Source organism: Agrobacterium vitis, assembly GCF_037039395.1.
Classification (GTDB): Bacteria; Pseudomonadota; Alphaproteobacteria; order Rhizobiales; family Rhizobiaceae; genus Allorhizobium; species Allorhizobium vitis_E.
Window position 1 is genome coordinate 806853 of record NZ_CP146244.1, and the last position, 115343, is coordinate 922195.

Sequence of the window (115343 nt, forward strand, 5' to 3'; positions counted from 1 at the left end):
ACTTGCAGGAACAGTTCGGCCTGACCTATCTGTTCATCACCCATGATCTGTCGATGGTCGAGCATATCGCCAACCGCGTCGGGGTGATGTATCTGGGCAGGCTGGTGGAAATTGCCGATACGGCAAGTCTGTTCGACAAGCCGCGCCATCCCTATACCGAGGCCCTGCTGTCGTCTGTGCCGCAGCCAGATCCCCGCGCCAACGCCGCCAAGAAGCGGATCATCCTCAAGGGCGAAATCCCCAATGCCGCCAAGCCGCCGTCGGGCTGCGTCTTTCATCCCCGCTGTCCTTATGCCACCGATATCTGCCGTCAGGTGGAGCCGCAGCTGGAAGCGTTAGCTGGCAGCGACAATGCCGTGCGCTGTCATCGCGCAGCGGAACTGGATCTGGCGGGCGTTCGCTGAAATTGCTCCGAAACAGGATGACCTGGCGCTGGTAAGGACGGCGGGTCATTTCTTGTTTTATCGACACTGACCCAGGTCCTTGCGCAAATGTGACTCGATTTGCGGCGCAAACTGTGCAGTAGAATGCGCGACTGGCGTGGCGCTGGCGTTTGGACGTTTCGGTGCCAGGCAAAGCATATGTGAGAGTATCGGCATTGCGGATTCTGGTTGTCGAAGACGATGTGATTCTGGGTTCTTCCCTGAAGAAGGCCTTTGAGAAACACGCCTATGGCGTGGACCTGATGCGTGATGGCGAATCCGGGCTGCTTGCCATTCAGGATAATGACTATGCCGTTGTTATTCTGGATGTGAACCTGCCGAAAGCCAGTGGTTTCGAGGTGGTTCGAACCTTGCGCGCCAGCGGCAACAAGGTTCCGGTCCTGTTGTTGACGGCGCTTGACAGTGTCCGCTCGCGGGTAGAGGGGCTGGATGAAGGGGCCGACGATTACCTGGTCAAGCCGTTCGATCTGGACGAGCTTCTGGCGCGTGTGCGTGCGCTTGCCCGCCGGTATGAAGGGCGCACCGAAACGTTGATCCGTTGCGGCAATGTCGAGCTTGACCCTTCCGCGATGATTGCTCGCCAGAACGGCACGCCCCTGCATGTGGCCGGCAAGGAGTTTCACTTGCTCAAGCTGCTGATGGAGCGCGCCGGGCGTTATGTCACCAAAAGCGATATCGAATACGCTCTCTACGATATTTCGGCCATGGTGGAGAGCAATACGATAGAAGTGACGATCTACAGTCTGCGCAAAAAATTGGGCGCCGATTTCATCAAATCCATTAGAGGCGTCGGCTATATGGTCGAGCGGTGACACGTGACACTCAGTCAAAGACTGTTCCTGAGAATTCTGCCGACGCTGATCATAACAATTGCGCTTGTCGGCGCCTTTGCGTATCGAAGCGCCGATCGCGAGATCGAAAATATCTATGATGCGGAGTTGATCAACGACGCCAATACGCTTTGGGTCCTGCTCGACCATCCGCTCGCCAAGAATTCGGACAAGCCGATCGTCCAGATCCCCGATCTGGATTTCAACATGGACGACCAACTGTCCCTGAATGAGGACGCGGACGACTACGCCGATGCCCATGCCTTCCGGGCCTGGAAGAATGGCCGTCTGGTCATGGTCAGCAGCAATTCCTTTCCGGAATCGGTGCCGGAATTCAAACGCGGCTTTTCCGATTTCAACATCAACAACGAAGCCTGGCGGGTCTATTCTCTGCCGATCCCCAATTCCGAAGTCATTATCGAAGTGGCCGAGAAAATGGCGCTGCGCGACGGGCTGGTCGCCAATATCATTCTCAACCTGTCCTTTCCATTGATGATCCTGGTGCCGGCCATCGCCATTCTGGTCTGGTTCGTCATTCACAACGGCCTTAGCCATATCAGGGGGCTTGTCCGGCAGATCAGGTCGCGCACACCGGACGATCTCTCGGCAATTTCCACCGATGGTTTGCCGCACGACCTCATTCCACTGGTTGGCTCGCTCAATCAGTTCATGGAAAAGCTGCGCATATCCCTGACGCTCGAGCGCCGCTTTGCAGATCTCGCCGCCCATCAGTTGCGCACGCCGCAGGCTGGCATAAAATTACTGCTGCAATTGATCGAACGGTCCGATTCAGAAGACGAGCGACAGGCGTTGATGAAGGATTTGACCGCTAGCAATGAGCGGGCGATGCATCTCATCGAGCAGATGCTCAATCTGGCCCGTGTCAGCCACCAGCCTCTGAACCTGCAGGAGACCAATCTGTTCGATCTGGTTGCCAAGGCGCTGGCGGATTTCGGGCCAATCTTCAACGACAGACGTTTACAGGTCGAGCTTTCCGGCGACGAAGAGGCATTGGTTGCCACCGACAGCGCCTTGTTGCGGATGATGATCGATAACGTCGTCGATAACGCCATCAAATATTCGCCGGATGCCGGTACAATGCAGGTTATGATCATCGCCAAGGGAGCCAGCTGGTGCGTTTCAGTCAATGACAGCGGACCGGGCATTCCCGTTCAGCATCGCGATAAGGTTTTCCAGCAATTTTACCGGGTTCCGACAACCGAGCGCGAGGGCACCGGGCTTGGTCTTGCCATTGCCGCGGCAATTGCGACCCGCCTGTCGGTCGATATCGAATTGGGTGTGCCTGACTGGGGCTATGGCTTGCGCATGGACCTGCTTGTGCCGGCCGATACGCTCACGTCCGCCTGACCGGCAGATCACAGTCATAGGCTGTAAATAAATGATTATAAAACAAAATTTTTAATGCGAGGACGGCACGGCAAGGCCGGACGGTAAAAAAATCACCATTTAAGTTTCACTTCATTTTCGTCTAATCCAGCTTTCAGTTCGCGGTTCTAGGGTTGCTTCACAGATTGAAGGAACCCCCATGCAAGCTTTCTGCGATTTTGACGGTACGATATCGAAACAGGATGTGACCGACCTGGTGCTGGAGCGCTTTGCTCTGCCCGAGTGGACGGATCTGGAGGCGCAATGGGACGCGGGAGAGATCAATTCCGCTGAATGCATGCGGGCTCAGATCCGTCTGCTTCAGGCCTATCGGCATGAGATCGACCGGTTTCTCGGCGAGGTCGAAATCGACGCCGGCTTTCCCGAATTCCGCAGCTACTGCCTCCAGAACCATATCCGTCTGACCATCGTCAGCGATGGCGTCGACTATTTCATTCGCCGCGTTCTCAGTCACTACGGCATCACCGATATCGAGGTGATCGCCAACCGGATGCTGGAACCATCCTGCGGCAACCCGACGGTCTTCGACCTCGATCATCCCTTTGCCAGCACCGGTTGCGTCACCGGATCGGGTGTCTGCAAATGCAACGTCATCCGGGCTGGCGATGCGGATCACATCTATATCGGCGATGGCCGCTCGGATTTCTGCGTCTCCAGCCATGCTGCCAAACTGATCTTCGCCAAATCCAAACTGGCCGTTCATTGCCAGGAAAACCGGATACCCTTCATCGCCTACCGCGATTTCACCGATATCACAGCCGCACTCAAGACCTTGAAGACCAAGTCCCTGGCGATTGGGGCCGGTGCTGCTGTGACGACTGTTCCTGCATCAAAAATAGCTTAGGGAAAACAAGACTATGCGTGCAACGCTCAAGATTGCCGAACCACCTGTCGCCTCGCCTTCGGAAGACGAGCTGAGACAGCTTGAGAACCTCTATTGTTCTCACGGTGATACCGTCCACTATACGGATAAGCCGAAATTCTTCGAAGGCTGCGAAGGCTCCTTCGTCTACGACGCCAGCCAGACGCCGTTTCTCGACCTGCAAATGTGGTATTCCGCCGTCAATTTCGGCTATCGCAACGAACGGCTGAACAATGCGGCACATCGTCAGCTCGACCAGCTTCCGCAGGTGGCCTCCCAATATCTGCACCGGGAAAAAGTCGAACTGGCCGCGCTGATTGCCCGCGATGCGGAACAGAAATTCGGCCATAAGGGCCGCGTCCATTTCAATGTCGGCGGCTCCCAGGCTGTCGAGGATTCCCTGAAACTGGTGCGCAATTTCACCGGCGGCAAAAGCCTGATGTTCGCCTTTGAGGGCGGCTATCATGGCCGCACGCTCGGCGCGAGCGCGATCACCTCAAGCTATCGCTATCGCCGCCGGTATGGCCATTTTGGCGATCGCGCCCAGTTCATCGAATTTCCCTATCACTTCCGTGGACCGAAAGGCATGTCCAAGGAAGAATACGGGCAGATCTGCGTCGATAAATTCGCCCGGTTGTTCGAAAGCGAATATAACGGCGTCTGGGACCCCAAGGCCGGTAAATCCGAATATGCCGCTTTCTATGTAGAGCCGATCCAGGGCACCGGCGGCTATGTCATTCCGCCGATGAATTTCTTCACCGGTTTGAAGAAGGTGCTTGATGACCACGGCATCCTGATGGTCGTCGATGAGATCCAGATGGGCGTTTACCGCACTGGCAAGCTGTGGTCCATTGAGCATTTCGGTGTGTCGCCTGATGTTCTGGTGTTCGGCAAGGCCATTACCAATGGTCTCAATCCGCTGTCCGGCATCTGGGCGCGTGAGGAAATGATCAACCCGACGATCTTCCCGCCCGGCTCGACCCATTCGACCTTCGCTAGCAATCCGATGGGCACCGCCGTTGCACTGGAAACCATGAAAATGGTCGGCGAGGGTGATTTTGGCGCCAGCGTCATGGAAAAAGGCGCCCGCTTCCTCGATGGATTGAAGGTTCTCGAAAAGCGTCATGCTATCGTCGGTGATGTCGATGGTCTCGGCCTCGCCCTGCGGATGGAAATCTGCAAGGAAGACGGGTTTACCCCCGACAAGGCAACGCTCGACTGGATGTCCGACGAAGGCATGAAGGGCGATCTGGTTGTCGATGGCAAGACCTATGGTCTGGTGCTCGATGTCGGCGGCTACCATAAGAACGTCATCACGCTGGCTCCCAACCTGATGATCAGCAACAGCGAAATCGATCTGGCGCTCACCCTGCTCGATCAGCTGCTGACCCGCGCTGCACGGAGGTAGAGCCGTGCAACTCCTGCTTCTTCACCTCGATGACGCGCTGGAGTTGCAGCCCGAATTCATGCGCTCCTGCAAGATGGCAGGCGCGCATGAACTCAACGAACAGCAAAGCGGCAGGGCGGTGCGTCTCTGGGGTCGGCAAGCGGCGCTCGATACGCTCTGGCGCAAGCTAACGCAGGCGGGACGGCAGGGCTCTGCCGAACCGCGCCTCTGCTTCATGGGGTCGGGCGATTTCCACCATGTCACATCGCTGCTGATCGATCAGGCGTTGGAAAACCGCAGCGAGCGGGTGACCGTCATTCACATCGACAATCATCCCGACTGGGTGCATTTCGATGGCGGTATGCATTGCGGCTCCTGGGTCAACCGCACCCTTGCCAATCCGCAGGTCGATAAAGTTATCACCATCGGCGTCTGTAGCAATGATCTGGAGACGCCCGAGCGCAAAGGTGCAAATCTCGACCTGCTCGCCAGTGGGCGGCTTGAGCTTTATCCCTATATGCATCCGCCAAGCCGGGTGAAGGCCAGTTACGGTGCCGGGCAATCCTACCGGCAGCATGACCGCGATCTCTATTGGCAAACCATCGCCGAGATCGGCGAGATGAATTTCATCGATCGGCTGCTGGCGGGGATCGAGACGGAATGCGTCTACATCACCTTGGACAAGGATGTCCTGGTTCAGGGTGATGCGGTGACCAATTGGGACCAGGGCCGCATGCAGATGCCCTATGTCCTGTCGATCATCAGCGCCATCGGTGAGCGCTATCGGATTATCGGCGCCGATGTGACGGGGGATTATTCCCGTCCCGACTATAGCGGCACTCTCTGGACCCGGATGTTGAAAAAGGGCGAGATCCTGATCGATCAACCCCGCCATACATGCTCCGGGCCGCAGATCTGCACTATCAACAGCGCCGCAAACCTCGCGCTGTTGGATGTCTTCGGGGAGCAGATGCGATGAAGCAGGGGCTCGACCTGTCGATGCTGGCGCTGATCCTGTTCTGCATCCTGACGGAGACAGGCCGGGAGATCTGCTTCAAAAAAGGGGCGGCCACGGGCGATGCCAGGCAGATGGTCCTGCGGCCCGTCGTCTGGGCCGGGATCTGCTTCTGGCTCATCGAGCTCCTGGCCTGGAGCCGGGTACTGGCCAGCGTTTCGCTGTCCATCGCCTTTCCAATCATGGCGATGAGCTATGCCACCATCACGATTGCCGGTGCGGTGATCTTCAAGGAATCCATCAACCTTCGCCATGCCGTCGGGGTCGCGCTTGTGACTGCCGGTGTGGTCTGTGTCGGAGCAACAGGACTATGAAACTCTTTGCCTATTCGAAATGGGATAGCGTGTCTGTCGCAGCCGCAGCGCTGCATCTGGCCTTCAATATCTATTTGATCGCCGGGTTCGAGAGCCGGCCGCTGTGGCTCTCCTTCGTGCTGGCCTGCATTTATGCGCTGTCGATTTCCTGGAACATCAACAGCATTTCCCATAACTTCATTCACACGCCCTATTTCAAGCCGCGCTGGATGAACTATGCCTTCAGCCTGCTGGAATCGATCACCATCGGCTTTTCCCAGACCTATTATCACTGGGTCCATATGCGCCATCATTCCGGCAATAGCGACCGGCCGGATGAAAGCGGCAAGACCGTCGATCTGCTGTCAATCTATAAGCATGGCAAGAACGGCGAGCCGGAAAATGTGTTTTCCTATACGTTTTTGAGCTTCTTCCGGGACGATCTGGGTGAAATCCATCGGGCCATCGCTGCAAAGCGGCCGTTCGAAGCCAAGTGGGGCCGGATCGAACTGATCGCCTTCATTCTCGTCGCGCTGGCGGCCCTGGCCTATGACTGGAAGGCGACACTGTTTCTCGTGCCGTTCTATTATCTCGGCAATTGCCTGTCATCTCTCAATGGTTACTACGAGCACCTGCATGGCGATCCGGACGAGCCGATTGCCTGGGGCGTCAGCAGCTACAAGAGCTTCTATAACTGGCTGTGGTTCGGCAATGGCTATCACGCTGAACACCATTACCGGCCTAAAACCCATTGGACGCAATTGCCGCTGCTGCATGACCGTATCAGGGAAGAGCAGGAAAAGGCCGGTACTCACGTGATCAGCACCTGCCACGCGCTCGGCTTCATGGCCAAGGAAAACCTGGCCAAAGAGACCTTGTCAGGGGAGGGGACACGATGAGCACCGATGCGCTGTCCTTTTTTCAGGAAGGAAGCAATGGCAGCGGCATCCTTCTTGTCCATGGTCTGACCGGAGCGCCGGCAGAAATGCGATTGGTGGCCCGGCAATTGCACCGGCGCGGATATTCGGTCTATGCTCCGCTTCTGGCAGGCCACGGAACGGACGAAGCGGCCTTGCGCAAGACGCGCTGGCAGGATTGGCTTGAGAGCGTCGAGGAGGCCGGACAGGTTCTGGCCTCACGGGTCGATGCGGCCTTTGCCGCTGGCATTTGCGCTGGTGGAAAGCTGGCGCTGATGGCGGCGGACCGCCAGCCTTTGACCCTTCGTGCGGCGGCCATCTACTCGCCCTGCTTCCATTATGATGGCTGGGACATTCCCCGCCATTACAATTTCATGGCCCGCAATATTCGCTGGCTGGCGAAGATTCCGTTCCTGGATCGGTTGAGGTTTCACGAAACCCGCTCGCTCGGCATCAAGGACGACCGGCTGCGCAACAAGATTGCCGCCATGAATGGCGACGGCGTGCTGGAGAGCTTCCCCGGCAAGGGATTGGTGGAAATGGACAAGCTCGGGCGGGTGCTGAAAGCCCGGCTGCCTTCGATGCAGACGCCGACGCTGATCGTTCATTCGCTTGAGGACGATGTCAGCAGCCCAAGCCATGCCCAATATATCTCATCCCATCTCGGCGGGCCGCGTGAACTACATTGGCTGCGGGACAGCTATCACATGATCCATATGGACCGCCAGCATCGGCATGTCGCCGATCTGACTGCGGATTTTTTCGAGGCTCATTATGTACCGGACCGCGCATAACATGTCCGCAAATAGGGCAATGGAATCTACGGTTCCAGAGGATGTCAGGTCAAACCATGTGACGCTTGATGTGGTGCGCCGCTTGGATGCTCGCATTGCAACCTCCATTGCCGATATCGACCGCGATGATTGGGACCAGTGTTTTCCGGGCGAGCCGGAAGCCTATGATTATTTGCTGACCGTGGAACGCGCTGGCATCGCTGGCTTCGAATGGTGTTACGCCACGGTCTACGAAGGCGGTTATCTTGTTGCGGCGATGCCGGCCTTCATCACCCGCTATGCCTTGGAGACCACGCTTGAAGCGGGCCGTGTCCGTGACGCGATCGGCAGGCTGCGCGGTATCTTTCCGAGATTCCTGACTTTGCCGCTCGCCTGTCTCGGCTCGCCTTGCACGGAGACCGGCAATCTTGGTTTTCACCCATCGGTCAGGCCGGAACGTCATGAAATGCTGTTTCAGGCCATGCTGAGCAGTTTTGAGGATTACGCCAGGACACGAAAATGCGTGCTGGGTGCGTTGAAGGATATTCCGCAGCCGGTGGAGGCCGGGATCGACCGCGTTATCAAGGACCATGGCTATGCGCCGCTGGGCGGCATGCCGACCGCCTGGCTTGCCATCGACTTCAACGATATGGACAGTTATTTTGCCCGACTGTCATCATCGACACGCAAGGACATGCGCCGCAAATTGCGGGCGCGAGAACAGGTCAGGATCGAATACCACACGCAATTCGGTGACCATCTGCCACGCATCATGCAGCTTTATAACGAAACGCGGACCCGCAGCGAATGGCAGTTTGAAGAGCTGACGCCGGCCTATTTCGAAGGCATCCTGAACAATATGCCCGGTCGGTCTTTCTGCACCCTGTATTTTGTTGGCGACGAATTGCTGGCAGCCAACCTGATGGTGCATAACGATCACACCCTGATCGACAAGTTTTTCTGCATGGATGAAAAGGCAGGTCGTCCCTACAATCTCTATTATCTCAGCTGGTTTGAGAATATCGGCTATTGCCTGAAGAACGGATTGACGCGCTATCAGAGCGGCCAGGCCTATTATAGCAACAAGGTGCGGCTGGGCAGCAGGCTGACGCCGAATGAAATGTATTTTCGCCACCGTAACCCGGTCGTTCAACGTCTGTTGCGCCTGGTCGCGCACTATTTCGCCGCAGATGAAGCGAGCGGCGTTCAACTGAGTGAGGGCGAGGCATGAAACTGCTTCGCCTGTCATGGCTGGCCGTGCCGGTACTGAACACTGCCCAGCAGATGTTTTTGAAATTAGGCGCAGATCAGGCCGATACCGCGCATGGATCGGCTTTCTTCGAACATGTCTTCCTGTCGCACTGGTTTCTTGCCGCTGTCATCGCGGAAATCGTCTGTTTTATCGTCTGGATGTCGGTGCTGGCCGATTTGCCGCTCAGCAAGGCATTTCCATTGTCCGCTGTCAGTTATGTGCTGATCATGACGATGGCCTGGTTCATCTTTGACGAACCGGTCACGCTTTTGACCCTGGTCGGAACCGCGACAATTCTGGCTGGCGCCTGGTGCATTGCGACGGCGTCAAAGTCTGGAATCTGATGCCGTTTTCAGAATGAAATATCGAAGGATTTATTGAAGGCAATTCCAACGATGTTCTGGTTTTTCGTCCCGAGACTCGGAGGAAACAGGAGAATCGGCGGCATCGCCAACCAGCCGCTCGAAGCGATTATAGAGCTGCACCGACATGTCAGGCGAAATCGTATAGGTGGCCGAGACGGTGAAGCCCACGGATTTTATCCCGGCGCTGGCATCGAAAGCATTGATGCGGCCATTGCGGCTGGCCTCGGCAGCGGAGACGCCGAAATATTTGTTCATATAGGATGTGTCGCCAAAGGTGGCTCTCGGCCCGGCGGAGAGCAGCCATTTTTCGGAAAGCGGCTGAAACCAGTCCGAACCGATATCGACCACCAATCCACTGCCATTTGACAGCGCCTGGCGGACTTCCGAGCGGACGCGCCAGACATCCGGCTTGATCCAGTATTGGACGAAGACACCGGCATCGATATCGAATTCGACGTTTTTCAGCCCGTCGAGATTGGTCGATTTGGAGGAGCGGCTGTCGCGAAAGCCAACGACCGGCCCCACTTCAAATCCATGCCCGCTGAGCACCGTGTAATCCAGATTATCGTCAGGCGCTGAATTTTCCTCAGGCTCTCCGAACCGCCGGATATCGAAGGAGGGAATGACCCCGAACGTATATTGCTTGGAACCGGGATAGCTGGGCGCCAGTTCGACAGCACCTCCGAGTGTGATTGTCCAGCGGCTATCCGTGTCGGCAGTCGTGTCTGCGGCATGGCTGCTATAGGCAGAAAACAGCAGACATGACAGACAGCCAGCAATTATAGGATTTGTGATGCGAGACAAAACCATCCGTCCAGAAATGCCTCTGTCGAACAGCAGCGGCAAGTTACAGCCCGGTCATTTTATTGAACTGTCAGACAGCGCCGGTCAAGGACATTGCGACATCCTCACCGTTTCTCCCATGCTTCCTGAAGATAAGGTGAATTTGAAGTGACAGTTCTGATGGTTGAATAAAACGATGCGGAGAAGGGTTTTTACAACCAATTGCGGAAAAGCTTAACTCTTGTCTGGGCCATGGCCGCGCCCCAGCAGCGCCATCAATGCATTGGTGGCAAGTCCCAGCAGGATCGCGCACAGGACGAGCCCGCCCGCATAGATCACGAAATTGCCGGAGAGCCAGTTTGCCGCGACCAATCGCATATTGCTGATGCTCAAGGGCTGCATCGACAACAGGCTGACACTGGTCGGCTCATTGACGACGATCTCCTGTTTCCTGGCGTCGTAAACGCTGACGCGGCCCGAAATCGCGGTCCAATTGCGAAGATCGGCGATATCAACGGCGCCGGTTTGTAACAATGTGCGATCAGGAGCGCTGAATGTCGTCAGGATAGCACCGTCGGCATCGACGGATTGAGACAGAAATGCACTGGATGCCTGGGGCAATGTATAGGCGGCCTCGGCGCTCGGCCAAAGACTGACGGTCGCCAGATTGAGATCGAAGGTTTCTTTCATCCAGGTGTCGACGTTGGAAAAAAATTCCATCACCGTTCCCGCATCGATTTTGTCGCGCCAGGATTTGAGCTTGACGTCAGTGCTAAGATCGCCATCTCCGGCACCCCTGGCTTTCAGCTGTACATTGGCAAGAGCCTGGGGTGGAAGGTCCGGTGCCGCCCCGATGAAAATCGCATTGCGACCGGAAAACCGCGGGGGCGATGACGCCATTTCGAGAGCAAGGGTGTGGCGGGCCGATGCGGCAAATTTGCCAAGCACGGTTGCGGCGGCGGCCAGCGTCACATCGTCATTCCGGCCCAAAACAACCATTGTCGGGGTCTTTGCCGCCGCAAAGGGAAAGCCGAGAGCCGCCGTTGCGGCGAGATCGGGGGCCTGGGTCAGATGCGCGATCGGCGGCATGACGAATTGCGAGGAGCCGAACAAGGCAAACCGCGCCGTTTTGTCCGCTGTCTCACCCGGTGCGCAGACGCTGTCTTCCTGGGTCATCATCACGGCTTCCAGCCCGATGACATTCACGCCCGGATGAAAATGGCGCAGGGTAACGCGGATCGGATAGTGGCGGAGAACCGCACCTCCCTTGGCTGTGATCGGAACGGTGGTCGCCAGATGACCGTTCACCGTCACCACGATCTGGCTACCCGGCAAGACCTTGCTCGAATAGGCGGCGTCCAGCAATATGGTCGCGGTCCCATAATGGTTGGCGTAGAAATCGGCTGGCATGCCCACCGTGAAATCTGTGGAAAAGCGGCGACCTGAAAATTCCTGGTCGGGAAGACCGAGCGCGGCAAAGGACAGCGCCCCGGCCTTGTCCAGAATAGGTGTATCGACACCGCGCCAGGCCGAGGTCTTCAACATCCGCCGCTCGCCGTCTTGCGCGAACTGGACAAAGTTATCGGCAATCGCCTTGATGTCGCGCCAATCCGGGCCGCTGAAGGCGAGGACCGACACGCCTGGCCGGCCAGGAAGCGCCATGAAGCCAGCCATCGTGCCGTTCAGCTTTCTGGTATCAGCGTTTACGGCATTGTTGATGCCGATCAGGCCCGCCATTTGCGATGTGGTGGCCGCCACGACCACAAGCTCGCCGGGGGCAGGTCGTGCTGGCATGGTTTTCGTGAAGCTGAAGGAGCCATTGGCCACACCGCTCAACAATGACAGGCCTTGGGCCAGTTGGAGCAAAGCGGGAGTGGCGGATGGCTGTTCGAAATCCGGTGAAACAATGGTGAAATGACTGCGGCCTTTTTCGTCGACACCAAGTGCGCGCACATCGTCGAGACGTTTCATGCCGTTGGCGTCAGGGTCCGCAAATGTCAGATAGGTTTTTGCCGCATCGAGCTGCGTCCACAATTCATAGGTGGATTGGATGGTGCAATCGGTGCGGTGCCTTTGCTCTGCGGCAAAACCGATCCGGTTGAAGCCCGGAACAAGAACGCCTGGCGGCACGGAAATCGTGTTTTGCTGGGTAGACTGGCCACCTCTGATCGGCAGGTTTAGAACCGGTGTGTCATTGATAGTGATAAGAAGGTTGGAGGCTTCCGGCGCAACCACCAGCGCGTTGCTATAGCTTAGCACCAGCTTTGCCTCGGCAGAGGCTTGTTCCGGTGTCAGATAAATCGACATCGCTTGCCGGGCCAGTTCGCCTTGCAGTTTGAGAACCGGTGCCGTCAGCAGGTAACGGCGTGACAGGCTCTCTCTTTGCTGTTGTACCGGGCGATTGGACAGGGGAATGCCAGGGATCGGCGTATTGATGGCGGGGACGGGCGGCCTGGTCGCGGGCAAGCTGGGTGCGAGCGTGCCGGGCATTTCATTGCGTTCCGGGCTCATGTCGAAAGGTGTCATCTGGGCAAGGGCTGCCCCAGCGCCGGTCAGTAGCATCAAAATCAGGGCAAAAGCTGTTTTCACTGTTTGCCCTCCTGCTTTGCATCGGTTTTGGTCTTCGAAAACAACAGCAGAAGCAGATAATGCAAGCCACGCAGTGTCTGCGTCAGGGACAGGCGCAGGAACATCCAGGCTCCACCCAAAAGGCCAGGGTTGTGGCGCCGCGACTGTTGAAACAGGCTCCACTGTTGGGCATTGGCAAAGATCAGATCGGCGATGAATTCATGGTGGCGCACGGTTTCCGGTAGATAGCGGCAGCCAATCGAGACGATATCGCCATTGAACTGGAAATGACGGATATTGACCGGCAGTTCGGCACATTCCGTCGTGCCATGCGGTTGAAAGGTCACCGCGCCCAAAATGTCCCGTTTGAAGATTTCGCGGTCGCGGGTGAAAATTTGCAGGCTGGCACCATTGACCGAGACATCGTCGATCATTGCCGGATAGGTTTTTCCACCCACGGAAAACTCGCAGCGCCGGCTGACCTGCACACGACGCGACGACTGCCGCTCTCCCCGCTCCGAGACCACGCCCAGGGCGCATCCGGCCATGATCAGATTGACCAGGTTCCAGCCACCGACCACCAATGTCACGTCAAACCGATAGGGATCGCTGTAAAGCCTGTAGACCGTTACCGCAAAGGCGATCAGCAGGATGAAGAAGATCAGGAAAAACGGCCGGCTGATTTCCGACAGACGGCTTTCCGTCACGCTTTCATCCTTGGCGGTGACCTTGAAGGTCGGTCGCCGTGGGTCCCACATTACAGAGAGGATCGCTGGCAGCAGATGGATCGATTGCACATATTCGTAAAGCTCTGAAATCCATGGCCAGCGGAAGGAACCATAGAGGTAGTTCTGAACCATCAGGTTCACGAGCATATAGGACAGCGTATAGGCCATGAACTCACCACCCGAGCCCATGAAAATCTGTAGATCGAAAAACAGATAGAACAGCGGCGCCATCAGGAAGATTGCCCGGGGAAAGGGAAACAGCCAGAACATCGTTGATGACATGTAGCAGAGCCGCTGCGGCAGGGTCAGGCCGCGCTTGAGTGGCGGAAAACGGAACCGCATGATCTGCATCATGCCCTGAGCCCAGCGGCTGCGCTGGCCGATAAAGCTGGCAAAGGTGGCCGGTTGCAGCCCGGCGATCAGTGGCATGTCGACGAAAACACTGTTCCAGCCGCGCGAATGCAGTTCAAGCGCGGTTTCGCAATCCTCTGTGATCGAAAGTCCGCTGAAGCCTTTGGTTTCAAGCAGCGCTTCGCGGCGCAGCACGGCGGCTGATCCGCAGAAAAATGCCGCGTTCCATTTGTCGAGGCCGCGCTGGATAATGCCGTAGAACATTTCGTTCTCGCTCGGCATCTTGTTGAACGTATTGAGGTTCCGCTCGACCGGGTCCGGGTTGATGAAGAAATGCGGCGTCTGGACCAGGAAAAGACGCGGGTCATCCCCGAAATAGCCGACGGTTTCCTTCAGAAAGCTGCGGGCCGGAGCGTGGTCGGCGTCGAAAACGGCGATCAGTTCTCCGCTGGAATGGTCGAGGCCATTGTTGAGATTGCCAGCCTTTGCATGCTCGTTGCGCTCGCGTGTCAGATAGCGCACGCCAAGCTGGCTACAGAGCGCCTGGAGCGCATGATAACGCTGCTCGGCGAATTTTGCTGCCAGCAGGTCGGTGGATTGACGCTTCTGCTCCGTCGAACCGTCATCCAGCAGCCAAACGGTGAATTTTTCAGTCGGATAATCGAGATTGCGGGCCGCAGCCAGCGTATTGGCCAGCAAGGCTTCGTCTTCGTTATAGCTTGGCACGAAGATATCGACGATTGGCAGTTCTTCAGCGGCAAGCGTGCGAAAAGGCTTGCGCGGCGGTAGCGGCATGGACACCACGAACAGGCTGAGAAACAGCATCAGGACGCTGTACATCTCTGCCAGATAGACAAGCAGGCCGGGGATGAAATTTTCAAGCTGGTTGACCGGCGGCAAGGTACTGCTGGTGCGCCAATAGACATAACGAAGCACAATGGCTGTCGAGAGCGACAGAAAAACAATGCGGCCGCGTCCTTCGATCCGCATCATTCTCATCACCGAAACGATGATGAGAATGATGAATGTCGTCACCAGCTGCGTTCGGGTGTCGATGGGCAGAAATGTCAGGGCCAGCATCGCCGCCGCGCAGATCAGCCAGAGCAGGAAGCGGACTAAAAACACCATTGTCTAATCCTTGAAATCCCGGTCAAAGGGGAGGCGTTGCGGCCAAAGCGATGCAGCGGATTTTTCGCTTTGGGCTACCAAGCTCATGGACGCTATCCGGTTCATGGGCGCAATCCAGTTCATGGGCATTGTCCAGCTTGGGTCGCTCCAGATTGGGCCGAAGTTGCGCCAATGCAGGCGGGCGATGGTACGGTAGAACCGGGTCTTATGGCCTGCGTGGACGGCAACGGGCTTGTCGCGCCCGATCTGGGTGGCGAAGGCACCGCTGGATGAGCGCCACCGATCTGGCCGGGTGACGGAACGATCGTGCCTTGTGTACCCGCCGGCAATGGCCGGGGATTGGATGTCACCGAACCAGGAGCGGCGGACTGTGATGTCGCCGCATTTGTCTGGGCCGGACGCGGCGTGCGGCGATCGGTCGAAAGTTGAGCCGGAGTGACAGCTGAGGCCGCCGGGACCGGCAGAATGGGCGTGGCCGGAGGATAGATAGGAGCGCTGCTAGCGCCCAGGCGGGCGTCGAGCGGGGGAGGGCCGCCGTAAGGGTTCCAGCCAGGGCTGTCGACGGTGCCAGCAAGGGTAAAGCCATACATCAGCGATAGAAGCTGTTGTTCGCTTGCCTGCCTGTCACAAAGGCGCATGCGGATCTGAATGGTTCCGCCATCGACGAAGGGACCACGGTGGCCCTGCCGGGCGCGCAATTGCTGCCAGGCATAAAGGCAGAGATCATTGCCGCTGGAGCGGCCCACCGCATAGCCGAAAGGCCCGAAATCATTCTGCACCACGTAAGGCGCACGGGTCATGGCGAGGCCCGGCAGGGTGCCGCGCATTTCCGAATTGATCCGGGCGTCGGTCAATGAGGCCGAGGAGAGGGCGTTGTCGCCGTAGCGATTGGGATTTTCCGTTCCGTAAAACCGCACTTGCACGACATTTTGTCCCGGAACCGTCGAATTGGTCGACAGGGCAATTTCCTGCTGCACCGCATTGCTGAAGCGCTTTTGCGTGACGCCGACGATGGAGAAATCGCCCGGCGGCGGTAAAAGCATGGCCTGGTCGGCGGAGAGCGCCCGCGTTTCGTCGTTCAGCCGCACCGGATTGCCGGCACAGGCAGACAAAAAGGCCATAAGAACAAGAGCGGACGAGCAGAGGGTGCTCCGCACCAGTCCCGCTAGAATCGGTCGGTCTAGAATCATGGACTCGTCTTACGCCAGAAATTGCACTGACGAAATTTAAAACCTTTCAAAGTGCGGGACTTCCCTCCCGATCGCATTAAAATAAACCATTTATTTACTCTAACGGTTAAAAGTCAAAACTTATTGGCTTTGCATTTCGGCCGATAATGCGGACGGAGTTCTCATGCGTACATCACTCATAGCGCTTATAGCGATTGCGGCCGGAGCCGTGGGTGCCGTGGGGATTCTTCCGGGCCATGAGGATCTTGCGACTGTTTCGAAAAATTCGCAGGCCTCTGGCCAGGATGTCCGCGAGGGCGAGGAGGCTGGCGAGCCGGTGCAGGCTGGAAAGTCCGAGCGCCTGCCCGCGCCGCGGACCATGCCCGTGCAATTGCTGACAGAAGCGCCCGCGCCCGACCAGTCAGCGCCCACCCGCGCCAGTTCGCCGCTTTCCCCTGTTGCCGGGGAACCGTCTGCCGCGCCGGCAAGGCCAGCCGAGGGTGGAGGGTCTGGAGAAACCAGCCGTCCATCGGTCGATGCCAACCGCCCCTCGGTTGACGAAAGTGCGCTGCGTTATTTTGCTGCCCGTGGTGATACCGTTCGCTTGCAGGCTGAGATTTCTCGCCTGCGCATGCTTTATCCCGGCTGGCAGCCGCCGGAAAATCCCATGTCCATCACAACCGGGGTCGATAGTTTCGTCCAGTCTCTCTGGCAGAACTATGCCGACGGCCGCTATGACGAGGTGCGCAAAGCCATTGCCGGGCGCCAGCAGAGTGAACCCGGTTGGATGCCACCGGAGGAATTGCTGGGAAGCCTGAGGCTCGCCGAGGCCCGCCAAAGCCTGGTCAAGGCATCCGATGACAAGCGTTATGACAGTGTTATTTCCCTGGCCTCTGGAGCGCCGGAACTGCTGACCTGTACGGAGGTCGATGTTTTGTGGCGTGTTGCCGAGGCTTTCGCCAGGACGAGCAAGCCGGAACGCGCCCGCGATGTCTATGCCTATGTGCTGAAAACCTGCCGGACCCCACAATTGCGGCTGGCATCCATGCAGAAGGCAAGCACTCTGTTGCAGCCCGCTCTGCTCGAAGACCTCCTGAAGCTCGAACAACCCAGTGCTGACGGACAACCGGAATTCGATGGCATTCGTGACGATATCGCCCGTCAGATCGTGGCGCGTGCCGGGCAGGATGCCGGGATTGCCGTGCCGGGCGCTGAGCTGGAGCGATTGGAAAAGGCTGCCGAACGCGAAGGCAAGGCCAGCGATGCCCTGCTGCTCGGCTGGTATCATTACCGCCGCAACGACATGGCCACCGCCAAGGAGTGGTTTGACCGTTCCTACGCAAAAGAGCCAAATGCTTCGGCAGCCCAGGGGTTGGCCCTGACGCAGGTGGCGCTTGGCACGCCGGGCGAGGCGGAAAAGACCATGTTCCGCTTTTACGGCACCGATCAGCAGGCGCGGGCTGTTTATCTTTCGGCGGTTGCCGCATTGCTGTCGCAGGACCCGCCAAAGGTTATCGATAATGGCGTGCTGTCCCGTATGGCGCCGGTGGTCATTGCAGCCCGCAATTCGGCGGCAGCCGAGCAGTTCGGCTGGTATGCGAGAGCGCTGCAACAAATGTCGACGGCGGCAGACTGGTTTCGGCTGGTTTTGTCCTGGGATGCTACCTACGAACCCGCGGCCTACGGGCTGGCCCTGTCCCTCGACACTCTGGGCGACAAGACCGGCGTGGCGCAGATCAAGGCCAAATGGGCCGGCCAGTCCGACCGGATCGCCGCAGTTGGCGAAATCAGGCCATCCAGAGACCGGCTTGCGGAAAGACAAGCTGTGCGGTCTGCCGATCGCCCTGCTGTTGGCGAGACGGGAAGTTCCACGTCCGGGGCTGTCAGCCAGACACGCTCAAGGTCGACCACCATGGTTGCCTTGCAGCAAGATACCGGGGCAGCAGGCACCAGACGGTCTGGCTGCTCTTCGACCCTTCCTGCCGGGCAATTGTCGCCGCCGGAGGCTTTGATGCGCGGCTGGTGCCTGATGGATCTCAAGCGTCCGATGGAGGCGGTCGAGGCTTTCGACAGGGCATTCAGCGGCGGCGACCTGCCGCTTCGCCAGGATGCCGCCTATGGCAAAAGCCTGGCGCTGCTGCGGTTGAAATTGACCGATAAAGCCGCCGCTGCCGCCGCGTCCGTGCCGCTTGGCAAGGAGCGGGCGCGTGAGCTGCAATTGGCGATCCTGGCCGACCGGGCCGTGGGCGCGTTCCAGCTTGGCCGGGCCCGTGAGGCGCTGATCGCACTCGACCAGCGTGCCCGTCTGATGGCGGAACCGCAGGATCTGCTTTTGCTGCGGGGCTATGCCTATCAGAAGCTCGGTTATGTCGGTGAGGCGCGCCAGATTTTTGAAACGCTATCGGATATCGGCAATACATCCGCTCTCAAGGCCTTGGCCGATATCCGCGCCAACGATCCCGGCGAACCGCATGGCTGATATCAGGATTGGGTAAGCCATGCCTGAAAACGCTTATGTCCAATACCGTAGGTTCAATCTGAACCTGATAAATTTAGTCTCCGGTTTCCTGGATTGTGGTGAGCGGAGCATGGAAGGTTGCCGTCAGGCCGGAGGGCCGATAGTCCTTATGGGCGTTGCCTGTTCCAGCCAGTCCCATGCGGATCAGGCGGGAGCCGAAGCCCTTGCGAGTCGGTTCGCTCACGGACGGCCCGCCGCTTTCCGTCCATGTCATCGACAGGGTCGGAATAGCGTCGTTGTCGGCGATCCACCATTTGATCGAGACACGACCGCTATTATTGGAAAGCGCGCCGTATTTGAGGGCATTGGTCGCCAGTTCGTGCAGCAGCAGAGATAGCGACAGACCGGCCTTCGGACCAAGCGCCAGATCGGGACCATCCACGTAAATTCGGTCGCCATCGGCATGCAATGCCAGCACCTTTTCGATCACATCGCGCATTTTCGCCGCCGACCAGTTTTGCCTCAGAAGAACGTCATGGGCGGCGCCCAGGGCATGCAGACGGGCCAGGAAAGCGTTGACGGCTTCCTTTTCCGTAACGTCCTTCAATGTCTGCCCGGCAATGGCCTGTACCATGGCCAGGGTATTTTTCAGCCGGTGGCTCAGTTCGTGGTTGAGAAGTTCCTGCTCTTCCTCGGCCTGAACCTTGGCAAGGGCTGCGTAGGTTCGGTCGGCAATGCCGCGTGTAAAGTCCAGTTCGTCCTGGCTCCATGTCCTGGGTTTGTCGTCATGGGCAAAGAGAATGCCGACCAGGCTTCCGCCTTTGAGGATCGGTACCTTGATCAGTGAGGAAACCCCGATAGAGGCATAGGCGTCCTTTTCTGTCATCAGCCGTTTGCTTGAGGCGACGTTGGGGATCGACAACGTCTCTCCCTTGCACAGATGTTCAATCGTTTCTGAAAACCGTTCCAGAGAATGGCGCCCCGCCAGCGAGACCGTGCCATGGGATGTCCAGTCGAAGGCGACGGCAAAGCTATTGTCCGTCCTGTCCACCACGGCGTAGCCCGCGCGGGCAACGCCGAGACCGTCCGACAGGATGGCGGCGGCGCTTTGGGTGATCTCTTCCACCGTGCTGGCGGCGCGAAGTTCGTCCCCCAGCTTTAACAATGCAGCCTTTTTCGCTTCTTTCAGCTTGGCATCGGTGGTGTCGAAGACCACGCCGACCATGCGGGTGATTTCGCCTGCTTCGTTGTGAACGAAGCGTGCCCGCCGCGAAATCCAGCGCAACTCTTCATCGTCGGCGCGGATGATCCGATAATCGACGTCAGGACTGGCCGAACCTTCTCGCCGGGTGACCGGGTTCGAACGCAGGCCACGATCGTCCTCATGCACCAGATCTTCAATCTCCGAAGCGGGATAGGACGTCTGCACGGGAATGCCGAAGACCCGGCAGAACTCGCTGGAAACCGTCATTGTATTGGTGGCGATGTCCAATTCGAACGTGCCGACCCGTCCGGCGGCTTGAGCGCTTCGCGAGCGCTCGTCCTGTTGTTCCATGGCCGTGACGCGGGCCAGCCTGCGCTCGCTCAAGCGGCGTTGCACTTCCGCCTCGCGGGCCTTTTCCTTCAGCGCCTTGCGTAATTCCAGCTGCACCATCACCTGTCGGGCCAGAACCTTCAACGTGTCCTGCTGAAGCTCATCCAGCTGCATGGGTTTGAAGCCCAGCACGCAGACGGTGCCTATGGGTAAATTATCAGCGGTTTTCAGGACGGCTCCCGCATAAAACCGCAGATGGGGTTCGCCCATGACCAGCGGATTGCGATTGAACCGGCTATCCTGACTTGCATCCGGTATCATCAGGAAGTCGCCTTCCAGGATAGCCTTGGCGCAGAAAGAGCTGTCGAAGGGTGTCTCGCGCACGCCAAGGCCAACTTCCGCCTTGAAGAATTGCCTGCTGTCATCGATCAGGTTGACGACGGCGATTGGCGTCGCGCAGATCCGCGAGGCGAGGGCGGCAATATCGTCAAAATCCTTCTCGCGCGGCGTGTCAAGCACGTCATAGGCCCTGAGCGCCTCAAGGCGCCGTCTCTCCCGCTGCTCAGCTTGATCGTCGTTTAATGATTGGCGCATGGATCTTGTTCTGTCGTGCCGGCTCAAATTCTGGACCAGGCGGGATTTGCCGTGAGGGTTGCATTCTTTAAGTCGAAGATGCGTTCACATCCTCGACATATTGATTGCCGCGAAATTTTTGTCCGTGCCATCCGAGAGGGCCATGCAAGGGCCATCCAGATGGCGCCATCCGCGGGGAAAGCAGGACGTGAATATGCGGAGAGGGTAAACTTTCCATGACGGTTGCCCGTTGTCCTGGCGATTCATTATTTGTCGGGGCTTTATCTGGGCATATTTTCCAGCATTTGCAAGATTGGAAACGCAGGTCCTATTGTGATGCTTTGCACGTCATTATGACGGAAATTTTATTTTCAACCGGTGGAACATATGGGATTTCTTGTCGTTTCGCGTTCCTGGAGTTTGTAAGGGGAAAGTGGAACCCGGTTTTCCCGAAAAGACAAACGAATACAAAAGAAGTTAGAGACTGTCAGGTTTAATTCCAACCTGACAGTCTCTAACAATAACAGGAAGTTTTATGACGGACAGCTCAGCTAGACGCGGTGCCGAGGCCGCCGGGCGCAGACTTCTGGCAGAGCATGCATCGGAAGATCCATTTGCCGCCGCCTTCAAGGCGACCCGGATGCCGATGATCATTACCGATCCCAGGCAGGACGATAATCCGATCATTTTTGCCAACAATGCTTTTTGCGAGCTGACGGGCTATGGGGCCGATGATCTTGTCGGCAAAAATTGCCGCTTCCTGCAAGGCCCTGACAGTGACCCGAAAGCTGTGTCGCAGATCCGCAAGGCGATCGAGGCCGAGCGGGACGTATCGGTCAATATTCTGAACTACCGTAAGGACGGCACGACCTTCTGGAACGCATTGTTCATCAGCCCGGTGCGCGATAGCGGGGGCGAAGTGATCTATTTCTTTGCCTCGCAACTCGATTTTACCGATGTCAAAAGCAAGGAAGTGCAACTGGCCTCGGCAAAATCGCAGGCGGAAGCAGCGGTCGCCCAGCGCACGCAGGATCTTATCGATGCTCTGGAAGCCAAAACCACGCTCGTCCATGAGGTCGATCATCGCGTCAAGAACAATCTCCTGACGATTGCCTCCATCGTCAAGTTGCAGGCGCGGATGACCAGGGACGATACGGTGCGCCATACCTTGCGCTCTGTGCTTAACCGCGTCGAAGCGCTGAGCACCGTGCAGCGAAAGCTGTTTACCTCCAGCGATGTCGGGCGTTTCGATGTGGCGGATTTTGCCCGCGAGCTGGTGATTGACATTGTCAACGCGCTGAAGCGGGACGACATCCGTATTACCATGGATTTGTCTCCCGTTTTTGTTCCCGCCGTGAAAGCGTCGCCGCTGGCGCTGATCGTCAATGAGCTGATCGGCGATGCGGTGCGTCGCGGCCTGAGCGATGGCGGCGGCGAGATCCACCTGACCGTCAACCAGCCGAACGGCCATTTCGTTATCGAAGTGCGCGATACCACCGACCCTGTGCCGGTCAATAGCGAGGATGACGACTTCGGTCGCCTGATGCTGGAAACCTGTATCCGGCAGGTCGACGCCAAAATTGAACGGAAGATTGAGGGCCGCCAGACCATCGTGCGGGTCACCCTGATGGTTGATAGCTGATCTGGAGCATAAAATTGGAAATCATGATCGTCGAAGACGAGGCCCTGCTTGCGCTCGAACTTGAAGCGGAAGTGGAGGCAGCTGGCCACACTGTCGTGGGACAGGCGATGAGCCGTGACGAAGCCATTGAAATCATTGACCGGAAAAAGCCGGACTTCGCCTTTGTCGACGTTCATCTGCTGGATGGGCCAACCGGGATCGAAGTTGGGCGGCATCTGACGGAGCGCGGCATTCCCTATGTTTTCGTCACGGGCAATCTTCGGCGGATACCACCAGATTTCGTCGGTGCCGTGGGCGCTATTGAAAAGCCCTATACCATGAATGGCTTGCAGAACGCCCTTGATTACATTGGCAAGCGGTTGCGTGGCGAGGCTAACGTGCAGGCCCCGCCGAGCCTGGTGATGGCGCCGGAAACCCAGCACGGGTGATGGCATCGACCTCAAATCTGCGTCGCGGGTTTGAGGTCGCCAGGCCAAATGTCAATGTCATAATTCCAGCGTCTTGGTGACTCGTGATTGGAATCAGACGCTGACGCGACGGCCTTCCTTGTCGGCATTCTTGCGGTCGGCGCCGTGCTTTTCAATGATGGTGCGGGCATCCTCGACCGATATCCGATGCTTCTTGGCAAAGGAAATAGGCTCGTAAGGCTGTTGAGCGCTTGTATCGTTGGTTTTCTTGTCAGCCATGATGGGTCCGATCTTGCTTGCTCCGGCGCAGCGCCAGAGTGTGGGTTGAAATTTGTGACATTCTGAAGATGGAGAATGTGGGCCTGTGGACCGAGAGACCGGCAGTGTGGCGGTCATGGTCGATATTTTGCCCGGATGGTTTTTATATGGCGATGAATGGCGCGAATTTCAATGCTCATACGAAGGGGCATTGAAAATGATCGTTGGTATTAGATGCGTCTGAGCGGGTGAATAGAGCATCTCCGCATGGCGCGGACACGCGGAAATGGCTTATTTTCCTTTGCGCGGGATTTTATTGCCACGTGGTCCGGTTGTCACCGGCGTTCTCTTGTGGCTTTCCGTCAGCAGGATACGCCAGCGCTCCAGGCGTTCGGGTGCCAATTCGCCCTTGGCAATGGCCGCCTGCACGGCGCAGCCGGGTTCATGGGCGTGGGTGCAGTCGCGAAACCGGCACTGTGGCGCAAGATCGGTAATTTCGCTGAACAAGGTATCGAGCCCATCCGTCACGTCGCTGACATAGAGCGTGCGAATTCCCGGCGTGTCGATGACCCAGCCGCCGCCGTTGATGGAATGCAGGGATCGCGCCGTCGTGGTATGTCGTCCCTTGGCGTCGTGCTCGCGGATGCCGCCGGTTTTCTGGGGCTGGCCCGTTTCCAAACCGGACCCTGTTTCGAGACCGGCTAATGTGTTGACCAGGGTCGATTTTCCAACCCCCGACGAGCCGACAAGGGCGACCGTCTGGCCGATGCCGCACCAGGGCGCAAGCGCTGCTGCGGCATCCGGGGCTCGGGCATTGACCGTGACCACAGGCAGGTCGCGTTGCAGGCTGGCGGCCTCATCGAAGAACTTTTGAGCGTCGTCAACCGTATCGGCCTTGGTCAGAACCAGCACCGGATTGGCGCCGGACTGATTGGCCATGACAAGATAGCGCTCCAGCCGGGCCGGATTGAAATCGGCATTGCAGGACGTGACGATAAACAGCGTATCGACATTGGCGGCGGCAAGCTGCTGGCCGCTGCGGCCTTCTGTGCGCCGCTGCAAGACGGTCTTGCGCTCCAGCCTGCGGACAAATTCGCCGGTTGCCGGATTGGCAAGCACCCAGTCTCCGACCGCAAAATCGGCGGTATTGCTGTGATGAGGCAGTCCGAGATCACCGTGTCCGCCAGCATGGATCGCCTCGACGCGGGCGCGGTGAACGGAGGCAATACGCCAGGGCGTCAGTGCTGCTTCATCCGGGCCGATCTGATCTGCAAAAAACTCCGACCAGCCGAGCGTTGCAAGCAAGGGGGCGGTCAAAATGCGATACCGCAACGGGCTGGAACGATCATCTTGCTTGCTTTCTATCAACCAGTGCCGGGCACTCTGCGAGTGCCGGTCACTCAACGCTGTCTGACGATTACATAAGGCGATGTCGGACCCGGGGGAAGAGCAAATAAATGCTGGAGTATTCCAACGCAAAAATTCCTGAAGCCGGAGCGGGTTTTGCGATAAAATCCCATGGCTGACAGCGAAATTTCCTCCTCCTTTACGACAGTGGAAGAAAGCCTGAGCAGAGGGGACGACATTGATTGACAGAGGTAGTTTAGCATGTCACGAAATCTCATGATCAGTCGTCAATTGCGTAACGTTTCGCTCACCCCCGAACTCGAGGGTTTTATCCATGCAAGCCTTGCGTCTGGCGATTATGCCGTCGCAAACGACATGGTATGCGCGGCCCTTGAGACGCTGCGCAACGGGGTCCTGCCATGGGGCAACGTGGTCCTGCCATGGGCAAGCAAGGTATGAGCAGGCAAGAGATGGGTAGCCAAGACGTGGAATGGCCAAAAGGCGGCGGTGATTGCGGTGATCTGATCCGGGGGCGGGATTGGCGCGATTCCAGCCTTGGGCCGGTGGGTTCGTGGTCGGGAGAATTGCGGGCCACGGTCGCCAATGTGGTCAATTCCCCGGTTGCGACCGTGTTGATGTGGGGAAAAGACCACATCATGATTTATAACGATACCTATAGTGCGATTGCCGCAGATCGCCACCCGACAGCACTCGGCATGCCTGTCGCCACCGCCTTCCCGGAAGTCTGGGACTGGAACCGTGGTATTCTGGAAGCCGGGTTCAGGGGCGAAACGGTGGTGCATCGCGATCAGCCGATTGTGCTGAACCGTCCTAACGGACCAGAAAAGCTGTTTCTCGATCTTTTCTACACGCCGGTTTACGATGCTGACGCCAAGGTCGGCGGCGTGATGTGCACGATTATCGACAACAGTGCCCGTCTTTCGATGGAGCGGCGGCTGGCCGAGCGGGAGGCGGAACTGAGGCGGGTCACCGATGCCGTGCCCATGCTGATTTCCTATGTCGATAGGGATCACATCTATCGTTTCGTCAATGCAACCTACCAAGAATGGTTCGGCATTCCACCCGAGCGCGTGGTCGGGCGTCATGTGCGCGAATTGCTTGGCGATTTGTCCTATACCAACCGCCGATCCTCTATCGAGCGTGGCCTGGCGGGAGAAAGCTTCACCTCGCAAGCCACCATCCTGCGCAACGGCGCGGAACATCGGCTGGAAATCCGCTATATCCCGCATGTCGAGGCGGATGGCTCGATCCCCGGGGTGCATATCCTGTGCATCGACATGCAGGACCATGCGCGGCGCGAAGCGGCCCTGATCATCAGCAATCGCCGGTTTCGCACCGCCATGGACGCTGTTCATGGGGTGTTGTGGACCAATGGCCGCGATGGCCGAATGGAGGGGGAGCAGGCCGGCTGGTCGGCGCTGACCGGCCAGTCCATGGCGGAATATCAGGGATACGGCTGGTCCGATGCCATCCATCCGGACGATGTTACCGCCACCATTGGTGCCTGGCGGGCAGCAGTCGACAGCAAAGCCATGTTTATCCATGAGCACCGTGTCCGGCGGGCCGATGGCGTCTGGCGCCAGTTTGCCATCCGGGCGCTGCCGCTCCTGGACAATGCGGGCGAAATTATCGAATGGGTTGGCGTTCATACCGATATCACCCACCAGCGGGCCGCTGAAGCGACCTTGCGTCAGCAGGCCGAGACCCTGGCGCGGCAGGTGCGCTACCGCGAACTGGCCGAAGAGCAGTTGCGCTACCTGAATGAGACGCTGGAAGCCCGCGTCGTTGCGGAAATAGGCGAACGGCGTCAGGCCGAGGCCAAGCTGGCACAAGCGCAGAAAATGGAAACGGTCGGCAAGCTGACCGGCGGTGTCGCCCATGATTTCAACAACCTGTTGCAGGTAATTTCCGGCAATCTTCAGCTGTTGTCGAAAGATGTGGCGGGCAATGAGCGCGCCGAAACCCGGGTTGCCAATGCGATGGCTGGCGTGTCGCGCGGCTCAAAGCTTGCCAGCCAGTTGCTGGCCTTTGGCCGGCGTCAGGCGCTGGAGCCGAAGGTCGTCAATATCAGCCGCTTCATCCAGGCGATGGATGACATGCTGCGGCGCGCCGTCGGTGAGGCAATCAAGCTGGAAACGGTATTTCCAGGGGAGTTGTGGAATACGTTCATCGATCCGGCACAAATCGAAAACGCCCTTCTCAATCTGGCCATCAATGCCCGCGACGCCATGGATGGGGTCGGCATGCTGACCATCGAGCTTGCCAATGTGCATCTGGACGACGCTTACGCCATGACCCATGACGAGGTCTCCGCCGGTCAATATGTCATGCTGGCGGTCAGCGATACCGGGTGCGGTATCGCGCCTGAGATCATCGAAAAGGTGTTCGAGCCGTTTTTCTCCACCAAGGCAGAAGGCAAGGGCTCCGGCCTTGGCCTGTCCATGGTCTATGGCTTTGTCAAACAGTCGGGCGGCCATGTGAAGATTTATTCGGAACCCGGCCAGGGGACGACGATCCGGCTCTATCTGCCGCGCGCCATGCAGGCTGAAGACGTGGAAATCGCCGTCGATACCGGGCCGATTACCGGCGGCAGCGAGACCGTGCTGGTGGTGGAGGACGACGAGGCCGTTCGAGAAACGGTCGTGGCGCTTCTGGCCGATCTCGGCTACCGGGTGTTGAAGGCAGTGGACGCCGCCAGCGCTTTGAACGTGATCGAAAGCGGCATCCCCATCGACATTCTGTTTACCGATGTCATCATGCCGGGTACCCTGAAAAGCCCGGAACTGGCCCGCAAGGCGCGCGAGCGCCTGCCCAATATCGCTGTGCTGTTCACATCGGGCTATACCGAGAATTCCATCGTGCATGGCGGCAAGCTGGATGCGGGTGTCGAACTATTGTCCAAGCCCTATACCAAAGAGGCGCTGGCGCGAAAATTCCGCCATGTTCTAGCCAATCAGCGTCAACGCCTCACAGGCAGGATCGCCGATCCGAAACCGGCTGTGGCCGAACCTGACATAACCACGCCGCTGACGGTTCTTCTGGTTGAGGATGACGCGCTGATCCGGATGGATACGGCGGAAATTCTTCAGGATGCCGGTTTCGTGGTGATCGATGTCGGCAGCGCAGAACAGGCAATGGCGGCGCTCGAAACCCTGGCCATCGACGTGCTGGTGACGGATGTCAACCTTCCGGGCATGTCGGGGCGGGATCTTGCCGCAAGAACCAGGCAGATCCGGCCAGCGGCAGGCATTGTCTTTGCCACGGGCGATGCGTCTTGTGTGCGCGACGAAGTGGACGCGCGTGTGCTCACCAAGCCCTATGGGGCCGAGCAACTGGTCTCCACGGTTCGTCTGGCCTGCATTGCCGCACCGGCGACGAGCGCATAAACATGTGCGCCGAACACGCCGGGAGATCGTTGTCCTGACACATCTGTGTGGGACACATCCGCGTCCGAAAATAAGGGAGAGAGATTATGAACAAACGTATCGTCTTTACGGGCGGCACCGGCAAGGCTGGACGCCATGCCGTTCCGTATCTGCAAGCCAAGGGATATTCGATCCTCAACCTTGATCTGAAGCCGCTCGACTGCCCTGGCGTCAATACGCTGATCACCGATATCACCGATAGCGGCCAGGTCTTCAACGCGCTGACGACGCATTTTGGTTTTGACGGATACGATCACGGCGCCCCGCCTTCCGCGCCTGATGCCGTCGTGCATTTCGCCGCCATTCCCCGGGTGATGATCGAACCTGACAACCGGACCTTTTCGGCCAATGTCGTCGGCACTTATAATGTCATCGAGGCGGCCATGAAGCTTGGCGTGCGCAAGGTGATTATTGCGTCGAGCGAAACGACCTATGGCGTCTGTTTTGCCGAAGGCGACAAGGATTTCCATAGCTTTCCGCTTGAAGAAGACTATGACAGCGACCCGATGGACAGCTACGGCCTGTCCAAGGTGGTCAATGAAAAGACCGCGCGGGCTTTTGCCATGCGCTACAATGCCGATATCTATGCGCTGCGGATTGGCAATGTGATCGAGCCGCATGATTACGCCAATTTCCCTGGCTATCTCGACAACCCCATGTCGCGCAAGCGCAATGCCTGGAGCTATATCGACGCTCGCGATCTCGGCGAAATCGTCCATTTGTGCGTCGAACAGGACGGCCTTGGCTTCCAGGTGTTCAATGCCGTCAACGACACGATTACCGCCGATCTGCCGACCCGTGAATTTCTTGCCAAATACTGCCCCGACACTCCGGTGCTACGGGAGATGGAAGAGAATGAAGCGCCGATCTCCAACCGAAAGGCCCGCGAGATGCTTGGCTTCAAGGAAGCGCATCCCTGGCGCAAATACGTGAAGCGCTGACAGTCTATCCAATAATCGCCGCTGGCCGTCTGCAAATGGCAATTTCTGCGCTTCCGGTACTCACGTACATTAAGTACGCTCCGTTCCGGTTCTCGAAATCACCATTTTCGCCAGGCCAGCAGCAATTCTTGAACAGACTGCGAAACAATCAGCCGAAGACATCCGCCGCCGGTTTGTACCGGCGGCGTGACGTTCGGGTCAGGCGAAGCGCTCAGGCCGGAACGTGGCCAGCATAGGGTGGCGTTCACCACTGGCGATTTCATGGGCGAGAAGTTCGCCGACAATCAGGCCCAGCGTTGCGCCGCTATGGCTGAAGGCAACGAAATAGCCGGGGATGGCTTTGAGTTCGCCCAGAACAGGTTCACCGTCGCCGGGAATGGGTTTGCGGCCGACGCCATAGCTGGCCAGTTCCAGCTTCGGATTGCCTTCCAGCACTTTGGAGGCTTCCGCCAACAGGCCATCCAGGGTTTCCTGCTTCACCTGATAGCTGCCATCCGCCAAAGTGCCGACTTCTTCCTCGGACCATGCCGAATCCAATGCAAAGCTGTTGTCTGGGCCGGGGCGGATCGCGATGCGGGGTGTGTTAAGCACGGCTTTCAGCGCCAGATCGACCGGCTTGGTGGTGACCAACAGCGAGATGGGCGTACCGTCGTCAATTTTCTGACCTGCATCAGCGGCCATTTTGGGAACGGAGGGTCCGGTTGCGACCAGGACTGCATCGGCAGGGAAAACCGTGCCATTGGCTGTACGGGCCCCAACGGCGCGACCGTTTTCAATCATCACGCTGGCTGCCCCGGCATCGGTCACCAGCGTGCCGCCGCGCTCCCTAAATTCCTCGATGAGAATTTTGATCAGGGCAGGCAAATCCACCCAGCCCTCGGCGGCGTTGAAAATAGCTCCCTGCGGTGTCACAGCGCCCGCATCGACGCCTGGCGTGACAGCCTTGACCTCGTCTGCGGCCAGATGAAGGGCATCATAGGCTAGCTTGACCTCATGGTCATAGGCGGCATTGATTTCATTGCTGGCGTCATCGGCATCCCAGGTCAGTCCGCCCTTGAAAGACAGCCAATCGACCCCCGGAAAGCGCTCGGCGAGGGTGCGGTAACGATCGATGCCCGCCATGCGCAGGCGATGATAAGCATCAGAGCGCATCCGCGATGAGTTGAGCCAGGACAAGGACCGCCCGGACGCTCCATTGGCAACAGGTCCGTCATTGATCAGGGTGACATTGACACCCTTGCGGACAAGCTGCACCGCCGTGGATGTTCCAAAAATGCCGCCGCCGATAATGACAGCGCTTGATATCTTGTTTTTCGACATGGTTTTCTCTCAGTCTTCAATCATGATGATGTGAATTGGTTCAGGGCTGTTCCCAACCGTTGCTTGTCTTTGAGCGGAAAAACGCATCGATGACCTTCATATTGGCCACCGCATCGCCCGGTCCTGATAACAAAGGCTCACCCGCCAGCACGGCACGGGCAAAAGCGTCGCATTGCAGGCCATATTGATTGGCGGCGCTGATCTCGATTACCTCGCGCCCGCCGCCCGTCAGGTCGCGGCCATCATCGATGGTGATGGTGGTTGGCGCATCCGTTGGGGCGTTGAAGGGAATGGCAATTTCGATGCGGCCTTTGGCACCCAGCACAGTCACCTTCTGGCAAAGGGACAGCTGGGTCGCGCAGGTAAATGTGAGGTGGCGGTTGGCGGAAAATTCCGCCAGGCCACTCATCATTCTGTCCGTCTGGAATGTTTCATCCTGATCAAACAGGCCAATGACCCGCTCCGGCTCACCATCAAATACAAAGCGGGCGGTGTTGATGGCATAACAGCCAACATCGTAAAGCCCGCCGCCGCCAATATCTTTCTGGTTTCGGACATTGGCGGGGTCATCGAGGTAATAGGAGAAGATGGTCTGGATGGCGCGCACTTCGCCAATCCGCCCGGCTTTCACCAGATCGCGCACCTTCAGCCATTGCGGATGATGGCGCACCATGAAGGCCTCGGCAACCAGCACGCCGGATGTGCGGGAGGCATCCGCAATCTGCTCTGCTTCCTCCGCCGTCAGCGCAATCGGCTTTTCGCACAGCACCGGCTTGCCGTGCCGGATAGCCTCCAGCGTCATCGGCATATGCAGGTGGTTTGGCAGCGGGTTATAGATGGCATCAATATCGGGATCATCAAGCAATTCCTCATAGCTGCCATAGGCCTTGGCAATGCCAAGGTCCGCCGCCACGCTCTGCGCTTTCGCTAGAGAGCGCGAAGCAATCGCCGCAACAACACCTGTTTCTCCCGCTTGAATGGCCGGGATAACGGCTTTGATGGCGATATTGGCGGCTCCCAGCACACCCCATCTGAGCTTTTTCATAGCTGTTTCTGCCTTCTATTTATCACTTACAAAACCTCCGCCAAAAAGTGCTTCAAGCGCGCACTTTGGGGATGGTCAAAAATCGCTTCGGGTGAACCGGCTTCCACTACCTTGCCCTCGTCCATGAAGATCACCTGATCGGCGACGCGGCGGGCAAAGCCCATTTCGTGGGTCACGACGACCATGGTCATGCCCCGTTCGCCCAGATCGGCCATCAGGTTCAGCACGCCCTTGACCAGTTCGGGGTCGAGTGCCGAGGTGACTTCATCAAACAGGATGACTTCCGGCTCCATCGCCAGCGCCCGGGCAATAGCCACGCGCTGCTGTTGGCCGCCAGACAAACCACCGGGACGATGATGTTTGCGGCTTTCCAGCCCGACATCGCGCAATCTTGCCAGCGCGATCCGTTCGGCTTCTTGCCGCGACATGCCTTTGATCTTGGTCAGCGACAGCATCACATTGTCGAGCGCCGAGTGGTCGGGAAACAGGTTGAAATGCTGAAACACCATGCCGACCTTGCGGCGCAGTTTTTCGGGCTTCATCGCCAGAATGCTGCTTCCATCCAGCAGGACATCGCCGCCCTTTGGCTCCACCAACCGGTTGAGGCAGCGCAGCAGCGTCGATTTGCCAGAGCCGGACGGGCCAATGATGCAGGTCACGGTGCCGGGTTTGACGGTGAGGTCAACGCCCTTCAACACATCCAGCGTACCATAGGCCATGGTCAGCCCACGCACATCCAGACTGCCGCCGGTAAAGGTGATCTCCTTTGCAGGTGCATTGGCATTGTCAACAGCCTTTGCCAGCTCGCTCACCTCGGCAAGACCGCTCACGGTTTCGCTCGCGGGCTTTTTACCAAGCCGCAGCCGTGTATCGATGGTGTTGACCAGATGGGTCAGTGGTACGGTAATGACGAGGTAGAACATGCCCGCCAGCAACAGCGGCGAGAGATTTCCGGTAACCACTGCCTGATCCTGCCCAACGCGGAAAATCTCCCGCTCAGACGCCAAAAGGCCGAGAAAATAGACGAGGCTGGAATCCTTCACATTGCCGATGAACTGATTGACCAGCGCTGGCAACACCCGGCGCACGCCCTGCGGCACAATGATCAGCCGCATGCCCTGGCCATAGCTCATGCTCAGCGCCCGGCAGGCTTCCAACTGGCCGCGATCGACACTTTGAATGCCAGAGCGAAAGATTTCGCCAATATAGGCGCCGGCAATCAGGCTGAGCGCCAGAATACCAAGCGGGTAGGGCGATGGTCCCCAGATTTCACGGGCGATGCGGGCAAAGCCCTGACCGATCAGCAAAATCGTCACAATCGCAGGCAGGCCGCGAAAGATGTCGGTATAAAGCCGTGCCGGAATGCGCAGCCAGGGCGAGCGCGAGATACCCATGATGGCGAGGATCATGCCGATCACCACGCCAATCACGGTGGAGGCGAATGCGAGGATAAGCGTATTCTTCAAGCCGACCGTAATCATGGCAGGCAAGACCTCGGCCATGGCGTCCCAGTCGAGAAAACTGCGACGCAGTGTTTCAAGCCATTCCATTCAAAAGTCCTTCCCAATTATGATCATTTGCCCGAAAGCCACCCGGTTGGCGCTCATGGCCAACCGGGTGAAGCCGCATTCAGGGCTTGGGAAGATATTCGGCAGGCATCGGCGAGCCAGGGAACCATTTTTCGTAGAGCTTCTTCCAGGTGCCGTCCTGCATGGCGGCGTGCAGGCTCTTGTTGAAAGCCTCGCGCAGGCCATCATTGCCCTTGCGGATCACGAAACCGGCAGGCGCATCGAAGCTTGGAATGTTGACGGCAATTTTCAGCGCCTTGAAACGATCCGTGTAGTCTTTGGCGGCTTCATAATCGAGGAAATGCGCATCGACCGTGCCATTGTTCAGGGCCGAGACGGCGGAATTGTTGTCAGGGAATTTGACGAGATCGGTGTCTTTGAAGTTCTTGGTCGCATAGATTTCCTGCAACGTGCCCTGCACCACGCCCAGGCGCTTGCCCTTCAAGCCGGCGGCATCGGTGATTTTCGCATCCGGTGTCAGCACCGAGAGATAACCGGCCAGATAGCCATCGGAGAAATCAACGGTTTTCTTGCGTGCCTCAGTGGTGCCAATGGCCGCGACGGCCACATCAAACCGGCCATTGGCCACGGACGGCATCAGGGCAGAAAATTCCTGACCGGTAAAGACAACCTGATCTTTCTTGAAGCCCATGCGTTCGGCCACATTGAGAAAGAGTTCGATGTCAAAGCCGGTAAATTGGCCATCGGAGGTGATGAATGTATAGGGTTTGGAATCGCCCATGGTGCCGACACTGATGACCTTGGGGTCAATCAACCCATAAGGATTGTCGGCGGCAACGGCCTGCTGCGCCATCAATCCGGCACAAGCAAGGGCCGCCGCGATGACTGCGCCGCGCGCCTTCTGTGAAATTGCTCTGGTTATGCTCATTGTCGTTGTTCTCCGCTCTGGTGATTGTTTTTCTTCTCCGTGCGGTCCTTGTGATGACGCGCACGGTTGCCCATCCGAATGACTGGCGGCAACCATTCATTCGGCAAATGCTTGTCGCATGCCGTTTTTTTGTTATTGAAGATGAGACCGGTCTCTACGTTAAAGAGACCGGTCTCTTTCGGTTTGACAATTGTTATATTCGCATTGACCGTCCGTCAATATCCCTTATAGAGCTAATATCATGGAACAGCCGCCGATCAGGAAATCATCCGCCACCGTTGCCGATGTGGCCAGAGCCGCAGGCGTTTCCAAGGCCACGGCCGCCCGCGTGCTGGGCGGCTATGGCACCGTCAGCGATAAGGTGCGGACGCTGGTTCTGGAGGCTGCGTCCACATTGGACTATAGGCCCAATGAACTGGCCCGCAGCATGACGACAGGCCGCTCCGGCACCATTGGTGTTGTGGTGGGGGATATTGAAAATCCATTTTTCAGTTCAGCCGTGCGCGGCATTGCCGATGTCGCCCGCATGGCAGGCTATACTGTCATCCTCACCAATTCCGGCGAAGATGTTGCGGCTGAAAAAGCTGCGGTCAGGGCGTTGCTGGCAAAGCGGGTCGATGGGCTGATTATCTCGGCCGCAAGCACGCTGGATTTCGAGCACCTGCAGGAGATCCGGCAATCGGGGTGTCCCCTTGTGCTGCTCGACCGCGCCCTTCCGGCCCTGGATGTCGACACGGTGACGACGGATGACCGCGAGGCGGCTCAACAGGCAACGGAAATCCTCATTCGCAATGGCCATCGTGATATCGCCTATATCACCGCCTGCGATACCGTGGATCACCGAATGAAAGGCCTTGATGATCTTCATACCGCGTCGGTCCGGCACCGTGTTGAAGGTTTTATCACCGTTTGTACTGCCGCAGGACTGCCGTCGCCGTTTGAGGCCGTGCGTCTCGGAGCGAATGGCCGGGAAAAATGTGAGGCGCTGGCGCTGGACCTGCTGCAATCGGCGCACCGGCCAAGTGCCATCATCGCCTCGGACAGTCTTATTGCCCTTGAGGTGTTCAAGGTTGCCCGGCATCTTGGCCTGTCGATCCCGCAGGATCTTTCGCTGATCGCCTTTCATGATGCCGACTGGACGGCTGTAACCTCTCCACCGATCACCGTTATCCGCCAGCCGGTCTATCATATGGGAAAAACCGTAGCAGCGCATTTGATGGAAAGAATAAAAGGCGCCAACCACCCGGCTCGGCATGTCGTCCTGACGACGGAGCTTATTGAGCGCAGTTCCATTGCATCAAGGCTGGCTTGATTGTTTGCCTTATATTTCTGAGATTGGCTTTTTTTGTATTTTCTCCGTCCTGATTCCGAAAAATCATATCGGAAATACGTGTTGTTGGCAGTTTTTTCTGAGTTTGAAAATTTCGCAATCCATGTATTTCCCGATCGACGAGTGAAAATAATCGAGTACACTATTTCGATAACGGCGATGTCCCAATTTTATACATAAATTATTAAGTATAGATGCAACTGCGCAGGAACCAGATCGGGCATGGCGAATTATCGCGCCAGAAACGAAACAAAACTGGATTTCTGCGATGAAAAACCTGCCAATCATTGGTAAATTCTTAACTATAATGGCGCTGTTCGGGGTATTTTCCCTCGGCGTCGCTGGGTATGCTGGAATACGTATACTGGGTATCGACCAGTCCTATACGGATCTTTTGTCGCAGGATTCTGCCGCTGCAACAGCCGTGTCACGCGCCAACAGAAACCTGCAAGGAGCCCGCACGGCTATTGCGGAATTGACGATTGCCCGCTCCGATAAGGACAACGCGAGCGCGGAGCAGGAAATTCAAACATCGCGCGCATCCTTCGTAAAATTCATGGATATCGCCATTGCTGCGGCGCCGCGACACCCCGACCTGGCGAATATCAAGGCTGAGGGCGTGCGCATTCTTGACACCGTTTGCACGAATACGATCGCACTCGGCAAAGACAGCGGTTCAGACGATAAAATAACGGCGGCGCAAAATGCTTTCGTTCAGGAATGTCAGCCTGCCTTCAAGGCAATGACGCCGAAGTTCATCCAGTTGGTCAATGATTTCAACGACTCCACCGACAAGAAGAGCAACGCTCTCTCGGAAGGTTCCAGCCAGGCTGTGATGGTCACGGTTGGCGGGATCATCGTTGGTTTGCTGATCGTCCTGACTATCGGTTTCTTTGCAATCCGCTCCTGGCTCGTCATGCCGATCCGCAAGGTGGCGGAAACCATGGAAACCTTGGCCGGCGGTGATCTTTCGGTAGAGGTTGCGGGCATTGAGCGCCGTGACGAAATCGGCGGAATGGCCAAGGCCGTGCAAGTGTTCAAGGATAACGGCCTGCGTGCCCGCGAACTGGAACGGGAAGCGGAAAGCGTGCGCAATTCCAGCGAGGCGGAACGGGCTCGTGTTGCAGAAATGGACCGCAAGCGTGCGGAAGAAATGGCAGAAGCGACATCTGGTCTCGCCGATGGCCTGAAGCGTCTGTCAAATGGCGATCTCGGTTTCCGTTTGAGCCAGCCGTTCGCCACCGAGTTCGAAGCGCTTCGCAATGACTTCAATGCCGCCGTTGCGCAATTGTCCGATACGCTGGGCGCTGTCGCCAATGCAACCAACTCTATCGACAGCGGTTCGCGGGAAATCAGCCAGGCTGCCGAAGATCTGTCGAAGCGCACCGAACAGCAGGCCGCATCGCTGGAGGAAACCGCCGCCGCCCTCGACCAGATCACCACCAATGTCGCCAACTCGTCCAAGCGCGCCGAAGAAGCCCGCCATGTAGCGATTGAGGCCAACCAGTCGGCCCGCGAATCCGGCATTGTCGTCTCCAATGCAGTAGACGCCATGCAGCGGATCGAGCAATCGTCAAACCAGATCTCCAATATCATTGGTGTCATCGACGAAATTGCTTTCCAGACCAACCTTCTCGCTTTGAATGCTGGCGTGGAAGCAGCGCGTGCCGGCGAAGCGGGCAAAGGCTTTGCGGTCGTCGCCCAGGAAGTGCGTGAATTGGCGCAGCGCTCTGCCGGTGCCGCCAAAGAAATCAAGGAATTGATCCGTAATTCCGCCGGTGAAGTCTCCAATGGTGTGACACTGGTGCGAGCGACCGGCGATGCCTTGAAGGCCATCGAGGCCCATGTTGTCACCATCAACAGCCAGCTCGACGCCATTGCCCTGTCGTCACGCGAACAATCGGTCGGTCTTGCCGAAGTCAACACCGCCGTCAACCAGATGGACCAGGTGACCCAGCAGAATGCCGCCATGGTCGAACAATCGACGGCAGCCAGCTCTTCGCTGGCATCGGAAGCGGGCCGGTTGCGTCAGTTGATTTCGCAGTTCCACCTCGATGGCTCCCAGACCATGCCTGCCAATGGCGCTTCGGCCGCTGGCTGGACATCGAAAAAGCCGGCTGCTGCGCATGAACAGCACCGCCCGGTTGCGTCTCCGGCACGGCGGATGGTGGGGCAGGTTGCCCGCGCCATGGGTCTCCAGACAGCGGCCAAGGCCGATAACTGGGAGGAATTTTGATGCTGATGGCCTCGACCGGCCAGGCGGATGCGCTGGAAATCCTCGCCTTCAGGCTGCATGGACAGGAATTCTGCGTCAAGACCACGTCCATCCGCGAAATTCGCGGCTGGGCGCCCGCCACATCCTTGCCGCATGCCCCTGCGGAGGTCATCGGGGTGATCAATCTACGCGGCACGGTCATTCCCATCGTCGATCTCGCGGTTAAATTGGGAATGCAGGGCATGGTGACCAATGAGCGCAGCGCCATCATCGTTGCGGAAGTCGATAGCACGGTTGTCGGTCTGCTCGTCGATGCGGTGTCCGATATCCTCACGGTTCCGGCGGAAAGCCTGCAACCCGTGCCACAGGCCACCAGCACGGGGACGGATTTTTCCGATGGCATCATTGTACAGGACGCCAGCATGATCTGTTTTCTCAATCTCGAGCGGATGTTTGGGCAAAGCGATTGCAGCGATTGGGGGATTGCCGCCTGATCGCCCGAAATTTGCAGCAGGTTCAAAGCCCGGAAGTTTCTTCCGGGCTTTGGCGTTTTCACCCCGTTGCCGCCTTCGCAACATTTGGAATGCGGTTCTCGATAACCCGGTCTTTTCAAAGATGTGATTGGCTTGTCTTTATCCTGTAGGACAGTTTGATTAGCGAGTGCTATGAAGCCGGGCCTGTTCTTCTGTGGGGAAGGCAGGATTGCTTCCGGATGGGCTATCCCTGATGGATCACCCCTGACGGGCCATGAACAATGCGTGAGCGATGCCTATGAAGAGAATGACGAAGATCGTCCTGGTCGGCCTTGTGGTTGTGGGTGCCGGCCTGGCTTATGCCGCCCGCCAGCCGCAGGTCGCCGCGCTCACCGCAGGCTGGTTGGGCAAACCGCAAGGCGACCGGCAGCGGGGCCGGGATATGGCCATTCCCGTCGTGGCGGCTCCGGTCATCCAGGCCGACGTGCCCGTCTATGTGACCGGCGTCGGCAGCGTCAAACCGTTGAACACTGTTGTTATCCAGCCGCAGGTCAGCGGGCGGATCACGAATATCGGCTTTCAGGAAGGCCAGGACCTGAAGAAAGGCGACCTGATCGCCACGTTGGACGACGCGCTTTACAAGGCGCAGCTGGATGAAGCGATTGGCAAGAAGGCCCAGGACTCGGCCCAACTGACCTATGCCATTCTGGAAATGGAGCGTTTACAGCGCCTGATCGGCAATTCCGCCACCACCCAGCAGCAACTCGACAACCAGGTGGCGCTGGTGGCGCAATACAAGGCGCAGGTCCAGTCCGACCAGGCAGCCATCGAGGCGGCCCAGGCCCAGCTGGATTACACCGTGATCAAGGCGCCGATGGACGGGCGCACGGGCATTCGCAATGTCGATGTCGGCAATATCGTCTCGACCGGTGATACGACCGGCATCGTCACCCTGTCGCAGATCAAGCCGATCACCATCCTGTTTTCCATTCCGCAGCAGGATCTGGCCCGGGTCAATGCCGCCAATGCCAATGGTGCTCTTTCGGTCAATGCCCTGGGCGATGATGGCAAGACGGTCGTTGCCAGCGGCACGCTGACCGTGGTCGACAACCAGGTCGATACCACCACCGGCACCGTCCGCCTGCGGGCTGAATTTCCCAACGAAGATCTGCGGCTATGGCCCGGCGCCTTCGTCAATGCCCGGCTTCTCGTCGAGACCAAGAAAGATGTGCTGACGGTTCCGTCCTCGGCCATCCAGCGCGGTCCTGCGGGGACTTACGCCTATATTGTCCAGCCGGACCAGACAGTGAAGATCCAGGCGGTGACGGTCGAGATGCAGGACGACCAGACGGCAGTGATCGCCAAAGGGGTCAGCGCTGGCGAGACTGTCGTGACGACAGGGTTCGCCCGGCTCCAGGATGGCGCCCTGGTACGTGTTTCGACGCCGCAGGAGGCCGATCCTGCCAACATGGCCGTGCCGCTGGATGATAACAAGCCGCGTCAACGCCATGGCGGCAACCGCAATAATGGCCAGGCTCGGCCAAACGCCCATGACCCGGCCTCGCGGAAAGAGGGCGCTGAAAAACCTCCGGCTGGGCCGGACGACAAACCGGTACCCGCCGCCGGAGAGCAAAAAGACACCGGTGCAGCCGCAACCCCACCGGCTGACGCAGCGAAATGAGTATTTCGACGCCCTTTATCGCGCGGCCCGTCGCCACCTCGCTGCTGGGGATCGCCATCCTGCTGGGGGGATTGCTGGGATATACCTCGCTGCCCGTAGCCCCGCTGCCGCAGGTGGATTTTCCGACGATCCGCGTCACCACGCAATTGCCGGGTGCCGACCCCGAGACCATGGCAGCCCTGGTAACTGCGCCGCTAGAGCGTCCGCTTGGGCAGATCCCGGCGCTGGCCTCGATGACCTCTTCCAGCGCCTTCGGCATCAGCCAGGTGACGCTGCAATTTAACCTGGACCGTGATATCGATGGTGCTGCGCAGGACGTGCAGGCGGCGATCAATTCGGCCAGCGGCAGCCTGCCGAAAACCCTGCCTTATCCGCCGACCTATGCGAAAGTGAACCCGGCGGATACGCCGACCATCACGCTTGCGCTGCATTCCGATACCTATCCCATTCGTGATCTGAGCGATTTTGCCGATACGATCATGGCGCAGCGGCTGAGTGAGGTTTCCGGCGTCGGCGATGTGCGCGTCCAGGGCGGCGTGCGGCCCGCCATCCGCATCCAGGCCGATCTGACCCGGCTGGCCTCCTATGGAATGTCGCTCGAGGATCTGCGCACCGCGATTACCAATGCCAATGTTTCCGGTGCCAAGGGGGCGGTGGATGGCACTTCCCAATCCTTCACGCTCTCGGCCAATGACCAGATCCAGGACCCGGAAATCTACCGCGACACCATCGTCACCTATAGCAACAGCGCGCCTGTGCGGTTGCGCGATGTCGCCGATGTGGTCGAAGGGCTGGAAAACAGCCGCGTCGGCGCTTGGTATCAGGGGCATCCGGCGGTCATTGTCGATATCATGCGCCAGCCCGGCGCCAATGTCATTCAGACTGTCGAGGATGTCCGAAAGCAGCTGCCGCGCCTGAAACAGGCGCTTCCCGCCGGGGTCTCACTCGACATCGTCAACGACAGGACAGACACCATCCGCGCCTCCATTCACGATGTGCAATGGACGCTGGCGCTCAGCGTCGGCCTGGTCATTCTCGTGGTGTTTCTGTTTCTGCGCACGCTGACCGCGACGATCATCGCCGCCGTCGCCCTGCCGCTGTCGCTGATCGCCACTTTCGGCATCATGTATTTTGCCGGCTTCAGCCTCGATAACCTGTCGCTGATGGCGCTGACCATCGGGACCGGATTCGTGGTGGACGATGCCATCGTGATGATCGAAAATATCGCCCGTCATATCGAGGAAGGCGAACATCCGATGCAGGCCGCCCTGAAGGGGGCGGGCGAAATCGGCTTCACCATCATTTCGCTGACGGCGTCGCTGATCGCGGTCTTTATCCCGCTGCTGTTCATGACTGGCATTGTCGGGCGGATGTTCCGCGAATTTGCCCTGACGCTCACCATCGCCGTCGTGGTGTCGGCGGTGATTTCACTGACGCTGACGCCGATGATGTGCGCGCGCATTCTGCGAGCCCCCAAGGAGCGCAATTCCGGCGTGCTCGGCATGGTGGACCGGGGCATGGATTGGATGAACGAAGGCTACCGCCGCAGCGTCGTCTGGGCGGTCAATCGCGGTTGGCTGATGCTGGTACTAACGGGTGTCACGCTTGTGATAACCGGCCTGCTTTACGTCACCATCCCCAAGGGCTTCCTGCCGGTGCAGGATACCGGGTTGATTTCCGCCGTCGTGGAAACGGAGCCAACCAGCTCGTTCGACGCGATGAAGCAGACCCAGGCGCTTGTCGGCAACCGGCTGCGTGCCGATCCGGCGGTGGAAAGCGTCATTGCGGTGATTGGCACCAGCGCCTCCAACCTGACACTGAACACGGCAAGCTACAGTATCGTGCTGAAGCCGCTCGACCAGCGGGATATCTCGGCGACGGATTTGATCGACCGGCTGCGGGCGTCCGTTGCCGATATTCCCGGCATCCATCCGACATTCCAGAGCATTCGTGATATTTCGATCAGCACGCGGGCCAGCCGAGCGCCCTATCAATATACACTGACGGGCAATAATACCGCGACCGTCGCCGACTGGGCCGACCGGCTGGCCCGGCGGCTACAGCAGAACCCGTTGCTGATCGATGTGACATCCGAGGTGGAAATGGGCGGCGGGCGGTTGGCGATTACCGTCAACCGGGAGACCGCAGCCCGCCTTGGCGTCTCCATGCAGGTGATCAACGATACGCTCTATGATGCCTTCGGCCAGCGCCAGATCAGCACCATCTACGGGCAGGCGAACCAGTACCGGGTCATTCTGGAGGCCGCGCAGCGGTTTCAGGGCGACCCGAAATCCCTGGAACAGCTCTATGTCAAAGGCACGAGCGGCGCCATCGTGCCGCTGAATGCTGTTGCATCGGTCAAGTTTACCACGGCGCCGCTGGTGATCAGCCGCGATGATCAATTCCCCGCCGTTACCGTGAGCTTCGATCTCGCCAGAAACGCATCGCTGAGTGAGGCGATTACCGCGATCAAGAGCGCGGAGCGCGAGATTGGCATGCCCGCCTCCATCCAGCGGCACTATAGCGGCGATACCGAGGAATTCGACCGCTCGCTGGCGGGGGAGCCCTGGCTGATCCTGGCCGCGATCATCACCATCTATATTGTGCTGGGTCTGCTGTATGAAAGCACCATCCACCCGATCACCATTCTGTCCACGCTGCCTTCGGCGGGTGTCGGGGCGCTGGTGGCGCTGATGCTGTTTGGTCAGGATCTGTCGATTATCGCCTTGATCGGCATCGTTCTTCTGATGGGGATCGTCAAGAAGAACGCAATCATGATGATCGATTTCGCGCTGGACGCGGAGCGCAATGAAGGGCTCTGCGCCCGCGATGCCATCATCAAGGCGGCCGTCATGCGCTTTCGGCCAATCATGATGACCACGCTGGCTGCCCTGTTCGGGGCGCTGCCGCTGGCGCTTGCCCAGGGAACCGGCGCGGAACTGCGCATCCCGCTCGGCATCTCGATCATCGGCGGCCTGCTGCTCAGCCAGTTGCTGACGCTCTATACCACGCCGGTCATCTATCTGGCGCTGGATGGATTGCGCGCCAAGATGCAGGGAAAGCGAGCCGCGTCCAATATCGGAGGTCCGGCATGAGCATTTCAAGCCTCTTCATCAATCGTCCGGTTGGCACCACCCTGCTGGCAATCGGCCTGATGATGCTTGGGCTGGTCGCCTACCGGTTCCTGCCGGTCGCAAGCCTGCCTGCCGTCGATCTTCCCACCATCCGGGTAACAGCCAGCCGCCCCGGCGCCGATCCGGAAAGCATGGCGTCCAGCGTTGCCGCACCGCTGGAGCGCCATCTCGGCGCGATTGCCGGTGTCACCGAAATGACTTCGACCAGCGGGCTTGGCACGACCAATATCTTTCTTCAATTCGAGCTTTCCCGCAATGTCGATAGTGCCGCCCAGGATGTGCAGGCGGCAATCAATGCCGCCGTTGGCGATCTGCCGAGTGACCTGCCGTCGCTTCCGACCATGCGCAAGGCCAATCCTGCCGCATCGCCAATCCTGACACTGGCTTTGACCTCCGATACCATTCCGGCCAGTGCCATATACGATGCCGCCGACAGTGTTGTCGTGCAGCGGATTTCGCAAGTTGAAGGGGTTGGCGACGTTTCGGTCAGCGGTGCCGACCAGCCCGCCGTTCGCGTCCGGCTCAACCCCGACCGGCTGGCGGCGATCGGGCTTTCGGCGGATGACGTGCGCACCGCCATCGTCAACGGCAATGCGCTTGCGCCGATTGGTGCTATCGATGGAAGCCAGGCTTTTTATGCGCTGTCGGTCAATGCGCAATTGATTACGCCTGAAGATTACGGCCAGCTTGTCCTTCATGCCTCCAACGGCATCGCCGTCCGGCTGGCCGATATCGCCACCGTGGAACCGGGCGTGCGCAACCGCCGTTCCGATGCCTGGTTCAATGGCAAACCCGCCGTTCTTCTCAATATTACCAAGGCGGCGGATGCCAATGTGATGTCCACGGTCGATGCGGTGAAGGCGCTCATTCCTGAAGTCAAGCAGCTCATTCCCGCCGGTATCGAAGTCGATATTCTCAACGACCGCACCAAGACCATTCATGCCAGCGTCGAGGATATGCAGTTTACCCTGCTGGCGACGGTGGCGCTGGTCATGGCCGTGGTCTTCGTCTTCCTGCGCCGGCTGGTGCCGACGCTGGCCGCCGGTTTGACGGTGCCGCTATCGTTTGCTGGCGCGTTTGCCGCCATGTGGCTGACGGGATTGTCGATCGACAATCTGTCGCTGATGGCGCTGGCGGTGGCCAGCGGTTTCGTGGTGGACGACGCGATTGTGATGATCGAGACGATTTACGCCAATATCGAGAAGGGTATGAAGCCACTTGAGGCGGCCCACGCGGGCGCCCGACAGATCGGCTTCACGGTGATCGCCATCAGCATTTCTCTAATGGCCGCATTCATTCCCTTGTTTTTCATGGGCGGCATTGTCGGCAAGTTCTTCCTGACCTTCTCCCTGACACTTGCCTTCACCATCGCCGTTTCCACCGTGGTCTCCTTGACCCTGACGCCGATGATCTGTGGCCACCGGATCAAGGCGCGGGATCTCGACGCCCCGCAGGGTCGTTTCGACCGAGCTATTGAGCACAGCCTGGAGCGGACTGTTGCCTTTTATGACCGCACGCTGAAGGGCGTTCTGCATCACCGTGTCCTTGCGGTGGTCATCACCATCGCCTGTATCGTGCTGACCGGTTTTCTCTACGCCAAGGTGCCGAAAGGTTTCATGCCGCGCGACGATACCGGCTTTGTGATGGGCAATAGCCAGGCGGCCAGCGACATATCCTATCCGGCCATGCTGGCACTGCAAAAGCGCGCCTTGGCCATCGTCGAGCGCGATCCCGCGGTGCAGAGCATTGGCGCCTCCGTTGGCGGCGGGTTTCTCGGAACAGCCAATCGCGGCCAGATGTTGATTGCACTGAAAGGGCCTGGCGAAAGGGATACGACCGATGTGGTGATTGACCGCCTGCGCCGTGCGGTTGCCGTCATTCCTGGCCTCGATACATCGTTCTTTTCGCCAAGCGATATCCGGGTCGGGGCGCGGACATCGGATTCGGAATTTCAGTTCACGCTTTGGGATGCCGATTATGACGAATTGGTCGCCTGGGCGCCGCGCATTCTCGCCCGGTTGCGGCAGGAGCCTTTGCTGACCGATGTCACCAGTGACCGCCAGCCGAGCGGTCTCCAGGCCAATGTCGTCGTTGACCGGACCGCCGCGTCGCGTCTCGGCGTCAAGATGACGGCGGTTGATGCGGCGCTCAACAATGCCTTTGCCCAGCGTCAGGTCACGATCGTCTATGGAGACCGCAACCAATACCGCGTCATCCTTGAAACCTATCTGGATTTCGCCAAGGACCCGGAACATGTTCTGAAGATCTATGTGCCTGGAAATAGCGGTACGCAGGTGCCGCTCAGCGCCTTTGCCAGGATCGAGCGGACATTGGCACCGATCGGGGTCAATCATCAGGGACAATTTCCGGCAGTAACGATTTCCTATAATATCGGGCCGGATACCACGCTGTCCGAGGCCAATGATGCGGTCAAGGCTGCCGTGGCCGGCATGCATCTGCCCGATACGCTGCATGCCGAATTTGCCGGAGATGCCGCCAATGCATCGAGTTCCTCAGGCGGCCAGCCGTTGCTCATTCTCGCGGCTCTGGTGGCCGTCTATATCGTGCTCGGCATTCTCTATGAGAGCCTCATTCATCCCCTGACGATCATTTCCACGCTGCCTTCGGCAGGGCTGGGCGCGTTGTTGGCATTGTGGATCAGCGGCACGGAACTGACCATCGTCGCCTTTATCGGCATTATTCTGTTGATCGGTATCGTCAAGAAAAACGGGATCATGCTGGTGGATTTCGCGCTCGAAGCCGAACGCCAGCATGGCATGTCGCCCCAGGATGCCATTCACGAAGCCTGCCTTCGGCGGTTCCGGCCGATCATGATGACAACGCTCGCCGCCTTCATGGGCGCGCTGCCGCTGGTATTGGCGACCGGTCCCGGTGCCGATCTCCACCGTCCACTCGGGGTGACGATCATCGGCGGCCTCATCGTGTCGCAGGCCCTGACCCTTTATACGACGCCAATCATCTACCTGATCTTTGCCCGCCTGTCGGCGCGCTGGCGCGCACGCACGTCAGGCGCCAATGTGGAACACCGTCCGGCTGTTTAGGCCTGTTCTGCGCTGAGTGATCCTGACAGGATGATTGCGGCTTGGTCGTGTATACATTATATTAGGAAAACTGCGTCTGCTGCTTGCCGCTGGGTAATGCTGGAACAGGGCAGGTGATGCGGTTGTGGAGGGACTTTATCGGCATGCAGAAGGACATTAAGGCCTCGGCAAAGCAGGGGGATGCCGCCACCCATGGCCGCCGCGCCGTGATTGAATTGCGCGAGAAAATCATCAGTGGACATCTCGCTGGCGGGACGCGGCTGTTCGAGGTGTCGCTGGCGGAGGAACTCGACATTTCCCGCACGCCGGTGCGCGAAGCTTTGTCACGGCTAGCCGAAGAAGGTCTGCTCGACCGCTTGCCGAATGGCGGGTTCACAGTGCGCCGGTTTGGCTATGACGATGTCATTGATGCGATTGAATTGCGAGGTGTTCTCGAGGGAACAGCGGCAAGGCTGGCCGCAGAACGAGGGGCAGACCCGGAGGCGCTTGCTGAGATATGGGAGACAATATTTAAGCTGGATCAATGCTTTGGACCCTATGTCGATGATGTGGAGTTCGACGCCTATGCCGATCTCAATGAGATATTCCACCGCCAGCTGGCAGCCCTTTGTGGAAGCGAAGTGATGCGCCGTGAGGTGGAGCGGGCAAGTGCTTTGCCTTTTGCCTCGCCCTCCGCCTTCCTGCCCAACAGGTTGGATATTGCTGCATTTCGCCGGTCCCTGCGCTCAGCGCAGGAGCAGCATCGCGCCCTAGTGGAGGCAATTGCTGCGCGCGAAGGGGCCCGCGCCGAAGCCATGGCCCGTGAACATGCCAGAACGGCGCGGCGAAACCTCGACTATATTTTCAAAGAGGACCCGGAGCTGATCAACAAGATTCCCGGCATGGCGCTGATCCATCGTTGAATTTCCTCCATGATTTCTGCGGCCTTGTTCATGGCCACAAAAAAGCTTCAGAAACGGGCTTGCATTCTGCTCAGGGGCTGGCATCAATGTATACACACTGAAGTATGCCTTGGGAGGAAACGATGGCAGCGAGCAGTCTCCACGATATTTTGCAGGCTAATCCCGACATTGTCGGACGGCTGCGCAATTCGCCGGTCGGGATGTATGTATACCCGGTTGTGACACCTGAATTCAGCAATTGGCGCTCCGAACAAGTGGCTTGGCGCAATTCCGCCGTGCTGTTTGATCAATCCCACCACATGGACGAGTTGATCGTCGAGGGACCGGATGCGGAGAAATTTCTCAGCCATCACGGCATCAATTCCTTTGCGAATTTCGATCTCAACCGCGCCAAACACTTCGTTCCGGTCACGCCGAACGGCCATGTGATCGGCGATCACATCATCTTCCGCGAACGGCAGGACAAGTTCATCCTGGTGGGCCGCGCCCCGACCTCCAATTGGCTGATGTTCTGCGCCGCCTATGGCAAATGGAATGTCCGTCTCAAGCACGACCCGCGTTCTCCGTCCCGCCCGGAAGGCGAGCGCGTGTTGCGCACCCATTATCGCTACCAGATCCAGGGACCGGAAGCCCCGAGGATTTTCGAGAAGATCAATGGCGGGCCGGTCCAGGAGATCAAGTTTTTCCATGTCGACTGGATCAATGTCGGTTCCAAGAAGGTGCAGGCGCTTCGCCATGGCATGTCCGGCGCGCCGGGTCTGGAAATCTGGGGCCCTTACGAGGACAAGAATTACATCCTGTCCTGTATTCTCGACGCGGCAAAGGATGCCAATGTCGATCTGGTGCGCTGCGGCAGTCGCGCCTACTCCACCAACACTCTGGAAAGCGGCTGGATTCCCTCGCCGCTTCCCGGCATCTATACCGGTGACGGCATGCTCGCCGAATATCGCCAATGGCTGGGCGCCGACAGCTATGAGGCCAATGGTCCGATTGGCGGCAGCTTCGTCTCCAGCAATATCGAGGATTATTACGTCAATCCGTTCGAGCTTGGCTATGATTTCTACATTGGCTGGAAGAAGGATGATTTCATCGGCAAGGCGGCGCTTGAAAAGATCAAGGGCCAGACCAACCGCAAGAAAGTCACCTTCGAATGGAATGCCGAGGATGTTGTCGAGGTGATTGCCTCTGCCTTCCGTCCAGGCGAAGACAGCTACAAGTGGATCGATTTCCCCGTCCTGAACTACGCATCGACCAGCGCCGACATGATCGTCAACGACGAGGGCAAGACGGTGGGCCTATCGATGTTTGGCGGCTATTCCTACAATGAGCGCTGCATCCTGTCGCTCGGCATTGTCGATGCCGATGTCAAGGAAGGCGACGTGCTGACATTGATCTGGGGTGAACCGGACGGCGGCAGCGGCAAGACCTCCACCGAGCGCCCACACAAGCAGGCGAAAATCCGCGTGCGGATCTCTCCGACGCCTTACGCACGCCAGGCCCGCGAGACCTATGCCGAAAGCTGGCGCACGAAGAAGAAGTGATCTGCCCGATATCACTAGCTAATCACATCAATGCTCCGACACCTCAATAACATGTCGGGGCATTGATCTAGCGGATCGGTGGTGTTTTGAGTCAGGCGGTCTTCGCGCTGCCGGGCCAGCGCAGCAGGCGCATGGCGTTGGCGGTGACGAGAACGGTGGCGCCGGTATCGGCCAGGATCGCGGGCCAGAGACCGGTAACGCCAATGATTGTCGTTACCAGGAAGACGGCTTTCAGCCCGATGGCAATGGTGATATTCTGACGGATATTGCCCATCACCTGCCGCGACAGCATGACCATGTCGGCGATATCCATCACCCTCCCATGCAGAATGGCCGCATCGGCGGTTTCCAGTGCCACATCCGTTCCGCCGCCCATGGCAATGCCGATATCGGCGGCGGCCAGAGCCGGGGCATCGTTGATACCATCTCCAACCTTGGCGACCCGCTCGCCCTTCGCCTGCATGTCGCGCACGATGGCCTGTTTGTCTTGTGGCAGCAGATCGGCGCGCGGCTCGATATCAAGCAGCGTGGCGATGGCCCGCGCTGTGGCGGCATTGTCGCCGGTCAGCATGATGGAGCGAATACCGGCAGCCTTCAGCGCGTCCAACCCTTGGCGGGCATCGGGGCGCGGTTGGTCGCGGAGCGCAATCAGCCCCGTGACTGACCCGTTCTTGACCAGCAGGGAGACGGATTTGCCTTCTGTACTCAGCATTTCGATACTGGCGCCGATCTCGGCGGAAATAGGGGCCAGTTCGGCGGCGGCACTGGCCGATCCGAGGAAGAGGCTGATGCCGCCCACTGTGCCGCGCACGCCCTTGCCAGCAATGGCTCCGGTCTCGATTGGCGGTGGTACAGCGATGGCGCGGTCGGTGGCGGCCTCGATAATCGCCCGGGCCAGCGGATGGTTGGACCCCATTTCAAGGGCCGCTGCATCGGCCAGCACGGTCTTTTCGACTGAGCCGCCAAACGCAATGATATCAGTCACTTTTGGCTTGCCTTCCGTCAGCGTTCCCGTCTTGTCGAGCGCGATGGCGGTGATCCGCCCGACATTTTCGAGAACCGCGCCGCCCTTCATCAGCAGGCCGCGACGCGCACCGGCGGAGAGACCGGCGGCAATGGCGGCGGGTGTCGAGATGACCAGCGCGCAAGGGCAGCCGATCAGCAGGATTGCCAGACCTTTATAGAGCCACAGGCTCCAGTCCCCATCCCAGAACAGCGGCGGCAGGATTGCCACCAGCGCGGCCAACAGCGTTACAGCGGGTGTGTAATAGCGCGAAAACCGGTCGATGAAGCGCTCGGTTGGCGCCTTGCTTTCCTGGGCTTCCTCAACCAGCTGGACAACGCGGGCAATGGTGTTGTCGGCTGCGGTGGCCGTTACCTTGACCCGGAGTGTTCCTTCGCCATTCACCGTTCCGGCAAAAACACCTTCCCCTGCGCCTTTGGTTTTAGGAAGGCTCTCTCCGGTGACAGGGGCTTCATTGATCGCGCTGGTGCCATCGATAATTTCTCCATCGGCAGGAACCCGGTCGCCGGGCCGCACGATGACGATGGTGCCGAGGGTCAGGCTGGCGGCTGCCACGTCTTCAACGCGGCCATTCCGCTCGATCCGCGCCGTATCGGGAACCAGCTTGGTCAGGCCTTGAATACTGGCGCGGGCCCGTCCGGCCGCAAAACCCTCGAGCAATTCACCGACCAGAAACAGGAAAACCACCGTGGCCGCTTCCTCGGTCGCGCCGATGACGATGGCGCCGATAGAGGCGATGGTCATCAGCATTTCAATGGAAAACGGCGTTCCGGCCAGCGCCGCCATCACGGCACGGCGAGCGATCGGCACGATACCGATGGAGATAGCGACCAGAAATGCCCAGAAGGAGAGGGACGGCACGACATGGCCGATGACCATGGCAAGAACGAGAGCGATGCCGCTCGTTGCGACCAGCCGGGCCTTTTGTGTGCGCCACCAAGGGCCTGTTGCAGGTCCGTCATCATGCAGATGGCTGTGCAGGCCGTCGCCATGAGAGGCATGGTCATGTCCATCATGGTTATGCGCCGCGCCACCATGATGGCCGGTGCAGGGAGAGCCATGTGCGTGGTCGTGCTGATCATCCTGTTGTGGAACGGAGGCGGCGAGGCGGGTGGTCTTGTAGCCAAGACCGGTCACCTTATCGGCCAGCGTTATCAGATCGGCGTCGCCATTGTGGACGACGGCCATGGTCTGTGCTGTCACCGACACCCGGACATCGGTAATACCGGCCACCCGGCGTGCAGCCGTGTCGATCTTTGCCGCGCAGGAGGCGCAATCCATGCCCTCGACGCGGAAGCGGGTGGTTTGTTCGGTCGCCATCGGTTCGTCCTTGTCATTGTGTCGAACCAATCCTACATTCTCTAGTGACTAGAGGAGCAAGGGCAAAATCGATGGCAATCGCAATTGGCGAGGCGGCGCGGATCAGTGGCGTCAAGGTTCCCACTATCCGCTATTACGAACAGGTCGGCCTTCTGCCGCAGCCGCCGCGCACCGATGGAAACCGCAGGCTTTACAGCGCTGCCCATTTGCAGAGGCTAACCTTTATCCGCCATGCGCGTGAGCTTGGCTTCGAGGTCGATGCCATTCGCACGCTGCTCGATCTTCAGGATAAGCCCGGTCAGTCCTGCTCACCCGCCGATTCGATTGCGCGGCAGCGGCTTGCCGATGTCGAGGAGCGGATCGACCGGCTAAAGGCGTTGAAAACCGAGCTTGAGCGAATGATCATGGGATGTTCGCATGGGACGATTGCCGAGTGCCGGGTGATCGAGGTTCTGGCCGATCACGACCAATGCCGCCACGACCGGCATTGATATCACTACTGCATAATTTTCTCTTCAAACCGGAATCGGTTTAAAGAGAAAATTATGCAGCAGATATAAAGCGCTACAGCGAACCTTTGTGCGCCATATATGGCGCACGGCGCTGTAGAGCATCGGTCCGATGCTCTCAGTTATGTTTGCGCATCAGATTTATCCGAAAACCTGTTCTTAACGTTCGGTCCGATGCTTTAGGCTACCCACTTCAGATAGAGTGTCGCCAGCGGTGGCAGGGCGAGGTTTATCGAAAATTCCCTGCCATGCGCCGGGATCTGCTCGGCTGAAACGTCACCCTTGCCTTGCCCCGATCCTCCAAATTCACTGGCATCGCTGTTGAGGATTTCCGTCCAGCGACCCTGCCTTGGCACGCCAACGCGGTAGTCATGGCGCAAGATCGGGGTGAAATTCGAAATCGCCAGAATGCAGGTCTCCCGGTTTTCGTCATAGCGCAGCATGGCGATAACGGAGTTTTCGGCATCGTCGGCAATCGCCCATTCAAATCCGGCGGGGTCGAGATCGCTGAATTGCAGGGCCTTTTCCTGCTGATACAGCCCGTTCAGCCTGGCGACCAAAGTCTGGACACCGGCGTGATCCGGTCGGTCCTGCAAATCCCAGGAGATGGATTGATCGTGGTTCCACTCAATGTCCTGGCCGATCTCGCAGCCCATGAACATCAGTTTCTTGCCGGGATGCGCCCACATGAAACCATAGTAGGCCCGCAGATTAGCCAGCTTCTGCCAATGGTCGCCGGGCATTTTACCCAGTAGCGACCCTTTGCCATGCACGACCTCATCATGGGAAAGTGGCAGCACGAACCGCTCGGAATATTGATAGATCATGCTGAAGGTCATCGTGCCGTGATGGTATTTGCGATAGACCGGATCTTCTTCAATGTAGGACAGGCTGTCATGCATCCAGCCCATGTTCCATTTGAAATCGAAGCCGAGACCGCCGTCTTCCGGTGATTTGGTCACGCCCGGCCAGGCGGTCGATTCCTCGGCAATCATCAGCGCATGCGGGCAGCGGCTGTGAACGACGCTGTTCAAATGCTTGAAGAATTCGACGGATTCGAGATTTTCCCGTCCGCCGAATTGGTTGGGAATCCATTCGCCGTCATTGCGGCTATAGTCTCGGTAGAGCATCGAGGCGACGGCATCGACCCGCAGTCCGTCGATATGGAAATGCTCCAGCCACTCGAAGGCGCTGGCAATCAGAAAGCCCTTCACCTCCTTGCGACCGAGATTGTAGATCAGCGTGTTCCAGTCCCGATGAAAGCCCTCGCGGGGATCTTCATGCTCATAAAGCGCGCTGCCGTCGAAACGTGCCAGGCCCCAGACATCGGTCGGAAAATGGGCAGGCACCCAATCGAGAAGCACGCCGACACCGCTGGCATGGCAGCGGTCGATGAAATAGGCCAAATCCTCCGGCGTGCCATAGCGCCCGGTGGGGGAAAACAGGCCGAGCGGCTGATAACCCCAGGAACCGCCGAACGGATGTTCGGTAATCGGCAGGAGTTCGATATGGGTGAAATTCATGGATTTGACGTAGGGCACCAGCCTCTGGCTCAGCTCCACCCAGTCGAGCCAGCGATTGCCATCTTCAGCGATCCGCAGCCACGAGCCGAGATGCACTTCATAGATCGAGATCGGCTCGCGCGCGGCGGCATCGGCGTTCTGCCGTGTCATCCAGGCCTGGTCCGTCCAGGCAAAAGGCGTGTTTGATGCGACGATGGAGGCCGTCCCCGGCGCCGCTTCGCTGGCCTTGGCGACGGGATCGGCCTTTTGCGGCAAGACATTGCCTTGCGCGTCGATCAATTCATATTTGTAGCGCTCGCCAGGACTGAGGCCCGGAACGAACAATTCCCAGATGCCTCCGGCTTGGCGCAGGCGCATCGGGTTGCGTCGCCCGTCCCAGGAGTTAAAATCACCCACCACCGAGACTCGCTGTGCTGTCGGTGCCCAGACGGCAAAGCCTACCCCTGCCACCCCATCCATCTCTCGGGGATTGGCCCCCAACGTACGGGCGAGATCGTAATGAGTGGCCTCGGCGATCAGATGCAGGTCCATATCGCCCAGCAACATGCCGAAGGCGTAGGGGTCTTCGGCAATCTGCACCGTATCAGGCCATTCAATCCGAAACCGATAGCGCGAGGAAGAGCGAAGCTCTCCCGCAAACAGGCCGCCCGGATGCACCAAGTTCAGCCGGCCCACAGGGGCGTTGCTGTTTCTGTCGAGCATTTCCACGCCGAGCGCACCCGGAAAAATCGCCCGGACCACTGTTTCCCCATCGGTCCGATGCGGTCCAAGAATGGAAAAGGGATCGCCGTGCCTGCCGTCGATCAGGGCTTGAACTGCCTGGGCATCGATGCCGGATAGCAAGTCGCTCGTGGCAATCGTCATAGGGAATTCTCCGTCAGCCGTTCAGCAATGTCGGCAAAACCAGCGAGTGGAATGGCGATCCAGCCTGGCCGGTTGCTGGCTTCATAGCCGATTTCATAGGCGGCCTTTTCCAGCAGGAACAAGTCGAGAATCCTGCGGCGTTGTTCGGGGTCCATGGCCAGTGATGGTTCTCCGTCGACTGCAGCGAAATAGCTGTCGAGGAAATGCGCCTCGGCCTTCTTGCGAAACGCCTCGATCAACGCGGCTCTTGCTTCTATGTCGCCCTGAATGACGATCTCGCGGCCCGTATCGGCGGAAGCAGCAAGATAGCTCAGCGACCGGACCAGTCCGGCCACGTCGCGTAGCGGATTGGTCTTTGCCCGCCGTTCGGCGAGCGGGCGGGCCGGTTCGCCTTCGAAGTCGATAATATAGACATCGTCTTCGGCAATAAGGATCTGGCCGAGATGGAAATCACCATGGTTGCGGATCATCAGCGTGTCCTTGGCAACGCTGGCCAGCGTACCGACCGCGCTCAAGATCTGCTCCCGGCGGTCCGCCAGCATGGTACTGACCCGGACGGTCTCAGTTTCGAGACCATCACTGTCGGTGCCATGACCAATGGCAGACACTCTGTCCAGGCAATCGGCCACGCGGGCCATCACTGAGCGCGACCAAACGGACACATCCTCGTCGGTCATTGCGACCGGCGTAAAAGCCGGGTCGTCTGTCGGCTTGGCCAGTGCCACATGCAACTCGCCAAGCCGTTTGCCGATCACGGCGGCCTGATTGAACAGCGGGTTGAACCGCTCCTGCTCGGCATCGTCATCCTGACCGGCAACCATGCTTTGTTCGAGCATCTGCCTGAGCGTGTCGAGCATCCAGGTCCAGGCATCGCCCTGATTGCGGATGGCACCCTGGATGATGATCAATGTCGAGCGCTCATCTTCAGGTGAAACCCTGACGACCTCTCCCAGCAGCGGGGCGGTGTTGGCATAGCCAAGCCGTGTCAGGTGACGGGTCATTTCCACTTCCGGGTGGATGCCCTGATGGATATGACGAATGAGCTTGATCATCGCCAGATCGCCAATGATCAACGAGCTGTTGGATTGTTCAGCCGAGAGCCATTTGACCTGCATGTCCTCGGACAGGTCCATGCCGTCGAGCTGCTCGGTGCCGATGAAATCAATGGAGCCGCTCTTGCTGGAAATGCTGGAGCGTTCGCACAAAGCCTTGATGACGCCACGCGCCATGCTTTGCATGGCAAAGCCATCCGTCAGAAAACCGACCCGGCGTCCTTTGCGAACTCGCGCAAAGGCTAGTTGCTGGGCGAGCGCATGGGGTGTCTCATCGTCCCAGGCGATGGCAAACGGCAGGAAATATCGCTCAATGCGATCTTCCAGCTCGGTTTCCAGCTCACCCAGCAGCAGGTCATTGCCGAAGGGCATTGGAATGGTTGAGATCAGCGAGGCGCGTTTCACCCTTTCGCCCTTGGAGGCAAACCAGCGGCGCTTGGCAAGATAGGAAGGCAGGATTTCCCGCGAAATCGTGTCTTGGATATTTGGCTCGTCCAGCAATTGGGCAAGCTCGCGCCGCATGACGATGGTGACGAAATCGGGCAATTGCTCCGGTGGCTCGGTACGCCAGGCCGGTCCATCCGCATCGGTCTCGCCCGAGAGCTTGAACCAGAAGAAACCATAGGGCGGCAGGGTCAGGAGGTAGGTCAACTGGCCGATGGGGGGAAAGGCCGACATGCCGGTCAGCTCAATGGGAATACGCTTTTCGAATTCGGCCAGATCCAGTTCGACCGCCTGCGGCAGGCGCGACAGATTGGCGACACACAGCAGCACTTCGCCTTCATATTCGCGCAAATAGGCGATGATCTTGCGGTTGGCCGGCGACAGGAACCGCAATGTGCCGCGTCCGAACGCCGTAAATTTGCGCCGAAGCGCCAACATGTGACGGCTCCAGTTCAGCAGGGAATGGGCGTCAGCCGACTGTGCCTCGACATTGACCGCTTCATAGCCATAGAGAGGGTCCATCAGCGGCGGCAGCACCAGACGAGCCGGATCGGCACGGGAAAAGCCGCCATTGCGATCCGGCGACCACTGCATCGGTGTGCGCACCCCGTCGCGGTCGCCGAGATAGATATTATCGCCCATGCCGATCTCGTCGCCGTAATAGATCACCGGCGTGCCGCGCATGGAAAGAAGCAGCGCATTCATCAGCTCGATGCGGCGGCGGTCACGCTCCATCAGGGGCGCCAACCGGCGGCGAATGCCGAGATTGATCCGCGCCCGACGGTCAGCGGCATAGGTGTTCCACAGATAGTCCCGCTCGGCGTCGGTGACCATTTCCAGCGTCAGTTCATCGTGATTGCGCAGGAAAATCGCCCATTGGCAATTATCGGGAATCTCTGGTGTCTGGCGCATGATGTCGGTGATCGGGAAACGATCCTCCTTGGCAATCGCCATATACATGCGTGGCATCAGCGGGAAGTGGAAGGCCATATGACATTCGTCGCCCTCGCCGAAATATTCCTGGGTGTCTTCCGGCCATTGATTGGCCTCGGCCAACAGCATCTTGCCCGGATGGCCTTCGTCCATTGCCGCCCGGATCTTCTTCAGGATGGCATGGGTTTCCGGCAGGTTCTCGTTATTGGTGCCTTCACGCTCAACCAGATAGGGAATGGCGTCGAGCCGGAAGGCATCGATGCCGGTATCGAGCCAGAACCGCATGACCGTGATCAACTCGTCCAGCACAGCCGGATTGTCGAAGTTGAGATCCGGCTGGTGGGAATAGAAGCGATGCCAGTAATAGGCGCCTGCCACCGGGTCCCAGGTCCAGTTGGATTTTTCCGTATCGAGAAAGATGATCCGGGTTTCCGGAAACTTCTGGTCGGTCTCCGACCAGACATAGAAATCCCGTTCCGGCGAACCGGCGGGCGCATTGCGGGCTCGCTCAAACCAGGGATGCTGGTCGGATGTGTGATTGATCACCAATTCGATGATCACGCGCATGTCACGAGCATGGGCGGCATCCACGAAGGCGCGGAAATCGTCCATCGTGCCGTAGTCCGGGCTGACATTGCCGTAATCGGCGATGTCATAGCCGTCATCGCGCCGTGGCGAGGGAAAGAACGGCAAAATCCAGATGGCGGTAATGCCAAGCGAGGCAATGTGGTCGAGCTTTTCCGTCAAGCCCTTGAAGTCGCCGATCCCATCGCCATTGCCATCGTAAAAGGACTTGATGTGCAATTGATAGATAATTGCATCCTTATACCAAAGCGGGTCAGTCTCGGCCTGCTGTTGCTGCTGTTCCATCGGAAATCTCCTCACCTGACGCGGTAAATGCTGAACGGCAGGACATGCGGGTTGAAACCGACCGTCTGCCATTTGCCTGTCCACGTGAATTTTCTCATTGTCACCAGATCCTCGAGCGCGAGACTGCCGCTATCGGGCAGGCCCCAGCGCCACAAAGGCAGCTCGACTGTGCTTGTCTGGTCGTTGTGCGGGTCGAGGCTGACTGCCACGAGCAGAACGTTTTCGCGGCCCGGACTGGCCTTTTCGAAAAACATCACCTGGTCGTTGGAAGAGGGCAGCAGCGTCAGGCCGAGATGGGAATGAAGCGCCGCATTTTCGGTGCGAATGCGGTTCAGCATGGTAATCTCGGCAATGATATTGCCGGGCCGGTCCCAGTCCCAGGCGGTGATCTCGTATTTTTCGCTGTCGGCATATTCCTTGCGCTTGGCATCCGGGCGGCCTTCGCACAGTTCAAAACCGTTATAGACGCCCCAAAGCCCGGAAAGCGTTGCAGCCAGGCCCGCCCGGATCAGATAGGCCGAGCGCGGCGCGTTTTGCAGAAAATCCGGGTTGATGTCATGGGTGTTGACGAAGAAATGCGGCCTGAAGAATTCCTTCGGCGGCTGGGTCGTCAGTTCGAGCATATATTGCTCAAGCTCCCAGCGCAGATTGCGCCAGGTAAAATAGGTATAGGATTGCGAAAAGCCGATCTTGGCCAGCCTGTACATCACCTTCGGCTTGGTAAAGGCTTCCGACAGGAAGACCACGTCCGGGTGGCGGGCGCGGATATCGCCGATCAGCCACTCCCAGAACGGAAACGGCTTGGTGTGCGGATTGTCGACACGAAACAGTTTGACGCCTTCACCGACCCACATATCGACAATGTCGCGCAAGGCCTGCCAAAGCTCTGGAATAGCGTCTTTGGCGTAGAAATCGACGTTGACGATATCCTCGTATTTCTTCGGTGGATTTTCCGCATAACGGATCGTGCCATCAGGACGCCAGTCGAACCAGCCGGGATGCTGCGTCAGCCATGGGTGATCGGGTGAGGCCTGGATGGCGAGATCAAGCGCGATTTCCAGCCCCTCATCACGGGCCGCCGCGATCAGGGCTCTGAAATCCTCGAATGTGCCGAGCTGTGGATGAATTGCGTCATGGCCGCCATCGGGGGAGCCGATGGCATAGGGGCTGCCGGGATCGTTCGGCCCAGCTTTCAGGCTATTGTTGCGGCCCTTGCGGTTGGTGGTGCCAATAGGATGGATCGGCGGGAAATAGACCACATCGAAACCCATGGCGCGAATGGCGGGCAAGCGCTTGACGACATCGGCAAATGTGCCGTGACGGTCCTGGTCGCCGCTTTGTGAGCGGGGGAAAAGCTGGTACCAGCTGGCAAAACCCGCCTCCAGCCGCTCCGCATCGACAGGGAGTGGCTGCGAGCGTAAGCGGAAAGGCCTGGCATCGGCGCGATCCATCAGGGCGAACGTGTCGGCTTGCAGCAACAGATCGGCGCGTTGCTGTTCCGGGGTCTGTTCCAGGCGAGCGATCAACTGTTGGAGTTCTAAAGCCAGTTGGCCATCGGCTCTTGCCAAAGCCTGTCGCACAAGGGCGATGCCCTCCTGCAATTCCAGTTTCAGATCCAGCCTTGCCTCATGCTTCTTGGAAAGCTCGTAATGAAAAATCGCAAATGGATTGCGCCAGGCCTCGACGACAAATTCATGCCGTCCGAGCCGTGACAACGAAAATTCGCCGCGCCACCGGTCGTTTTCGACCAGTTCCATACGAATTTCGCTCCAGTCATCCCTGTCGCAGGGACGCCAGAGGACAGCGGCAGAAAGCGGGTCATGACCATCGCCAAAAATATCCGCCTCAACCGTGATCCGGTCGCCGACAATGCGCTTGATGGGGAAACGTCCTTCATCCACGGAAGGCTGGATATTTTCAATTGCCAGACGGGGTGCGGCGGCGGCATCGCTTGCCGTCGTTTCAGGCTCGAACACGATGGCGTCCGCCCGCGCACCGGTGAGCAGGCAAAGCCCGCCCGGGCCGATCTTTCCCGTCTCGAGAATCGCGGACGGCGCTTGGCCCTCATCGAGCGCCAATGGCAGGAAGCCGGAGGCGAGTTCGTGAAGTGCATGGAGCGGTAGGGTCGCTGATGTGCGCAGATCGCGATTGAACGCGACGATCCGAATGTGCTGCGACGACCGCAGGTCTTCCCGGTCGGATTGCACCAGAGCGCAAGCAGGCGAGCCCGCTTTGGCAACGATCCGCAAGGGTTTTCCAAGGAAAACCTGCCTTTGTCCGGCTTGATCATTGAGGGCGCGAATGCTGGCGGACAGATCGAAACTGCCTTGATCTTTCAGGCCCCTGATACCCTGGCCATCGCCATGCATCGGATCGAGCGGCGTGCTTACCCCGAATTCGAACCCCATCGGCACCATCAAAGGGCCGAAGGCGGCGGCAAGGTGCAAGGCGCGGATGGCCTTTCGCTCGATGATCTCACGGCTTTCCGTGCCATGGGCGATCCGCCGGGCAAAAGGGGCTTCGGGAAAGGCGATCTGAATGCCGAGGGCGCGTTGCAGGGCGTATTCCTCGGCAAACCATGGCTCGTCCAGATTCCACCAGGCAAAGGATGAGAAACAGCCGTCAAAACCTGCGCCTTGCAAGGCGCGCCGCGCCTCAAAACTCGTCCCCGGCGTCCAGGCGAAGAACCGCGCCGATTGACCGGCTGCGATCAGGTCGCGCCAGAAGGACGAAGGCGCGGCATCGATGCCGATACAGCGGAAACCCGCGACGCCAGCAGCGGTAAACCGCGCAATGCGCGCACGCCATTCACCCAGCAGATGGGTTGCTTCATCGTTATTGGTGAAATCGACAGGACGGCTGCCGGAATGAAAGGGCGAAATCCTTGGATCGGCAATCTGTCCAGGCGGCGTATCCGTCGCAACCCGGTCAATCACCAGATCCAGCATCAGGTCGAGGCCATGCGCCCGGGCAGCCTCGGTCAACTCCCGCAGGCGATCATCGCTGCTGCCGGGGAGATCCAGAGCGGGATCAAGGGCGTCGAAGGATTTGGATATGAACAGGCTCGCACCCGCTGCACGCGCAAATGGCGGCGCACTGAGGACTGTATCGAAGCCCAGTCCACGCACATGCTCAAACATGGTGTTCCAGTCCGCCATGCCTTTTAGCAGCAGCGGATGGATATAATAGATCTTTGGCGCGCTGGACGAGACCGTTTCCCTGATGATGTCTTGTTGTTCGGCAGCATGTGATTGCGTCATCGTCCACCCGCATAATTTGTTTACCAAGGCCAAACACCTCACGCGGCAGGTGGTTCCATTCAATAAAACATATGCCGGTGAGAGCGCAGACGCATGCAAAGGGAGACAGCTCTTGCAGGCCTTGGTTGAAAAGCTTTGCTGCCCCGGCGCGGACAATCGTTGCCAGCGGATGGAACCGTTACCCTGAGGATGGGTTGGTGGTGAGGCTACACAAATCGCGATGCCGTCTGCGGCACGGCCTCTACCGCAGACGGCATCGATCGCTCAGGATGGACCCAATCATGACGTCAATGATCAACAGACTTGCCAAGAAACATGGGATCAACCTCGCCAGACCGGGAATAGAACAGGCGGAAGTTCCGATTTCAGACGTCACAAAACGTCGGCTGTTGGCGGCGCTCAACGTCGAAGCGGGTGAGCCTGGCCGCAGCTATCTGCCCGATTGCCTTGCCCGAGACCGTGTCTGGGGATTCAGCCTGCAACTTTATGAACTGCGATCAGTGCGCAATTGGGGGATTGGCGACTTTGCCGATTTGCAGAGCATGGTGATGCTTGCCGCCGATCAGGGAGCCGATTTTATCGGGCTTAACCCGCTGCACGCGCCTTTTCTGGCGGACCCCGCCCGGTGCAGTCCCTATGAGCCATCCAATCGACGCTTTCTCAACCCCCTTTATATCGCCGTCGATCTGGTGCCGGGCTATGATCCAGGCATGAGCGATAGAGAGACGCTCGACGCTTTGCGGCAATCCAATCTCGTCGATTACAAAGCGGTCGCCGGTGTGAAGCTTGAGGTCCTGCGGCGGATCTGGGACGGCTCGAGACGGTTGGAGCGAAATGACGATCAGGACAGAGCCGATTTCAGACGGTTCTGCGATGAAAGCGGTGATGGTCTGCAAAATCATGCTCTCTTTGAGGCTTTATCCCGGTTCATGAGCGAAGGTGGGCATGGGGCGGGCTGGATGGCCTGGCCTGCGGAGTATCAGGATATCGATCATCCCTCCGTTCGGGCCTTCCGTAGCCAGAATGCCGAAGAGATCGCGTTTCATGTCTGGCTTCAATGGGTCGCGCACCGACAGCTTGAGACGGTTGCTGCGCAAGCGCACAAAGCAGGCTTGAGGATCGGTCTTTACCTCGACCTTGCGGTCGGCGAAGCGTTGGATGGTTCGGCGACCTGGAGCGAACCGGATATCTATCTGCGCGGCGCCAGTATTGGCAGCCCGCCCGATCCCTGGGCGGTGAATGGCCAGGATTGGCGGCTGGCGGCCTTGCAGCCGGCCTTGATCGCCTTTTCTCGCCGATCACCCTATCGTCAGATGATCGATGTGGCGATGCGCTATGCGGGTGCAGTGCGTATCGATCATGCTGCTGCCATTCAGCGATTGTTCCTGGTGCCAGCCGATATGGGACCGGAGGAGGGGGCCTATGTCGATTATCCCGCCCGAGAGATCCAGGGCGTAATTGCCGAAGCCTCCATGCGCAATCGATGCCTGGTCATCGGCGAGGATCTCGGTCTGGTACCATCGGGACTACGCCAGCAGATGGCGGATGCCAATCTCCTGTCCTATCGCATCCTGTCTTATGAAAGAGACAAGCGCGGCTTTATCGCGCCGGAGAAATATCCGGCCATGGCGCTTGCCTGCGTCTCCACCCACGACCACCAGACGTTGGCGGGTTGGTGGCGCGGCGCCGATATCGAAGCGCGCGCGGCACATGGTCTGGTGCCGGAAGCGGCAAGTCATCAGGAGCAGGCCGCCCGCATACAGGAACGAGCCGACCTGCTACGGGCCTGTAAGTCAGCCGGGATCGTGTTGCAAGATCACGGTGTCGAACAGCCGGATCTGCATGAGCGCGTCGTGGCCGCCCATCGGTTTATGGCGAAAACCGCCTCCATGCTGGTCTCTGTCCGGCTTGCCGACCTTACCGACGAGGAAAACCCAACCAATATTCCGGGAACCAGCAGCAGCTATCCCAACTGGCAACCGAAACTCTCGGTTGCCTGCGAGGAACTCACCGGGGTCACTCTTTTCAATCGGATCGTCAACGCCGTCCGAGAGGAAAGACCCAAGACAAAGGAAGGAAGGTAGAGGTGGGCAGGTGAAAACTGGTCGCCGGTTTTCTCGAAAGCCAGACTCAAACATCCAGACCGACTGCCTTTGGAAACGTGGTGGAATGAACCTGGATCTGACCGTGATTTAATGCCCCTAGATATTCAGGGGTTGGTTATTGAACCCAATGATGGCCGCGATGGAAACCGCTATTCCCGAGGGTATTTCAGCAGAAAAAACGCATAAATGCTTGCCGCTTTGGCCGCTTTCCTGTAGATAATTCCCCGTTCGGGTATTTATGATCCCGGAGACTGGACTGATTGTATCTCCGCGCTTAATCTTCTGGATTGCTCGGCTTTGGGGGCTTAACCTCCGCTGGTAGACGTCTTTTCCCCGTTATCGCGACTTACCGACCTGTCTCTTCGCGAAGGGACGATGCATGCTTTGTCCGGCCGCCGCCGGGCGTGGCGAAACTAAAAACTCAAGGGATAAGGACTTCTCCCATGGCCATCAAGGGCACCGTAAAATTCTTCAATCAGGACAAGGGCTTCGGCTTCATCACTCCAGAAGGCGGCGCGAAGGACGTTTTCGTTCACATTTCCGCTCTCCAGGCTGCTGGCATCCAGACGCTTCGTGATGGCCAGGAAGTTACCTTCGACACCGAAGCTGACCGCATGGGCAAGGGCCCGAAGGCTGTAAACATCCGCGCTGCGTGATTGTTTCGCCTCCGTCCTTCACGGCGGATGATTTTGAACGGCGTTCCGCAAGGAGCGCCGTTTTGCGTTTATTGCGTCTGGTTTTCATCCCTTCGATGAGGAGTGCGCAAAAAATCTGAAGCAAGACTTCAGGCGGCCCGCACAGGCCCAGCATCGATATCCACCGCAGCAAAGGCCGCCGCGATGACATCAGGGCCAGCCCCCGGTTTGGGTGCGTCAGCCGAAAGGATCTGGCGAAAGCGCCGCGCCCCGGCATAGCCCTGAAACAGCCCGACCATATGGCGGGTCAGATGCACCAGACGTCCGCCTTCGGCGATGTGGCGGGCGGCATAGTCCATCATCGCATCGCGAACGAGGTCCATGTTTTGAGCCTTGACGGGTGCGCCATAAATGCGCGCGTCGACTTCGGTCAGCATCGTGGCATTGTTATAGGCAGCACGGCCGACCATTACGCCATCCATGACCTGCAAATGCGCGCTGGCCTGATCCAGATCGGTAATACCGCCATTAATTCCAAGAAACAGATCGGGGTTTTCCTGTTTCATCAGGTGAACCAGCGGATAATCCAGTGGCGGAATATCACGGTTTTCCTTGGGGCTGAGGCCCTGTAGCCAGGCCTTGCGTGCATGAATCCACAGGGCATCCGCACCAGCGCCGATCATCCGTTTGATGAAATCCGGCAGAACGTCACCCGGTTCCTGGTCATCGACGCCGATCCGGCATTTGACGGTGACGGGAACGTTGGAAGCCGCTTTCATTGCCTGGATACAGGCTTCGACGGTTTGCGGTTCGCGCATCAGGCAGGCACCGAAGGTTCCGGCCTGGACCCTGTCCGATGGACAGCCGACATTCAGGTTGATTTCGTCATAGCCCCAGTCATTGGCAATCCGCACGGCTTCCGCCAGCTTATGCGGATCGGAGCCGCCAAGTTGCAGTGCCAACGGGTGTTCGCTGGCGTCAAAAGCCAGCAGGCGCTCCCGCTTCCCATGCAGAATGGCATCGGCGACGATCATTTCCGTATAGAGCAGCGCATGGCGGGTCAGCAAACGATGAAACCGCCGGCAAAACGTGTCCGTCCAGTCGATCATCGGGGCAACGGCGAAGATTTTATGGGAGCGATCACCGGGTTTCAGCGGCTCAAGCGGCTGTTGCATCGTTACACGCTCTCTGGATGAAGTGGTAAAGCAGAAGATCGACTTCCAGAAGATGCTGAACGCGGCTGATTTTTCTCAGCACATCGGCCAGTTGATGGATGGTCTCCACGGGTGGTTTCATCTGCACCACATTTTCCGGCACGCCCAGGGTTGCCGCAATCAGCTTTGGATAACTGGTGTCGTCCTGTCCGGGATCGAAAACAGTAAACTGCGATAGAGCGTCGAGGGCCTTGGTTACGTCATCAAGAGAGGGGACGTCGGTCGGGTTTGCCGCAACCAGCTGATGGGTAAAGGGAGAGGCCAGCAGGTTCAGGGTTTCTTTCGGCGCGTGGCGGATGGCAGTGATAACCGCCTCTTCATCCTGAAAAGCCAAGCCTTCGAACAGGTTCATGACAGGCTTGAACAGCAATTTATCGCGCGGTGAAACGAAGGAAAACTCGTGCTTGTTGGATCGGCTGAACACGATTATTCGCGTCGCCAACTCATAGAAGGGATCACGCAAGGCAATCATCGTCGTGTCGATATTGTAGCCGATGTAAACCAGATAGGCTTTCAGCAGAATCCGGCCCGAAACATACACTGAAGGCTGGTGAATGATCTCAAGCATCTGGCGAACCGTTTCAAAACCGAAACGCTCAACGCCACATTCGAAAAACTGGAAATAGGGTTTTACCCCCAGATCCAGCTCTCTATGAGGCAAATAGGCGGTTTCGATCCGCAAGACTTTTTTGGGAATATACTCTGGCTGGGCTCGCCGGTAGATGATGAGCTTCGTTTCAGGATCGTAAATTTCCAGCTTCGATGCGGTGCTGATGCCCGGAATATTATCTTCGTTCAGCACGAAGCCAACATTTCCGGTCTCGTGAGCGCCTTGAGCACGAGCACCATCAACGTAAACCCACGGCAAGACTTCGGTTTCCCTGTCCTCGTCGTTCAGCCGGACGCGAATGCTGGGTTTCGTGGAAAAGCCGTCAGGGACAATATAGCCCTGTATCTCCGCTCCAGTATCTTGGTAAACGCAGAAATTCATTTATTTACGGGCATCTCTCGTTATCATGGCACTCTGTAACACGAAGGCATTGAAGATGGGGACCAGATCCTTGCCTTCAGATATTCGCAAACGGAATACGAAAGATCATTCAATGATCTTTTCGTATAAGAGCCAATTTTAATTCCGTCCAGCCTTACTCGGCAGGCTGGACGTGATGACAGGTATGACGTCGCCTCAAAAGCCAGGCAATCCGTGTGGTCAACCTGATGATACCGCAGCCAGCGACGGTGCCGCATCGAAATGGCGAACGGAATGCTCGCGCCGCTCCAACTCGGTCACTATGGCCAGATCCAGCACTTTTTGCAGGTCCGCGGCGTGGCGGAAGTCGGGCTCCCGGGTCTTGCCCTCCTGGACCGCGGCAACGAAGCGTTGGTAATTGGTGGCAACAGTGCCGGCATCCAGTTCCGTCCAGATGCCTTTTTCCACATCGTCACCCATGCAGGCCCGTAATGTATTGCCGGTCGGCGTGTGTGTCACCTCCAAGGCACCCTTGTCACCATGCATGCGCAGGCGCAATTCGTTGAGGTGGCCGGTCGCCCAGCGCGAGGCATGCACGACGCCAATGGCACCATTGCTGAATTCCGCCGTCATGGTGAAACTGTCATTGGCATCGAGATCATAGTCGCCAATCCGGTTGCCCGGCGCTTTCTCGAATGTCTTCAACCGGGCAAAAATATGCTCGACATCGGTTGCCGCGCCGTAGCCGGCAAAATCGAGAATATGAATGCCGACATCGCCCAGCACGCCGTTCGAGCCATGCTTGGTGGACAGCCGCCAGAGCCACTGGTCCTCGGTCGCCCAGTCGCCCCAGGCTTTGGACACCAGCCAGCTTTGCAGATAGGAGGCCTCGATGTGGCGGACCTTGCCGATTTCGCCAGCCAGGACGATCTGCCGGGCCTTTTGCACCGGTGCGACATTGCGATAGGTCAGGTTGACCATGTTGACCAGCCCGGCGGCACTGGCTTTGCGGGCCATCTCGTCGGCTTTTTCAAAGCTTTCCGCCAGCGGCTTTTCGCAGAACACATGCTTGCCCGCCGCGATCAATTGCAGTGTCGTCGGGTAATGCACCCGGTCTGGCGTGACATTGGCGACGGCATCGAACTCACCCCAGGCAAGGGCGTCGTCCAGCGAGGTAAATGTATTGGCAATATCATGGCGCAGCGCAAAACCACGCACCTTGGCGATATCGACATCGACGGCGCCGACCAGTTGCGCGTCGCTATTGGTGGCAAACTCGATGGCATGACGGTTCGCCATGCCACCGGTGCCGAGAATGAGAATACGGACGGGTTTGTTCATCGATATCCGGCCTCCCCGGCCTTATGCAATTTCGGACCCCGTTCCTGGATCGGCTCGAGCGCCTGATCGACCGGCACATTCGGGGCATCATGAATGGATTTCAGCGCCGGGCGTGGATTATACGCCCATTTCACAGCGTTGCAGATCACCTGTTGTATCGTTTCGTTATGATAGGTCGGGTAGGTTTCGTGGCCGGGACGGAAGTAGAAAATATTGCCGGCGCCGCGCCGCCAGGTCAGGCCGGACCTAAAAATCTCTCCGCCGGAAAACCAGGAGATGAACACGGTTTCCAGCGGCTCCGGCACGGAAAAGAACTCGCCGTACATTTCCTCGTTTTCCAGCACGAACTGTTCGGGTATGCCAGCCGCGATCGGGTGGCCGGGATTGACGGTCCAGACCCGCTCGCGCTCGCCGGCCTCACGCCATTTCAACGCGCAGGGCGTGCCCATCAGCCGTTTGAACGGCTTGGCGAAATGGCCGGAATGCAGGACGATCAGGCCCATGCCTTCATGGACGCGGGCGACAACCCGCTCGACGATCTCGTCGCGGACGCTGCCGTGATCCTTGTGGCCCCACCAGATCAGCACGTCGGTCTGCTCAAGGCGCTCGGCGCTAAGGCCATGCTCGGGCTCCTGCAAGGTTGCGGTCGTGGCATCGATGTCGCTGTCGCGGTTCAAAGCCTTGGCGATGGCTGTATGCATGCCTTCCGGATAAAGATTTCCCACCACTTCATTGAGGTGCTCATGAATGTTCTCACCCCAGACAACCGTCTTGATCGTCACGCGCTTCTCCTATCGGTTGAAATTTCCATCCGTGAAAAATCCGCAGCCTGATGGCTGCAAGCCCCCATTTGTCCGTCGCCGGCTTCCCTTGGTGCCGTTTCCCCCTGTGACACCGCGTCCAATGCCCAAATCATCGACGATAAGGCACCGAATATATTGACGCATCTTAGTGCCAAGCTTGGCAATTTCGAGACGATGAAACGTTCCATCCTTCCAGAAAGTTGGATGCCAGATCATCAAATCAAGTGGGACAAATGCAATTCGGGATTTTTTCGGCGAAAATGATAGATTGAGTGAATCAGCAGCAATCGGGAACAGGCTTTTGGACGATAAAACGGTCGGCACGGAAAAACCAACCCATAGGCGTGGCTATGGGGTCTCGACGGTCTATGAGACCTTGCGCAACGAGATCATCGAGCTGACGCTGGCGCCCGGCAGTCCTGTCGATGAGCAGCAATTGTCCGATCGCTTTTCCCTGTCACGCACGCCGATCCGCGAAGCCTTGGTGCGGCTTGCCGCCGAAGGGCTGATCACCACGCTGACCAACCGCGCCACCATCGTCTCTTCCATCGACTTTATGGGCCTCTCGGAATTTTTCGATGCGCTGACCTTGATGTACCGGGTGACGACACGGCTTGCCGCGCTCAACCACACGCCTGATCATATCGAGCAGATCCGCCGGTTTCAGGAGGTTTTTGCGCAGGCGGTCGAAAGGCGCGATGTGCTAGCAATGATCGCCAGCAATCGGGATTTCCACGTTGCCATCGCACGGGCGGGTAAAAACCGCTATTACGAGGACCTGTTCACGCGGTTGCTGGATGAGGGCCGCCGGATTCTCCGGCTCTATTATTCATCCTTCAACGATGTGCTGCCAAGGCAATATGTTACCGAGCATGAAGACATGATCCAAGCGATCATCGAGCGCGATGCCGAGCGCTCCGATGCCCTGGCCACCGCCCATGCTGACCAGATCGTGCGGCAGATCCGCTCCTATATCACCGCCGATGGACGCCACTCCGTAAATCTCAAGCTTTGATTCCGCAGTCGATCTCAAGACGAGAAGGAGTTTTGCGGGCTGGCGCATTGTATTTTATTTGTCGACAGGACGTCATGAAGATGGTAGTTCGCTTCCATTGGCTCTGGACCGCGCCCTTTGCCTGCGGTTAATCTGGGAGAATTCGATGACCCAACTGGTTTTCAAGGGATGCATTCCCGCTTTGATGACGCCTTGCAAGGCGGACCGAACCCCCGATTTCGACGGGCTGGTTCGCAAGGGCAAAGAGCTTGTCGGTCTGGGCATGTCGGGCGTGGTCTATTGCGGATCGATGGGTGATTGGCCGCTGCTGAGCGATGAACAGCGCCAGGAAGGCGTGCGCCGGCTGGTTGAGGCCGGTGTGCCGACCGTGGTTGGAACCGGTGCGATCAACACCCGCTCAGCCGTCAGCCACGCCGCCCATGCGGCGAAAGTCGGGGCAAGCGGCCTGATGGTGATCCCTCGCGTCCTGTCGCGCGGGTCTTCGATTGCCGCCCAGCGCGACCATTTTTCCGCTGTTCTGGAGGCGGGCAAGGATTTGCCCTCGGTGATCTATAACAGCCCCTATTATGGCTTTGCGACACGCGCCGACCTGTTTTTCCAGCTGCGCGCCCGCTTTTCCAACCTGATCGGGTTCAAGGAATTCGGTGGCAAGGGTGACATGACCTATGCGGCTGAAAACATCACCTCCGGCGATGACGGACTGATCCTGATGGTCGGCGTCGATACCGGCGTCTATCACGGCTTCGTCAATTGCGGCGCGGCTGGCGCGATCACCGGGATCGGCAATGCTTTGCCAAGAGAGGTTCTGCACCTGTTGGCTCTCTGCAAAGAGGCGGCCACGGGCGACCCGCGGGCCCGCCGCGAAGCCAAGGAGTTAGAAGAGGCGCTGATGGTGCTTTCGACCTATGACGAAGGCCCGGACCTGGTGCTGCACTATAAATATGTTATGGTCCTGAATGGCGAGACCGAATATACGCTGCATTTCAACGAGACCGACGCTTTGAGTTCCTCGCAGCGCGCCCATCTGGAAAATCAGTATGCGCTGTTCAAGTCCTGGTACGAAGCCCGTTACCCCAGCCAGCGGTGAGGGTTTGTTTTAGAGTTTGAAGCCGCCCCCTATCTGTAGAGCTTCAGCGTCAGAATTTCGAAGGGCTGGAAGGTAAGATCCAGCCCTTTTTCGTTGATGTCTACCGCCACCGGATTTTCCTCGAGCAGATCGACAAGAGCGGCATGGGTGATCTTGCTGTCGAGTTTAATCCGCGCGTGACGCTGGCTTCCGGTGGTTTCCCACAGCCGAAGAATATAGCCATCGCCCGCTTCGGCCTGCTTTACCGCCTCCAGCGTAATTCCTGCCGTCTCTATCGACAGCAGAGAAGGTAACTGCTCCGTTGATCCGGCGTTGGTCTTTCCGACATTAGCCTGTCCGGAAGCGATGATCTGCAAGGGCATGTTGAAATCCTCGGCGGCATCATGCACCACGGCCTTGTCGCCATTATGCAGCAGCAAGGCGTAGCGCAGGCGATGCTCGCCCTGGTCGGCGTCCGGCCAGGGATAGGTCGGTGAGCGCAGCAGGGTCAGGCGAATGTCGCTGCCCTTTGCGTCATAGCCATATTTGCAATCGTTGAGGAAGGCGATACCGAAATCCGGTTCGCTCACGTCGATCCAGCGCTGCATGGAGCATTCGAAACGGGCGCGGTCCCACGATGTGTTGCGATGCGTGGCGCGACGGACATGGCCGAACTGGATTTCCGCATCAATTGATGCGGTATTGAGCGCCATCGGGAAGCCGGTTTTGACCAGCGTATTGTGCTCATGCCAGTCGATGACTGTATCGAATTCCAGCTTCCTGCTGTCGGCTTCCAGCGAAACGACCTGAATAATACGCGAGGTCTCATAGCGCCATTCGAACTGAATTGCGGCGCGCAAAGGTCCGGTTTCGACAATCTCGGCGCTCACGAGATCATCGATCTCGAAACTCTGATCCTCAAAATCTCTATCGATATCCCAGGCATCATATTCCGCCGGCATGTCGCGGAAGGCCTGGAAGCGATTGGCCTTGTGGCCGGGCTTGAAGACATGGCGGTCTCTCACCTTGTCATGCAATGACAGGATGCGACCTTTGGGGTCGAACACCACATCCAGAAAGCGGTTGGCAAGCCGAAATGGTTCTACCTCAACAGTACCGGGCGGTGTCGGGCCGCAGGGCAGGGCGGCGGACAAGGACAGCGGCGGCACGTTTTCCAGCCGGACGGCGTGGGCTTTCGATCCATCCGCCAGAACCAGGGTCTGTCCCGAGGCATGAGGTTGGTGGGCCAGGGCCAGACCGGCGCGACGGCGACCGGTCACATTCAGCACAGCATCGCCGCCATTGGTTGGCAACAGTGCCAGGAGTTCAGCGCGCAGGGTTTCGGCCTCGGCAAATAACCTGGCGTAATCGCGGTCACTGTCTTCATAGACTGCGCCGATCGATGATCCCGGCAGGATGTCGTGGAACTGGTTGAGCATGACGATGTCCCACAGGTCGCGCAATTGCTGGGTAGGATAGGCATGGCCTGCCTGCCGCTCAGCCATCACCGCCAGCGTCTCCAATTCCCTAAGCGCGATTTCGGCTTTGCGGTTAAAGCGTTTGTTCTTGGCGACGGAGGTCAGCGTGCCACGATGGAATTCCAGGTAAAGCTCGCCAACCCAGACGGGGTATTGCTCCGGATGGGCCTGCATCTCGGCAATCAGCCGCTCGAAGAAAGGCCGGATCTGCCCGTGTTCCACCTTCGGGCAGCCGGGTATGCCGCGCTCCATCCGGCGAATATTATGGAGCATTTCCCGGGTTGGGCCGCCGCCGCCATCGCCATGGCCATAGACCAGGAACAGTTCCTTGCCCAGCCGTTGTTGGCCGTGGCGCTTCCAGGTTCCCATCACATGGGTCGGCTTCAGATTGGGGCAATAGGTGGTGTTGATCAGCTTGGAATCATAGGGCTGCGTCGTCAGGAAATAGGCGACCACCTGGCTGCCATCGATGCCCTGCCAGAACAGCTTGTCATCAGGCATTCGGTTGGTGTCGTTCCAGGACAGTTTATGGGTGACGAAACTGTCGAGGCCGGATTTGCGCATCAATTGCGGTAGTGCAGCCGAATAGCCGAACGTGTCGGGCAACCAGACCATGCGCGGCTCGACGCCGAAGGTTTTGCGATGATAGGCGACGCCATAAAGGATATGGCGCACCAGCGCCTCGCCACCGGCAATGTTTACGTCAGGCTCCAGCCAGAGCGCCCCTTCAATTTCAAACCGCCCGGTCGTCACATGGTTGCGGATGCGCTTGAACAGTTGCGGATAGTCGTCAGCCAGATACTCCAGCAACACGCATTGGTTATACATGAAGCGGTAATCGGGAAATTCCTCCATCAGAGCAAGCGCGGTCGCCATGGATCGTGCCATCTTCTGCCGGGTTTCGCGCACCCGCCAGAGCCAGGCGACATCGATATGGGTATGCCCGGTTGCCACCACGACCGGCTTTTCCTCGAAATCGACAGCATTGTAGATGGCCGCCGTGATGGCCCGTGCCTCGGCAAGCGAGGCCTTGAACCTGCTCTCATTGCCCTTTCGAAAATCCACGGCGTTGATGGCGTCATCGAGCGTGCGCAAAATGAAATGACGACGCGGGTCGTCTTCTGCCAGCAGGCGGGCCACGTCCAGTGGCACGCGCATGTCGTAATAGGCGTCTTCCACCTCCAGATCATGGCGATGCAGGCTGACGGCAAAGCCGAGTTGCCGCCGATCCTCGATTGTCCCCGCTTCGATCAGGATATCGAAACTCTGGCCGGCCTGGCCAGACGATGACAGCAGGAATTCGCGGTGGTTGGCATCGCCGCCCTGGGTGATCGTTCCATCAATCCGCACCAGGCATTGCGGATCGCTGCGGCCCATGACATTGCCAAACGCCGCCTCGATGCGCCCGACGATCCGCTGCCCGTCTACGCCTTGGGGCAGGGTGGCCTTGCCGCCGAACCAGTAATAGCCATCCGGCTCGCCCCAGATATGGTCCGGTGTCACCATGGCCCAATGCTCGCGGCTTTCGCTGAGCACGCTGGCACGCTCGTCATAATGCGCCGCCCGAAACCGCAGCGGCACCGACACGCCGAGGGGCTGGAAGATAAGGTCGGCCAGTTGGGCGAGCAGGCTATCGAGCTTTCGTATGGTTTTCATGGCGGCGTTTGTATCCGATGTTGTTCTGCTGGCCTGAGGCGTGCGGTGCCTTTATCCTATCGATTTTAAGCCAGTTGCTCCAGAAGGCCGATCCCTTCATCCTCACCCCAGACATCGGCAACAGTGACGGGCTTGCCGCTACGGCTGCTTTCCAGGGCGGCGATCCCGCACAGAACCGACATGGCCCCGGCTCTTGCCCCGGCGCGCTGGCGCAATTCGTCATTCATGCCGGGCTTCAGCAGCATATTGCGCAGCCGGTCGTCGCCACCGTAATGGCCGCCGGAGGAATGCGGTACCCAGATGCGCTCGACCTCGCCGAAATTGCGCATCAGCACGATTTCATCGGCTGGCGGCTCGGTCCAGGGCTGTTTTTCATACTGGCGAAGCTCGATACGCCCCTTGTGGCCATTGAAGGCAATATGGTGGCCCTCGATGGGCATATAGGTGTTGAGGGAATAGGAGACATGGACACCGTTCTTGTAGCGGATATTGGTGACCATGGTGTCGGGAATGTCGATATCCTCCCGGTAGACGCAGGCATCACGCACATAGCCATCTTGCTTGGAGGGCGCTTCGTAAAGCGCTTCCAGCAAGGGTTCCTTGCGCATATCGAAATAATGATCGCATTGCTGCGCATGGGGACAGGTGCGACAGCGCTCGCCGCGAAACGGCCCATTGCGCCCGTAATGCTTCAGGTCGGCAAAGGCGGAGACCAGATCCGGGTCCGAATCGAGATACCAGTTCAGGAGATCGAAATGGTGGGTGGCTTTGTGGACGAACAGGCTGCCGGAATTCTCGGTATAGGCATGCCAGCGGCGGAAATAGTCGGCGCCGTGGCTGGTGTCGAGATACCAATGGAAATCGACAGAGGTGACGTCGCCGATGACGCCCGAATTCAGCAATTCCTTGATGCGTGCCGCAGTCGGCGCGAAACGGTAGTTGAAGGAGACATCCAGCCGCCGTCCGGTGCGTTTTTCGGCTTGCAGGATGCGCTTGATCTTGGCGGCGGTCGTGGTCATCGGCTTTTCGCTGATCACGTCAGCGCCAGCTTCCATTGCCTTGACGATCAACTCGTCATGGGTGCTGTCACGGGTGCAGACAATCACCAGATCCGGCTTTTCAACGGCCAGCATCTGGTCGAAATCCAGGTAGATCGGCACTGAGGAGCCGATATGGGCTTGCGACTGTTCGGCGCGCAGTCCGTTCAGGTCGCAGATTGCCACCAGCTCGACCTGATCGCCCCAGCGCTCGACAATATCACGCCCCCACATGGTCGTTCCCCGGTGGCCGGCGCCGACCAGGGCAAAGCGTCTCTTGCGTATGACTTGCATGCCATCCTCCTTGGCTACAGCCTTGGTGTCCTGCAGGCGCTATCACGCCGTTTCCGGCGGACAGGGCGCCCGCAAACCTCCTCCATGGGCTATGTGGTTGTTCCAGATTCAATCATGGTGTCGGACATGGTGCCAGGGCCGGTTTTCTGCACGAAAGTGCCGAGCGTTCCGGCGCGCAAAATACCCTCCAAGGGCTGGCGCGCCCCTGTCCGTCTCCGCTCTTTTGGTGATGATGCAAAATCATTTCCTTCGACCTGACTTAACTGCTATGCTAGCATATCATTTGTCGTTGTCATGCTGAGATTGTTTGTCTGCATGAAATTTTCACGGCTTGACAGGCGATGGAAACATCGACAATTTGGAGAAGAAAGGCCGATCTCGCGGGAGAAATCGGCAGCTTAGGGAACGTATATAAGTTGAGGTTATGAAAATTTTTTCATTTCCTTGCGGATTATCGGATGACCTCGGGAGGGACGTTCGGGCTTTAGCGCAAGCGATTTGAATTGATCTGGACGCGAATTCATCTGGATACTGGGGAGGAGACCAGAATGATGACAAAATTCAGCAGACGCACCCTGCTTGCTGGCATGGGGCTGACAATGCCGCTGATTTGTATGGGTGCCATTGGTGCAAGGGCGGCCACCAACCTGCGGTTTTTGTGGTGGGGCTCCAAGGAGCGCAACGACCGGACTTTTAAGGTCATCGAGGCCTATAAGGCCAAGAACAGCGGCACAGCTATCGATGGCGAATCTTTCGGCTGGGACAATTACTGGACACGTCTGGCCACCCAGACGGCAGGCGGCAATGCGCCCGATCTGATCCAGATGGATTATCGCTATATTTTCGAATATGCGCGGCGCGGTACGCTGCTTGATCTGACGCCCTATATGGGAAAAACGCTGAAAATCGACGATTTCGGCGCTGCCAATATCGATGCCGGCAAGGTTGGTGGCAAGCTCTATGGCGTCAATCTCGGCGTTAATTCCGTCACTGCACTCGTCAATAAGGCGGCCTGGCAGGAAACCGGCGTCGACGCGCTTCATGAAGGCATGACCTGGGAGGAATTCGGCGAGGCCTGCGCCAAGGTTTCCGCCGCCAAGAAGCGCCGGGGCTTTTATGGAACACAGGACGGCAGCGTCGGCGAAAGCAATCTGGAATGCTGGCTACGTCAGCGCGGCAAGGCCCTTTATACGGCGGATGGCGCCATCGGTTTCGACCAGGGCGATATCACGGAATGGTTCAAATTCTGGGCCTGGATGCGTAAGATAAAAGCCTGTGTGCCAGCCGATATCCAGGCGCTCGACCAGCTCAATGTCGAAAACAATATGGTGACATTGAACAAGGCGGCTGTTGGCTTCGTCAATTCAAATCAGTTCATCGCCTTCCAGGCCGTCAACAAGGACCCGTTGACGCTGATGAGCTATCCCGAAACCAAGGGTGGCAAGCCTGGGCATTATCTGAAGCCGTCAATGCTGATTTCGGTTTCCGCCGCCTCCGCCAATAAGGACGCTGCTGTCGATTTCGTCAATTTCCTGGTCGAGGACAAGGATGCGGCGCTGGCGCTCGGGATCGAGCGAGGCATTCCTGCCTCACCGGCTATGCGCGATGCTCTTGAGCCGACGTTGAACGATCAGGCCAAGGAAATCGTCGATTATATCGCCCGGCTGACGCCGCATGTCGGTCCGCTTCCGCCGCCGCCACCAAATGGCGCGGGTGAAAACCAGATGCTGATAAAAAAGATCGGCGAAGAAGTCGGCTTTGGGCGACTTTCGCCGGAAGACGGCGCTGCGAAATTCGTCGATCAGGCGGCTGCCAATCTGAAACGGGGTTGAAACCGTGAACACCACTCGCGATGGAATGGCCGGCACCTCTGGTGCCGCGCCAATGATGCAGCATATCTCGACACCGTCGCCGTTCAGGGCCAGTCTGGCGCGCAATGCGCCGGGCTATCTGTTTCTCCTGCCCTGGTTCATCGGCTTTTTCGTACTCACGCTCGGCCCGGCCCTGTTTTCCTTCTGGCTGTCGCTGACCGATTATAATCTGCTGCAATCGCCAAATGTCGTCGGCCTGGACAATTACATCCGCATCGCCACGGCGGACGAAAAATTCATGTCCTCCATGCGGGTGACGCTGGTTTATGTGGTGCTGTCGGTGCCGCTGAAACTGACCTTCGCCCTGCTGGTTGCCCTGCTGCTCAACAAGGGTATTCGTGGCCTGCCGCTCTACCGGGCGGTCTTCTACCTGCCATCGCTTCTGGGCTCCAGCGTTGCGATTGCTGTGGTCTGGCGGCAATTGTTCGATGGTGACGGGGCGATCAACGTGCTGCTTTGGAATACCTTCGGCATCGAAGGGCCAAGCTGGATCTCCAATCCCGATTACTCCCTCTATACGCTGGTCATCCTGGCTGTCTGGCAATTCGGCTCGCCGATGATCATCTTCCTGGCCGGTCTTCGGCAGATTCCGGTCGACATGTATGAGGCGGCCAGCCTGGATGGGGCTTCCAAAGTGCGGATGTTCTTCAAGATCACCCTGCCTTTGCTGACGCCGGTGATCTTCTTCAACGCCGTGGTCCAGACCATCGATGCCTTCAAGGCCTTTACGCCCGCCTATGTAATCTCCTCTGGTACGGGCGGCCCGATCGATTCCACGCTGTTTTACACGCTCTATCTCTACCAGGAAGCCTTTGGCTATTTCCGGATGGGGTATGCGGCAGCGCTTGCCTGGATCCTGGTGATCATCATCGCGCTGTTCACGGCCTTTTCCTTCCTGTCCTCGCGCTATTGGGTGCATTACGATGACTGATGCAGCACTTGCTTCCTCCCCGGACATCCATGCGCAGGAAAAACGGCGCTGGCCGGTGTCCCTTATTCTGCATATCGTTCTGGCGGCAGCCTCGCTGGTCATGCTCTATCCGCTGCTGTGGATGCTCTCAGGCTCGATCAAGGACCAGAGCGAGATCTTCGGTCAGGCCTCACTGATCCCTTCGAAAGTGGATTTCAGCGCCTATATGCGAGGCTGGTTCAGCACCCAGGTCAGTTTCGGCACCTATTTCTGGAACTCGCTGGTCATTGCCGTGCTGACAGTGGTGGGCAATCTGTTTTCCTGCTCGCTGGCTGCCTATGCCTTTGCCCGGTTGGAGTTTCGGGGCCGCAATGTCTGGTTCGCGCTGATGCTGGGGACGCTAATGCTGCCCTATCACGTCACGCTCATCCCTCAATATATCCTGTTTCTCGAACTGGGATGGGTGAAGACCATTCTGCCGCTCGTCGTGCCGAAATTTCTGGCGGTGGATGCGTTTTTCATCTTCCTGATGGTGCAGTTCTTCCGTGGCATTCCGCGCGAGTTGGACGAGGCGGCGATGATGGACGGGTGCAGCCCCTGGCGGATCTATTGGCGGATCATGATGCCGCTCTCCCTGCCGGTGCTGGCAACGGCGGCGATCTTCTCCTTCATCTGGAGCTGGGACGATTTCTTTGGTCCGCTGATCTACCTGAGCGACATCAATACCTACACGGTACAGCTTGGGTTGCGGTCCTTCGTGGACTCGACTGGCAGTTCCGACTGGAGCGGGCTGTTTGCCATGTCCAGCCTGTCGCTGGTGCCGATTTTCCTGATCTTCCTGTTTTGCCAACGCCTGCTGATCGACGGCATCGCCACCGCCGGACTGAAGCGTTGAAATATTTGTCCTTATAGGAGCCTATCGCATGAGTGCCTTGCGTTTTGCCGTTATCGGCATCAATCACGATCATATTTTCGGCCAGATCGCTTTCATGCTGGAGGCCGGAGCGGAGTTTTCGTCGTTTTTTGCAGAAGAAGACGAATTGGCCCAGGCCTTTGCTGCACGCTACCCACAGGCGCGGCGGGTGGCCGACCGCAGACAGATCCTTGAAGACCCATCGATTGCCTTGATCCTGTCGGCAGCCATTCCCGCCAACCGCGCCGAAATTGCCATCGCCGCCATGCGTCATGGCAAGGATGTGATGCTGGACAAGCCGGGCATGACCACATTCGAGCAATTGGAAGCGGTGCGAAAGGTCCAGGCGGAAACGAAACGGATCGTTTCGATCCTCTATTCCGAGCATTTCGAGACAGCCTGCACAGTGGAAGCGGGCAATCTGGTCAAGGCCGGGATGATTGGCGAGGTCATTCACACGACCGGGCTTGGTCCGCATCGGCTGCGCAAACCACATCGGCCCGGCTGGTTTTTTGACCGGGCGCACTATGGCGGCGTGCTGATCGACATCGCCTCGCATCAATGCGAACAATTCCTGTTTTTCACTGGTGCCAAGGACGCGCAAATCCTGTCGGCCAGCACCGCCAACCGGGCCAATCCCGACACGCCTGGTCTTGAGGATTATGGCGATATTCACCTGACCACCGGCAAGGCCACCGGCTATATCCGGGTGGATTGGTTCACCCCCGATGGCCTGCCGACCTGGGGTGACGGGCGGTTGTTCATCGTTGGCACGGAAGGCACGATTGAGCTTCGGAAATACCTCGATATCGAGGGCCGCCCCGGTGCCGACCATCTGTTCCTGACCGACAAAACCGGCACGCGCTATATCGATTGCAGCAAAACCGAGCGGCCCTATGGTCGGCAATTGCTGGCCGATATCCGGGATCGCACTGAAACCGCCATGGGGCAGGAGCATTGCTTCAAGGCCATGGAACTGGCGCTGAAAGCCCAGGCTTTCGCGGATGCGGCAAAGCAGAAGGGCGCTGGCAATGTCTAAGATCTTCAACGTTGCCGTCATTGGCCTTGGCATCGGCGCCCGTCATATCCGCGAGGGCTATATGCCGAACGCGGATCTGTTCCGGGTCGCGACGATCTGCGATCTCGATCCTGCCCGTCTCGCCCAATTTGGCGAGGAATTTTCCGTTGCTGGCCGGACCGACGATTTCGACGCCGTGCTCAACGATCCGTCCATCGACATTGTCGATATCTGCACGCCGCCGTCCACCCATTACGACCTGATCTTTAAGGCGTTGGATGCGGGCAAGCATGTGATCTGCGAAAAGCCGCTTGTCGGCTCGCTTGCGGAAATCGACCGGTTGATGATCCATGAGAAGACCGCCAAAGGCCGGTTGATGCCGATTTTCCAGTACCGTTACGGCGACGGCGTCCACAAGGCGCGCCGGATCATCGAGGCGGGTCTGGCCGGTAAAGCCTATATCGCCACCTCTGAAACCCACTGGACACGGTTGTCGGACTATTACGCGGTGCCGTGGCGGGGCAAATGGGCGACAGAGCTTGGTGGCGTGCTGATGACCCATGCCATCCATATCAACGACATGTTGAGCTATCTTCTGGGTCCGGTCGCCTCGCTCTATGCCCGCGTCGCCACCCGCGTCAATCCAATCGAAGTGGAGGATTGCGTCAGCCTCAGCCTGGAAATGAAAAGCGGCGCTTTGGCAACTGTGTCGGCCACGCTGGGTGCGGCGGAGGAGACCTCACGGCTCAAGCTGTGCTTTGAACATGTGACCTTCGAGAGCAGCCATGCGCCTTACCATCCCGGCGGTGATCCCTGGCGGATCATTCCTGCCAATCCTGATGTCGGGGAGAAGATCGATGCCCTGCTTGAGGGTTGGGTGCCAATGGCCCAGTTGTTTTCCGGCCAGATGCAGGCTTTCCATGACTGCTTGGTCAATGACACGCCGACGCCGGTCACCACGGAAGATGCCCGCCGTTCGCTGGAATTCCTGACAGCGTGTTACTGGAGCGCTAGACATAAACAGGAGGTGCATTTCCCTGTTGGCAGCGACAATGCCTATTACGACAGCTGGAGGCAGAACTGATGGCGACAAGCGTCACCCTGCAAAAGGTCTTCAAACGATATGGCGCGCTTGAGGTGATCCATGGCGTGGATCTTGAGATCACGCCGGGAGAATTCGTGGTGTTTGTTGGCCCGTCTGGCTGCGGAAAATCCACACTGTTGCGGATGATCGCCGGGCTTGAGCCGATTTCCGGTGGCACGCTGCTGCTGGATGGGCAACGGATGAACGAAGTGCCAGCGGCCAAGCGCGGCATTGCCATGGTTTTCCAGTCCTATGCGCTTTATCCGCATATGACGGTTTACAAAAACCTGGCCTTCGGTCTGGAAACGGCAGGCATGAAAAAGAAGGATATCGAGCCACGCGTCCAGCGGGCCGCCGATATCCTGCAGATCCAGCCGTTGCTGGGGCGCAAGCCCAAGGCTTTGTCCGGCGGCCAGCGACAGCGCGTTGCCATCGGGCGCGCAATCGTCCGCGAGCCGAATATCTTCCTGTTCGATGAGCCCTTGTCCAACCTCGATGCCGAATTGCGAGTGCAGATGCGCGTCGAGATTGCCAAGCTCCACCAGAGCCTGGGCAATACCATGATCTATGTGACCCATGACCAGGTTGAGGCCATGACCATGGCCGATACAATCGTGGTGCTGAAAGGCGGCTATATCGAACAGGTCGGTGCGCCGCTTGATCTCTATAACAATCCGAAAAACAAATTTGTCGCGGGTTTCATCGGTTCGCCGCGAATGAACTTCATCGACACCCGCCTGGTGGAAGCCGGAGACAGAACCGCTGTTGAGCTGAATGGCAAGCCGGTCGATCTGGCACGGACAAGCCCCGGCGCTCAGGTCGGGCAAAAGGTCAGCGTCGGGGTCCGGCCCGAACATCTCAGCTTACGTCCGGCTGAGATTACTCTTGGTGAGGCGCATGTCGATCTGGTCGAGCATCTGGGTGGGCAGACCATTCTTTATCTGTCCGTGCAGGACGGTCAGTCGATTGCCATGGTGATGGAAGACCAGCAGGCGATCCGCAAGGGTGAGAAAGTGACGATCCATATCGACTCGAAACGCTGCTATCTGTTCGACGATGCCGGAAACCGGGTAAACGGCGGCGCGAACCGATAGGCAGGGCAGCAGTGCAAAGGCTTTGCGTCTTGGTTGGCGGGCGTGGCTATGCTATTGGGCGGCTTTTAAAGGATAAAGAGACGCCCTATGCTTCCCTGGATACAGCTTGACAGTGCAGCCATTCCCGATGGCGGCGGCGATCTGCGCCTGAAGCAGCGGGGGCAGGAATTTTCGATCATGCTTGGCGCCAACGAGCTGATGAACAGCCGGTTGAGCGGTTCGGAAGAGGCGCTGGCAACGCTTGCCTGTGAGAAGATCGGGGCCTGTGAGAAGCCTAGCCTACTGATCGGCGGGCTTGGCATGGGGTTTACCCTGCGTGCCGCCCTTGGCGTGTTGCAAGCTGATGCCCGTGTTACCGTTGCCGAATTGGTTCCGGCTGTGGTCGCCTGGGCGCGTGGGCCGATGGCGGAGGTTCATAAGGGCAGTCTTGATGATCCGCGTGTCGATATTCATATCGGCGATGTTGGCGCGCTGATCCGCTCAAAACACGCGGCCTATGATGCCATTCTGCTCGATGTCGACAATGGTCCGGACGGATTGACCCGCGCCTCCAATGACAGTCTCTACAATGCCGCTGGACTGCGTGCCGCAAAAGCTGCCTTGCGGCCTAAAGGCGTGCTGGCTGTCTGGTCTTCTGCCCCGGATGCCGCCTTTACTCGCAGGTTGCGGGAGGCGGGGTTCGTGACCGAAGAAGTCCAGGTGCGCGCCAACGGTAAACGCGGCGGAGCGCGCCATCTGTTGTGGATGGCGGTCAACGGGTAAGATCATCAGAGGGCTGAGACGACGCGAATGCATAATTCTTTAAACCGGGATCGGTTTAAAGAGAAAATTATGTAGCAGATATAAATCGCTACATCGCTGTGCGCCATACAGGCGCACAGCGATGTAGATGCCAATTGATAGAGATCATTGGCACTTTCAGTCAATCGAGCGAAAAATGTAGAATTGAAGTGCAAAAACCAAAAAGCCTGCCGCGGGAGGAGGTGCGGCAGGCTTCTTGAAAAAAATGAACAGCGGCTGGGAGGAGGAGTGCCACCGTTCCATCGGACGCCCCTAGGGAGGAGGAGTGGGTCGTCCGAGAGACGAAGCTTTGCGGGAGGAGGATGCATCGCTTCGTTGAGATAGATAATACGCGACAAATGCCCAATTCATAGTCATTTTGTTGCAGTGCAGATATGCGCAAAATGCATGGGTATTTTGCGATGACGTGAGATCCAGATTGGGCGGATCTGCGTATGTCATTACCCTAAACGCAGAAACGCCCGCGTCATCGGCGGGCGTCGTTCAAGCAGCAATGTCGAGATCGATCAACCGGCAACGGAAGCCCGGGCAACGCGACGGATGTCGCTGCGTTCAATGCCGAGATCCTGCAGCTCGCGGCTGGTCATGCGGCCAAGTTCGGAAACGGTCTGACGATACTTGCGCCAGTTGTTCAGGGAGCGTGCTACGTTCATGATAATGCCCTTTCTGAGGCCTGTCTGACGTCAGCAACCTTGGTTCCGGCGTCGTTTCGATGTTTGGAATATAGGCGTTCTCTCACCTTCCTAACAGAGACAAGGTCTCACGCCACCCATGCGTCAAATGCATGAGTAAGCGGCAGTGGTTGCCTTTGGAAATTTGGCGCCGGCTATCCGTCACGGCCAATACCCATCTCGTCTATTCAGGTCACGAAATATTAAAATTCGGAACGGTGGCGCTTTCGCTTTGTTTTTAAGCTGTGAACTTTTGAGAGCGCGGTTTTGATCCGCGCACTCGATTATCCAGCAATGATCTTTATAAATGAGAGGTGATCCGATGATCGATAAACCGACGCCACCCTTTTCCAAGCAACAACAGTCTATTCCGGGACTGACCCGCGACATGGATCCCGTGCCGGATCATGGCGAAACGACCTATAAGGGTTCGGGGCGGCTTGCTGGCAAGAAGGCGGTGATAACAGGCGCGGATAGCGGCATCGGGCGGGCTGTAGCCCTGGCTTATGCCCGCGAGGGCGCCGATGTGCTGATCTCCTATCTCAGCGAACACGAGGATGCCGAGGAAACCAAGCGTCTTGTGGAAGAGGCGGGCCGCAAGGCCGTGCTGGTGGCGGGCGACTTGCAAAAGGCAGACCATTGCCGCCTCATCATAGACAAGGCGGTTGCCGAGCTTGGTGGCATCGATATTCTCGTCAACAACGCCGCCCACCAAAAGACCTTTGAGCAGATCGAGGATATCAGCGATGAGGAATGGGAATTGACGTTCAGGGTCAATATCCATGCGATGTTCTATCTGACCAAAGCAGCCGTCAAGCACATGAAGCCCGGTGCGGCGATTATCAATACCGCCTCTATCAACGCCGATACGCCGAGCCCCACATTGCTGGCCTATGCAACGACCAAGGGGGCCATCCAGAATTTCACGGCTGGCCTCGCCCAGCTTCTGGCGGAAAAAGGCATCCGCGCCAATACGGTCGCGCCCGGCCCGATTTGGACGCCACTCATCCCTTCCACCATGCCGCCTGAACGGGTCTCGAGCTTTGGTGAACAAGTGCCGATGAAACGACCGGGCCAGCCGGCTGAGCTTGCAACGGCCTATGTGATGCTGGCCGACCCGCTGTCGAGCTATGTGTCCGGGGCCACTATTGCAGTCACCGGTGGTAAGCCCATTCTCTAGTGGGGTGAACTGAAGTCCGGTTTCCCTGAAAAGAAACGAAAACAACTGTCTCTTTCGTCGGTCAGGTTCAGAATGAGCCTGACCGATTGTCGTTTTGCGGTAGTAGTAATGGCGGAAGATCGCTCTCTTCTGGCGGCGTGACGGAAATCCATTGACCCACCAGAACCTGTCAGGTTCAGATTGAACCAGACAGGTTCTATAGCGCCGTGCGCCATATATGGCGCATAAGGTTCGCTGTAGCGCTTTATATCTGCTGCATAATTTTCACCTTAAATCGATTCCGATTTAAGGAATTATGCAGTAGCTTTTCTTGTTTTCGTTTGTCTTTTCGGGGAAACCTGGTTCCACTTTTCCCCGACAAACTCTATTGTCGCAGCAGGAATACCCGATAAACTGCGCCATGATTCCTTGAGCTGAAAGACTAGAGAAGAAAGCCATGCAGCAGGGATAGATAGATCGAGGTGGCGGGTTCTGTATGTCCTGGGGGACGGACGTGTGTTGGAGGGACGCCGGTTGTGCAGTGTCGCGAGGCCTCTCTGCAGATGGGCCCAGGTGATAAGCAGGGGCCGGAAAGCGTCTTGATCTCTTGCGGGTGGGGAGGGCTGGCGTGAAAAAGAGACTGGTCGCTGTGGTCTTGACGGCGTTGTCACCGGCATTGGGAATGCTGGTTTACAACGAAGTGAGCGCGCGTTCGGAACGCTACGCCGAAGTTCATCGTCAGGTATTCGAAACCGCCCGACAGGCCGCATCCGAGGTGAAAAGCGTCGTGGAAGGTGTCAAGGCGCTGCTGATTGCCACTGCGGTTATTCCCGCCGTTGCCGGACAGGATAAACAGGCCTGCACCGACGTTCTGAAATCGGTTGTCACCAGGGTGACGCAGGTCCGCAATATCGTGGTTCTTGATCGCAACGGTAAACTGGTTTGTGACAATATGGGCTGGGAGGTCGGCAGCGACTTCAGCGATCGCGACTATGTCAGACAAGCCCTTCGTTCCGATGCTTTATCGATTGGCGATTACACGGTCAGCCGGATCTCGAACGCACCAATCGTGCCAATGGCGCTGGCCATCAAGCAAGGCTCCGAGACGGTTGGCGTGCTGGCGACGGCGGTGCATCTTGAGTGGCTGGAACAGCGTATCGTTCAGCGGGGCCTTCCGCCGGGCGGATGGATTACCATTGCCGACCGTAACGGTATTGTGCTTGCCCGCAATCCAGGGCCTGAAAAATTCGTTGGCACTCAGATAAGACCACCCTATCAAACGCTGGTTCAAGCCCAGCAACCAGGCACGACGGAGCTTATAGGTCAGGATGGGTTGCGCCGGATCATGGGTTATGTTCCCGTTTCCGCCGACAATCCATTTTATGTCAGTGCCGGGTTTTCGGCGGAACAGGCATTCGCGCCGATTGACCGGGCTTCTCTTTTGGGATTGGCGATGATTGCCGTGGGTGCTGGTCTGGCTCTCCTGGCAGCGTTTTTAATCGGAAATCGCTTCATCCTCGGCCCCATCAATCACATCGTTGCCGTTCTTCAGCGATGGCGCCAAGGGGATCTCGCGGCCAGAACCGGGATGACGGGGCGCTCCAGCGAATTGGGACAGGTTGGCGCCACGGTCGATAGCCTTCTGGACGAACTGGAAGCACGCCGATGCGAGGCGGCGCGCGCCGAAGAAAACCGCAAACTTGTGGCCAGAGAGCTGGCGCACCGTGTCAAGAACACGATGGCGATGATCCAGGCAATCGCAAGGCAGACATTCAAGGATCGCTCGCAGGAAAATGGCGTTTTTGCCCGGCGCGTCGCAGCCCTTGCAGGAGCCTACGATATCCTTTTGTCGGAAGACTGGAAAAGTGCCGGCTTGCGCGATGTGCTCGAGCGGGCGCTTCAGCCTTTCGATAGCGAGGGCGACAGGCGGATTGTTCTCCAGGGTTCACCCTGCACCTTGCCGCCGGAGGCTGCTGTCGCGCTATCGCTGATCGCGCATGAACTTGCCACAAATGCCGTGAAATACGGGTCTCTTCGCGACCCCGATGGCCGTGTCAGGGTGGAATGGCGACAAGATCAGGATCGGATCGAGCTGGAATGGCGGGAAGAAGACGGGCCGCCGGTTGTTGATCCCACTCTTCAAGGGTCTGATCTCAAAACCTCTGGTCACAAAGGGGCCGGTGTCGAAGGATTTGGGTCGCGGCTGATCCGCAGTGCTTTCCCTCGCAGCCTGTCTCCCAAGATCAGCAGCGATTTCCGGCCCGATGGTCTTCGCTTCCATCTTTCCTTCGCCGTGGTCCAGTCAGGTTCGGTGCCGTCGAGGTCAGAGACAACGCAATCCGATGCTCTGGGTAAGCCGCAGACACTCGCCGGTTTGCAGGCTTGAACTGCGGCTTGCTGTCGCCTGAGAAGTGGTTCGTCCTGAATGATCGCCCAAGCGGGGAAGGCTGTCGCCTCGGTCTGGTTCTCCTCATTGGCCGATTTTGCGGATTTTATTGAAATTTTGCACAAGACAAATATAAAGTTCCCGCATCGCTCATTGAGGCGGGTTTGGATCAGGGTGGACATTGACTTAAAGCTAAAAAATCTGCCGTAGAATTCCCGCAATCGTTCCGGGTTAAAGGAATTATGCGCATCAAGATATTTCCCCCTCTTTTGAACGATGCATTTGCCTGCATGGTCATGGAAAACAGATATGCCACCACGCAAAAAAGCTGCGGTTGCCAGTACCGGCATCGCAGGATTGGACGAAATTCTTCGCGGCGGATTGCCCTTACCGAACCTGTTCATGCTTCAAGGCGCTCCCGGATCGGGTAAAACCACCGCCGCCATACAGTTCCTGCGGGCCGGTGTGGAAGCGGGCGAGAGCTGTCTTTATGTGACGCTGTCCCAAAGTGCTGCCGAATTGCGCTCTATTGCCGTTTCCCACGGCTGGACGCTGGATGGTATTCATGTCGAGGAACTATCGACGACAGGCAGTATCGACGAGGCCGACGAGCAGAGCATTTTCATGACCGCCGACCTGCGGCTGGATGAAACCCGCAAGGCGATAGAGGCTGCTATCGATGAGCATAAGCCGCAGCGTCTGGTTTATGATTCGCTTCTGGAAATTCGGTTGATCACCGGCGATTCCCCGCGTTTCCGCCGGGAATTGATCGGCTTCAAGTCCTTCCTGTCGAAGCGAAAAGTCGTGGCGCTGCTTCTCGACACTCAGTCGCCCGGTCTCGACCGCAGTGGCGAGGAGGTCGAAGGTCTTGCCCATGGCGTCATCCGGTTCGACAAGTCGCTGGAAGAATATGGCGGTGTCCGGCGCCGGATCGAAGTGTCGAAAATGCGCGGCGTGCCGATTGCTGACGGTTATCATGACATGGCGATCCGCGAAGGCGCAGGCGTTGTCGTGTTTCCACGCATCATGCCCAGCACGGCGACAGAAGCGACCAAGCCGCAATTGATCAAATCCGGTGTGAGCGAGTTGGACGACATGTTCGGCGGCGGCCAGGAAGCGGGAACGACCACCCTGGTCATCGGTCAGGCCGGTACGGGCAAATCCACTATGTCGTCGCTCTATGCAACGGCAGCGCTCGAGCGGGGTGAAAGCGTCGCTCTCTTTCTGTTCGAGGAGCGGTTGGAAACGTTTTTCCGCCGGTCTGAAGGCCTCGGAATGCAATTGCGGCAGTTCCACAAGGACGGCAAACTGATCCTGCGCGATTTTAACCCGAACGAAGTCTCACCCGGCGAGTTCGGCCAGATCGTTCAGGATGCCGTCGTGCAGAACAAGGTGCGCGTCGTGGTCATCGACAGCCTGACGGGCTATCTGAATTGCCTGCCACATCGGGAAAAGGCCGTTCGCGATATCCAGGCCTTGTTGAAATATCTAGCGAGATCCGGTGTCCTGACCATGCTGATCGTCGCGCAGCACGGGCTTTTGGGCCAGAATGTCGGCATTGATGTCGATGTCAGTTTCCTCGGCGATACGGTGCTTCTCTTGAGAATTATGGAACATGAGGGCCGGTTGCGGCGCAGCATCACCGTGGTCAAGAAGCGCCATGGTCCGCATGATCTGGATGTCCGGGAATTGCTGATCGAAAGCGGTAGCGTCAGCGTCGTTTCCTATAACCCGCTTCCTGATCCGAAATGACAATGCCATTGCCCCAGGAGAAGCTGGCCCAACAGGAACTGGCCCAGAAGGAGCTGGCCCAAGAGAAATTGGCCCAAGAGGAACTAGATTGGGTGCTCGTCTGCGCCCCCTTTCGCAAGGATGCCGATTATGTCGGCGCGCTTTTGCGCGAACATCTGATCGAGGTGCGGGCGGTAACGGAGGCCAAGGGCTTCGCCCAATTGCTGGACGCTTCACCGGGGATTGTGATTGTTTCGCATGAGGCTCTTACGCCGCAGATTGTCGCCCTGACTGCCGAGCATCTCGACCGGCAACCGAACTGGTCTGAAGTGCCGATCATCGTTCTGCTGGAGCGGGGCGCGCCGCTGATACGCATCCGCAACCAATTGCTTTCCGCCTGGCCGGGCGCGCGGCTTTTGTTCTACACACGGCCAGTGGCGCCGCTGGAACTGGTCAGCGGTATCCAGTCCAACCTGCTGGTGCGCTTGCGCCAGCGGCAGGTGCGCGATTCCATCGAGCGGGAGCGGGAATTGCGGGCGGAGCTCAATCACCGCGTCAAGAATATCCTGGCAACGGTGACATCGATCTTTCGCATGACACGGCGCGGTGCCGAAAGCCTTGACGATCTTGCGACGGATTTCAATGGACGGCTGCTGGCGCTGTCCAATGTCCATACCGCAGTTTTCGAGGCAGGGGGCGAGGATGTGTCGCTGTCGGCTGTGGTCGATCTGATCGTGTCGCCCTATGGCACCGAGCGGATTGCCGTCGATGGCAGCGATCTGCTTGTCAGCCGCGAAGCCGGAACGACGCTGGCGCTTTGCCTGCATGAATTGATCACCAATGCGATCAAATATGGCGCCCTGTCGGTCCCGGAAGGACGTGTTTCACTTCGCTGGGCCGTTGATAGCGCTGAGAAGCCGACCTTCCATTTCCATTGGCGGGAGAGCAATGGGCCGCCTGTCCGTACACCGGCTCGGCAAGGCTATGGGACGCGCTATGTTACCTCCGCCCTTGCATCGCTGTTTGCGGCGACGCCGGATATCCAGTTTGCCGAGGATGGTCTGGTTTGCAGCGCTTCCGGACCCTTTGCGCGGATCTCGCCTGCGTCAGTCGCTCGCTAATCTGGTCTCCAGCTAAAGCCTATCGGCGTTTCGCGGTCTTGTCGCCGATAGGCTCTGCGTCAAACCTCAAGCGGCGGATATCTCATTGGCCCTAATAGGCGTTGATACTCCTGTTCCACGGGGCCATAGGCATCGGCGGCAAAGGCTTCGAGACCTGCTCTGTCGCGAATGCGGATTGCCTTGCGCTCCGCATAAATCAATCTTTCGCCTTCCAACACATGCAGGGAGGCGGTGACGCTCGAGCGCCGCACGGCCAGCATGATCGATAGAAATTCGTGGGTCAGCGATAATTCATCCTTGTCCAGCCGGTCGTGGCACATCAGGATCCAGCGTGCCAACCGTTTATCGATAGAGTGAATGGCGTTTGACTGGGCAGTGAAAGCCATTTGCATATTGACAACATAGGCCCATCGAAGCAGCAGGCGGCGCATGGGCGGCCTGCTATCCATCAGGTCAACCAATCGACTTGTTTTCAGACGCATCCCAGTGCCTGCGACCTGCATGATCACCCGGCAGGGATTGCGATCACTGTCCAGCAGGGCAGAGGCGGGCGACATGCCTTCGCGGCCAAACAATCCGACCTCGCTCTGGTTGCCAGCGGGAGAAACGATTACCGTCGAGCCGACGCCCGAAACAGGGAAGTAACAGTAGTGGTCGATGTCGTGGGGCTGCGACAAGACCAGCCCTTGCGGTAAATCGACAGGCTCGAGAGCGGGCGCGATGGCGGCGAGATCATCCGGCGCCAGCACGCCCAGAAGACGATTACGCATAGGCATGTCTGTCTCCGTACCAAGTCGGTCGCCATGGTTCTTCGGAGTAAGGACCGGCGACACTGAAACGGCGCGATCCTCAGCCGCGCGGCCATTTTTCAAAATTCTGTCATTCATCAATAGATCACCAGTGCTTTCATAAATCCATCCGGCTGGTCGCGGGCGTCGATCAACGCCTGACCCAGCTCCTCCAGTCGGTAGCGATGGGTATAAAGGGATGTGGGATCGAGCCGCCCATCCATGATTGCCGCCACCGCTTCAAGCATGCCATCGACGCAGATTTCTGAGCTGATTCCTCGGCCAATTCCTGGGGCCATTCCTGCGCCCATTCCTGGATTGCGTTCATCCGTCTGGATTACTCTGGCTCCGCGCTCTTTCCATGGCTGCATAACGTCTTCGCGGGGGTCGGCCTGTTGGCAGCCAACCATGATCAGGCGGCCTTGCGTGTTGGTCAATTGAGCCGCCAGATCACTCAGCCCGCTCTCGCCGGTCGTGTCGATTACTCGGTCGCAAAGATATCCGCCCGTAAGTTCTTGGACGGTTTCGATGATCCGCACACGATCGTCTGCGGTCCCATGCTCGCCTATGGTAAACGCCTCTGCCGCTCCCATACGCCTGGCAAACGCCACGGATGCAGGACGGGGCAAGACGGCAATCACCTGCGCCTTGGCCCTCGAGGCGAGCTGGACGAGAAGGGCCCCGACAAAGTCTATGCCGATAATGGCCACCCTTTGTCCCGCCTTGATGTCGCTACGGCGAAAGATGTTCATCGCTCGGCTCAGGGATTTGCCCGGAAACGGCATGCCATCCAGCAATGGGGGAAGGGTGATGACACTATCCGCATCGGCCAGATGGTGGCTGGCATAAGCGGACTGGACAAGTGACGCCACCCGATCTCCGACCGACAGGCTTCTGACATTAGGGCCAATCGCGTCGATGACGCCCCATCCTTCGCCATCCAGGCCTATCGGTTCGACAGAGGTCAGCATACGCTCTCGTCTATCGCGAGAGAGTGGGTCGCAAGTGCTGATACCAAAGCCCTCCAGCTTTATCCTGACCTGGCTCCATCCGGGTTGCGGCAGGGCATAGGATATGATGTTGATCTGTCCCGACCCGGTGATAGCCGCTGCCTTCATCTCATCGGTATGCGTTTTTTCACGATACGCTGCGGCAATCCTGTCCATCCGGTTCCTTCCCGTAATTCGCCCGAGCCTGCGACATTTACCAAGGCGTTTGGCGCACTCGTCTTTGAAGTGCGGCCTTGGTGTGGGCGCATGCTGTGGCGTGCCTGGTTTTCCATTGAACTTAGAAAACCCGCTCGAGTTCCCAAATCCGGTCAAACAAGTCCTGTCAAAGAAGATGGTCTTGAGTATTTCGGTGCCATTGCGTTGAGCGACTATTTGCAGCGCCATTTCACCCGCCGGGTTTTCTGCCGGATATTTCGGGGAACTTTTAGATTGCAACCTTGGTTTGGGAAGGGTGGCTTACATGGGAGCCTTCAAAAGCTTCCCGATTTTTCACGCAGTTCCAGACGAAAGCCACAGGAAAGACGCCAAGGAATTGCACCATTCCCCGGAGGAAAAAATGGCTGAGAAAACATTGAACGACCTGTTCCTGGATACGCTTAAGGACATCTACTTTGCTGAAAAGCAAATCTTGAAAGCCCTGCCAAAAATGGCACGTGCGGCGCAATCGGAAGAGGGCCGTAACGCATTTCTTCATCATCGTGAAGAAACCCAGGGCCAGATCGAGCGGCTGGAACAGGTTTTTGAACTTCTGGGCAAGAATGCCCGGGGCAAGACCTGTGAGGCAATTCAGGGCATCATCGCCGAAGGCGAAGAAATCATGGAGGATTTCAAGGGTTCTCCCGCTCTTGACGCCGGCTTGATTTCGTCGGCGCAGGCCGTCGAGCATTACGAAATTGCCCGTTATGGCACTTTGAAGGCCTGGGCACTGGAGCTCGGCATGAAGGAGGCCGCCGCCTTGTTCGATGCGACCCTGAAGGAAGAAATCGCCACGGACGAAAAATTGACGGCGCTTGGCGAAAGCAGCGCCAACAAGAAGAGCGCCCGCAAGGCAGCGTGATTTCTGGACGAGCCTTTCGCTGTTGCGAAAGGTTTCTTCCCCTTGAAAGGCCGCCAATGTGCGGCCTTTTTTGTTTTCATGGCCAGAATCCTGACGGCAAACGTCACAGTTCTTTCGTGCGGTATCGTACAGAAACAACCTGGCCCTGTGCTCGTTGATGCCCGCAGAAGGAGATCTGTTTCATGGCAACTTTCGAGGACAGCGCTGGCACCGGCGGCGCAATGGCATTTACAACGGCTGTTCACACGGAAATTGAGGCGCATCTACCCGCCTTGCAACGTTTCGCCAAGCGGCTTGTCGGCCCCAATGGCGAGGTCGAGGATCTGGTTCAGGAGACCATTCTCAGAGCCCTGAACTCCTCCTCGCAGTTTCGAGCCGGTACGGCGTTGAAATCCTGGCTGTTCACAATCATGCGCAACGCTTTCTATACGGCCTATAACAGACGCAAGCGTGAGCATGTCGGAATGGATGACGAGTTTAACCTGCGCATGGTGATGGAGCCACCCCAGGAATGGGTGGTTCTATACGCCGATCTCGGTCTGGCAATGCAGCATTTGCCGGAAGCATCGCGGCAGTCCCTGCTGATGGTGGCGAGCGGCGCAAGCTACGATGAAACAGCACTTGCCTGCGGTTGCGAGGTGGGAACTGTAAAAAGCCGGGTCAATCGAGCCCGAAAAGCATTGTCAGAGCGTTTCAGCATAGCGTGACCGATCCGCTATTTTCCATCGCGCGCCGACTTGCGAGGAGGGCTCAATATTACCGGCAAAACCAATTTAACAGCAAAGCTCGAGTGCCGGTGGCTGAGGCCAGCGCTACGGTTTTGCAGGAAATCAGAGGGCATTTCGAGCTGGCGATTGACTTGCCAGGCCTGAAATGCGAGTCAGAAACTGCCTGATAGTAGGATTCTTTCAGCTTTCTGAGGAAAAGCATGGCCGGACTGGAACGCTTTGTCGATATTTTGAGGCTATTCGACGAGAAGACGTCTGAGTGGACCATACAGGATATCGCAGAGCGGCTGGATGTCCCTGGAAGCACCGTCTACCGCACGGTACGCGAGCTGGTGGGACAAGGGTTTCTCGATCCTTCCCGGGAAGGTCATTATCGCCTCGGTGCGGTTTTTATCGAATTTGATCGACGTCTTCGTCTCTCCGACCCGCTTATTCGCGAGGGCGTGCCTTTGTTGCGTGACGTTGTCTCGGCCGTTCAGTTTCCTTGTGTCGCGGTTATCGCACGGCTGTATCGCGACCAGGTAATTTGCGTTGCCGATGATCGCAGCCCCGCCACTGATATCGCCACCAGCTATGAGCGAGGCAGGCCCATGCCATTGTTGCGGGGGGCTACGTCGAAAACCATTCTGGCGCAATTGCCCCGGGCAAAGCTGAGCAAGATCATTAAAGGCGCCGAGGGCGTAGACCGGGCATTTGACGATATTGCGTCTGAATTGGCCGCCATCCGTAAGCGCGGCTTTACCGTGACGCGTGGTGAAGTGGATTCGGGTCTCGTCGGCATTTCCGTACCCGTCACCTGCGCGCAAGGGGCAATCAATGCCAGCTTCAGCCTGATCGTCCGTGCCAGCGATTTCGATGATTCCACTGAACGGCGACTGGCGATGCTTCTATTGCCAGCGTCTTCAATCCTTGCTGACAAGCTAAATTCCCGATGGTTTTGAGAGATTTATACCGGTAGTGATTGCCCCTTATATTCGAAATAATGCACACATAATTAGAATTTCTTTCGATATTATCAAAATATAATAATTTTTGTTGACTAGCGATTTGATATTCCTCAATATGCAAAGAAATGAGGAGGTCCCGACGCAATTGCGTTGGGAGGGGAAGGAAATCACGTCGCAGCACCGTTCAGCATCGCATTCAGCCTGATGCCCACATTCATAACTCATGGAGCCGGCCTCGGTTTCAGGAGAGCTCGGTTTCAGGAGAGAGTGTGTAACAGCTTGCGAATGTTGCGGCGTCTTTGGCGTGATTGGCAATACGTTCGTCGCTGTCGCTTTTGCAAGAGAGGTGGATCCGGTCTGATCGACCAATCAGCTTGGGAGGCAATTGCGTGAGCTGAAATAGATCGCTTGAATTCGCGTAACCTCATTTCGAAACAATGCAGATTGTAGGGCAGGCTGCCCCGCATCGAGTTTCTGTGTGCGGAGTACGGACTGGTCTTCAAGATCTGGTTATTTATGGAGGAGGAGAGAAATGCAAAGAGCCGCCGGTATACCTCAGGGAGTATTACTCATCGCAATGGCCTGGTTGGCGCCGATCGGATCGACATTGTTCGCGCCGGTCTTGCCGCAGATCATTCAGCATTTTTCCTCGGTGGCAAATGCGTCGCTGCTTGCTCCGATCGCGCTCGTCACGCCGGCACTTTTCGTGGCATTGCTTGCCCCGCTTGCCGGGATACTCGCTGACAGAATCGGTCGCAAGACATTGTTGTTTTATTCCATGCTGTTTTACGCCATTGCCGGCGTCATGCCGGCCTGGCTGGATAGCCTTTATACAATTATCGCATCGAGAGTTGTGGTTGGTATTGCCGAAGCGGGTGTAATGACGGCAGGGACGGCCCTGATCTGCGATTATTTTGCAGGCGAACGTCGGGCCCACTGGCTGTCTCTGCAATTCGGATCGGCCTCTTTCGTCGCAACCGTTTGTTTCGTGCTGGCAGGTTTTCTGGGAGGTTACGGCTGGCGCGTACCTTTCCTTGTCTATGGTGCTACGGCGCTGTTCATTCCGCTTATCCTGATGGTGTTGTTCGAGCCGTCACGCGAGGCCGCATCCAACCGCCCTGCTGACGTGCCCGCGGCCACGCCAGAGGCTGAAGGCGTGCTTTTCAATACGCGGTTTATCGTTTGCCTCGTGCTGACGATGATCTGCGGCATGCTCTTCTACGTGATGCCGGTTCATGTCTCTTTGGTCCTTGCCGAGCGGGGCATTGTCGAACCAAGCGTGCTTGGTCTTGCCAGCGCTGCCGGCTCTTTCGGCGTCGTTGCCGGAACCCTGTTGTTCCGGTCTCAGGCACGGCGTTCCATTGGTGTGCTGTTGTCGGCGGCCATGGTGTTGCAGGGTGTCGGTTTCATCCTTCTCTATACCCAGACGTCATTGATGGGCGGAATCGCTGGCATGTTCATCAACAATATTGGCTGCGGCATTTCGCTGCCTCTGGTTTTGGCCTTCACAATGGCGCGGCTGCCGGATGCTTATCGAGGAAGGGCCTCCGGTATCTGGACGTCGATGTTTTTCATCGGCCAGTTCATTTGCCCCCTCGTGGTTGGTGCTGTTGCTGCGGCCTCTGGCGGAATGATCGGAGCGATGGCGAGTTTTGCAGTTTTTACGCTGCTGGGTGCAGGCGTCTTCGCCATCTGGTCGATATTCGGCATGGCGTTGAAAGAGCCTGTCACCGTCAAGCGTGAATTGGTTGGGCTTCACTGAAACGAAGCGAACAGGTGCAGGTTTGGTGCATCCTCTGTGTCGCACTTAGGGTCGCTTTAGCACCCTTCTCTAGGCACAACTCCTTAAACCGATTTCTACCTTAAGGAGTTGTGTCGCTTCTTTGCAAGCCTGGAGCAAGAAGAGAGGGTTAGGGTGGTCTGGGATTTACTATGAAGCGAATCTCAGGGTGATTCGACGGTGCCGGATTTGGGGTGGCCTTAATATTTTGGCTGGGAAAGTGGGACAAGCTTATGGGAAATAGACGGTTAAATTTTGCAGTTCTGCTGACGGGCTCTTGCCTGTTGGCTTCTCAAGGTGGGCAGGCTTCTGCTGCCGAGTTTTATCAGACGGTCACTCCGGGCGCCTCAACGGATATAAGGGCTGCCGAATTGCCGCCTGAGGCTGGCTTCTATGCGGTCGGTGGCGTTTGGGGCAATTGGCGGAACTCTCTGCGTGACAATAGCGGAAATTCGATGTTTCCCGATACAAGCGAAAGGCTTTTTCAGGGGCAGTTGGGTGGGCTTTACGTCTATGACGGGGAGTTCCTTGGTGGGCGAATGGCGTCATCTCTGGTCTTCGTTTACGGAGAGCACGATCTGACCATTACAAAAACAACCCCAGCCAATCTGTCCTCCAAAAATACCGGTTGGTTCGACGCCTATTCCGATATCTTCTTCTGGTCGAAGAGCTGGTATGACGGCCCGCCTCCTGCTGCTCCTGGCCAACCCAGGCCCGCTGCTGATTTCATTCCACCGATGCCGACTGGCTTTACCCTGGGTCTTGGTGTTGGCGTCACCATACCAATGGGCATGTTCGACAATAACAAGGTTGGCAATCCAGGCTTCAACAACTGGGTTCTGTCTCCAAACGTCGCCATGACCTATCGAACCCATCCAATTCTCTTGGAAGGGACGGAGTTTTCGACCCGTATCTTCTACAATCACAATTTCGACCGCGATGACTCGACGGGCGGTTACACCTATCGCGACGGGGATTATCTTTCTGCCGATTTCGCCGTTACGGAACGGTATAATCGCTACCAGTTCGGTCTCGCTGGCAATGTCAAATGGCAGGTTCAGGATGATGACGGGTCTCCGGCCAATCTAGCCTTGGATGGACGCCGGCATAAATCCATACGCCTCGGTCCTATCGTAGCGGTTGATTTTCCATCACAACGTGCGACTGTGACCATCAAATACCTGACGGATGTCTACAACAGGAATTCATTCAAGGGTGATTATTTGCAACTGAGCTTTATCAAAAAGCTCTGGTAGTTGGCAGACGTCGAAGATGGTTCAACCATCTTCGACGTTTCTATAGCCTGAAGTTTTTCAGGGGAAATCGCCAATTACCGGGCCTCTGAAGCAATCCTGGGAATACAGCACGACAGTCTTTTTTTGGGTGTTTTATCAAGCGCCGAAAAGAAGACTGTCGTGCTTTTGGTTTTCTACCTGCTTCTTTAAAATATAACCGGTTCAAGGAATTCAGAGGCGGTCAGGCCGTTTCAGCGGATCGCCTGGCATTTTAACGCCTGGGTTCATCGGTCGTTCTGCGCCCAGGTCATCACGCTTGTCACATCGGGACATTGCTTCGGGTGCTTCGCACCCTGCGGAAAGCAAAGCAAACCGGCTGTCGACGGCTCTGAAAAATTGCCACCGCCAACCGGTAGAGTTGGAAAATCAACGATCCCTCTGGTACTTGCGAAAATTCTCATATAACATTCGATCCAAGTAATTATCGGGGAATTGGTATCGAGTCTCGCCGGTTTTGACTTTGATAACGGGAAACTGATTATTCTCGTAAAGACGCGCTTCACTCTGCAATACGCTGCGTTGCGGTCTGTCATCGTTAGACACCCTCGGATGCTTTATTGCACTTGTAAACTCTTGTATGAAATAAGCGAAAAGTTACCGAACCGACATGCCGGACGGTCACGACTGTGGCAAAACGCTCTTCGAATTCAAAGTGGCGTTGGCGTCCTTGCGTTATCGATTGACCGTCAGGAGAATTATAATGAGATTCGTCCGTCTTTGGGCCTATATCGTGCTGTCGGTCGCTCCCATTTCGATGGCTATGGCGGGGACATTCGCTGAACCGAAAGGCAAGCCTGTCCTGGTGATTTCCGGCAATATTGAAAACCGCAATACGGCAGACGGCGCTACTTTCGATCTTGGTATGTTGGAAGCCATTGGTTCTACAGTGATTAAAACCACCAATCCGTGGTATGAAGGGCGTACGGCTTTTGAAGGCGTTCCGCTTAAAAAGCTGATGGATTTCGTGGGAGCAAAGGGAACGAAGGTGACGGCCGTTGCTCTGAACGATTATGTGACAACAATTCCGCTTGATGATTTCAATCGGTTCAATGTTTTGCTCGCTTTCAAGCGAGACGAGAATTATATGCCAGTCAGGGATAAAGGGCCGCTTTTCATTGTCTATCCCTATGACAGCGACCAACAGCTTCAAAGTCAGGTATATTACATGCGCTCGGCATGGCAAGTTTCAAAGCTCATTGTGGAATAGAGGCACGGCGTGAGGCGTATTCTTGGGACGATCATATGTTGTTTCGTCATGGCAACAGGGTACATCGCCTATGTCATAGCCGAACGTCAAACGACGCTTGAGAAATTTGCCCGTTACAATGATTCCTGGGCGGTCAGTCAAACCCTCTCCGAATATATGAGGCTTGAGCACCGGCTTGCGACATCCGCATTCGACATGGGTGAATTTGACCGGGATGATTTGCGTCTCCGTCTGGATATCATGCTGAGCCGACTGGAATTATTCGAGCAAGGCAATTTAAAGAGCTTCATTGATGCCGATCCGCAGCGTGTGGATCTGATCGCTAAGCTCAGCGACGTGCTTGAAACTCTCAACAGGGGGTTCGGGACACTGGACCTCGAAGCCATCAAAGCGCTGTTGCAGAAAATGGAGCTTCTGGACGGTCCGATGACGAGGCTGGCATCGACCGCTCTCGAAGCCGATGTCAGCAAGATTGGGGCCGCCCAGGCCGAGTTGCGGCATCTTCATCTCATCTATACCGCCCTTGCTGGAGGGCTCATCCTGTGCGGTATTGTGCTTGTCGGCTTGCTTTTGCGTCACAACAGTCTTCTGGATAAAGCTCATCGGCGTATGCAACGATTGACCGACGATCTACGCGCGGCGTCCTGGGAGCTGAAATCGCAAAACAATCGCCTCGAATATGTCGCTCACCATGATTCCCTGACCGGACTGCCCAACCGCATCCTTTTTCGCCAGGATCTGGAAGCAAGACTGGTATCGGCCAAAGCAGGCGGACCGGTGGCCATCATCCTGCTGCTGGATCTCGATGGATTCAAGGATGTCAACGATACGCTTGGTCATGACATCGGGGATGCCTTGTTGCGGATGGTCGCGAGCCGGCTGGTCGACATCAAGGACCATGGCGATCTTGTCTGTCGGTTGGGAGGAGACGAATTCGCGATCCTGTCCACCGGTCTGACCGAGAACCAGGCCATGGATTTTGCTAGGCGTCTGATGAATGAACTTGGTCTCGTGTACCCTGTCGGAGACCAGGAAATCAAGATCGGCACCTGTGTCGGCGTGGCGATCTTCAATGACGAGCCGGATACCGACGAACTCTTCAAGCGTGCTGACCTTGCTCTCTATGAAGCCAAGGCTTTGGGACCGAGCCATGCCTGTGTGTTTGAAAACCAGATGCAGACACGGTTGAAGGACAGAAAGTCGTTCGAGGCGGATTTGCAAACGGCGTTGCAAAACGGGGAAATGGAAGTCTACTACCAACCATTGGCGACCACCGCGACACGTGAAATTTGCGGTTATGAAGCATTGCTGCGCTGGACACATCCAAGCCGCGGTTCGGTGTCGCCAGTCGACTTCATTCCTGTCGCCGAAAAAATCGGGGTCATCGATGGGCTTGGGGATTGGGTTCTGCGTACCGCCTGTATGGAAGCGGCAAGCTGGCGGGGCCATCTCAAAATTGCGGTCAATCTGTCATCGGTGCAGTTTCGCAGCAAGACGCTCGTCCAAAAGGTTTTGGATGCCTTGGAAATCAGCGGCCTTTCTGCGGGCCGTCTAGAACTTGAGATCACCGAATCCGTCTTGCTTGACAAAAACGAGCTGACCCTGACAACCTTGAGGGAGCTGAAGGCTATCGGGATTCAGATTGCCATGGATGATTTCGGGACGGGTTATTCCTCGCTCGGCAGCTTGCGAGGCTTTCCGTTTGACAAGTTGAAGATCGACCGCTCTTTCATCCGCGATGTGACGACAAGGGCCGATGCCCTGGCAATCGCAGAGCTGGTGACAGGGATTGGCGCCAGCCTTGGCATGACCACAACCGCTGAAGGTGTGGAAACGGAAGAACAGTTTGAGTGCGTGAAAAGACTGGGTTGCGATCAGGTGCAGGGATACCTGATCGGCAGGCCAGAACCGGCGAGCTTTCTCACCCATCTTCATCAGGAGAATGAGCACAAGGAAGTTACCTTGGACCAGTCGTGGTAACTGTCGCAATTCCCTATATTGGTAAAGGTAATGTTCGGAAAGAGACCATGCTGGGACAGGCGCCTGACATTTTCCTTTGCATCCCTGGCAATTTCAGGAATGATGTCTTGGCAACCGGTCCAAACCCAATCGTCTTAATCCCGCGACCGAAACTCTTTGGATAAAGTGAACAGTAGCGTGTTTCAGGTGAAATTCTGGGGTGTTCGCGGCAGTATCCCGGTCTGTGGCGCGGAATTCGATGTTTATGGTGGGAACACGCCCTGCATCGAGGTGCGCTGTGGCGAACACAGGCTGATTTTCGATGCCGGTTCCGGCATTCGTCAGGCCGGTCTGGATATGATGGGAGACAGGACCAGCAATGTCGACCTGTTCTTTTCCCACTGTCACTACGATCACATTATCGGCTTGCCTTTTTTCAAGCCGATCTACAATCCCGAGATCACCGTCAATATCTGGTCTGGCCACCTGGCCGGTAGCATGACGACCGATCAGATGATCCATCAATTTGTCAGTCCGCCATATTTTCCCGTGAAGATGGATATCTGCAAGGCCTCTCTGCAGTTTTATGATTTTCGGGCCGGGGATATTCTGACTCCTCGTCCTGGTATTTCCATCGGCACATTTGCGCTTAATCATCCGGGCGGATGCATCGGCTACCGGGTGGAATGGGCCGGTAAGGTGCTGGCACTGGTGTTTGACATAGAACATCAACCCGGTGAACTCGATCCGACAGCGCTGGCGCTGATGGCCAATGCCGATATTGCGGTCTACGACGCCGCCTTTACCGAAGCGGAAATGCAGCGTTATCGAGGGTTTGGCCATTCAAGCTGGGAACAGGGCGTTAAATTGGCCGAGCAGGCAAATGTGGGCCGATTGTTGTTGTTCCATCACGCCCCGTGGCGCACCGACAGCGAAATGGCGCTGCTGGAACGGTTGGCGCAGGAGGCGTTTCCAGCGACGCTTATGGCGCGTGACGGGATGGTTCTCGATATCTGACCCACTTGATATCTGTCAGCACAGGATCTGACGGCGAAGGCAAAAATTCGGAAACTTGATTTCCGTGTTGGTCATACAATCGATAAAATCAATCGGGAAATCTAGCGGTGATTTACAGGTCCGGCCAAAACTGCCATTGCTGGATCTTCGGAAAGTGGCTTTGAAGAACTGAAACCTATGGCCGTGGACGTCAAAAAAAGCCTCTGGTCGGAACGCCGGATACGCAAGGCCCGGCTCGGTTCGGGGCTGGTGATTTTCCTGTTCCTCGCCATGCATATGGCCAATCATGCCTCCGGGTTGATTTCGGTGGATTTCGCCGATCGTGCCCGTTTGTGGTTTCTGGCTGTTTGGCGTACGCCCCCCGGCACGGTGTTGCTTTACGGTTCCTTGCTCATCCACATGGGGCTGGTCTTACGCGCCGTCTATATCCGCCGCAGCTTTACCATGCCCAAATCCGAAGCGTTGCAGATCGTGCTTGGCCTGGTGGTGCCGCTGCTGATCATCGATCATATCGTTGCGACCAGGATTGCCTCCTCGCTCTTTCATCTGCGTGACAATTATCAGTCCGTCGTCCATTCCATGTGGAGCACGTCGCCTGTCGATGGATGGCGCCAGTCGCTGGCCATTGTTATTTTATGGCTGCATGGATGTATTGGAGTCCATTTTTGGCTGCGCTTCCGGCCATGGTATGAACGGTTAAAAACGGGCTTCCTGACGGTGGCCATTCTGTTGCCGATCCTGTCTCTGCTCGGCTTTGTCGAAATGGGCCGCACGATTGCCAGCCCAACTTTCTGGTTGAGCGGTTATCCGGGCGGCTATTACGAACCGGCCGCCTTGACGTCCAGCGAAGCGGGATGGATCCGGATGATCCGTCTGACACTTTACGGATTGTTTTTCCTGTCTATCGGCTTGGTCCTCGCCTTACGCTTTGCCCGCAGGCTGACCGAGCGGGCGCATCTGATCACTGTCCGCTATCCGAACGGCGAGACGGTCAGGGTGCCGCGTGGCTTCACCCTGCTCGAGGCCAGCCGACTGGCAGGACAACCGCATTATGCCGTGTGCGGCGGCAAGGGCCAATGTTCGACCTGCCGTGTCCAGGTTATCGATGGAGAGCAACTGCTGCCGCCTGCCGAAACGCTGGAGCAGGGTACGTTGAACAGGATCAAGGCTGGCCCTGGTGTTCGGCTTGCCTGCCAGCTTCGTCCCAAGGCGAACCTCACAGTCATGCCGCTTATGGTGGCGATGCCGCAAAGCGCCACAGTCGATAGCAGTCATGAAGTAATCCCCGGTCGCGAACGCGATATCGCCGTGCTGTTTTGTGACCTGCGGCATTTCACGATGCTGACGGAAAGCCGGCTGCCTTTCGACATCGTCTTTTTGCTGAACCGCTATTTCGCCGTGGTCGGTCATGCCGTGGAAGAGGCAGGAGGACGGCTGGATAAATTTATCGGCGATGGCGCCATGGCGCTTTTCGGCGTCACAGGATCGACCGAGGTCGCCTGTCGCCAGGCCTTGAAGGCGGCAAACGGTATCATTGCCGGTCTGGAGGAGTTGAACCGGCAATTGGCCAACGAACTGACGGTGCCGCTCAGGATCGCCATTGGTATTCATACCGGTCCGGCCGTGGTGGGAACGCTGGGTTACGGCAGCGTTCGTAATCTCACAGCCATTGGCGATACCGTCAATGTCGCCAGCCGGCTGGAAACGGTGGCCAAGGAATTTGAAACGCAACTGGTGATTTCCGAACCGGTTGCCACTCGGGCAGGGCTGGCGGTGCCGGAAAGCGCCGGACGGGAGATTTCCATTCGCGGTCGTGCAGAGCCGTTAAAAGTCTTCATCCTGAATGAGGCGACACGCACTGCGCTCAACCTTTCCGCGGTTGGCAAAATATAACCTGCGGCGACGGAAAATCCGATGTGAAAACAAACGGCAGCCTCGTTCCGATTCCAGTTTGTTGAAACATGCTATATATAAAGCATCGGTGACGTTGGCTGCCATTGCCTGGAGTGGCATGGATCCCTATTTCCTATCATGAAGCTGGCCATGGCCTGTTTTTCAACGACACGTCTTTTTGATGGGACCTTTCATGGCGACTGCATCCGCACCGGTCTCGGCGATCTTCATGGAAAAAGTCGCTGATTGGCTGACACAGGCTGCCCTTTCCGGCAGCACTCTTGAGGACATCGTTCGGGGCTTTTGCGACCGGATCGCCGCCGCCGGTCTGCCGATCGTTCGGGTGCATTTGTCTTTTGCCATGCTGCATCCGCTTTACGAAGCCGTTGGCTTTACCTGGCGGCCACAAAGCGGACTGATGATTGAAGGCTATCGTCACGATGCCGACAATACGGATATGTTTTTGCAGAGCCCCTATTATCAATTGCTGAGCCGGGATCTCGATTATTTGCGCCGGCGCATTCCTGCCGAAGGCCCGGTTGAATTCGAGATTTTCGAGGATTTGCGCAAGGAGAATGTCACCGATTACCTTGCCTTCATGCAGCCCTTCGGGGATCAGTCCGTGCAGGGCATGTTGGGCTCCTGGTCCACGGATGCCAAGGATGGCTTTAGCGAGGAGATGATTGCCGCGCTGCTGCGCATTCAAAACCATCTGGCGGTTGCCGCCAAAATGGCTGTTCTCAGCAAGCTTTCCAACAATATGCTCACCACCTATCTGGGGGGTGACGCCGGCAAGCGGGTGTTGAATGGCCAGATCCGCCGCGGTGACGGCGAAACCATTCGGGCGGCGCTGGTGGTCGGCGATATGCGTCAATCGACCATGCTGGCCGAAAAAGAGGGACGGCAGGCCTATATCGATACGTTGAATGATTTTTTCGACGCAATCGCTGCACCGTTCAACCGCAATGGCGGGCAGATCCTGAGTTTTCTGGGCGATGGGTTTCTGGCCGTCTATCCTTGCGACCGCCACAAGGACCCGTCCCGGCAGGCTTGCCAGGCGGCACTTTCGGCTGTGCGTCTGGCCCAGGCGCGGCTGGCGGACCTGAACGAGGAGCGCCGGAAAAAGGGTGTCGCCCTTATCGGCTACGGCCTCGGCCTGCATGTCGGCAATGTGATGTTCGGCAATGTCGGGCTGCGCGACCGGTTGACGTTTTCAGCCTTCGGTTCGGCGGTCAATGAAGTGGTAAGGCTCCAGCTGCTCACCAAGAAATATGCCAGCGACGTTGTGGCCAGCCATGCCTTTGCTGGTTACTGCGCCGGTGACTGGATAACGCTTGGTGAGGAAAAGCTGCGGGGGGTTCGCCAGCGGGTGACGATTTTGCAGCCCGGCCCATTATTGGCTGAGCTGCGAAGGGATGAAGCTGAAGCCGATTTGCAGCGCATCGGCCTTTCGGAAGCCGAGCGCTTGATTCTCCTGCACCGCGATGCCGTCCAACTGGATGGACAGAAAAAGTCCCAGGCGATGATGGGCCGGTTTTTGCAATAGATCAGGCTGGAGGCGGGCATGAGAGGCTGCTGGAGCACCATCTGCGCGTGATCGCTTTACAGTGAAGTAAACTCCACCATATATGATTGATGGCGCTGTCGTGCAGCATGGGGCGTGAGACGAGGGGCGCCGCATTGTGCAGGTGACGATATTTCACGGGTGACGATGGAAAAAAGCCTGGGGCGCTACATCTGGTCGAATACCTATCTGCAACAGGTGTGGATATTGTGTATCGTCGGTCTATCGATGATCCCCTATTTCCTGTCCTTCGATCTGCCCAAGCAGATCGTCAATGGCCCTATTCAGGGCCAGGGCTTTGAAGAGGCCGGGGCGACAAAGCCGTTCATGCATGTTGCCTTCGACCTGCCATGGGTCGGACATCTGGAAATCTTCAGCGGTTTCGAGCTTAACCGCCTGCAAATGCTGATGGCGCTCAGCCTCGTCTTCCTGTGTCTTGTCGTGCTGAACGGTTTGTTCAAATTCTACATCAACACCTATAAGGGGCGGCTTGGTGAGCGCATGCTGCGCCGGATTCGCTTCGAGTTGATCGATCGGGTTCTGCGGTTTCCGCCCGTGCATTTCAAACGGGTGAAATCCGCTGAGATCGCCACAATGATCAAGGATGAGGTCGAGCCGCTGGGCGGTTTTACCGGCGATGCCTTCGTCCAGCCCGCGCTTTTGGGCGGGCAGGCGCTGACAGCGCTGATCTTCATCATCCTTCAGAATGTCTGGCTGGGAATGATCGCCGCCGGCATGGTCTGCGTTCAGGCCATTATCATTCCACGCATGCGCAGACGGCTTCTGGAGCTGGGTCGCCAGCGCCAATTGACGGCGCGCGAATTATCCGGCCGGGTTGGCGAAATTGTCGATGGCATTCATACGGTCCATGCCCATGACACATCCAATTTCGAGCGCGCCGACATTGCCGCCCGTCTCGGCCTGATTTTTTCGATTCGCTACGATCTCTACCAGTGGAAGTTCATGGTGAAATTCATCAATAACTTCCTGGCCCAGCTGACCCCGTTCCTGTTCTATGCCATCGGCGGCTATATGGCGCTGGAGGGGCGGCTCGATATCGGCCAGCTGATCGCCGTTATTAGCGCCTACAAAGACTTGCCGGGTCCACTGAAGGAATTGATAGACTGGGATCAGGCCCGCCAGGACGTACAGGTCAAATATGCCCAGGTGGTCGAGCAATTCGATGTCGACCGCTTGGTCGATGCGCGGGTTCACGCGGTTGCGGCCACCCCGGTCGGCCCAATTTCCGAGGCATTGGTGGCCACGAACCTGGTGCTGTGCGACGATAGCGGCGCGCGCCTGCTCAACAGCGTTTCGCTGGATATTGCCCCCAATGAGACGGTTGCGATTGTCGGTCAGAACGGCGGCGGCGGCGAGGCGCTGGCGGAAGCTCTCGGGCGTATCCTGTGGCCGGAATCCGGCCATATCAGCATTGGTGGCCAGGATATTCTCAGCATGCCGGAATCGGTCACCGGTCGGCGGCTTTCCTTTGTGTCCTCGGATGCCTATTTCTTCCACGGCACTTTGCGGGACAATCTCCTCTACGGGCTGAAACATGCGCCGTTGACGGATGTCACCTATGACGGACTGGCGGCGCGTAGAAACAAACGCGACCTTCTGGAGGCGCAGAAATCCGGCAATCCGCTTCTCGATCTCAACAGCGATTGGGTGGATTATCGATCAGCCGGAGCCGAAGGGCCGGATGGTCTGTTGAAGGTGATCCGTCCGGTCCTGGATGCGGTGACAATTTCGGAGGATATTTTCGATCTCGCCCTGCGTTCGCAAGTGGATACGCTTGCCCATCAGGAGTTGACCGAGCGGATCGTCGAGATCCGCCATGCGCTGCGCCTGCGTTTGCACGACGAGGATCTGGACGACATTGTCGTACCCTTCGAGGCCGATGCCTATAACAGCCAGGCGACGGTGGGTGAAAACCTGCTCTTCGGCAAGATGAAACCCTTGATGATCAATGGGCAACGGCTGGCGGCCCATCCCTATTTCCGCAAGGTGATGCGTGACACCGGCATTGGCGACGCGTTCTACGCAATGGGGCTGGAAATTGCGGCGAATGCGGTCGAACTGTTTCGAGACCTTCCGCCCGACCATCCGTTTTTCCAGCAATTGACCTTCATGAGCGCGGAGGATCTTCCCGACTACGAGGCCTTGCTGCAAAAGCTCCAGGGCACGTCCGCAACGCAGGCCTCGGCCAGCGAGCGCAGCAGCATTATTCGCCTCAGCTTCGCCTATATCGAACCCCGCCATCGTTTCGGTCTGTTGACGCAGGAGTTGATGGACAAGATCGTCGATGCGCGCCAGCAGTTCCATGCCGAAATTCCTGACGATCTGGCTGACAAGATCGAGCGCCATGACGCAGAGCGGTTCACCCTGTCGGCATCGTTGATGGACAATGTCCTGTTTGGGCGGCTGGCTGTGCGCGAAGCCGATGCGTCTGACCGGATCCGGGCGATCATCCGCGACATTTTTAGAGACCTCGGCCTTGCCGAAAGCGTGTTGTCGATCGGGCTGGATTTCGACGTCGGTTCGCAGGGGCGGCGGTTGACCGCTGTGCAGCGCCAGAAGCTCAATCTGGCGCGGGCGCTGGTAAAGCGGTCGGATTATTTCATCTTCAACAGGCCCTTGTCGGCGCTCGATCAGCGGGCGCAGGATAAGATCGTCAGTCATATCATGCAGAACCTGCATTGCGACGGTCACCGGCCTTCGATCATCTGGGTTTTGCCAAATGCAGATATAAGTGGTCTTTTTGACAGGATACTCGTCTTCGACAAAGGAAATCTTGTCGAAACCGGGAGTTTCGAAGAGCTTTCCGCCAAAGACGGGATGTTCAAACAGTTTCTCTCGTAATATCGTGATCAGGCGCGATAGGGGGTAAGACGCAAATGCTACTGAAGGACGAAGTTGAAATGTTGCGGCGCGTGCCGCTGTTTTCCCAGATTGCTCCAGCCAAGCTGAAGCTACTGGCTTTTGCTTCCGACCGGATGACCTGTCGCGAAGGGCAAAACCTGTTTCGCCAGGGCGATGTCGGTGACGCAGCCTATGTCGTGCTCTCAGGGACAGCCGATGTCCTGGTCAATTCGGATGCCGGAGAAATTAAGGTCGCGGAAGTTCAAAGCAATTCTATCGTCGGGGAAATCGCCATTCTCTGCGATGTGTCGCGAACGGCAACCGTGCGGGCGGCGTCCCGGCTAGAAGTCTTGAAAATCAGCAAGGAAAATTTCCTGAAACTGATGAGCGATTTTCCCGAAATTTCCTCGGAAATCACCCGGGTTCTGGCTGACCGTCTCAATCACACGACATCCGAACTGTCCGCAGCCCGCAGCCGCGAGCAACAATTGCTGAACTGATATCGAAAGCGATCGTCTCAGCACCCGGCATATCGGATAGTCGGGCTGTCATATATCCTTTACTTGCTTTTTTGCCCATTTCCGCGAAGTTTCGGCATTCATTCGACCTCGTTCTGTTCTGAATCGAGGCTCTTGTCCCAAACATCCCGGAATGTGCCATGACCGATCTTAGCGCCCGCGACCGTATCGCGCCTGACAGTTCTCCACGCCTGTTGACCCTTGCCAGCATTGCCCTTGAAGCCGGGGCGCTGGCGCGTCAGTCGCTGCGTCGCCGTCATGCCGATCAGATGGTGTCCAAAGGTCCGCGCGATTACCAGACGGAAATCGATGTCGCCGTCGAACGCCTTATCGTTGCCGGCGTCACCGAGGCCTTTCCGGACCATGCCATCCAGGGCGAAGAAGAGACAGGCAACCGTCCAGGCGGCCCCGGCGCACCGGTTATCCATATCGATCCGATTGACGGCACCACCAATTTTGCCTGGGGCCTGCCGCATTTCGGCATGACCATCGCCATTGCCGAACAGGGCAAAATCACCTGCGGTGTGGTCTATGACAGTATGCTCGATGAGCTGTTCAGCGCTGAAATTGGCAAGGGCGCTACTCTGAACGGCGAAAAACTACAATGTGCCGAGGTGGCCGATGTCCAGAATGTGCTGGTCGGAGCGGGCCTGCCTGTCCCCGGACAAGTGAAAAGCGTCGAAGAGGAACTTTATCACCGCGCACTACGCCGGTTGATGGATCATACCGCTGGCGTGCGCCGTCTTGGTTCGGCGGCGCTATCGGTTGCCTATGTCGCCTGTGGGCGGCTGGACGGGTTTTTCGAGGATGGCTTGCAGGTTCACGACTATGGCGCCGCTGCCCTGATCCTGACTGAGGCCGGGGGCCTGGTCACAGGCTTTGGCGGACTGCCGGTTGACGCCGGAGGCGGCATTCTCGCCGCCACGCCCGCTTTGCATCCTTGGCTGCTCGCGGGGTTTCAGCCCGCCATGGACCGTTGATTGTCGTAGAGGGCGATCAGCGCTTGAAGTCCGACCGGGTCGTCCGTGGTGATCTGGTCGCATTTCAGCGCCAGCAGCCGCAGGATGCGCGGTAGCGATGCCTCGTCTGCATGGTTGATCGTATAGGCATCGATCCGTTTTCCAGCAGCATGGAAGGCGGCGACCATGTTAAAACCGCGATCCTCGGCAAACAGCACGGCCTCGTGGTCGAGATAGATCATCTCGGCGTCGGGAATGGCGGCAACAGCAGCATCGATGAAGGCAATGAAGTCACCACTTTCCATTGCCCGTTCAATGGCGCCGCCATGGCAGGGGTCGTAGCCGAGCGGCAGGCCGGGCAGGGCCTCTGCCAGACGGACAACGGCCTTTGCATCGCCTGCCGACAGGATTACCCGGTCGCGCACCGGCCCGATGGCGGCAACGAAAGCGGCGATGTCCTGCTCCGTCAAATCGTCTGCCTTTTCCTTCAGGTCCAGTTGCAATACGGCACCCGCCCGATGGGACGTGCTGGCCAGAATGCGCCCGAGATCCTCGATCAGCATGACCCTGTGATTACTTGGTTGTCCGTCATGATCGCGCAGCAACAGGCTGCGCAGCTGCTCTACTGAGGCGGCGCGCACCGGGCCTTGGCCGGTGGTGGCTTTGTCCAAAACCTCGTCATGCAGCACGGCCAGGCCGCCACCGGCATGACAGACGAGATCTATTTCGACGCTGGCGCCAAGCGCCATGCCCTCGGTGATCCGGTCCGGCGTGAAGGAAATATCGCCCGCCTGCTTATGGCCGCGATGCCATTTCAGCATGGTCCTGAAACCGTCGCGCTCGATAAACAAACCGTCAGACATTGGCCAGACTCCTTAATCTATCGGCGGTCTGGGACACACAGATCACCCTATTGTGGCGAAAAACCCGGAAAGCCCTGACCTGCAATTCGGCGCGGTCGCCTTTTTGCCAGCCGGTTCCCGGTTCGGTCATGGCCTTTACCCGCGTGCCATCACCGAGTTGAAGATCGACCATGAGATGGCTGCCAAAATCGATGGCTCGGCAAACGAAGGCTGCATCAGCCCGGTCGGTGGGCGACAGATGCAGGGCTTCCGGCCGAACGGCCAGCACGGCGTCGCCATCCTCTGGATTGGTATCGGAATCGACCGTCAGGGAAAGATCGATATGGGTGAATGCGCCCCGGCGCATCATGCCAGGAATGAAATTCATCTGGCCGATAAAGCCTGCGACAAATTCGGTTTCCGGTTCGCGGTAGACCCGGTCCGGCGGAGCAATCTGCTCGGCACGCCCAGTCCGCATCACGACAATACGGTCGGCCAATGCCAGCGCTTCGTCCTGGCCATGGGTGACGAACAGGGTGGTAATGCCAAGCCGTTGCTGGATATCGCGCACTTCCTCACGCAGCCGTTCACGCAAATGCTGGTCGAGGCTTGCAAAGGGTTCATCGAGCAGCAGGATTTTCGGCTCCAGCACCAGCGAGCGGGCAAGTGCCACTCTCTGCTGCTGGCCGCCCGAGAGTTGATAGGTCTGGCGCTGGCCGTAATCCTTCAACCCGACCATGGCGAGCGCTGCCTCGACCCGATCAGCGATTTCGCTCCTCGCCATGCCGCGCAGTTTCAGGCCGAAGGCGATGTTCTTGAACACATTCATATGGGTCCAGAGTGCATGGCTTTGAAAGACCATGCCGGTCGGGCGCCGTTCCGGTGGCAGATGGGTGACATCCTGGCCGTCGATCCGAATTACGCCGCTGGTTGGCGCTTCGAAACCGCCAATCATCCGCAGCAGCGTCGATTTGCCCGAACCGGAAGGACCGAGCAGGCAGACCAGCTCACCATCCTCCACATGCAACGAGAACGCATCGACGGCGGTCGAGCCGGGAAATTGCTTTGAAACGCGGTCAAGGGTCAGTTGGGCCATGGGTGTTCGTTTCTATTCCGGTTACAGGCGATGATGGATCTGTTCAGGCGCCAAAGCCCTTGGCGAATGCGCCTGTGCCGATGGCTCGGCGGGCAAAGATCAGCGCGAGGAAGGAGGGAACCCACAGCATGACCGAGAGCACCGCGCCATATTGCACCACCATCTGATTGTTGATGAAGGACACCATCAGGACAGGCATGGTACGGACCTGCGGCGCGCCGATCAGCCAGGCGCCTTCGGTTTCGTAAAACGTGCTGACGAAGGTTAGCAGCAGGGCGGCAAAGATCGTCGGCGCTGCCTGCGGCAGAGTGATCGACCAGAAAACGCGCAAGGGCCGGGCGCCCGCGTCACGGGCCGCTTCTTCCATCCGACGATCGACATTCTGGAAGGCGGCAACCGGTATCCAGATCATCAGCATCAGCGTGCCGACCAATTGGATCAGCGCCACGCCCCAGAAGGTGCTGATCAGATGCAGCTTCAGGAAAATCGCCGCAATGGCCACCAGCAGACCGAATTTGGGGAAGGCATGCGAGGCGAGAAAAGACAGGAACAGCAGATTGCGGCCCGGAAATTTCATGCGGGCAAAGGCATAGGCCGCCGGAAGGCAGATCACCGCCGACAGCAGCGTCACCGTGGCGGTGAGGCGCAGGCTGAGGAACAGCGCTTCCCAGACATCGGCGCGGCCAAGCGTCAGGAACCAGAAACGCAAACCGAACTGCTGCGGGATGACCGATGGGTAGCGCCAGACCTCGGTAAAGGCCCAGGTGCCGACCACCAGCAGCGGCAGGGCGATAAACAGCGTGAGGAGGCCTGCGAAAGCAAGGCCTGTCCAGTCGATGCTGCCTACTCTCATCGTAGGGGCCTCATCGTGTTCGCTCCTGATTTCTGGCAATCGAATAGACATAGAACGCGCCGAAGAACAGGCAAAAGCCAAAGCTGATCACCGCCTGCGTTGTGGCGTTCAGCGGATCGTTCAGATCGGCAAACGTCCGCTGCATAAAAGGCCCCATCATTTCCGGCGAGGCCGGGCCGAGCAGATAGGGCAGGGTAAAGGCCGAAAATATTCCGAGAATGGCAAAGGAAGTGGCGACCAGGAAGGAATTGGCCATGCGCGGCAGGATGATATGGATAAACACCTGCACGGGCCTTGCACCGGCATCGCGCGCCGCCTCGACCGCATTGTTTGAAATGGCGCTGAGACCCGCCGTCAGCATCAGCACGGTCAAAGGCAGATTGTCCCAGACCAGACCGATCACCGGACCCCAGGGCGTCAGATAGGGCGTTGGCAGTTTCGGCAGGCCTATGGCGTGGAGCAGGATATCCACTGTGCCATTCGGGCCTATGGTGCGGATCAGCGCATAGGAAAGAATGATCGATGGCACGAACATCGGAAAGATCGCCAGTGCTTGTACATAAGCGGCCAGCCTGCCGGAGGAAAAGCGCAGATAGAGCGCAATCGGCACGCCGATCAACAGCAGCACCACGCCACAGACCGCAGTGGTCCAGAGGGTGATACCGAGATTGCGCAGGCTGTAGGTGTCACTGAAGAAGAACCGGTAGGACGCGGTAGAAACGTGCCACCCGCCCTCTGGTTCTGCCACGACAATTGTGCCGATCACGGCCGAGATGATCGGATAAATGATCAGCCAGCCCAAGAGCAGGATAGGAAGAGCGACCAGAAGCAGGCCAGTCAGCCCGCGTCCGGCTTTTGCCTTCCGCCCTTCAGCGAGCGGCAGCGAACTGGGCGCGCTCATCAACCCCGCGCCAGGCCTGGCGCGACATTGCGGAACCAGCCGTCATTGACCGCCATTTCCCAATCGCCGTTGGGGAATGTTGGGATCGACGCGGGAATGACATCGGCATATTTCTCGCGCAGGTCCTTGGAAATATACTCCCAGGACACACCCGGAAAGCCACCGAGCTCGGTGATGATTGCCGACTGGATTTCTTCAGACAGCAGGACATTGGCGAGCTTCAGGGCGGCATCCTTGTTGGCGCCGTTGGAAAATACGGTCAGGCGGGCAAAATCACCGCAAAGCGCCAGATCCGTCAGCTGCACCAGCCGTGTCGTGTCGGGTAATACGCCCTGGGCAATCGACTGGAGCGCCTGATCGGACCAGATCGGCACCATGGTGACGACGCCTTGGGCAAGCAGCTGGATCGATTGCGAATTGCCGGAGGTATAGGCCCCCTTTTCATAGAGCGATGGAGCAAGATCGTTGAGGATCTTCCAGCTCGGCGGCAAGGCCTTTTCCGCCGCTTCCGCTGTATAATTGCCAACAGTGAATTTGTTCGGGTCACGGCCATTGGCTTCGTGAATAGCGCGGCGAACAAAATTTCCGCCCGAACCGCCCTTGTCGGGGCGGTTGTAGATAAACTGGCCGGGATTGGCCTTGATCCAGGCAGTCAGCTGTTCCCAGGTCTTCGGCGCGTCCTTCGGATCGAGCTTGGTGCTGTCATAGGCCAGAAGAACCTGCGAGCCACGATAGGGAAGCGACTGCGACAGGTCGATGGCCATCGGGTTGACGCGGCCGAAATTGGGGACATTCTTCTCGGAAAATGCGACCCAGAGACCGGCATCGATGGAGCCGGTTGGCAGGCGTGGATTGAAGGCTTCAAACAGGTCGGCCTGCGGATCGCTGTTGGATTTCAAGGCGGCGAGGGCGCGGTCGCCAATCGCCCGCAGACCGTTATTATCGCCGGCATCGATCACTTTGATCGTCAGGTCGCTATTGGCCTTCTCGAAGCTCGGGCGGACGATGTTGTTCCAGAAGTCGATAATATTGGCATCGGAGCCGCTATAGACATTGATTTCCTTGCCCGCAGCAAAGACAAAATTTGGCATGGCGGCCAGGCCTGCGCTTGCACAGGAAGCTAGCAGAAAGTCGCGTCTGTTCATCATCGGTCTCCGAAACGGGGTGAGGTATAAAACCCCTGAAATTTTAGGGCACCGTTACCGCTGGAGCGTGACAGTGACATGAAAGCTGGATGACTGTTTTGTGTCTTTTCGAACACTGGGTTAGAGTGTCTGCCGCCGCCTTGTATTGTCCTTGTGTCCCAGCAAGGCTTCTTGCGAAGATAACTCTTGCAAACAGGGGGCAGCTTCCAATCATCAGTCGTTGTGGAGACAAAGGAAAGAGTGCGCCGATGTCGGAACCGAAAGCAGTCAGCACCGCCATTGTCGTTCTCGCCGCCGGACAGGCGCGCCGGATGGGCGGTAATGCACATAAGCTTCTGGCGCTCTTTGATGGCGTCTCGCTCATCCGCCGCGTCGTGGCGATCAGCCTTGAGAGCCGGGCGGCATCCGTTGCCGTCGTCACCGGTTATCGACGGGTGGAGGTGGAGGCCTGCCTTGCAGACCTGCCCGTCACAATCCGCTTCAATGCCGGGTTTGCCGAGGGCATGGCGTCCTCGCTGATCACGGGGCTAAACGCTCCAGATGTGGCTGACAAGGATGGCGTCATGGTCGTGCTCGGCGATATGCCCGGACTGATGGCATCCCATCTGGATGCGCTGATCTCAGCATTCGAGCGGGCGGATGGCCGGGCCATCATCCGTGCCGTGTCAGGTGAGATGCCGGGCAACCCGGTTATTCTACCGGGATCGCTTCGCCCGGCATTGCTGTCGTTGACGGGCGACAAGGGCGCCAAGGCGATTATCGCTGAAAGCGCGCTGCCGGTGATCAATGTCGATATCGGCCCGGCTGCCCTTGTCGATGTCGATACGCCAGACGCCGTTCTGGCGGCTGGCGGAGTGTTGAACGGCTAAGTGTTGATATAGAGTGTTTGCGTTCGCTTACGTTCTTGCCGAATTCAAGCTTTCAAGCAGCGCGGCGATATAGCCGTAGCAGAAGGCGAAAGCGACGCCGGTTGGGTCCCGGCCGCTGATGGTGGGAACATGATCCGGCATCAGCATGTATTGGTAGCCGACTTCGTGATAGATCTTGACCGACCGAACCATGTCCATATCGCCTTCATCGGGAAAGGTTTCCATGAAGGAGAGTTTGCCACCGCTGATATTGCGGAAGTGGACGTTGAAGATCTTGCCGCGCGTTCCGAACCAGCGAATGATATCGTCGATCTCCTCGCGCGGATTATCCAGCATTTCACCGATTGATCCCTGGCAGAAATTTAGGCCGTGATAGGGGCTTTCGCGCATCTGCACGAATTTTTTCAGGCCCTCCACCGTGCCAAGGACCCGGGTTACGCCTTTATAGCCAGGCGGTGTGTAGGGATCGTGCGGATGGCAAGCCAGGCGCACCTTGTTGCTTTCGGCAACCGGCACAACCCGTTCCAGGAAATAATCGATCCGCTCCCAATTTTCATCCTCGGAAAGAACGCCAGCCAGACCCGGTGCTGCGGCCTGATCGGCCTTGTCCCAGCGGAAGCTTTCATTCATTGAGCCGCCGCGGCCTTTTTCCATCGGCGTGCGGGGAATGCCGATCAGGTTGAGATTGTATTTTGCCGCCGGAATTCCGGCTGCGGCCAGATTCTCAATCATCTTGCAGACCGCATCAATCTGGCGGTCACGGTCTGGGCCGGCCAACAGGATGTCCGGATAGGACGCTCTTTCGATTGGGCTGGAGGGCAAGGGCAATTGCAGCATGTCCAGAATCAGACCAAAGCTTTCCACCTTGTCGCGATGGCGCTCGATATCGGAAAGTGTCCAGCTGCGTGGATCGCCCGGTGGATCGGCGCAGATATGCTTCAGGCCCAATTGCGCAAACACCCGATAATCGTCGTCGTCTCGCGCGCCAACCTGCGTTCCTAAATACATGACGCTCCTCCTCATGCCAGTGCTGTTTATCATGACATAATATGAATTTTATGGAGTGTCGAGATATTTTGAGGCTTTTTGGTGCGTTGGTTTGTGGCGATTTGTCGGCATTATAGAAGCTATTAGAGCGCACTATTGATAAAGATGGTGGCGCGCGAATGGTGCAATAGACGGCAACCAGTCCTTTCATACTATGATACCGATCTAGATATATTATGTGTTTGATATGGTTTCGCATCGCGGCGAACACGTGAATTTTTGCCGCGCCAGGGGGTAATTATTTTGACGGCAGACGTAATTTCCCAAATACGGATGGCTAAAAATTCAAATGATCTGGAGGCCCTTTCGAAGGAGTGAGGCGTGTTCCGCTTTGATGAATGTCAAGAGCTGGGTGAGGGGGGGCTTCGTCGCAGAGCCGTTCGTCGCATCTTTTGCAGGATGTTCAGGCGGGCCGTTGCGGCTGCATCGGAAAAGCGAGTGACGCCTTAGGGCTGAAACCTTTGATATACATGCGTGTTTTGCGTTTGCTAACAATTGCGGACGCTACTGCGAAAAAACTATTACCTCTGATTGCATTGATCGTTGACAGTCGGTTAAATATTGCTATCCTTTCACTCAATAACAAAGATTAATTTCAGAACACAAATCGAAAAAAATTAGTAACGTAGAATATAAACTGGTTTATTAAATTTTGAGAATCGCTCGTTCCATTCGAATATTTAAAATAAGCAAATTATTTAATTCTTATTGGAGGTAAGTGTGGCATCTGTCGCTATCATTGGTTCCGGCATTTCCGGACTGAGTGCAGCTTATTCGCTTGATAAAGACTTTGACGT

The 115343-nt window shown here is 57.7% G+C and carries 86 protein-coding genes (2 of these 86 cut by a window edge); 56 read left to right on the forward strand and 30 right to left on the reverse strand.

Annotated features, from left to right (window positions below):
- The 11 genes from V6582_RS24955 to V6582_RS25005 all read left to right on the forward strand — a co-directional run.
- On the forward strand, positions 1 to 404 hold the end of the coding sequence (locus V6582_RS24955) for an ABC transporter ATP-binding protein (protein WP_156630147.1). Its footprint begins 628 nt before the window's first position; the window shows 404 of its 1032 coding nt (coding positions 629-1032); the start codon falls outside the window, past its left edge; its stop codon occupies positions 402 to 404.
- Positions 405 to 598: 194 nt separating this feature from the next.
- Positions 599 to 1255: a response regulator transcription factor gene (locus V6582_RS24960; protein WP_156630430.1), complete on the forward strand. Its 657-nt coding sequence runs from the start codon at positions 599 to 601 to the stop codon at positions 1253 to 1255.
- A gap of 3 nt (positions 1256 to 1258) precedes the next feature.
- Positions 1259 to 2641 (forward strand): sensor histidine kinase, encoded by a 1383-nt coding sequence (locus tag V6582_RS24965; protein WP_337739154.1) that lies wholly within the window; start codon positions 1259 to 1261, stop codon positions 2639 to 2641.
- A gap of 178 nt (positions 2642 to 2819) precedes the next feature.
- Entirely contained in the window at positions 2820 to 3524 is a 705-nt protein-coding gene (locus V6582_RS24970) for an MtnX-like HAD-IB family phosphatase (protein ID WP_156630144.1), read from the forward strand.
- 13 nt (positions 3525 to 3537) lie between these two features.
- Positions 3538 to 4950 (forward strand): aspartate aminotransferase family protein, encoded by a 1413-nt coding sequence (locus V6582_RS24975; protein WP_156630142.1) that lies wholly within the window; start codon positions 3538 to 3540, stop codon positions 4948 to 4950.
- A gap of 4 nt (positions 4951 to 4954) precedes the next feature.
- Positions 4955 to 5908, forward strand: coding sequence for an arginase (locus tag V6582_RS24980; protein ID WP_337739153.1), 954 nt, complete (start codon positions 4955 to 4957; stop codon positions 5906 to 5908).
- Entirely contained in the window at positions 5905 to 6258 is a 354-nt protein-coding gene (locus tag V6582_RS24985) for an EamA family transporter (protein WP_156630140.1), read from the forward strand. Before V6582_RS24980 ends, V6582_RS24985 begins: the two co-directional genes overlap by 4 nt.
- Positions 6255 to 7136 (forward strand): fatty acid desaturase family protein, encoded by an 882-nt coding sequence (locus V6582_RS24990; RefSeq protein WP_156630139.1) that lies wholly within the window; start codon positions 6255 to 6257, stop codon positions 7134 to 7136. The genes V6582_RS24985 and V6582_RS24990 overlap by 4 nt, the downstream gene beginning before the upstream one ends.
- Positions 7133 to 7948, forward strand: coding sequence for an alpha/beta hydrolase (locus V6582_RS24995; protein WP_156630137.1), 816 nt, complete (start codon positions 7133 to 7135; stop codon positions 7946 to 7948). The genes V6582_RS24990 and V6582_RS24995 overlap by 4 nt, the downstream gene beginning before the upstream one ends.
- 19 nt (positions 7949 to 7967) lie before the next feature.
- Positions 7968 to 9158 carry a GNAT family N-acetyltransferase gene (locus tag V6582_RS25000; protein WP_156630135.1) on the forward strand — a complete coding sequence of 397 codons (1191 nt, stop codon included), beginning with the start codon at positions 7968 to 7970 and terminating at the stop codon, positions 9156 to 9158.
- Entirely contained in the window at positions 9155 to 9523 is a 369-nt protein-coding gene (locus tag V6582_RS25005) for an EamA family transporter (protein WP_156630133.1), read from the forward strand. The genes V6582_RS25000 and V6582_RS25005 overlap by 4 nt, the downstream gene beginning before the upstream one ends.
- Positions 9524 to 9553: 30 nt before the next feature.
- On the opposite strand, the gene V6582_RS25010 is transcribed toward V6582_RS25005, so the two are convergent.
- Entirely contained in the window at positions 9554 to 10348 is a 795-nt protein-coding gene (locus tag V6582_RS25010; protein WP_349508985.1) for a MipA/OmpV family protein, read from the reverse strand.
- Between V6582_RS25010 and V6582_RS25015 the strand changes: the two genes are divergently transcribed.
- Complete coding sequence (locus V6582_RS25015; protein ID WP_156630129.1) at positions 10338 to 10499, forward strand: hypothetical protein; 162 nt, start codon at positions 10338 to 10340, stop codon at positions 10497 to 10499. The genes V6582_RS25010 and V6582_RS25015 overlap by 11 nt on opposite strands.
- 62 nt (positions 10500 to 10561) lie before the next feature.
- Here the strand turns inward: V6582_RS25015 and V6582_RS25020 are convergent, their stop codons facing one another.
- The 3 genes from V6582_RS25020 to bcsN all read right to left on the reverse strand — a co-directional run bounded on the left by V6582_RS25020 (position 10562) and on the right by bcsN (position 16292).
- A complete protein-coding gene (locus V6582_RS25020; RefSeq protein WP_156630128.1) occupies positions 10562 to 12916 on the reverse strand; it encodes a cellulose biosynthesis cyclic di-GMP-binding regulatory protein BcsB in 2355 nt (784 codons plus the stop codon).
- Complete coding sequence (gene bcsA / locus V6582_RS25025) at positions 12913 to 15102, reverse strand: UDP-forming cellulose synthase catalytic subunit (RefSeq protein ID WP_156630126.1); 2190 nt, start codon at positions 15100 to 15102, stop codon at positions 12913 to 12915. Before bcsA ends, V6582_RS25020 begins: the two co-directional genes overlap by 4 nt.
- 119 nt (positions 15103 to 15221) lie before the next feature.
- Entirely contained in the window at positions 15222 to 16292 is a 1071-nt protein-coding gene (bcsN, locus tag V6582_RS25030; RefSeq protein WP_156630123.1) for a cellulose biosynthesis protein BcsN, read from the reverse strand.
- A gap of 163 nt (positions 16293 to 16455) precedes the next feature.
- Between bcsN and V6582_RS25035 the strand changes: the two genes are divergently transcribed.
- A complete protein-coding gene (locus V6582_RS25035; RefSeq protein WP_156630121.1) occupies positions 16456 to 18750 on the forward strand; it encodes a cellulose synthase in 2295 nt (764 codons plus the stop codon).
- Between the two features lie 73 nt (positions 18751 to 18823).
- Here the strand turns inward: V6582_RS25035 and V6582_RS25040 are convergent, their stop codons facing one another.
- Positions 18824 to 20857: a GAF domain-containing protein gene (locus V6582_RS25040; RefSeq protein ID WP_156630119.1), complete on the reverse strand. Its 2034-nt coding sequence runs from the start codon at positions 20855 to 20857 to the stop codon at positions 18824 to 18826.
- Positions 20858 to 21371: 514 nt separating this feature from the next.
- Between V6582_RS25040 and V6582_RS25045 the strand changes: the two genes are divergently transcribed.
- A complete protein-coding gene (locus V6582_RS25045) occupies positions 21372 to 22478 on the forward strand; it encodes a PAS domain-containing protein (RefSeq protein ID WP_156630117.1) in 1107 nt (368 codons plus the stop codon).
- Positions 22479 to 22492: 14 nt separating this feature from the next.
- Complete coding sequence (locus V6582_RS25050; RefSeq protein ID WP_156630115.1) at positions 22493 to 22906, forward strand: response regulator; 414 nt, start codon at positions 22493 to 22495, stop codon at positions 22904 to 22906.
- A 93-nt stretch (positions 22907 to 22999) separates the two neighbouring features.
- On the opposite strand, the gene V6582_RS25055 is transcribed toward V6582_RS25050, so the two are convergent.
- On the reverse strand, positions 23000 to 23164 hold the full coding sequence (locus V6582_RS25055) for a hypothetical protein (RefSeq protein ID WP_197434023.1): 165 nt from the start codon (positions 23162 to 23164) through the stop codon (positions 23000 to 23002).
- A gap of 270 nt (positions 23165 to 23434) precedes the next feature.
- Positions 23435 to 24460 (reverse strand): ribosome small subunit-dependent GTPase A, encoded by a 1026-nt coding sequence (rsgA, locus tag V6582_RS25060; protein WP_234889542.1) that lies wholly within the window; start codon positions 24458 to 24460, stop codon positions 23435 to 23437.
- A gap of 500 nt (positions 24461 to 24960) precedes the next feature.
- Here rsgA and V6582_RS25065 point away from each other — a divergent pair, with 500 nt between their 5' ends.
- Together V6582_RS25065 and V6582_RS25070 are read left to right on the forward strand one after the other, a co-directional pair.
- On the forward strand, positions 24961 to 27897 hold the full coding sequence (locus V6582_RS25065) for a PAS domain-containing protein (RefSeq protein WP_197434261.1): 2937 nt from the start codon (positions 24961 to 24963) through the stop codon (positions 27895 to 27897).
- 86 nt (positions 27898 to 27983) lie between these two features.
- Entirely contained in the window at positions 27984 to 28877 is an 894-nt protein-coding gene (locus V6582_RS25070; RefSeq protein ID WP_156630107.1) for an NAD-dependent epimerase/dehydratase family protein, read from the forward strand.
- 198 nt (positions 28878 to 29075) lie between these two features.
- On the opposite strand, the gene V6582_RS25075 is transcribed toward V6582_RS25070, so the two are convergent.
- The 4 genes from V6582_RS25075 to V6582_RS25090 form a co-directional block, all read right to left on the reverse strand.
- Positions 29076 to 30197 (reverse strand): NAD(P)/FAD-dependent oxidoreductase, encoded by a 1122-nt coding sequence (locus V6582_RS25075; protein WP_156630105.1) that lies wholly within the window; start codon positions 30195 to 30197, stop codon positions 29076 to 29078.
- A 40-nt stretch (positions 30198 to 30237) separates the two neighbouring features.
- Complete coding sequence (locus V6582_RS25080; protein ID WP_156630103.1) at positions 30238 to 31242, reverse strand: Gfo/Idh/MocA family protein; 1005 nt, start codon at positions 31240 to 31242, stop codon at positions 30238 to 30240.
- A gap of 26 nt (positions 31243 to 31268) precedes the next feature.
- Entirely contained in the window at positions 31269 to 32792 is a 1524-nt protein-coding gene (locus V6582_RS25085) for an amino acid ABC transporter permease/ATP-binding protein (protein ID WP_156630101.1), read from the reverse strand.
- A 79-nt stretch (positions 32793 to 32871) separates the two neighbouring features.
- Positions 32872 to 33624 (reverse strand): ABC transporter substrate-binding protein, encoded by a 753-nt coding sequence (locus V6582_RS25090; protein WP_234889556.1) that lies wholly within the window; start codon positions 33622 to 33624, stop codon positions 32872 to 32874.
- 316 nt (positions 33625 to 33940) lie between these two features.
- On the opposite strand from V6582_RS25090, the gene V6582_RS25095 reads away from it, so the two are divergent.
- From V6582_RS25095 to ligM, 8 genes are all read left to right on the forward strand, one after another.
- Positions 33941 to 35011, forward strand: coding sequence for a LacI family DNA-binding transcriptional regulator (locus V6582_RS25095; protein ID WP_156630097.1), 1071 nt, complete (start codon positions 33941 to 33943; stop codon positions 35009 to 35011).
- 286 nt (positions 35012 to 35297) lie between these two features.
- Entirely contained in the window at positions 35298 to 37265 is a 1968-nt protein-coding gene (locus tag V6582_RS25100; RefSeq protein WP_156630095.1) for a methyl-accepting chemotaxis protein, read from the forward strand.
- 5 nt (positions 37266 to 37270) lie between these two features.
- Positions 37271 to 37738, forward strand: a complete 468-nt coding sequence (locus V6582_RS25105) for a chemotaxis protein CheW (protein WP_197434274.1) — start codon at positions 37271 to 37273, stop codon at positions 37736 to 37738.
- A 286-nt stretch (positions 37739 to 38024) separates the two neighbouring features.
- Positions 38025 to 39398, forward strand: coding sequence for an efflux RND transporter periplasmic adaptor subunit (locus V6582_RS25110; RefSeq protein ID WP_234889541.1), 1374 nt, complete (start codon positions 38025 to 38027; stop codon positions 39396 to 39398).
- Positions 39395 to 42493 (forward strand): efflux RND transporter permease subunit, encoded by a 3099-nt coding sequence (locus V6582_RS25115; RefSeq protein WP_156630089.1) that lies wholly within the window; start codon positions 39395 to 39397, stop codon positions 42491 to 42493. The genes V6582_RS25110 and V6582_RS25115 overlap by 4 nt, the downstream gene beginning before the upstream one ends.
- The gene (locus V6582_RS25120; RefSeq protein ID WP_156630087.1) at positions 42490 to 45594 is read left to right on the forward strand and encodes an efflux RND transporter permease subunit; all 3105 of its coding nucleotides are present in this window, start codon (positions 42490 to 42492) and stop codon (positions 45592 to 45594) included. The genes V6582_RS25115 and V6582_RS25120 overlap by 4 nt, the downstream gene beginning before the upstream one ends.
- A gap of 143 nt (positions 45595 to 45737) precedes the next feature.
- Complete coding sequence (locus tag V6582_RS25125) at positions 45738 to 46496, forward strand: GntR family transcriptional regulator (protein ID WP_156630086.1); 759 nt, start codon at positions 45738 to 45740, stop codon at positions 46494 to 46496.
- A gap of 122 nt (positions 46497 to 46618) precedes the next feature.
- Positions 46619 to 48037: a vanillate/3-O-methylgallate O-demethylase gene (gene ligM / locus V6582_RS25130; protein ID WP_156630085.1), complete on the forward strand. Its 1419-nt coding sequence runs from the start codon at positions 46619 to 46621 to the stop codon at positions 48035 to 48037.
- A 91-nt stretch (positions 48038 to 48128) separates the two neighbouring features.
- On the opposite strand, the gene V6582_RS25135 is transcribed toward ligM, so the two are convergent.
- Positions 48129 to 50381, reverse strand: a complete 2253-nt coding sequence (locus tag V6582_RS25135; protein WP_156630084.1) for a heavy metal translocating P-type ATPase — start codon at positions 50379 to 50381, stop codon at positions 48129 to 48131.
- 71 nt (positions 50382 to 50452) lie between these two features.
- On the opposite strand from V6582_RS25135, the gene V6582_RS25140 reads away from it, so the two are divergent.
- Positions 50453 to 50872 carry a MerR family transcriptional regulator gene (locus V6582_RS25140; RefSeq protein ID WP_156630083.1) on the forward strand — a complete coding sequence of 140 codons (420 nt, stop codon included), beginning with the start codon at positions 50453 to 50455 and terminating at the stop codon, positions 50870 to 50872.
- A gap of 197 nt (positions 50873 to 51069) precedes the next feature.
- Here V6582_RS25140 and glgB read toward each other — a convergent pair whose 3' ends face one another.
- From glgB to V6582_RS25155, 3 genes are read right to left on the reverse strand one after another with little or no spacing between them, the layout of a single operon-like run.
- Positions 51070 to 53277, reverse strand: a complete 2208-nt coding sequence (gene glgB / locus V6582_RS25145) for a 1,4-alpha-glucan branching protein GlgB (RefSeq protein ID WP_156630082.1) — start codon at positions 53275 to 53277, stop codon at positions 51070 to 51072.
- A complete protein-coding gene (gene treS, locus V6582_RS25150) occupies positions 53274 to 56576 on the reverse strand; it encodes a maltose alpha-D-glucosyltransferase (protein ID WP_156630081.1) in 3303 nt (1100 codons plus the stop codon). The genes glgB and treS overlap by 4 nt, the downstream gene beginning before the upstream one ends.
- A gap of 11 nt (positions 56577 to 56587) precedes the next feature.
- On the reverse strand, positions 56588 to 59836 hold the full coding sequence (locus tag V6582_RS25155) for a maltotransferase domain-containing protein (RefSeq protein WP_156630079.1): 3249 nt from the start codon (positions 59834 to 59836) through the stop codon (positions 56588 to 56590).
- 281 nt (positions 59837 to 60117) lie between these two features.
- Between V6582_RS25155 and malQ the strand changes: the two genes are divergently transcribed.
- Entirely contained in the window at positions 60118 to 61920 is a 1803-nt protein-coding gene (malQ, locus tag V6582_RS25160; protein WP_234889540.1) for a 4-alpha-glucanotransferase, read from the forward strand.
- 464 nt (positions 61921 to 62384) lie between these two features.
- Positions 62385 to 62597 (forward strand): cold-shock protein, encoded by a 213-nt coding sequence (locus V6582_RS25165; protein ID WP_012653910.1) that lies wholly within the window; start codon positions 62385 to 62387, stop codon positions 62595 to 62597.
- Between the two features lie 128 nt (positions 62598 to 62725).
- Here V6582_RS25165 and dusA read toward each other — a convergent pair whose 3' ends face one another.
- The 4 genes from dusA to V6582_RS25185 form a co-directional block, all read right to left on the reverse strand.
- Entirely contained in the window at positions 62726 to 63751 is a 1026-nt protein-coding gene (gene dusA, locus V6582_RS25170; RefSeq protein WP_156630075.1) for a tRNA dihydrouridine(20/20a) synthase DusA, read from the reverse strand.
- The gene (locus V6582_RS25175) at positions 63735 to 64592 is read right to left on the reverse strand and encodes a hypothetical protein (protein ID WP_156630073.1); all 858 of its coding nucleotides are present in this window, start codon (positions 64590 to 64592) and stop codon (positions 63735 to 63737) included. Before V6582_RS25175 ends, dusA begins: the two co-directional genes overlap by 17 nt.
- A 408-nt stretch (positions 64593 to 65000) precedes the next feature.
- Positions 65001 to 66101, reverse strand: coding sequence for a Gfo/Idh/MocA family protein (locus tag V6582_RS25180; protein WP_156630071.1), 1101 nt, complete (start codon positions 66099 to 66101; stop codon positions 65001 to 65003).
- On the reverse strand, positions 66098 to 66883 hold the full coding sequence (locus V6582_RS25185; protein ID WP_337739152.1) for a ThuA domain-containing protein: 786 nt from the start codon (positions 66881 to 66883) through the stop codon (positions 66098 to 66100). The genes V6582_RS25180 and V6582_RS25185 overlap by 4 nt, the downstream gene beginning before the upstream one ends.
- Before the next feature lie 322 nt (positions 66884 to 67205).
- Between V6582_RS25185 and V6582_RS25190 the strand changes: the two genes are divergently transcribed.
- Together V6582_RS25190 and V6582_RS25195 are read left to right on the forward strand one after the other, a co-directional pair.
- Positions 67206 to 67919, forward strand: coding sequence for a GntR family transcriptional regulator (locus V6582_RS25190; RefSeq protein ID WP_156630069.1), 714 nt, complete (start codon positions 67206 to 67208; stop codon positions 67917 to 67919).
- Between the two features lie 145 nt (positions 67920 to 68064).
- Positions 68065 to 69006 carry a dihydrodipicolinate synthase family protein gene (locus V6582_RS25195; protein ID WP_156630067.1) on the forward strand — a complete coding sequence of 314 codons (942 nt, stop codon included), beginning with the start codon at positions 68065 to 68067 and terminating at the stop codon, positions 69004 to 69006.
- A gap of 29 nt (positions 69007 to 69035) precedes the next feature.
- On the opposite strand, the gene V6582_RS25200 is transcribed toward V6582_RS25195, so the two are convergent.
- Both V6582_RS25200 and V6582_RS25205 read right to left on the reverse strand, forming a co-directional pair.
- On the reverse strand, positions 69036 to 72119 hold the full coding sequence (locus tag V6582_RS25200) for an alpha-mannosidase (protein ID WP_156630065.1): 3084 nt from the start codon (positions 72117 to 72119) through the stop codon (positions 69036 to 69038).
- A 65-nt stretch (positions 72120 to 72184) separates the two neighbouring features.
- Positions 72185 to 73450, reverse strand: a complete 1266-nt coding sequence (locus tag V6582_RS25205; protein WP_156630063.1) for a Gfo/Idh/MocA family protein — start codon at positions 73448 to 73450, stop codon at positions 72185 to 72187.
- 548 nt (positions 73451 to 73998) lie between these two features.
- Between V6582_RS25205 and V6582_RS25210 the strand changes: the two genes are divergently transcribed.
- The 7 genes from V6582_RS25210 (at position 73999) to V6582_RS25240 (ending at position 81102) form a co-directional block, all read left to right on the forward strand.
- Complete coding sequence (locus V6582_RS25210; protein ID WP_156630062.1) at positions 73999 to 75282, forward strand: ABC transporter substrate-binding protein; 1284 nt, start codon at positions 73999 to 74001, stop codon at positions 75280 to 75282.
- Positions 75283 to 75334: 52 nt separating this feature from the next.
- Entirely contained in the window at positions 75335 to 76252 is a 918-nt protein-coding gene (locus tag V6582_RS25215; RefSeq protein ID WP_420360148.1) for a carbohydrate ABC transporter permease, read from the forward strand.
- Positions 76245 to 77126, forward strand: coding sequence for a carbohydrate ABC transporter permease (locus V6582_RS25220; protein ID WP_156630060.1), 882 nt, complete (start codon positions 76245 to 76247; stop codon positions 77124 to 77126). The genes V6582_RS25215 and V6582_RS25220 overlap by 8 nt, the downstream gene beginning before the upstream one ends.
- Positions 77127 to 77154: 28 nt before the next feature.
- The gene (locus V6582_RS25225; RefSeq protein ID WP_156630058.1) at positions 77155 to 78183 is read left to right on the forward strand and encodes a Gfo/Idh/MocA family protein; all 1029 of its coding nucleotides are present in this window, start codon (positions 77155 to 77157) and stop codon (positions 78181 to 78183) included.
- A complete protein-coding gene (locus V6582_RS25230; protein ID WP_156630056.1) occupies positions 78176 to 79246 on the forward strand; it encodes a Gfo/Idh/MocA family protein in 1071 nt (356 codons plus the stop codon). The genes V6582_RS25225 and V6582_RS25230 overlap by 8 nt, the downstream gene beginning before the upstream one ends.
- Positions 79246 to 80340, forward strand: a complete 1095-nt coding sequence (locus V6582_RS25235; protein ID WP_156630054.1) for an ABC transporter ATP-binding protein — start codon at positions 79246 to 79248, stop codon at positions 80338 to 80340. The genes V6582_RS25230 and V6582_RS25235 overlap by 1 nt, the downstream gene beginning before the upstream one ends.
- 87 nt (positions 80341 to 80427) lie before the next feature.
- Positions 80428 to 81102 carry an MnmC family methyltransferase gene (locus V6582_RS25240; protein WP_156630052.1) on the forward strand — a complete coding sequence of 225 codons (675 nt, stop codon included), beginning with the start codon at positions 80428 to 80430 and terminating at the stop codon, positions 81100 to 81102.
- Between the two features lie 545 nt (positions 81103 to 81647).
- On the opposite strand, the gene V6582_RS25245 is transcribed toward V6582_RS25240, so the two are convergent.
- Positions 81648 to 81794, reverse strand: a complete 147-nt coding sequence (locus V6582_RS25245; protein ID WP_012653926.1) for a DUF1127 domain-containing protein — start codon at positions 81792 to 81794, stop codon at positions 81648 to 81650.
- A 340-nt stretch (positions 81795 to 82134) separates the two neighbouring features.
- Between V6582_RS25245 and V6582_RS25250 the strand changes: the two genes are divergently transcribed.
- The 4 genes from V6582_RS25250 (at position 82135) to V6582_RS25265 (ending at position 88209) form a co-directional block, all read left to right on the forward strand.
- Complete coding sequence (locus V6582_RS25250; RefSeq protein ID WP_156630050.1) at positions 82135 to 82992, forward strand: SDR family oxidoreductase; 858 nt, start codon at positions 82135 to 82137, stop codon at positions 82990 to 82992.
- Positions 82993 to 83599: 607 nt separating this feature from the next.
- The gene (locus V6582_RS25255; RefSeq protein WP_156630048.1) at positions 83600 to 85357 is read left to right on the forward strand and encodes an HWE histidine kinase domain-containing protein; all 1758 of its coding nucleotides are present in this window, start codon (positions 83600 to 83602) and stop codon (positions 85355 to 85357) included.
- A 309-nt stretch (positions 85358 to 85666) separates the two neighbouring features.
- Positions 85667 to 87109: an ATPase domain-containing protein gene (locus V6582_RS25260; protein ID WP_156630046.1), complete on the forward strand. Its 1443-nt coding sequence runs from the start codon at positions 85667 to 85669 to the stop codon at positions 87107 to 87109.
- A 2-nt stretch (positions 87110 to 87111) separates the two neighbouring features.
- Positions 87112 to 88209, forward strand: coding sequence for a sensor histidine kinase (locus tag V6582_RS25265; RefSeq protein WP_156630044.1), 1098 nt, complete (start codon positions 87112 to 87114; stop codon positions 88207 to 88209).
- A 59-nt stretch (positions 88210 to 88268) separates the two neighbouring features.
- Here V6582_RS25265 and V6582_RS25270 read toward each other — a convergent pair whose 3' ends face one another.
- Together V6582_RS25270 and V6582_RS25275 are read right to left on the reverse strand one after the other, a co-directional pair.
- Entirely contained in the window at positions 88269 to 89096 is an 828-nt protein-coding gene (locus tag V6582_RS25270; protein WP_337739151.1) for a Crp/Fnr family transcriptional regulator, read from the reverse strand.
- Entirely contained in the window at positions 89096 to 90163 is a 1068-nt protein-coding gene (locus V6582_RS25275) for an MDR/zinc-dependent alcohol dehydrogenase-like family protein (protein ID WP_234889539.1), read from the reverse strand. Before V6582_RS25275 ends, V6582_RS25270 begins: the two co-directional genes overlap by 1 nt.
- A 400-nt stretch (positions 90164 to 90563) precedes the next feature.
- On the opposite strand from V6582_RS25275, the gene V6582_RS25280 reads away from it, so the two are divergent.
- The 13 genes from V6582_RS25280 (at position 90564) to V6582_RS25340 (ending at position 107814) form a co-directional block, all read left to right on the forward strand.
- The gene (locus tag V6582_RS25280) at positions 90564 to 91064 is read left to right on the forward strand and encodes a ferritin-like domain-containing protein (RefSeq protein ID WP_156630043.1); all 501 of its coding nucleotides are present in this window, start codon (positions 90564 to 90566) and stop codon (positions 91062 to 91064) included.
- A gap of 182 nt (positions 91065 to 91246) precedes the next feature.
- Positions 91247 to 91771 carry a sigma-70 family RNA polymerase sigma factor gene (locus V6582_RS25285; protein WP_234889538.1) on the forward strand — a complete coding sequence of 175 codons (525 nt, stop codon included), beginning with the start codon at positions 91247 to 91249 and terminating at the stop codon, positions 91769 to 91771.
- A gap of 221 nt (positions 91772 to 91992) precedes the next feature.
- Positions 91993 to 92733: an IclR family transcriptional regulator gene (locus tag V6582_RS25290; RefSeq protein ID WP_156630042.1), complete on the forward strand. Its 741-nt coding sequence runs from the start codon at positions 91993 to 91995 to the stop codon at positions 92731 to 92733.
- Between the two features lie 583 nt (positions 92734 to 93316).
- A complete protein-coding gene (locus tag V6582_RS25295; RefSeq protein ID WP_349508986.1) occupies positions 93317 to 94501 on the forward strand; it encodes an MFS transporter in 1185 nt (394 codons plus the stop codon).
- 251 nt (positions 94502 to 94752) lie between these two features.
- The gene (locus V6582_RS25300; RefSeq protein WP_156630040.1) at positions 94753 to 95775 is read left to right on the forward strand and encodes a SphA family protein; all 1023 of its coding nucleotides are present in this window, start codon (positions 94753 to 94755) and stop codon (positions 95773 to 95775) included.
- Positions 95776 to 96514: 739 nt separating this feature from the next.
- Positions 96515 to 97021 (forward strand): oxidoreductase, encoded by a 507-nt coding sequence (locus V6582_RS25305; protein WP_156630039.1) that lies wholly within the window; start codon positions 96515 to 96517, stop codon positions 97019 to 97021.
- Positions 97022 to 97069: 48 nt separating this feature from the next.
- Complete coding sequence (locus V6582_RS25310; RefSeq protein WP_156630038.1) at positions 97070 to 99001, forward strand: putative bifunctional diguanylate cyclase/phosphodiesterase; 1932 nt, start codon at positions 97070 to 97072, stop codon at positions 98999 to 99001.
- A gap of 165 nt (positions 99002 to 99166) precedes the next feature.
- Positions 99167 to 99997 carry an MBL fold metallo-hydrolase gene (locus tag V6582_RS25315; RefSeq protein WP_337739164.1) on the forward strand — a complete coding sequence of 277 codons (831 nt, stop codon included), beginning with the start codon at positions 99167 to 99169 and terminating at the stop codon, positions 99995 to 99997.
- Between the two features lie 177 nt (positions 99998 to 100174).
- On the forward strand, positions 100175 to 101890 hold the full coding sequence (locus V6582_RS25320) for an adenylate/guanylate cyclase domain-containing protein (RefSeq protein WP_156630033.1): 1716 nt from the start codon (positions 100175 to 100177) through the stop codon (positions 101888 to 101890).
- Positions 101891 to 102083: 193 nt separating this feature from the next.
- Positions 102084 to 103436 carry an adenylate/guanylate cyclase domain-containing protein gene (locus tag V6582_RS25325; RefSeq protein WP_156630031.1) on the forward strand — a complete coding sequence of 451 codons (1353 nt, stop codon included), beginning with the start codon at positions 102084 to 102086 and terminating at the stop codon, positions 103434 to 103436.
- A gap of 165 nt (positions 103437 to 103601) precedes the next feature.
- Positions 103602 to 106316: an ABC transporter transmembrane domain-containing protein gene (locus V6582_RS25330; protein ID WP_156630030.1), complete on the forward strand. Its 2715-nt coding sequence runs from the start codon at positions 103602 to 103604 to the stop codon at positions 106314 to 106316.
- A gap of 35 nt (positions 106317 to 106351) precedes the next feature.
- A complete protein-coding gene (locus V6582_RS25335; protein ID WP_012653944.1) occupies positions 106352 to 106816 on the forward strand; it encodes a cyclic nucleotide-binding domain-containing protein in 465 nt (154 codons plus the stop codon).
- A gap of 158 nt (positions 106817 to 106974) precedes the next feature.
- Positions 106975 to 107814: an inositol monophosphatase family protein gene (locus V6582_RS25340; RefSeq protein WP_156630028.1), complete on the forward strand. Its 840-nt coding sequence runs from the start codon at positions 106975 to 106977 to the stop codon at positions 107812 to 107814.
- Here V6582_RS25340 and V6582_RS25345 read toward each other — a convergent pair.
- The 5 genes from V6582_RS25345 to V6582_RS25365 are packed head-to-tail and all read right to left on the reverse strand — an operon-like array spanning position 107793 to position 112630.
- Positions 107793 to 108656: a glycerophosphodiester phosphodiesterase gene (locus V6582_RS25345; protein WP_156630026.1), complete on the reverse strand. Its 864-nt coding sequence runs from the start codon at positions 108654 to 108656 to the stop codon at positions 107793 to 107795. The genes V6582_RS25340 and V6582_RS25345 overlap by 22 nt on opposite strands.
- A complete protein-coding gene (locus V6582_RS25350; RefSeq protein ID WP_156630023.1) occupies positions 108649 to 109731 on the reverse strand; it encodes an ABC transporter ATP-binding protein in 1083 nt (360 codons plus the stop codon). Before V6582_RS25350 ends, V6582_RS25345 begins: the two co-directional genes overlap by 8 nt.
- 43 nt (positions 109732 to 109774) lie before the next feature.
- Positions 109775 to 110584 carry an ABC transporter permease gene (locus tag V6582_RS25355; RefSeq protein WP_156630021.1) on the reverse strand — a complete coding sequence of 270 codons (810 nt, stop codon included), beginning with the start codon at positions 110582 to 110584 and terminating at the stop codon, positions 109775 to 109777.
- Positions 110585 to 110594: 10 nt separating this feature from the next.
- Entirely contained in the window at positions 110595 to 111485 is an 891-nt protein-coding gene (locus V6582_RS25360) for an ABC transporter permease (RefSeq protein WP_156630019.1), read from the reverse strand.
- Positions 111485 to 112630 (reverse strand): extracellular solute-binding protein, encoded by a 1146-nt coding sequence (locus V6582_RS25365; RefSeq protein WP_156630017.1) that lies wholly within the window; start codon positions 112628 to 112630, stop codon positions 111485 to 111487. Before V6582_RS25365 ends, V6582_RS25360 begins: the two co-directional genes overlap by 1 nt.
- Positions 112631 to 112878: 248 nt before the next feature.
- Between V6582_RS25365 and V6582_RS25370 the strand changes: the two genes are divergently transcribed.
- Positions 112879 to 113499 carry a nucleotidyltransferase family protein gene (locus V6582_RS25370; protein WP_156630015.1) on the forward strand — a complete coding sequence of 207 codons (621 nt, stop codon included), beginning with the start codon at positions 112879 to 112881 and terminating at the stop codon, positions 113497 to 113499.
- Positions 113500 to 113526: 27 nt separating this feature from the next.
- Here V6582_RS25370 and V6582_RS25375 read toward each other — a convergent pair whose 3' ends face one another.
- Positions 113527 to 114507: a mannonate dehydratase gene (locus tag V6582_RS25375; protein ID WP_156630013.1), complete on the reverse strand. Its 981-nt coding sequence runs from the start codon at positions 114505 to 114507 to the stop codon at positions 113527 to 113529.
- 759 nt (positions 114508 to 115266) lie between these two features.
- Between V6582_RS25375 and V6582_RS25380 the strand changes: the two genes are divergently transcribed.
- Positions 115267 to 115343, forward strand: the 5' end (the start) of a protein-coding gene (locus V6582_RS25380) for an FAD-dependent oxidoreductase (RefSeq protein ID WP_197434259.1). 1222 nt of this gene lie beyond the right edge of the window; only the first 77 of its 1299 coding nucleotides appear in the window; its start codon is at positions 115267 to 115269; the stop codon falls past the right edge of the window.

Bases quoted from the DNA above. Each gene is read 5' to 3' on its own strand.
- V6582_RS25275 (WP_234889539.1), bottom strand. From the start codon at position 90,163: ATGGACAGGATTGCCGCAGCGTATCGTGAAAAAACGCATACCGATGAG.
- bcsN (WP_156630123.1), bottom strand. From the start codon at position 16,292: ATGATTCTAGACCGACCGATTCTAGCGGGACTGGTGCGGAGCACCCTC.
- V6582_RS25180 (WP_156630071.1), bottom strand. From the start codon at position 66,101: ATGAACAAACCCGTCCGTATTCTCATTCTCGGCACCGGTGGCATGGCG.
- V6582_RS25375 (WP_156630013.1), bottom strand. From the start codon at position 114,507: ATGTATTTAGGAACGCAGGTTGGCGCGCGAGACGACGACGATTATCGG.
- V6582_RS25210 (WP_156630062.1), top strand. From the start codon at position 73,999: ATGATGACAAAATTCAGCAGACGCACCCTGCTTGCTGGCATGGGGCTG.
- V6582_RS25295 (WP_349508986.1), top strand. From the start codon at position 93,317: ATGGCCTGGTTGGCGCCGATCGGATCGACATTGTTCGCGCCGGTCTTG.
- V6582_RS25215 (WP_420360148.1), top strand. From the start codon at position 75,335: ATGATGCAGCATATCTCGACACCGTCGCCGTTCAGGGCCAGTCTGGCG.
- V6582_RS24990 (WP_156630139.1), top strand. From the start codon at position 6,255: ATGAAACTCTTTGCCTATTCGAAATGGGATAGCGTGTCTGTCGCAGCC.
- V6582_RS25345 (WP_156630026.1), bottom strand. From the start codon at position 108,656: ATGTCTGACGGTTTGTTTATCGAGCGCGACGGTTTCAGGACCATGCTG.
- V6582_RS25035 (WP_156630121.1), top strand. From the start codon at position 16,456: ATGCGTACATCACTCATAGCGCTTATAGCGATTGCGGCCGGAGCCGTG.
- V6582_RS25165 (WP_012653910.1), top strand. From the start codon at position 62,385: ATGGCCATCAAGGGCACCGTAAAATTCTTCAATCAGGACAAGGGCTTC.
- V6582_RS25205 (WP_156630063.1), bottom strand. From the start codon at position 73,450: ATGCAAGTCATACGCAAGAGACGCTTTGCCCTGGTCGGCGCCGGCCAC.
- V6582_RS25075 (WP_156630105.1), bottom strand. From the start codon at position 30,197: ATGTCGAAAAACAAGATATCAAGCGCTGTCATTATCGGCGGCGGCATT.
- V6582_RS25095 (WP_156630097.1), top strand. From the start codon at position 33,941: ATGGAACAGCCGCCGATCAGGAAATCATCCGCCACCGTTGCCGATGTG.
- V6582_RS25280 (WP_156630043.1), top strand. From the start codon at position 90,564: ATGGCTGAGAAAACATTGAACGACCTGTTCCTGGATACGCTTAAGGAC.
- V6582_RS25355 (WP_156630021.1), bottom strand. From the start codon at position 110,584: ATGAGAGTAGGCAGCATCGACTGGACAGGCCTTGCTTTCGCAGGCCTC.
- V6582_RS25140 (WP_156630083.1), top strand. From the start codon at position 50,453: ATGGCAATCGCAATTGGCGAGGCGGCGCGGATCAGTGGCGTCAAGGTT.
- V6582_RS25320 (WP_156630033.1), top strand. From the start codon at position 100,175: ATGGCCGTGGACGTCAAAAAAAGCCTCTGGTCGGAACGCCGGATACGC.
- V6582_RS25305 (WP_156630039.1), top strand. From the start codon at position 96,515: ATGAGATTCGTCCGTCTTTGGGCCTATATCGTGCTGTCGGTCGCTCCC.
- V6582_RS25080 (WP_156630103.1), bottom strand. From the start codon at position 31,242: ATGAAAAAGCTCAGATGGGGTGTGCTGGGAGCCGCCAATATCGCCATC.
- V6582_RS25325 (WP_156630031.1), top strand. From the start codon at position 102,084: ATGGCGACTGCATCCGCACCGGTCTCGGCGATCTTCATGGAAAAAGTC.
- V6582_RS25065 (WP_197434261.1), top strand. From the start codon at position 24,961: ATGGGTAGCCAAGACGTGGAATGGCCAAAAGGCGGCGGTGATTGCGGT.
- V6582_RS25085 (WP_156630101.1), bottom strand. From the start codon at position 32,792: ATGGAATGGCTTGAAACACTGCGTCGCAGTTTTCTCGACTGGGACGCC.
- malQ (WP_234889540.1), top strand. From the start codon at position 60,118: ATGACGTCAATGATCAACAGACTTGCCAAGAAACATGGGATCAACCTC.
- V6582_RS25225 (WP_156630058.1), top strand. From the start codon at position 77,155: ATGAGTGCCTTGCGTTTTGCCGTTATCGGCATCAATCACGATCATATT.
- V6582_RS25240 (WP_156630052.1), top strand. From the start codon at position 80,428: ATGCTTCCCTGGATACAGCTTGACAGTGCAGCCATTCCCGATGGCGGC.
- bcsA (WP_156630126.1), bottom strand. From the start codon at position 15,102: ATGGTGTTTTTAGTCCGCTTCCTGCTCTGGCTGATCTGCGCGGCGGCG.
- V6582_RS24995 (WP_156630137.1), top strand. From the start codon at position 7,133: ATGAGCACCGATGCGCTGTCCTTTTTTCAGGAAGGAAGCAATGGCAGC.
- V6582_RS25265 (WP_156630044.1), top strand. From the start codon at position 87,112: ATGCCATTGCCCCAGGAGAAGCTGGCCCAACAGGAACTGGCCCAGAAG.
- V6582_RS25350 (WP_156630023.1), bottom strand. From the start codon at position 109,731: ATGGCCCAACTGACCCTTGACCGCGTTTCAAAGCAATTTCCCGGCTCG.
- V6582_RS25335 (WP_012653944.1), top strand. From the start codon at position 106,352: ATGCTACTGAAGGACGAAGTTGAAATGTTGCGGCGCGTGCCGCTGTTT.
- V6582_RS25365 (WP_156630017.1), bottom strand. From the start codon at position 112,630: ATGAACAGACGCGACTTTCTGCTAGCTTCCTGTGCAAGCGCAGGCCTG.
- V6582_RS25250 (WP_156630050.1), top strand. From the start codon at position 82,135: ATGATCGATAAACCGACGCCACCCTTTTCCAAGCAACAACAGTCTATT.
- dusA (WP_156630075.1), bottom strand. From the start codon at position 63,751: ATGCAACAGCCGCTTGAGCCGCTGAAACCCGGTGATCGCTCCCATAAA.
- V6582_RS25125 (WP_156630086.1), top strand. From the start codon at position 45,738: ATGCAGAAGGACATTAAGGCCTCGGCAAAGCAGGGGGATGCCGCCACC.
- V6582_RS25120 (WP_156630087.1), top strand. From the start codon at position 42,490: ATGAGCATTTCAAGCCTCTTCATCAATCGTCCGGTTGGCACCACCCTG.
- V6582_RS25000 (WP_156630135.1), top strand. From the start codon at position 7,968: ATGGAATCTACGGTTCCAGAGGATGTCAGGTCAAACCATGTGACGCTT.
- V6582_RS25340 (WP_156630028.1), top strand. From the start codon at position 106,975: ATGACCGATCTTAGCGCCCGCGACCGTATCGCGCCTGACAGTTCTCCA.
- V6582_RS25195 (WP_156630067.1), top strand. From the start codon at position 68,065: ATGACCCAACTGGTTTTCAAGGGATGCATTCCCGCTTTGATGACGCCT.
- V6582_RS25015 (WP_156630129.1), top strand. From the start codon at position 10,338: ATGCGAGACAAAACCATCCGTCCAGAAATGCCTCTGTCGAACAGCAGC.
- V6582_RS25235 (WP_156630054.1), top strand. From the start codon at position 79,246: ATGGCGACAAGCGTCACCCTGCAAAAGGTCTTCAAACGATATGGCGCG.
- V6582_RS24985 (WP_156630140.1), top strand. From the start codon at position 5,905: ATGAAGCAGGGGCTCGACCTGTCGATGCTGGCGCTGATCCTGTTCTGC.
- V6582_RS25290 (WP_156630042.1), top strand. From the start codon at position 91,993: ATGGCCGGACTGGAACGCTTTGTCGATATTTTGAGGCTATTCGACGAG.
- V6582_RS25270 (WP_337739151.1), bottom strand. From the start codon at position 89,096: ATGAATGACAGAATTTTGAAAAATGGCCGCGCGGCTGAGGATCGCGCC.
- V6582_RS25330 (WP_156630030.1), top strand. From the start codon at position 103,602: ATGGAAAAAAGCCTGGGGCGCTACATCTGGTCGAATACCTATCTGCAA.
- V6582_RS25260 (WP_156630046.1), top strand. From the start codon at position 85,667: ATGCCACCACGCAAAAAAGCTGCGGTTGCCAGTACCGGCATCGCAGGA.
- V6582_RS25115 (WP_156630089.1), top strand. From the start codon at position 39,395: ATGAGTATTTCGACGCCCTTTATCGCGCGGCCCGTCGCCACCTCGCTG.
- V6582_RS25360 (WP_156630019.1), bottom strand. From the start codon at position 111,485: ATGAGCGCGCCCAGTTCGCTGCCGCTCGCTGAAGGGCGGAAGGCAAAA.
- V6582_RS25005 (WP_156630133.1), top strand. From the start codon at position 9,155: ATGAAACTGCTTCGCCTGTCATGGCTGGCCGTGCCGGTACTGAACACT.
- treS (WP_156630081.1), bottom strand. From the start codon at position 56,576: ATGGAACAGCAGCAACAGCAGGCCGAGACTGACCCGCTTTGGTATAAG.
- V6582_RS25040 (WP_156630119.1), bottom strand. From the start codon at position 20,857: ATGCGCCAATCATTAAACGACGATCAAGCTGAGCAGCGGGAGAGACGG.
- V6582_RS25100 (WP_156630095.1), top strand. From the start codon at position 35,298: ATGAAAAACCTGCCAATCATTGGTAAATTCTTAACTATAATGGCGCTG.
- ligM (WP_156630085.1), top strand. From the start codon at position 46,619: ATGGCAGCGAGCAGTCTCCACGATATTTTGCAGGCTAATCCCGACATT.
- V6582_RS25105 (WP_197434274.1), top strand. From the start codon at position 37,271: ATGGCCTCGACCGGCCAGGCGGATGCGCTGGAAATCCTCGCCTTCAGG.
- V6582_RS25370 (WP_156630015.1), top strand. From the start codon at position 112,879: ATGTCGGAACCGAAAGCAGTCAGCACCGCCATTGTCGTTCTCGCCGCC.
- V6582_RS25045 (WP_156630117.1), top strand. From the start codon at position 21,372: ATGACGGACAGCTCAGCTAGACGCGGTGCCGAGGCCGCCGGGCGCAGA.
- V6582_RS25070 (WP_156630107.1), top strand. From the start codon at position 27,984: ATGAACAAACGTATCGTCTTTACGGGCGGCACCGGCAAGGCTGGACGC.
- V6582_RS25110 (WP_234889541.1), top strand. From the start codon at position 38,025: ATGACGAAGATCGTCCTGGTCGGCCTTGTGGTTGTGGGTGCCGGCCTG.
- V6582_RS25155 (WP_156630079.1), bottom strand. From the start codon at position 59,836: ATGACGCAATCACATGCTGCCGAACAACAAGACATCATCAGGGAAACG.
- V6582_RS25285 (WP_234889538.1), top strand. From the start codon at position 91,247: ATGGCAACTTTCGAGGACAGCGCTGGCACCGGCGGCGCAATGGCATTT.
- V6582_RS25055 (WP_197434023.1), bottom strand. From the start codon at position 23,164: ATGGCTGACAAGAAAACCAACGATACAAGCGCTCAACAGCCTTACGAG.
- V6582_RS25300 (WP_156630040.1), top strand. From the start codon at position 94,753: ATGGGAAATAGACGGTTAAATTTTGCAGTTCTGCTGACGGGCTCTTGC.
- V6582_RS25135 (WP_156630084.1), bottom strand. From the start codon at position 50,381: ATGGCGACCGAACAAACCACCCGCTTCCGCGTCGAGGGCATGGATTGC.
- V6582_RS25245 (WP_012653926.1), bottom strand. From the start codon at position 81,794: ATGAACGTAGCACGCTCCCTGAACAACTGGCGCAAGTATCGTCAGACC.
- glgB (WP_156630082.1), bottom strand. From the start codon at position 53,277: ATGACGATTGCCACGAGCGACTTGCTATCCGGCATCGATGCCCAGGCA.
- V6582_RS24970 (WP_156630144.1), top strand. From the start codon at position 2,820: ATGCAAGCTTTCTGCGATTTTGACGGTACGATATCGAAACAGGATGTG.
- V6582_RS25230 (WP_156630056.1), top strand. From the start codon at position 78,176: ATGTCTAAGATCTTCAACGTTGCCGTCATTGGCCTTGGCATCGGCGCC.
- V6582_RS25200 (WP_156630065.1), bottom strand. From the start codon at position 72,119: ATGAAAACCATACGAAAGCTCGATAGCCTGCTCGCCCAACTGGCCGAC.
- V6582_RS24975 (WP_156630142.1), top strand. From the start codon at position 3,538: ATGCGTGCAACGCTCAAGATTGCCGAACCACCTGTCGCCTCGCCTTCG.
- V6582_RS25090 (WP_234889556.1), bottom strand. From the start codon at position 33,624: ATGGCGCAGCAGGCCGTTGCCGCCGACAATCCTTATGGGTTGATTGAC.
- V6582_RS25310 (WP_156630038.1), top strand. From the start codon at position 97,070: ATGGCAACAGGGTACATCGCCTATGTCATAGCCGAACGTCAAACGACG.
- V6582_RS25220 (WP_156630060.1), top strand. From the start codon at position 76,245: ATGACTGATGCAGCACTTGCTTCCTCCCCGGACATCCATGCGCAGGAA.